This window comes from Bradyrhizobium sp. WSM2254, from assembly GCF_000472645.1.
In the GTDB taxonomy this organism is placed as follows: Bacteria; Pseudomonadota; Alphaproteobacteria; order Rhizobiales; family Xanthobacteraceae; genus Bradyrhizobium; species Bradyrhizobium niftali.
Map to the genome: position 1 here is coordinate 1 of NZ_AXAB01000043.1, position 85,854 is coordinate 85,854.

General features: G+C 63.4%; 77 protein-coding genes. 43 read left to right on the forward strand and 34 right to left on the reverse strand.

Features of this window, described 5'->3' with window-relative positions:
* Nucleotides 1-282: ATP-binding protein (locus A3M7_RS0128270; RefSeq protein WP_027546943.1), on the forward strand; the 282-nt coding region annotated here is incomplete at its 5' end.
* Nucleotides 283-656: 374 nt separating this feature from the next.
* Here the strand turns inward: A3M7_RS0128270 and A3M7_RS0128275 are convergent.
* Nucleotides 657-3,242 (reverse strand): RNA-binding domain-containing protein, encoded by a 2,586-nt coding sequence (locus A3M7_RS0128275; RefSeq protein ID WP_084302584.1) that lies wholly within the window; start codon nt 3,240-3,242, stop codon nt 657-659.
* 353 nt (nt 3,243-3,595) lie between these two features.
* Complete coding sequence (locus A3M7_RS0128280; protein ID WP_027546945.1) at nt 3,596-4,216, reverse strand: recombinase family protein; 621 nt, start codon at nt 4,214-4,216, stop codon at nt 3,596-3,598.
* A 318-nt stretch (nt 4,217-4,534) separates the two neighbouring features.
* On the opposite strand from A3M7_RS0128280, the gene A3M7_RS0128285 reads away from it, so the two are divergent.
* From A3M7_RS0128285 to A3M7_RS50715, 5 genes are all read left to right on the forward strand, one after another.
* Complete coding sequence (locus tag A3M7_RS0128285; RefSeq protein WP_156936995.1) at nt 4,535-7,987, forward strand: hypothetical protein; 3,453 nt, start codon at nt 4,535-4,537, stop codon at nt 7,985-7,987.
* A complete protein-coding gene (locus A3M7_RS45915; RefSeq protein WP_063629464.1) occupies nt 7,968-8,423 on the forward strand; it encodes a response regulator in 456 nt (151 codons plus the stop codon). Before A3M7_RS0128285 ends, A3M7_RS45915 begins: the two co-directional genes overlap by 20 nt.
* Nucleotides 8,420-9,670 (forward strand): response regulator, encoded by a 1,251-nt coding sequence (locus A3M7_RS0128295; RefSeq protein WP_027546947.1) that lies wholly within the window; start codon nt 8,420-8,422, stop codon nt 9,668-9,670. The genes A3M7_RS45915 and A3M7_RS0128295 overlap by 4 nt, the downstream gene beginning before the upstream one ends.
* Before the next feature lie 265 nt (nt 9,671-9,935).
* Nucleotides 9,936-10,640 (forward strand): hypothetical protein, encoded by a 705-nt coding sequence (locus tag A3M7_RS0128300; protein WP_027546948.1) that lies wholly within the window; start codon nt 9,936-9,938, stop codon nt 10,638-10,640.
* A gap of 240 nt (nt 10,641-10,880) precedes the next feature.
* Nucleotides 10,881-11,231, forward strand: a complete 351-nt coding sequence (locus A3M7_RS50715) for a hypothetical protein (protein WP_027546949.1) — start codon at nt 10,881-10,883, stop codon at nt 11,229-11,231.
* A 1,019-nt stretch (nt 11,232-12,250) separates the two neighbouring features.
* Here the strand turns inward: A3M7_RS50715 and A3M7_RS0128310 are convergent.
* Nucleotides 12,251-14,284 (reverse strand): PatA/PatG family cyanobactin maturation protease, encoded by a 2,034-nt coding sequence (locus tag A3M7_RS0128310; protein WP_198033821.1) that lies wholly within the window; start codon nt 14,282-14,284, stop codon nt 12,251-12,253.
* A 215-nt stretch (nt 14,285-14,499) separates the two neighbouring features.
* A complete protein-coding gene (locus tag A3M7_RS0128315) occupies nt 14,500-14,715 on the reverse strand; it encodes a hypothetical protein (RefSeq protein ID WP_027546951.1) in 216 nt (71 codons plus the stop codon).
* Between the two features lie 134 nt (nt 14,716-14,849).
* Between A3M7_RS0128315 and A3M7_RS0128320 the strand changes: the two genes are divergently transcribed.
* The 6 genes from A3M7_RS0128320 to A3M7_RS0128345 all read left to right on the forward strand — a co-directional run bounded on the left by A3M7_RS0128320 (nt 14,850) and on the right by A3M7_RS0128345 (nt 21,343).
* The gene (locus A3M7_RS0128320; protein ID WP_245284338.1) at nt 14,850-16,493 is read left to right on the forward strand and encodes a hypothetical protein; all 1,644 of its coding nucleotides are present in this window, start codon (nt 14,850-14,852) and stop codon (nt 16,491-16,493) included.
* 21 nt (nt 16,494-16,514) lie between these two features.
* Nucleotides 16,515-17,738, forward strand: coding sequence for a phosphatase PAP2 family protein (locus tag A3M7_RS0128325; RefSeq protein WP_027546953.1), 1,224 nt, complete (start codon nt 16,515-16,517; stop codon nt 17,736-17,738).
* Nucleotides 17,739-17,747: 9 nt separating this feature from the next.
* Nucleotides 17,748-19,937, forward strand: coding sequence for a hypothetical protein (locus tag A3M7_RS0128330; protein ID WP_027546954.1), 2,190 nt, complete (start codon nt 17,748-17,750; stop codon nt 19,935-19,937).
* A 112-nt stretch (nt 19,938-20,049) separates the two neighbouring features.
* Nucleotides 20,050-20,193: a hypothetical protein gene (locus A3M7_RS45055; protein ID WP_156936996.1), complete on the forward strand. Its 144-nt coding sequence runs from the start codon at nt 20,050-20,052 to the stop codon at nt 20,191-20,193.
* Nucleotides 20,194-20,647: 454 nt separating this feature from the next.
* Entirely contained in the window at nt 20,648-20,950 is a 303-nt protein-coding gene (locus tag A3M7_RS0128340; protein ID WP_027546955.1) for a hypothetical protein, read from the forward strand.
* A gap of 159 nt (nt 20,951-21,109) precedes the next feature.
* The gene (locus tag A3M7_RS0128345; RefSeq protein WP_025575772.1) at nt 21,110-21,343 is read left to right on the forward strand and encodes a hypothetical protein; all 234 of its coding nucleotides are present in this window, start codon (nt 21,110-21,112) and stop codon (nt 21,341-21,343) included.
* Between the two features lie 32 nt (nt 21,344-21,375).
* Here the strand turns inward: A3M7_RS0128345 and A3M7_RS0128350 are convergent, their stop codons facing one another.
* Complete coding sequence (locus tag A3M7_RS0128350; RefSeq protein ID WP_027546956.1) at nt 21,376-22,335, reverse strand: AraC family transcriptional regulator; 960 nt, start codon at nt 22,333-22,335, stop codon at nt 21,376-21,378.
* A gap of 296 nt (nt 22,336-22,631) precedes the next feature.
* On the opposite strand from A3M7_RS0128350, the gene A3M7_RS0128355 reads away from it, so the two are divergent.
* From A3M7_RS0128355 to A3M7_RS0128375, 5 genes are all read left to right on the forward strand, one after another.
* A complete protein-coding gene (locus A3M7_RS0128355; RefSeq protein WP_049823732.1) occupies nt 22,632-22,874 on the forward strand; it encodes a hypothetical protein in 243 nt (80 codons plus the stop codon).
* Between the two features lie 26 nt (nt 22,875-22,900).
* Nucleotides 22,901-23,152, forward strand: coding sequence for a GCG_CRPN prefix-to-repeats domain-containing protein (locus A3M7_RS0128360; protein ID WP_156936997.1), 252 nt, complete (start codon nt 22,901-22,903; stop codon nt 23,150-23,152).
* 276 nt (nt 23,153-23,428) lie between these two features.
* Nucleotides 23,429-26,155, forward strand: coding sequence for a DUF2235 domain-containing protein (locus tag A3M7_RS0128365; RefSeq protein WP_027546959.1), 2,727 nt, complete (start codon nt 23,429-23,431; stop codon nt 26,153-26,155).
* 118 nt (nt 26,156-26,273) lie between these two features.
* Nucleotides 26,274-26,945 carry a response regulator transcription factor gene (locus A3M7_RS0128370; protein WP_027546960.1) on the forward strand — a complete coding sequence of 224 codons (672 nt, stop codon included), beginning with the start codon at nt 26,274-26,276 and terminating at the stop codon, nt 26,943-26,945.
* Nucleotides 26,942-28,867, forward strand: coding sequence for a sensor histidine kinase (locus tag A3M7_RS0128375; protein ID WP_027546961.1), 1,926 nt, complete (start codon nt 26,942-26,944; stop codon nt 28,865-28,867). Before A3M7_RS0128370 ends, A3M7_RS0128375 begins: the two co-directional genes overlap by 4 nt.
* A gap of 178 nt (nt 28,868-29,045) precedes the next feature.
* Here the strand turns inward: A3M7_RS0128375 and A3M7_RS0128380 are convergent, their stop codons facing one another.
* Complete coding sequence (locus tag A3M7_RS0128380) at nt 29,046-29,336, reverse strand: hypothetical protein (RefSeq protein ID WP_027546962.1); 291 nt, start codon at nt 29,334-29,336, stop codon at nt 29,046-29,048.
* A 234-nt stretch (nt 29,337-29,570) separates the two neighbouring features.
* Between A3M7_RS0128380 and A3M7_RS0128385 the strand changes: the two genes are divergently transcribed.
* Nucleotides 29,571-29,795, forward strand: a complete 225-nt coding sequence (locus tag A3M7_RS0128385; protein ID WP_027546963.1) for a cysteine rich repeat-containing protein — start codon at nt 29,571-29,573, stop codon at nt 29,793-29,795.
* Nucleotides 29,796-29,983: 188 nt separating this feature from the next.
* Entirely contained in the window at nt 29,984-31,564 is a 1,581-nt protein-coding gene (locus tag A3M7_RS0128390) for a GMC family oxidoreductase (protein WP_027546964.1), read from the forward strand.
* Between the two features lie 3 nt (nt 31,565-31,567).
* Here the strand turns inward: A3M7_RS0128390 and A3M7_RS0128395 are convergent, their stop codons facing one another.
* The 4 genes from A3M7_RS0128395 to A3M7_RS0128410 all read right to left on the reverse strand — a co-directional run bounded on the left by A3M7_RS0128395 (nt 31,568) and on the right by A3M7_RS0128410 (nt 34,688).
* Nucleotides 31,568-32,251, reverse strand: coding sequence for a hypothetical protein (locus A3M7_RS0128395; protein WP_027546965.1), 684 nt, complete (start codon nt 32,249-32,251; stop codon nt 31,568-31,570).
* A 139-nt stretch (nt 32,252-32,390) separates the two neighbouring features.
* Nucleotides 32,391-33,110: a hypothetical protein gene (locus tag A3M7_RS0128400; RefSeq protein WP_027546966.1), complete on the reverse strand. Its 720-nt coding sequence runs from the start codon at nt 33,108-33,110 to the stop codon at nt 32,391-32,393.
* 137 nt (nt 33,111-33,247) lie between these two features.
* Nucleotides 33,248-33,496 (reverse strand): hypothetical protein, encoded by a 249-nt coding sequence (locus A3M7_RS0128405; RefSeq protein WP_025575753.1) that lies wholly within the window; start codon nt 33,494-33,496, stop codon nt 33,248-33,250.
* Nucleotides 33,497-33,722: 226 nt separating this feature from the next.
* Nucleotides 33,723-34,688 (reverse strand): nitronate monooxygenase family protein, encoded by a 966-nt coding sequence (locus A3M7_RS0128410; protein WP_027546967.1) that lies wholly within the window; start codon nt 34,686-34,688, stop codon nt 33,723-33,725.
* 108 nt (nt 34,689-34,796) lie between these two features.
* Here A3M7_RS0128410 and A3M7_RS0128415 point away from each other — a divergent pair, with 108 nt between their 5' ends.
* On the forward strand, nt 34,797-36,359 hold the full coding sequence (locus A3M7_RS0128415; protein WP_027546968.1) for an AMP-binding protein: 1,563 nt from the start codon (nt 34,797-34,799) through the stop codon (nt 36,357-36,359).
* 421 nt (nt 36,360-36,780) lie between these two features.
* Here A3M7_RS0128415 and A3M7_RS0128425 read toward each other — a convergent pair whose 3' ends face one another.
* The 7 genes from A3M7_RS0128425 to A3M7_RS0128455 all read right to left on the reverse strand — a co-directional run bounded on the left by A3M7_RS0128425 (nt 36,781) and on the right by A3M7_RS0128455 (nt 42,528).
* Nucleotides 36,781-37,554, reverse strand: coding sequence for a thioesterase family protein (locus A3M7_RS0128425; protein ID WP_027546969.1), 774 nt, complete (start codon nt 37,552-37,554; stop codon nt 36,781-36,783).
* 197 nt (nt 37,555-37,751) lie between these two features.
* Entirely contained in the window at nt 37,752-38,720 is a 969-nt protein-coding gene (locus A3M7_RS0128430) for a nitronate monooxygenase family protein (protein WP_027546970.1), read from the reverse strand.
* Nucleotides 38,721-38,972: 252 nt separating this feature from the next.
* Nucleotides 38,973-40,373, reverse strand: a complete 1,401-nt coding sequence (locus tag A3M7_RS0128435; RefSeq protein ID WP_027546971.1) for an aspartate ammonia-lyase — start codon at nt 40,371-40,373, stop codon at nt 38,973-38,975.
* 36 nt (nt 40,374-40,409) lie between these two features.
* Entirely contained in the window at nt 40,410-40,940 is a 531-nt protein-coding gene (locus A3M7_RS0128440; protein WP_027546972.1) for a hypothetical protein, read from the reverse strand.
* Nucleotides 40,941-40,987: 47 nt separating this feature from the next.
* Nucleotides 40,988-41,590, reverse strand: coding sequence for a YqaA family protein (locus A3M7_RS0128445; RefSeq protein WP_198033822.1), 603 nt, complete (start codon nt 41,588-41,590; stop codon nt 40,988-40,990).
* A 45-nt stretch (nt 41,591-41,635) separates the two neighbouring features.
* Nucleotides 41,636-42,040, reverse strand: a complete 405-nt coding sequence (gene hisE / locus A3M7_RS0128450; protein ID WP_027546973.1) for a phosphoribosyl-ATP diphosphatase — start codon at nt 42,038-42,040, stop codon at nt 41,636-41,638.
* A 125-nt stretch (nt 42,041-42,165) separates the two neighbouring features.
* Nucleotides 42,166-42,528, reverse strand: coding sequence for a hypothetical protein (locus tag A3M7_RS0128455; RefSeq protein ID WP_027546974.1), 363 nt, complete (start codon nt 42,526-42,528; stop codon nt 42,166-42,168).
* 227 nt (nt 42,529-42,755) lie between these two features.
* Between A3M7_RS0128455 and A3M7_RS0128460 the strand changes: the two genes are divergently transcribed.
* The 6 genes from A3M7_RS0128460 (at nt 42,756) to A3M7_RS0128485 (ending at nt 50,384) form a co-directional block, all read left to right on the forward strand.
* Nucleotides 42,756-43,805 carry an ABC transporter substrate-binding protein gene (locus A3M7_RS0128460; protein WP_027546975.1) on the forward strand — a complete coding sequence of 350 codons (1,050 nt, stop codon included), beginning with the start codon at nt 42,756-42,758 and terminating at the stop codon, nt 43,803-43,805.
* Between the two features lie 85 nt (nt 43,806-43,890).
* Nucleotides 43,891-45,699: a glucan ABC transporter ATP-binding protein/ permease gene (locus tag A3M7_RS0128465; protein ID WP_027546976.1), complete on the forward strand. Its 1,809-nt coding sequence runs from the start codon at nt 43,891-43,893 to the stop codon at nt 45,697-45,699.
* 190 nt (nt 45,700-45,889) lie between these two features.
* The gene (locus A3M7_RS0128470; RefSeq protein WP_027546977.1) at nt 45,890-47,344 is read left to right on the forward strand and encodes a D-alanyl-D-alanine carboxypeptidase family protein; all 1,455 of its coding nucleotides are present in this window, start codon (nt 45,890-45,892) and stop codon (nt 47,342-47,344) included.
* Nucleotides 47,345-47,534: 190 nt separating this feature from the next.
* A complete protein-coding gene (locus tag A3M7_RS0128475) occupies nt 47,535-49,220 on the forward strand; it encodes a long-chain fatty acid--CoA ligase (protein WP_027546978.1) in 1,686 nt (561 codons plus the stop codon).
* Between the two features lie 15 nt (nt 49,221-49,235).
* Nucleotides 49,236-49,790: a DUF924 family protein gene (locus A3M7_RS0128480; RefSeq protein ID WP_027546979.1), complete on the forward strand. Its 555-nt coding sequence runs from the start codon at nt 49,236-49,238 to the stop codon at nt 49,788-49,790.
* A gap of 108 nt (nt 49,791-49,898) precedes the next feature.
* Nucleotides 49,899-50,384, forward strand: a complete 486-nt coding sequence (locus A3M7_RS0128485) for a peroxiredoxin (RefSeq protein ID WP_008543132.1) — start codon at nt 49,899-49,901, stop codon at nt 50,382-50,384.
* Between the two features lie 223 nt (nt 50,385-50,607).
* On the opposite strand, the gene rnhA is transcribed toward A3M7_RS0128485, so the two are convergent.
* Genes rnhA through ispH form a run of 3 tightly spaced genes read right to left on the reverse strand, consistent with a single transcriptional unit; the run spans nt 50,608 to nt 53,027 of the window.
* Complete coding sequence (rnhA, locus tag A3M7_RS0128490) at nt 50,608-51,072, reverse strand: ribonuclease HI (protein WP_011084134.1); 465 nt, start codon at nt 51,070-51,072, stop codon at nt 50,608-50,610.
* Nucleotides 51,069-52,052: a homoserine kinase gene (locus A3M7_RS0128495; RefSeq protein WP_027546980.1), complete on the reverse strand. Its 984-nt coding sequence runs from the start codon at nt 52,050-52,052 to the stop codon at nt 51,069-51,071. Before A3M7_RS0128495 ends, rnhA begins: the two co-directional genes overlap by 4 nt.
* Before the next feature lie 6 nt (nt 52,053-52,058).
* Nucleotides 52,059-53,027: a 4-hydroxy-3-methylbut-2-enyl diphosphate reductase gene (ispH, locus tag A3M7_RS0128500; protein WP_027546981.1), complete on the reverse strand. Its 969-nt coding sequence runs from the start codon at nt 53,025-53,027 to the stop codon at nt 52,059-52,061.
* Nucleotides 53,028-53,281: 254 nt separating this feature from the next.
* On the opposite strand from ispH, the gene A3M7_RS0128505 reads away from it, so the two are divergent.
* Entirely contained in the window at nt 53,282-53,977 is a 696-nt protein-coding gene (locus A3M7_RS0128505) for a DUF1013 domain-containing protein (protein ID WP_027546982.1), read from the forward strand.
* A gap of 223 nt (nt 53,978-54,200) precedes the next feature.
* A complete protein-coding gene (locus A3M7_RS0128510; protein ID WP_027546983.1) occupies nt 54,201-54,386 on the forward strand; it encodes a hypothetical protein in 186 nt (61 codons plus the stop codon).
* 68 nt (nt 54,387-54,454) lie between these two features.
* On the opposite strand, the gene A3M7_RS0128515 is transcribed toward A3M7_RS0128510, so the two are convergent.
* The 4 genes from A3M7_RS0128515 to A3M7_RS0128530 form a co-directional block, all read right to left on the reverse strand.
* A complete protein-coding gene (locus A3M7_RS0128515) occupies nt 54,455-55,201 on the reverse strand; it encodes an OmpW family protein (protein WP_027546984.1) in 747 nt (248 codons plus the stop codon).
* A gap of 183 nt (nt 55,202-55,384) precedes the next feature.
* Entirely contained in the window at nt 55,385-55,651 is a 267-nt protein-coding gene (locus A3M7_RS0128520; RefSeq protein ID WP_027546985.1) for a hypothetical protein, read from the reverse strand.
* A 123-nt stretch (nt 55,652-55,774) separates the two neighbouring features.
* Entirely contained in the window at nt 55,775-57,685 is a 1,911-nt protein-coding gene (locus A3M7_RS0128525; protein WP_027546986.1) for a propionyl-CoA synthetase, read from the reverse strand.
* A gap of 334 nt (nt 57,686-58,019) precedes the next feature.
* The gene (locus A3M7_RS0128530; RefSeq protein ID WP_027546987.1) at nt 58,020-59,405 is read right to left on the reverse strand and encodes a tetratricopeptide repeat protein; all 1,386 of its coding nucleotides are present in this window, start codon (nt 59,403-59,405) and stop codon (nt 58,020-58,022) included.
* Nucleotides 59,406-59,732: 327 nt separating this feature from the next.
* Here A3M7_RS0128530 and A3M7_RS45060 point away from each other — a divergent pair, with 327 nt between their 5' ends.
* Both A3M7_RS45060 and A3M7_RS0128540 read left to right on the forward strand, forming a co-directional pair.
* Nucleotides 59,733-60,191 carry a hypothetical protein gene (locus tag A3M7_RS45060; RefSeq protein WP_156936998.1) on the forward strand — a complete coding sequence of 153 codons (459 nt, stop codon included), beginning with the start codon at nt 59,733-59,735 and terminating at the stop codon, nt 60,189-60,191.
* Nucleotides 60,192-60,493: 302 nt separating this feature from the next.
* Nucleotides 60,494-61,243 (forward strand): hypothetical protein, encoded by a 750-nt coding sequence (locus tag A3M7_RS0128540; protein WP_245284339.1) that lies wholly within the window; start codon nt 60,494-60,496, stop codon nt 61,241-61,243.
* Between the two features lie 120 nt (nt 61,244-61,363).
* Here A3M7_RS0128540 and A3M7_RS45065 read toward each other — a convergent pair whose 3' ends face one another.
* Entirely contained in the window at nt 61,364-62,125 is a 762-nt protein-coding gene (locus tag A3M7_RS45065; protein WP_049823734.1) for a tetratricopeptide repeat protein, read from the reverse strand.
* A 70-nt stretch (nt 62,126-62,195) separates the two neighbouring features.
* Between A3M7_RS45065 and A3M7_RS0128560 the strand changes: the two genes are divergently transcribed.
* Nucleotides 62,196-63,773 carry a sodium:proton antiporter gene (locus A3M7_RS0128560; RefSeq protein ID WP_084302591.1) on the forward strand — a complete coding sequence of 526 codons (1,578 nt, stop codon included), beginning with the start codon at nt 62,196-62,198 and terminating at the stop codon, nt 63,771-63,773.
* A 255-nt stretch (nt 63,774-64,028) separates the two neighbouring features.
* A complete protein-coding gene (locus A3M7_RS0128565; protein WP_027546991.1) occupies nt 64,029-64,799 on the forward strand; it encodes a hypothetical protein in 771 nt (256 codons plus the stop codon).
* Nucleotides 64,800-65,014: 215 nt separating this feature from the next.
* Here A3M7_RS0128565 and A3M7_RS0128570 read toward each other — a convergent pair whose 3' ends face one another.
* The 5 genes from A3M7_RS0128570 to A3M7_RS0128590 form a co-directional block, all read right to left on the reverse strand.
* Entirely contained in the window at nt 65,015-65,821 is an 807-nt protein-coding gene (locus A3M7_RS0128570) for an SDR family NAD(P)-dependent oxidoreductase (RefSeq protein ID WP_027546992.1), read from the reverse strand.
* A 90-nt stretch (nt 65,822-65,911) separates the two neighbouring features.
* Nucleotides 65,912-66,325, reverse strand: coding sequence for a DUF1850 domain-containing protein (locus tag A3M7_RS0128575; protein WP_027546993.1), 414 nt, complete (start codon nt 66,323-66,325; stop codon nt 65,912-65,914).
* Nucleotides 66,286-68,394, reverse strand: coding sequence for a TRAP transporter permease (locus A3M7_RS0128580; RefSeq protein ID WP_027546994.1), 2,109 nt, complete (start codon nt 68,392-68,394; stop codon nt 66,286-66,288). Before A3M7_RS0128580 ends, A3M7_RS0128575 begins: the two co-directional genes overlap by 40 nt.
* 187 nt (nt 68,395-68,581) lie before the next feature.
* On the reverse strand, nt 68,582-69,529 hold the full coding sequence (locus tag A3M7_RS0128585; protein ID WP_027546995.1) for a TAXI family TRAP transporter solute-binding subunit: 948 nt from the start codon (nt 69,527-69,529) through the stop codon (nt 68,582-68,584).
* A gap of 193 nt (nt 69,530-69,722) precedes the next feature.
* Nucleotides 69,723-70,202, reverse strand: coding sequence for a hypothetical protein (locus tag A3M7_RS0128590; protein WP_027546996.1), 480 nt, complete (start codon nt 70,200-70,202; stop codon nt 69,723-69,725).
* Nucleotides 70,203-70,398: 196 nt separating this feature from the next.
* On the opposite strand from A3M7_RS0128590, the gene A3M7_RS0128595 reads away from it, so the two are divergent.
* The gene (locus A3M7_RS0128595) at nt 70,399-70,701 is read left to right on the forward strand and encodes a hypothetical protein (protein WP_027546997.1); all 303 of its coding nucleotides are present in this window, start codon (nt 70,399-70,401) and stop codon (nt 70,699-70,701) included.
* 206 nt (nt 70,702-70,907) lie between these two features.
* Here A3M7_RS0128595 and A3M7_RS0128600 read toward each other — a convergent pair whose 3' ends face one another.
* Both A3M7_RS0128600 and A3M7_RS0128605 read right to left on the reverse strand, forming a co-directional pair.
* Nucleotides 70,908-72,137 (reverse strand): hypothetical protein, encoded by a 1,230-nt coding sequence (locus tag A3M7_RS0128600; protein WP_027546998.1) that lies wholly within the window; start codon nt 72,135-72,137, stop codon nt 70,908-70,910.
* Nucleotides 72,138-72,193: 56 nt separating this feature from the next.
* Nucleotides 72,194-72,820, reverse strand: a complete 627-nt coding sequence (locus A3M7_RS0128605) for a CoA pyrophosphatase (RefSeq protein ID WP_027546999.1) — start codon at nt 72,818-72,820, stop codon at nt 72,194-72,196.
* Nucleotides 72,821-72,888: 68 nt separating this feature from the next.
* Between A3M7_RS0128605 and A3M7_RS0128610 the strand changes: the two genes are divergently transcribed.
* From A3M7_RS0128610 to A3M7_RS0128640, 7 genes are all read left to right on the forward strand, one after another.
* On the forward strand, nt 72,889-73,314 hold the full coding sequence (locus tag A3M7_RS0128610; protein WP_027547000.1) for a PaaI family thioesterase: 426 nt from the start codon (nt 72,889-72,891) through the stop codon (nt 73,312-73,314).
* A gap of 350 nt (nt 73,315-73,664) precedes the next feature.
* A complete protein-coding gene (locus A3M7_RS0128615) occupies nt 73,665-74,675 on the forward strand; it encodes an aldo/keto reductase (protein WP_027547001.1) in 1,011 nt (336 codons plus the stop codon).
* Between the two features lie 15 nt (nt 74,676-74,690).
* Nucleotides 74,691-76,004 (forward strand): tetratricopeptide repeat protein, encoded by a 1,314-nt coding sequence (locus tag A3M7_RS0128620; protein WP_027547002.1) that lies wholly within the window; start codon nt 74,691-74,693, stop codon nt 76,002-76,004.
* Nucleotides 76,005-76,037: 33 nt separating this feature from the next.
* On the forward strand, nt 76,038-76,856 hold the full coding sequence (locus tag A3M7_RS0128625; RefSeq protein WP_027547003.1) for a CoA transferase subunit A: 819 nt from the start codon (nt 76,038-76,040) through the stop codon (nt 76,854-76,856).
* Complete coding sequence (locus A3M7_RS0128630) at nt 76,856-77,599, forward strand: CoA transferase (RefSeq protein WP_027547004.1); 744 nt, start codon at nt 76,856-76,858, stop codon at nt 77,597-77,599. Before A3M7_RS0128625 ends, A3M7_RS0128630 begins: the two co-directional genes overlap by 1 nt.
* Nucleotides 77,600-77,801: 202 nt before the next feature.
* The gene (locus A3M7_RS0128635) at nt 77,802-78,380 is read left to right on the forward strand and encodes a hypothetical protein (RefSeq protein ID WP_027547005.1); all 579 of its coding nucleotides are present in this window, start codon (nt 77,802-77,804) and stop codon (nt 78,378-78,380) included.
* Between the two features lie 141 nt (nt 78,381-78,521).
* Nucleotides 78,522-80,378, forward strand: a complete 1,857-nt coding sequence (locus A3M7_RS0128640) for an ATP-binding protein (protein ID WP_027547006.1) — start codon at nt 78,522-78,524, stop codon at nt 80,376-80,378.
* Nucleotides 80,379-80,419: 41 nt separating this feature from the next.
* On the opposite strand, the gene A3M7_RS0128645 is transcribed toward A3M7_RS0128640, so the two are convergent.
* The gene (locus A3M7_RS0128645; RefSeq protein WP_084302594.1) at nt 80,420-82,018 is read right to left on the reverse strand and encodes an oleate hydratase; all 1,599 of its coding nucleotides are present in this window, start codon (nt 82,016-82,018) and stop codon (nt 80,420-80,422) included.
* Nucleotides 82,019-82,253: 235 nt separating this feature from the next.
* Complete coding sequence (locus A3M7_RS0128655) at nt 82,254-84,071, reverse strand: long-chain fatty acid--CoA ligase (protein WP_049823735.1); 1,818 nt, start codon at nt 84,069-84,071, stop codon at nt 82,254-82,256.
* 109 nt (nt 84,072-84,180) lie between these two features.
* Between A3M7_RS0128655 and A3M7_RS0128660 the strand changes: the two genes are divergently transcribed.
* From A3M7_RS0128660 to A3M7_RS0128670, 3 genes are all read left to right on the forward strand, one after another.
* Nucleotides 84,181-84,528 carry a DUF3088 domain-containing protein gene (locus A3M7_RS0128660; protein ID WP_027547009.1) on the forward strand — a complete coding sequence of 116 codons (348 nt, stop codon included), beginning with the start codon at nt 84,181-84,183 and terminating at the stop codon, nt 84,526-84,528.
* A gap of 169 nt (nt 84,529-84,697) precedes the next feature.
* The gene (locus A3M7_RS0128665) at nt 84,698-85,267 is read left to right on the forward strand and encodes a cysteine hydrolase family protein (protein WP_027547010.1); all 570 of its coding nucleotides are present in this window, start codon (nt 84,698-84,700) and stop codon (nt 85,265-85,267) included.
* Nucleotides 85,268-85,431: 164 nt separating this feature from the next.
* The gene (locus tag A3M7_RS0128670; RefSeq protein WP_027547011.1) at nt 85,432-85,749 is read left to right on the forward strand and encodes a hypothetical protein; all 318 of its coding nucleotides are present in this window, start codon (nt 85,432-85,434) and stop codon (nt 85,747-85,749) included.
* Nucleotides 85,750-85,854 lie beyond the last annotated feature (105 nt).

Consider the following 85,854-nt stretch of genomic DNA (forward strand, 5'->3'; position numbering starts at 1 on the left):
ATCGTGACCACCAATCTTGCCTTCGGCGAATGGCCAAGCGTGTTCGGCGACGCCAAGATGACCACCGCGCTGCTCGATCGGTTGACCCACCACTGCGACATTGTCGAAACCGGCAACGACAGCTGGCGGTTCAAAAGCCGCGACGACGATCACGCCACCCGCGCTCGTCTCGCCTCCGCTATCCCGACCAGCTCCGACGAGACGAGCGCTACCACCAAACCCCGCCGCGCTAAGGGGTCAAAATTGGACGCCGATGAGGGGTCAAATTTGCAGGCCGATTGACAGCAGGGTGGAAAGTCCTATCTGTGCTCTCTTGGCGAGATTAGTCTGCGTATAGCCCGCCGATTTGCGGGCGGTCCGAACAAGAGCGCCTAAGCGGGTATATCGAATCATCTTCCGCCCCCCAGCCCGTCAAGATGTTAGGGAAATCCAACTATCCGTAAAGAGTGTAGGAGATCCAAAAGAGCGTCTGTCGGCCTCCTTGACTTGATCAGAAGACCCAAATGGCGCACGTGCTAAGGTAAAGCCGTGGGTCACACTGTGCATGCTGTGCCGAAAAGAACAGTCTGAGCGGTGGCATATATCGCTATCGTTGACTCTACTGCGTGTCAGTGCCCTGAGTATCCTGTGCTTTCGCCTCGCCGCGGTCCGAGCCACTACTTCTTCGCAATTTTGGCCAAGTCCAAAATCAGCTGATCCATCTGCTCTAACTCAATGACGCTCAGCTGGCTGAACTCGCTCCGCGAAACAACGAATGTACGTAAATCCTTCAATCGACGTTCGTTTACGTCGGCGTCAGTTCGTATACGATCCGTCACCGTAGAGCGTGCGAGGTTATCGTGTGTCCATTCTCGCAAGGCGGAGCATCCGGAGAGAAGCACGTCCTTGCTAAGCAATCGATACGTTCGTATCGCCTTCGCACATGCACCGAAGAAACGCCTTTTGCCATCAAGATTCGATACCTGCATCCGAACCGCACCGAGCCACCGAACCACGAGACTACGATTTAGCTTCCACAAGTCAGCGCGTTCTCCAGGAATATCATTGTCGCGCAATGCATTTTGGATGTCCTTAGCGGCATTTTCGTACTTCGATTCGGCTTCCGAATGACGGCCTATTCGCGAAGCCTCGTCTCCGATCATCATTTCCGCATTACACCTTGCGACAATGAAGCGCGCTGAATCGAATGACTCATTGGCTATTTTTGCAATCTCGATGACGCCCGGCCAGTCCCCTCGTTCCTCTCGCAATGCGACCCATTCACCGAAAAGCTCGCGCTTTTTACAACCTCGGGAAAAAGCCGCACGGAAGCTCTCGTCTGCCTTAGGCGCATCACCGGTTGAATTATAGATTCGCCCTATCAAGCAAAGGAGGTCCGGATCATCCGGCAGCTTGTCCAGTGCAGCCTTTGCCGTTTGTAGCGCCTTCCTAGAATCTCCCGAATTGAGGAAGGCCATAGTTCTGGAAATGGCGGTTCCGACGAACGGCGTTTTCGTCCCTCTGAGCGTCTGAAACTCCCTGCACTTTGTCCTTATTGCCACATGGTCCGTCACAACTTTCTCGACCTGCGGAGTGATTAGGCCCATCATACTAGGGACCTTGAATGCCGCCCCTCCGGGAAGCGAGGTATCCCGCGCTGTCATGGAAAACTCTTCCAGATCTGCGAGCGCAGTTTGAACATCCGCGTGTGTGAGACCGAGTACGGAGCCAAGCTCCACGACTGATGCACGTGTCAAGTAGCTCAGCGCCAAGAGGACCTTTGCCGCGTTCGCTGTTAGCCGATTTAACTCACGCCGGAACGCTATGTCCCTGACTTGTTCGCCCTGAGAGCCACCCCAATGCGATACAGCCTCCGAAAATGTGTCTCCCAAGTTCACGAGCCGAATTATTGAAAGAGCAAATAGCGGAGAGCCCCCGCTCGCTTCGTAAAATCGGGTCATTTCCACCGACCCTTCGGCCGGCGGCCGCAGCTTTAACACGGCGCATTTCTCTTGAACGAGCGCTTGGAAATCGGAAAATGCCAAGCCCTTCAAGTCAATATACATATCGAAGGCAGCACCGAGATTACGCCGCGCCGTCACGATTGCCTTCGCCTTTGCAACCGAGCAAAGCTGCGTGATCAAGCTGAGAATTTTCTTCTGGTCGTCGTCGTTGAGCGTATCGACATTGTCGATCACGAGAATATAGCTATGGAATCCCAGATGATGCTGGGCCAGCGTCATTAACTCTTGTCGAGAGGGCTTTTCAGGTACTTGTTCAGGTGGGCACCCTGCTTCCAAAATGATGTTTGTGAGCAATTCGTCAATCGTCTCGAAATCGAGACGCGTGTCCGCGAATGTTCCCCGCAAACCGAGATAAGTTTCGGTCTTCGCTCCTAACCAAAGAATTTTATCGATGTACTCTGGGGATTGATACAGCAACCGTTCCGCAAAAGTGTAGGCAATCGACGTTTTCCCGACGCCTCCCAGTCCGGACAAGATCTTTACTGGACTAAATACGTCAGGAAGCCACGACCACAGTTCAGTCAGCTGTTCCTCGCGACCAATAAGATGCTTCAATTCTTGATCGCGGGGCGGAAGGTTGTTTTCGATGAATTTTTTTCGGCGGTACGGAACGTCTATTAGTCGCTGGCTAAAAAGAAACTCGAAATCTTCTGGAGCCTTAGCCGCTCTGCAATTGTCTCGCTCACGGAAGTAGAACTCATCCAGCCGATACGCGCGCAGCCCATTTTCTCGCTCGGGGGCATCCTTCTTAAAGGCGGCTGGCTTCACGCCCGTTGACCGCTTCGGAACGAACAAAATGCCTAGTTGAATTGGTGGAGTGTCCGAATCTGAGAAAGTCACAACTCGATATATTGTCTCGATGCTGACCTGAGTTGCGGCTTGAATGCGCTTGTTTAGATCGGCCGCGTCAAATACGGCTGAAAAGCCGCGAGGGGTTCGGCTTGCGTTGTCGATGCCGATTACAAGGTATCCACCGTAGCTATTGTAAAACGCAACGCAGTCTTTCACAATCTCAGCGAACTTTGCGTCGTAAGAACGCTTTGCGCTGTCACTTAGCTTAATGCCATTTGGAAGAACGGGAACTTCGATCTTGAAATCCCACAAAACGGCTTCATCAGAAATAGCTCGGCCGTTCATAATTAAATGAGACAGCACGGCACCGTCGGTCACGCCGTTAGTCACCAATTCTGAAATGGCAGCTCGGCGGTGATAGGCACTATCAATTACTTCTTCTGACATGGTTCCGTTGGCATGGCTAAGATTCCGCGAGTTATTAGCTTAACACAACCAGCCGGCTTTGAACCCTAAACATCAGGTTAAAGCATCCTTTTCCAGACCTGATTGATAGTATTCGGGATCCGGGCTGGTCGCCGACTATGCTCTGAGGTGCAATGGTCAATAGCCCTCGGGTTCGTGAGCGCAAAACGAGGCTGCATTGCACACTGCGTTCTTGTCGTTCCTCGCAAAAGGCTGGCTAGCTAGATTTCACGCGGCGCTGCGGATCTCGCCCCCGTCTTCTCGGAAAAGCAGAGCGATTGGTCGCACTACTCGTCAGTCCCCCCCGCCTTATGGGCTAAGGACAGGTAACCACCTTAGGCCGCTGTCCTCACGCGCTTTGCGATCTTGGCAATGGTTGCGCGGCTACAGCCGGTTAGGCTTTGAATAGTGCCCCACGATTGGCCTGCCGCGAGCATACGTGCGATGCCGTGGTTTCGCTCAGTATCCTCAGGACGTCCCTTGTAGCGCCCCTCAGCCTTGGCTCTGGCCTGTCCTTGGGCCTGGCGACGACGACGGTCATCGTAATCCTTCCGGGCGACTGCTGCGAGCATGTCCAGCAGCATGGAATTGATCGCCTCGAACATGCGTCCGGTGAACTCATCAGCTGTATTGGTGGCCATCATCCATGACGTGGGTAGATCGAGGGCGACGACCCGTAGCCGGCGAACCGTAAGTTCGGCCTTCAACTGCTCCCAATCCCCCGCTGTTAGCCGAGAAAGCCGGTCCACCTGTTCAACCAACAGAACGTCCCCGGGCTCGGCATCCGCAATGAGCCGGAATAACTCGGGGCGGGAAAGCTTCGCGCCGCTGTCATTCTCGACGTACCACGCAGCGATTTTCAGCCGGCGCTCGGCGGCAAAGGCTTTGAGCTGGCCCCGGGCGCGATTGGCATCTTGCTCATTGGTGCTTGCACGCAAGTAAGCTCTGACGAACATCAGTACGGCCTCGCGGAGTCTATTTTAAATGGTTTACATAACACCGGTTCAATTTGAATTGTCAAACTGAATTATTGAACCAGTCGGAAGCTGGTTTATTGGAGGCACACCCAAACTGAACTCCCGACGGCACGAACCCCAAGGTCGCACTCCATGCAACGTCTTCCTAACTGCCCGCTAGGGGAGACGCCAAAGCAGTCTGCGCGCAGAGCCGCGGCTCCCTCGACTTTCGGCTTGGGGATGCTTTGCGTTTCAGAGTTGTAGGAGGCGTCAACTTCTAGCTAGATCGAGTAGCACGAAGCTAACCAGACGGGAACTATGGCTCGCAACGCAAATCGATCGTCAGGCCGGGTCCGCACCTCCATCGATGATGCCGCCAGCTTCCGTCGTCTAATCCACGCGCAGGGAAATCTCGCTGCCGGACTAAACACGCACCGGCGCGCCATATCACTTGAGAATGTTGCGCGGATTGTGCGCGCTCTCATGCCAAACGCAATCTATCGCAATCTGCTTGCGCCAGAGGCGTTTCCTCGGACCCACGGCCGGGTCAAGGGAGGAAAGTTCTTTGGGACTTTGGCTCCCGAGTTTGAATTGATTTGGGCTGCGGCAGTTATTTCGCACTACACAACCGAACTGAATCAGTACCTCACGTTAAAAGAAACATATTCCGGCTTTTATCTTAGAGCGGACTTCAATTCAGCGAAGGGCGTTTTGGACGAAGTCGAAGGACTATTTGGGCTTTCACTTTGGCTAGCTAACGCACGTCTCAGCTTATCCCAAGTTGCCGAAGGACTGGCAGCTCAGAAACTACTCCTGAATGAGATCGTCGCTACCCCAAGCGTAGATCCATTGTACGCCTATATCTCGTTCCTCGCCAGCTACAGCCTCGAAGAGGGAGTCACCTTGCCACAGCTTCGGCGAGAACTCGTCGACCCTTCAGACATTAGAGAATACACTGTCTATCACGTCAGCCCATTCGATCTGGACTCTATTCAACAGCCCCATGTCTGCATCAGCCTTGAGGGAAACTCACCCATCATCGATCGCTTTGAGACCTTGATTGACATGATGCTGCTGCTCCACGTCCGAGACCAGCATCGCGGGATAGTGTCACAGGCAGCGACACTGTTGAAGAACATTCGCGATAGACGACTTTCTACGCTAAACTTTCTTTTCGAATCCTCTGATAACGAGCCTGTCAAAGACACAGAATTTTTACAAGCCTGCGATCTTTATTCACTCGGCGAATATGGAAAAGCCGCAGATGCGATCGACAATGTTCTGAAGCGCCCAGGTGGCTCAGCTTGGGCTTTCGAGCTCGCTGCGCGAAACGACATGGCGCTTGAAGCGAATCGTACTGCCACCTCCATAGCAGACAACATAATCTCAGAAACGCGCAGCTTCTTAGATGTTTCGAAGGACCTCGCCCACACGCGCGACGCCCTTCATCGCCTCGGTTTCCAGACTCGAAAGTTGTTAGCGTCCCGCGTCGTCGCCGCCTTGCTGGACAGAATGCTGGACCTTCCTATTGCGGACACCTTTTCGGATGCTCAGCAGCTTGCCAGCTTTTCCTCTCCATTGGTTCAACCCGCGCATTACCGGCTGATCAAACTGGTCGACAAAACTTCTTTTGATAAACTTGTCTCCAGCCTTCAAGGCGAGAATTCACCCACTCACAAATTGGCCTTGATGACTCTTGCTCGTGAGACCAATGCCGACGAGCTAGTTACGGATCTTAGAATTCCAGAGAAACGAGCCAGCCTATATCTAGCGTACGGCGCCTACAACCAAGGCGACTATCCGAAGGCCAAACAATACTTCGCCAGCTACCTTCGTAACGCTCCCGAGAAAACAAACCCTAGAACAGCAGCTTTCGAACACGCGCTTTACCGCAGGGAGCAGCTCCTTGGTTCTGCGCTCCGCGCATTCGTCGAAGCCTACTTCGAGAATCCAAGATCTCATTCGCTATACTCAATGGCAGAATTTTGCAGTTGGGCGGTATCTAAGGCGGCGGCAGATGAGGCGGCTACAGATCGAGCAATACTTCTGCATGCCTACTCGCGACTGTATGATTCTACTTTTGATGGCGACCTATCAGACGCATTCGAAGACATCCTAGATCACTTCCAAGTTGACCGGTCGAGTGAGTTGATCGTACTCCCTATCGAGAGACGCCGGCTAATCTACATTCTAAGATTCGTCGCCAATATTGAGCGCCTGGAAGACACCACAAGGTTCGACACGCTCGATCAGATTGAATCTGAACGCATTGCAGCGCTCCAGTGGCTGGTAAAGAACGACGCCGTAAACCGAACCGTCTATACCCAGGAAATCTCGTCGATTACGAAAGATCAGGAGGTTGCTCGCCTTTCGGCGCAATTTGAGCGAAGCAAGATTTACGTCCACGAAGAAGGGATAAAGAGGACCTTTGACAGCGAGATCAAGCCCCAATTCTACCGGTATCGCCAATTGCTATCGGATCCAGACGCGGTAGCGCAGATCGATCAGATCGAGCAACGCATCCGTAAACTGCTTAAAGAGTCCGAACTTCAATTCGGCTACCTCATAATCCCCTCGACAGAGCGAGACTCAATCTATTTCGCGATGGTCCAGCGAGCTTATGACATTTTGGTCCTTGATCCCAATCATGGGTTCAAGACTTACCTCAGCACGCGCATACTGCACGGCATCCTTGAGGGCGAGCTTCGCGCCAGTTTCGTCAACGAAGGACTGCTCGTCGCAGTTGACGGGGCAAACAAGGAACAAGAAGTTTTAGGCCGCTGGAATGATCGCTTATCAAGCGTTGGTAATCTCGGCCAATTGGAAATCGCCAAGAACGTCGTCAAGTTCTCAGAGAGAGTTACGCAGGCGATTTCGCACCTAAAGGACCGCAAGGTGAGAATCTTTTCTGCGAAAGACAATCCCGAAGGATTGTTCGCCATCTCTCTGTCAGTGGACGCGTTCGATCGATTGAAACAGAGCTTGACCAGCACTACAACTTACGAGGAATTCCTCGATCGACTCATTCAAAGCTTCTGGGATGGCGTCGAACGCTGCTTGCGCGAGGTCAAAATTGAGATCAGCACAAGGTTTCGTCGCCAAATCGTCAGCGCATTCGATGGAATCGAGAGTGCACTTATTTCTATGGAGAATGACCCGAGACCCGTCGAGTTGCTCGACGCCGTTGCGCGCTGTCGTACTGCTTTCGACTTCAATCTCACCCGCGTAACAGCCTGGTTTTCGAGAGCGGGGGTTTTGACCCCCGAACCTTTCCTTGCTGGCACCGCCATCCGACTAGCCGCCCGAATAACAAATAACTGCTACCCTCAGCATCCGCTCGATGTTGCGACTACAGAACGAGGGCACTACGAAATTTCCGGTGAACTCTTAAATCCATTGGTGGATTTGCTGACAAACTGTTTTCAAAATGCTGCGGAGCACTCTGAAATCAAGAACCGCGCTCCGACTGCATCTGTTACGGTTGACGCGACTCCTGACAATGATCTGGTCTTCGGAGTTGCAACAGAGCTGGCTGAATCTGTAGACCATGAAGCGTGTCGTCGAGAAATTCAAGAACTGCTCATCGAACGAGAGATTGCGAATCCGACTGCTGTTGCTGGAGAAGGTCGAACGGGAATCCGAAAGATGAAGCGAATTCTCCGTCATGACTTCCAATCTGACCAAAAACTCCAGATTAAGGTGTCTAAGGAGCAGGTGATCGTATCTTTCACGGTGCCGAGGAGGTACGTGAGTGAACGTTCTTATCATTGAAGACGATCCCCAGAAGGCAGAGCGAGTAATTTCTGCCATCCAATCTGCAGCGCCAGACAGCCGGATCGAATTGCGCCGCTCGTATCAGAGTGGCCTGAAATATCTGGAGAGCGATGCAGATGTAAATTTGGTGATCCTGGATGTTAGCCTTCCCACATTTGACCCGGATCCTGACGTGCGTCAGGGGCGACCTCGCCCCCTCGGGGGTTATGAAATCCTCAGGAAGGTGCGACGGAGAAAGAAAGGATTTGCGGTTGTGATATTGACCGCGCTCGAGCATTTCGGCTCATCCACGCATCAATATTCGTTCGAGCAGCTCAAAGAGAAGTGCACAGTCGAGTTCCCTGAGAGTTTTCTCGGCGCGATCTATTATTCGCAATCCACCTCCACTTGGCGCGATCAACTCGCCGATCTGATACGAGCAGTTTGGAAATGACTTCGATACTACTGGTTGAAGACAACCAAACAAAAATAGCGGCCATAGCTTTGGTTGTTGAGGAGCTTGGCTCTCAGCATGTGCTGAAGATCGCAATGAACGTGGTGGATGCAAAAAGAGAACTTCAAAACCGACGCTACGATCTGTTGCTTTTGGACATAAACCTCCCGCGTAAGGCCTCCACTGAGCCGGAGATCGACGGCGGGCTTGAACTATTGAGATGGATGAAAGCGAGAGGTCAAGCTCATCGACCTTCGTATATCGTCGGCATCACGTCTTTCGAGGAATCATTTCAGCGAGCCAAAGCCGAGTTCAATAATTTCATCTGGCAAGTAATTCCCGTCAACCTCGCTGAGATCGGTTGGCGAGCGCAGCTGCGCGAGACCATCGGCACAATTGAAGAGCAGATAAGGCCTCCCTTTTCCGGCGACGGCAAGTCGCACAGGACCGACGTCTTGGTGGTGACTGCGCTTGAACAGCCCGAGTTGTCTGCTGTTCTACAGTTGCCGGCCAGCTTCGAACCCATAGCGGTGTTGCACGACGCTAGCAGTTATTACAAAGGAAGATTCGTCCAAGATCGTCGCCACGTTGACGTTATTGCAACGGCGGCGTCGGACAAAGGGCTTGCCGGCGCCGCTATCGCCGCGACAAAAGGAATTTTAGCTTTTTGGCCGCGCTACCTGTTTATGACAGGCATCACTGCAGGTATCAAAGGCAGGAGCGAAATTGGTGATGTGGTATTTGCCGACTTATCCTGGGATTGGGGAAGTGGAAAGATCAAGAAAATAAAGGGCAAGACACACTTCAGCCCGGCCCCATATCAGAGAAGATTGGACGAGACGCTCGGCCGAGCAGCCAAGGAGCTAAAGGCAGACGAGCCCTTTTTGCGGAGGCTTTGGGAAGAGGCCGAGATGCCAAAGCCTAAGAATCCTCCCCGCATACTTGTTGGCGGAATGGCGTCTGGCGCCTCTGTACTTCAAAGCACTGACGCCGTTACGAAGGTCATCCAACAACACAAAGACGTGTTGGCCATCGAGATGGAGGCGTTTTCTATTATGTTCGCTGCCCAGACGGCTCCGCTCCCTCGGCCCTTAGCAATTGTGGCTAAGAGTGTTTGTGATTTCGGTGACGGAAAAAAGAATGACAAGTATCAGCGCTATGCCGCCTATGTTTCTGCCCGCGTGTTTGAAGAATTCTCCCGCCGATACTTGTTGCAAAAAGGCCTTGAGGATGAAGCAAGAGGATAAACTGCTCGCTAAGGTTCGCAATCGGGCATAAGCCTCCCAGCAATGTTCGCCCGGATCGGCATCACGCGGACGCCCAGTCGAAACAGCCCTGATCTCGGACCACGGCGGGCCAAGAAATACCGTCGTGTCCGATAAGTCCACACAGTATTCCGCGAATCATTATACCGGCGATCTGTCATCCGAACGCAACAGCAAGCCCAGCGTCGTTAGGTGCCGCAGACAATTCGCGGCATTTGGGTGCGTTGGGCCAGTGAGGGGTTGACGCATGCGAGCGCTAAGCATCTGGTGGATCATAGGACTCATTGTGCTGGCCGCACTCGCCGCCGGGGCCATGATCGCCTTTGGTAACGAGAATATGGGGAAAGCTGGCTTCCTCATCATCGGTGCCCTCCTGGCGATCATCACGACCGTCCTTGTCGACGTTCGCAAGCGCCAGGTGCAAGTTCGGGATCTTGCTCGAGTCCTGTACGCGGAATTGACGCACCTAGTTGCTCGCTGCGTGTTCGATTCCGAGAAGCCCTGGAAACCTTATTGGCCGAAGGATGCATCGCCAGGCTTGATGAACGCAACGAAGCTACGAAAATTCGCGCCTGCCGTACCAACCGTCTATAGCGCTACCGCTGGTCAGCTGGCCCTATTGCCGGGGACAGCTCCACAGACCTTAATTGAGTTTCACTATCGACTGTCCGCTCTTCGTCGCGAGATCGATAACACTGTTGCTGGCGCGAATCCTTCCGATAGCTCGAACGTCCCGATTGGTGCGCTAAGGCAAGTTGGATTGAGGTTTCGCCAAACCCTTGCGCCAAGTTTAAAAGCCCTTGAGGCTCTCGCACCGCTGGTCGCGGATAGTGCTGAAATGGAAAAGCACGCCCGTACCAGTTATTATGAAACGCGTCCGGGCTCGGACCTAACGAAAACCCTAAGCGAACGAATTGACGCCCTACTGACAGAGCCATTTTCAATGGAATAGGGTGCCCTAATCGCGCAGCAGATCGTACTTGCTGCCCTCAGTCACCCCGCCCCGATCGCACCTGCCCCGCCATGCTAGAATTCTCTTTTGCGCGGTGGGACAATATCGCGAATGGCCTATGGTAATCAGTGAGAGAAAGCACCGTCCCACTTGGACGTAAACGCTTGATTCATAATGGTACTTCCACCCCGGCCAGGGGCACCACGCTAAAAACATAAATAATAACAATAGCTTACGCCATTGGCTCAACTCCTGATTTTTCTCGCGGCGATTGAAGACACACGCAAAAATCTGCGGCAGCCGTCCGTTTTGTTGGTATCGGGGGAGCACGTTCACGACGAATTTCGCTATTCCCGAACGAGGGAATTGAGCAGATGGCCCGCAAGAACGATGGCGCGAGCGCCAACCGAACACGTCGACTGCCGCGCCGCCCGACCGAAACTCGACAAGGGCGCGTGGAGCCCCGCCAAGATTTCCGAAGTGACGGACAGCGGTCTCCATCTCTTGGTCACGCCGGACAATAGCAGGCTCGGCAACGCTGCCACCAAGCTGTGGCGGATGGGCTACCGCTTCCACAGATTCGTATTTTGAATCGTCTCCTGGCGGCTGCATCGGCGGGACCGAGTATTTCTGCAAAGGGAAGCCCACTGCATACGAAAAAGGACTGGCGGGAAGTATCGCCAGTCCTCGCCTTGGCTACACGCGGCGAACCGCGACTAAGGCTTCAGCAGAAGGGCGACTCAGCCACGCAGTGGCAACCAACGACGGGTAAGCAAACCTGCGCGCAGCATCCCGACGGCTGCACGCCGCGGTCAATGCGAGTTTGGCTCTGCTGACGCGAAATTGGTTTCGCCTGGGTTGGAAGTCTCATTTCATTCCTCCTTCAAACATTGAGTTCACGAGAACAGCGGCAATTCGCAAAAGGGCTTGAATGCCGCGAGGTCTTGAGCTTGCTGCTCGTGGAGACCGGAATCTCTTCCGGCCTCCTGTTCGTGCTGACAGTGCCAGTCATCGCAAGTGAATGCTGGCCCTCTCAGCCCCGCCGGCTCAGCATACCGCCGCCCTGCAGAGCGACCGTGCCGGCTCAGGCAAGAGGTCGCAAAGATGGCAGGCAATGCTCGACGCGGCGACAGTGCCCGTCACCGGGGTAATGCTGACGCCTCGTCGGACAGGCGCTGCCTGTGTTGGAAGTCGCATGATTGTCTCCTTGAATTGGCCGCGGCGGGGTGACGGCCGTGAGCTCTGGTTGCCCCGAACGGGACAACCTGGGACCGCCCCCGCCACAGCGATCCAGTCGTTCGCCGACGCGCTGCGCCAGAGAACGGCGTCCTAGGGGCTGCCGCTCTAGAAGCAATCGATGCAGCCAGATGCTCCGATCCCGGCGAGGCACTCTACGCACGCCGTCCCCAGGCTGCCGACGCAAACGGCGCCGCAAGCAAGGATCGCACCGCCGCAGGCGATTTTCTTGAGAAGCGAACAGTCGGATGGCTCGACACCTGTCAGCAAACGACCGACATGTGGATTGCGGTCAACGGCGGCAGATTGGACTGGAAGTCTCATGATAATTCTCCTCGGTGGCGATCAATTGGCGAAGACTCGTTCGAGATCGTTCAGCGTCTGGTCCACGCGCGTACGGTGCCGATCGTCACCGGAATGACGTCGCTCACATCGACCGTAAAGCGGAACACCCGGTTGGCAGTGTTTGTGTTGTTCGGATTGAAGAACAGCAGCTCGACGTCGTAGCAATCAGAGTCGGGGCGACAGACCGGGCTCTTTCTGACGTCGATGCGGTCAAGATCGAACTCGTCGCGCGTCGCGCTGCGTACAACATCCGCAACCTGTACGGCGTTCACCGCCGAATAGTTGAGTGCTCGCTCCTCGGACGTAAGACCCAGATTGCGCAAGTCGTAATAGACGCGATTGAGAAAATCAGACAAGCCAGACGATTGGCGATCGTATGCGCCCTGTGCCTCCGCAGCTTTTGGCCGCGGCCCGAGCACGTTGGCGACCAGCGGCTTCGTGGACCAGTAGTAGAAGCCACGCAACGCCGGCACGATGGCCGGAACGACCTGGCCCGACTGCAAGCGAACGCTGCCGCCAATCACCCCCGGAATCGATATGAGTTCGACGCCCTGGCCCACTTGACCGGCGAGCGCTTCGCGCAATCGTTCGTAGCCGTTCGCCGCGTATGGGCCGGCAGGCACGATCGCATAAATCGGAGTCGCATCCAGATTGAGCGTCCAGATCAGCGAGGGCGCCTCGTACGGATTGGCTGACAAATAGGTCAGCAATTGCTGCGCGACGAACGGATTGTTGGCGTCCGACGGCATTGCCTGAATGAACGCATCCCGGCGCGCCTCGGACCCGAAGTCATAACCGAGCGTGCCAAGCGCGTAGACGAGAGCCGGCTTCTGTCCGCCGCCACAGTTACAACTTCCTTTCGACTGGCAATTGCACTTACCATTGTCTCCGCACGACGGCGCGATGCTCATGCTATCCCGTGACTCGGCGAGCACGCTCGCCCTTGCCTCCGACGGATGGACCGTGGGCTCGGCGGCAGGTTGAATTGCTGGCCGAATGATCGGCGACAACGGCAAATGCCGCTCGTCCTCAATGGTAACGACGGCTTCGCTCGACGGGTTGACGCTAACACTTGTCATATTGCTGTCTCCCTGGATGACAGTGATGGCCTTACGAATGTTGAGGCGGCCCGCGAGACACCGGCGGTGGTCTGCGTTGGCTTGCGGGACGCATTGCAAAGCGGTTTCCAAAAGCACCGCGCGGACCTGGTGCGGGTCAGGTGTGCGGTTTGCCTTGACCTGAAGGCCCAACAGCGCGCCCGCAAAGCCGGACACGATCGGCGTCGCGAAACTGGTGCCACTCTTTTCCGACGTGCCTCCGCCTGGCACGGCACCGAGAACCTTCTCGCCCAGCGCGACGATACCCTGCGTTTCGTACACGCCTCCCCAGTTGCTTGACGCGATCGGGGCACCAAGCGCGTCAACGGCACCGACTGAAAGCACCGATTGGGCAGCGGCCGGCAGGTGCAGGCATTCGCAGCCGTCATTGCCGGCCGCAGCGACGATGAGAATATTCCGCTGCGCGCATGTGTTGATCGCGTCAGCAAGCAGCGGCTCGGGCTCACTGGAGGCCGAGAGCTGGCCTCCACTGATATTGATGACGTGTGCACCGCGTTCGACCGCCATCAGAATGGCGCGAGCCAGGTCGAGCTGCAGGCAGTTCACGAAGCCGCCATCCGGAGCGTCACCAAAGATCGGAATGATGAGTCCGCGGCAGCGCGGCGCGACGCCCGGCACGGCCGTGCCCGGCTGGCCGAAAATGATACTTGCGACGTGCGTACCGTGGGAGGCTGCCGCGCCTGTGGGATCAGCTTTCACCCAGGTCGGGAGAACTTCGAGCGTGGCGCCGCCGAAGCATGGGTGCGCGAGGTCGACGGGCCCATCAAGCACCGCAATGCAAATGCCTGGATCGCCGAGCATAGCCGTAACACATGTCGTCGGCATCTCAAGCGTATACGCGTCAACTATTCCACTTCCAGCTCGCGACATGTTCGGGCTGATCGAAGCGGGCGCCGCTTGCGGCGCGACACGATCGAGATCCGCGGCTATGGTCGATGCCGTCATCGTCAACATTCCAAACGTTACGCCTCGACAACATCAGGCCCGCTGCTGGCGCGATAGTGTCGCCAAAATGAATTGAGCGGATCAAGATGCGTGTTGCACTGGGAACAGGAATAACTGATGGCCGACAAATTCAGGGAGTGAATTAAGTGTGAGTAATTGCGCGACCGCCGTTCGCTCAATAACGTCTCAACACCTGACTCGGTCGATCACTCCCATCACGGCAAGTCGCGTTCGCCGATGCGGTCGACCAGCAAAATCATCCAGCTGATCGTTTGTCGCTCCAATGTCGAGAGGTCGGGACGGTCGGCCAAGCGCACGGCGGCTTGCCGGAAGTTGTCCCAGCGCCGATAGAAGTCGATCAGGTCACGCGGAGCATCTTGCCCGCCTTGCAGGTGTCCGTCCTGGTCGCGATCTCCCTCGGAATTGCTCATGTGCGAGAGGTTAATGCAGGCCGTCGTTTCCGGCGGTGTGAAAAAGGTGTGAAGACGCTTGGATATCCCAATACTACAATGTTAAGTTGTTCGCATTGCCAGGTTGTAGATGTCTCGCCGTTAGGAACATTGTGGTGGAGACCAAGCGCATTGAGATTAGCCTCTTTGGAGCCTGCGTGGTCCGATCCGCGCAGTCCGGCGGATTCGAGATCGCCGGCGCCAAGCACAAGGCGCTCTTCGCGCTGCTCGCGACTGCGCCATTCGGGCGCCGGACGCGGCCTTTCCTGCAGGATACGCTCTGGGGAACGGCGTGCTATGATACTGGGAGGCAAAGCCTCAGGCGAGCCTTGTCCGACATCAAGCAGATCATGGGCGATCATTTCGCCGAAGTTCTGACCAGCACGAACTCCGACATAACACTCGATCTGGCGCGCGTGTCATTCATCGGACGGCCGGGGGCCGGCGACTTGCTTGAAGGCATTAACATCCGCGAGGAAGGCTTCAATCGCTGGCTCGGCGCGATGCGGCAAAATCCGGAGCAGATCTTCTCACTCTATAGCCTGGCATCTCAGCCCCCTCCCCCCGCGATGCTGCCAGCCATCGCGGTACTGCCTTTCCGCACGATTGCCGGTACGACCGATCACGCGGTGCTCGGCGACTGGCTCGCCGAGGAAGCCTGCCGCTCGCTGTCGCGCTCGAACCTGATCTCGGTGATTTCACACTGGTCGAGCCGCTCGCTCGATGCTCACGCGATCGACATCTCGACCATCCGCGAGCGCCTCGCCGTCGATTATTGCGTCGTCGGCACGCTGCGTGTCGGCGCGAACGAAATCGTGCTTGACGCTGATTTCCTCGACGCCGTATCCGGCCGTATCCTTTGGACGCGGCAATTCGCCGGACCGTTCGAAAGCTTTCTTGGCCGTACCGCGGAAGGCGTGTCCGAGATCGTGACTGCGGTCGGTCGCACCATCGCGGACGACGCGATAACGCATGTATCCGAGCGCGAATTGATCGAGGTGGAAGATCATCGCCTGCTGCTTGCCGGCGTTGGCCTCATGCACCGTCCGTCGCTGCGTGCCTTCGCCCGCTCGCGGGACCTGATCGAAGAGGCGCTCCGGCGCGCGCCGCATGCCGCGGAAGCGCATGCATGGCACGGCAAGTGGCATGTGCTCAGCGTATTCAATGGCTGGAGCACGGACCCCACGAAGGACACGCAGCGTGCGGTTGACTGTGCGGCGCGCGCGCTCGACATCAATTCGGAGAGCGCCTTCGCCCTGACCATAGATGGTTTCGTCCACAATAATCTGCTGCGCCGGATGGACATCGCCAGTGAGCGTTACGACGCAGCGCTGCGGCGCAATCCGAATGAATCGCTGGCTTGGCTCATGAGTGGCGCCCTGCACGCGTTCCGCGACGAGCCAGACAGGGCGGTGGGGGCGGCCGAGAAAGCGCGGCGGCTCTCGCCGATCGATCCGTTCCGATATTACTATGAGTCGTTGAGCGCAACGGCGCTGTTCGCGGCCGGCCGTTACGCGGAGGCTCTTGAGCTCGCAGAGCAGTCCTTGTTGCGACACGACCGCCATATCTCGACGCTGCGGGCCAAGGCCGCCTCGCTGCATTGCCTCGGCCGCGCGCAGGAGGCCAGGGCCACAGCGCAAGAAATTCTCCGCCGGCAACCAGGCTTTACGGTCGCCGGCTATCTTCGTGAGCATCCGGCAGGCGATCACGAGTTCGGACGGCGCGTGGCCGCCGCGCTGACGGGTGCAGGCATTCCGTAAACGGCAACTGAGGGACCGGACATGAGTTCATTGGGTGGAATGGGCGGCATGGGTGGTATGGGCGGCATGGGAGGCATGGGAGGCATGGGAGGCATGGGAGGGATGGGAGGCATGGGTGGGATGGGAGGCATGGGTGGCCTCACTGCCACCGGGCTCGGAGCCTTCCTTGGCGCGGGCGCAGACCCGGTCTACGACCCCGTGCTGGTGCAGGGCCTACAGATTACCGAGCAGGCGATTACCAATGTAGCGGGGGATTGGGACACCAAGGCAGCCGAGCCGCTCTCGTTCAACGCGCCGGGCAATCTGGAATTATGGGCGGAATGGGTCCGCGCGTCGGTTTACCTCACCGATTTCCTCCGCGATTTGGACTGGAAGATTCACGGAACGGACGACGCCGACGAGCGGTACGTCACGCTCGGCTATCGATGTCGCAAAGACCCCAATGACTGGAATTTATCCCCAGCGGCACCGTTCTACCGGGTGTTCCGCCCCAGCATGGACCGTTTCAAGCAACAACTCGATCTCGTGCATAATTATATCGACCAACGGCCAGATCGTACCGCCGAGATCATTACCCAGCTCGGCTTTCCGACGCCGTATTTCATGATGGTCCTCGGCCTGCAGGCCTCGCCGAACCGCCACATCACGGAGCTGATTACAATCACGCAGGTGATCGCAGCACACATGGCGATGCTCGTGAAACATCCGCTCGCCTGCCGCCGCCCCGACCGGCTCGGCGCCAAAGTGATGCCGATCATCCCGACCCCGGCGCATGGCACATTTCCAGCCGCGCACGCGGTGGAGGCATTTGCGGTCGCGGAGGTTCTCAAGCGGCTTGTGTGTTACGTACCCCACTATCCGGATGTCGATAAGCGCCTGGCTCTTCTGGACAAGCTGGCCGAGCGAATCTCGATTCACCGGGTCGTTGCCGGCATGCACTTCCCGATCGACATCTGGGCGGGCGCCCTGCTCGGACGCACCATCGGCGATATGATCATCGCAAAATGCATCCACTGCTCGGCCGAAGACAAAGCCTCGAAGGGCTGTTCGCAAATCCAGGGCTACAGCTACAACGCCGACGAGCTCGCGAGCGACGGTGATTTCTATATCCAGAAATTCAAAGTCCTGGAAGGCGCCTCGGAGTACGGCGTCGAGCAACTGAGGGAGAAGTGCGAAGTCTGTCCGAGCGGGCTTTTCCAGTGGCTTTGGGAGAAGACCACCGACGAGTTTGCGCTCGAGCGATAGGACAGCTCAATGGCAAGAAAGAACAACAGCTCCGAGGAACCGGGTGAGAACTATCTCGGCCCCTATGAGCGCTGGAATTTCGGTTTCGGCCAGCCGTTTGCTTTTCCTGCAGTCCGGAAATGGAAGAAGTATTTGACCGTCCTGACCGAAATCCCAAAGCAGGACGGGCCGAGGCACAACACGGTTCCAGTCGCGACGGACGATACACCCAGATGGTGGGTCCCGACGCTCTGGTGGACTCCCAAACTTACCTTCTTGCCGTTCGTCATCGAGAACAAGGAAGACGACATTCCATCTTTGAAAGACCTGATTGCGCTGCTTCTGGCCGTGCTAACGGCCTTGGTCCCGTTCGTGACGCGGGTTCTGGGAATTCTCGACATCAAGAAGCGCCGATTTCGCATGGCCTTCCCGGTGCCAGATGATGCTATGCACGACGAGATTGATACCCATCACCCCGATGATCCGCCGGTCGGTCACGAGAGGCCTCCCTGCGACGAGGGCAAGTGCATCACGGTGGTCGCCGTCATCGATGACGGGTTGCCGTTTGCGCATCGCAATTTCCGCAATGCGGAGGGCCGCACGCGGGTCGAGTTTTGCTGGCTGCAGTCCGTCCAGAAACTCGACGGCCAGAAGACGGTTCTGTTCGGCCGCGAATACGGTCGCGCAGAAATCGACCGTCTCATCAAAGACTATGGACACGATGAGGACGCGCTCTATCAGGAGGCGGGCGCTACCCTCGACACGGAAGAATTCCAATTTCTCGCCCGCCATGCCACGCACGGCGCGCACGTCATGGATCTTGCCACCGGATACGCCGCGGAGCGCAAGGAAACACCGCCGGACGAAATCCGCATCATCGCGGTGCAGCTGCCGAACACGATCGCCTTCGACACCTCTGGTTTCGGCAAGGACATGTATATGTTGTCGGCCTTCCATTATGTGTTCAATCGTGCCGACATCATCGCGGAAACATATGGCGTGAAGAACCTGCGCCTTGTCGTCAACTTCAGTTACGGGTTTTCCGGCGGCCCGCACGACGGCGGAATCGAGCTGGAGACGGCGATCGACGAGCTGATCGAGGCGCGCCGATGCAGGCAAGCGACAGATAAGCACCCTTTGCTCGGGCCAAGTCCGACAGCGCTCGTCCTGCCGGCAGGCAACATTTTCCTTGAGCGCACGCATGGCGTGATTCCTCCACCGTCCGAGGACGAGGAGCCTCTTGAGGTCCGCTGGCGGCTGCAGCCGAATGATCGCACGCCGAGCTATCTTGAGCTCTGGTTCGGAAAATCCTTCGACCCGGCCGGATACATCATCGACCTCTGGGATCCATGCAACACCTTGCGCATGTCCATTCCGATCAGCATCGACGACACGGTGCAGAATGATGCGGGAGATCCCTTCAAACCGGTGGATCTCTATGAGGGTGATTTTGCCGTTATCGGCCAGGTGAGCGTCGACCAGCACAGAGGCAATCGTTGGCGTCTGCTCGTCGTGCTGGCGCCGACCGAGCCTGAGGATATCTCGCGGCCACCGGTCATGAGCGGCGAATGGAGAGTCGTGATCAGGCCGGGAGCCGAAGCACGCCCGATCGACGAGCCGATCTATTGCTGGGTCCAGCGAGCAGCCGACCCCGAAAGCCTGCGCTCGGGAAGCCGCCAGAGCTATTTCGACGATCCGCGAAATATCCGCTATACGCGGCGTGGCGATCTTCGCGAGGTGGATACCGCGGGCGCGTTCGTCCGCCGTTTCGGAAGCCTGAATGGCATTGCGACCGGAGCGAAGTCCCTGGTCGTTGGTGGCTATCGGCTCGGTGCAGGCCTTGCCTCCAGCCTGAAATACGCGCGTCCGTCTCGCTACAGCTCGGCCGGCTCTCGGGAGCACGGATGGCTGCGGAGACATGTGGACTGCTCATCGATGTCCGAGCGGTCGCGCGCTCTCCCGGGCACGATCGCCGCGGGCGTGCGCAGCGGATCGCGCTCCTTCGTGCAGGGCACCAGCACCGCGGCGCCGTTTGTTGCACGGCAACTGGCCGAGATCTTCACGACGGCGCAGGACGCCGACATTCGTCGCGCAGAGCCTGCGAATTATCTTCCGCTGCTGCACGACAAATATCCTGCAGCTGATGACCCCGTGATCAGGGCTCGCCTCGGCAAGATTCGCGTCCCGCCGCATTGGCAACCCGGCGTCGAGCCGAAGTAGTCGGCTTGGTCGACGCGGTCAAGCTGCGTGGGCGCAGTGGTCGCCGCTGGAGCCAGTAGCGCAGCCTATGACCAGCAGGGCCTTGTCCAATGTAGTATTGTTGGACATTAGCATGGCATCGTCATTGGACGTCCAGCAGATCGCTGATCAGCGCTTTCGCATCAGTCTCGCGCCAAGCGGAACCGAGTCGACTGCAGAAGTCATCCTGTACGATGTGAATGTCTCGCTCAGCATCGCCGGGGTGGGGTACGCATGACGCATGACAAGACCCTCTCTTGACCTCGCGATATTACGTTAGGTCGATCCCGCCGGAATTTCGAGACAGAGCCGCGTTCGATTCCGGCCGGGGCGATCGTGGGGACCGGAATGGCGCGGGGCGTGCCTGATGCCGGGGAGCCTTCTGTTTTATTTTTGCGAGCTAACACCGCGCGTCATCTCGCTGGTATTCCTGTTGGTATCGGCAGCAATCAACGACGAAAATTATTTCAAATTCAATTGGTTATGGTACTAGGCGATTGGCGGCCAGGGGCACTACGCTTCGCCCTTCGGGCTTCGCGTGGCGCAGCCACGCAGGACCGAAAGGTGAAGCGTGTCCGGCGAAGCCTCTTGGCGAAGACGGACTATCGCGGCGAAACGCCTGCCCTCCCTAGCCATCCTCCCATCCGCACTGTATAAACCGGTAGCTTCTTCCGTAACTCGAAGAGGCTCACATGAACGACCTGCACACGTGGCTCTCGCAGCAGCACCACGGTTTGCGCACCTTCCGGACATTTCAGCAGAAGCTCGAGACGCTCGGCCGGGACGATCCCGCCCAGCGCGGCCTGTGCCGCCTGTTGAGCGGTCTCGTCGGCAGCTATGTCGAGGCCTTTGACGAAGCCCCGCTGCCGGTCGAGGTCGCCGACGGCGCCTATCACCGTCTGCTGACGCTGCTTGCAAGCATCGACCTGAACGCCGACGCCGAGCGGCGGATCGCCGACATCAACCGGGTTGCGGAGAGTCGGCTCTGGCAGTGACGGGAAAGTGCCGCGTGCAACCGGCGTCGGCCTCCCCGACGCTCTGTGCCGGCAGCAGGCCGCGTGCGTGCCGGCACGAACGACCATCGAGGCGTTCGACTTCGCCAAGTCGATACCTATATCCAGCAGCAGTACATGGTGTTGCAGCGAGCAGCTTTGATGGCCAGGAGACGCACGACGGAAGCCGACGCCGACGATCTCCCCCGCTACTTCGTCTGGGTCCGGGGCCTCGAAGGCCCCGAGCCGCAGAAATGGACGGCGATGGATTTCGGCATCGGTGACTGGAAGCGGCCGCTCGTGCTGGCCTATCTGGAGCTGCCCGAAGGCGAGCGGCACCTGCCCTTGTCGGCGCTGGCGCGGCGCTATCCGCCGCCGCGGGTGGAGACATTGTAGGCTGTAGAGCGGGTAGCGTCGAAGAGCGATCCTCACTTCCCCCTCGCCGCAGTCGGCGTCAACCCGAACCGCCTGCGGAAGCAGCGGTTGAAATAAGAGAGGTCGTTGAAGCCGCAGGCAAACGCGATGTCGCTGATGCGGCCCTCGCGGTGGGCGAGGAGGTCGGCGGCCTTGCGCAGGCGCAGTTCGTTGAGGCGCGTGGTAAAGCTCGCGCCGGCTTCGAACAGCAGCTCGTTGACGTAGCGTTCGGAGAGACCGGCGGCGGCGGCAAGCTTTTGTGCGGAAAAATCCGGTTCGTGGAAGCGCGTTTCCAGAATCGGCAGCACGGCCTTGAGCCGCACGGCGCGCAGGCCCCGGCGGCGGGCCGCGGCTGCAATATCGCTGCGGGCGCCGAGACCGATCGCGGCGAGATCGAGCAAATGGGCGGCGATCGCCATGCCGGCCTCGTCGGCGGCCGCGGGATGGCGAAGCAGGAGATCGCTGTAGTCCATCGCCAGCGACAGCGCGCCGCCGGGCTCGAGCTCGCAGCCGACGAGATCGTCGGCATCGGGCACCATCGCCCGCAGCGTATCGACAGGCAGATGCACATTGGTGAAGCGCTTGTGGCTCGCGCCGTCAGCGGCGAAGAACGGCTCGTCCAGCTTGAGCAGCACCATCGATCCCGGCCGCATGGTGAACTCGCGGCCGCGATGGACCACCTGCGAAGAAAGATCTCCGGTATTGCGCGCGAGGCAAAAACGGTCGTCGCCGGTCTCGATCACCTGGCGCTTCTCCCGCCGCACCGTGACGAAGCTGCCGTCGCAACGCCCAAGCATGGTGCTGCCGATGTGGATCGAGTTCATCGTGGCGCGAAACGGCACGTCGGATGCCGGATCCAGCTCGCCGGTGTTGGAGAAATGCTCGAACAATTCGGCGAAGCGAATGAAGCGCTGCCGGTCGGACAGGCCCTGCGGGAGCATGTCGGTGGAGAGCGCTTTCCTGATGACGGACATCGAAAGGACTTCCAACAAAGACTTTTTTCGAAAAACGTCGTGCTTGAAACCGGCCGAACCTCGCAGGCAGGAGATGAACCCGTGCTGAAGGCTGCCGCCCGCAGGCTATCAGCACGCCAACGTGAATCAAGCTGCGCCGGTCAGTCCAAGCCGTGACGTCGCCGGCGCCGGACAGTCCAAGACGGTCCGCATCGGCGGGCCCTATTCAGGCGGCGGTTGCGGCATCCGCCACACAGGGGGCTGCATCCGGGCAACCGGGCGGGCCCAGCCTGACGCCCGCTGGAGGAGACAACGACATGCGAACCTCTCTACCCCGCAGCTTCGTGCTCGGCGGCGTCATCGCGACCAGCCTCTGCATCGGTTACGCGCTGGGCGCGCAGCCGCACATGGACGAAGCCATCGCGATCCTGCAATCGGCCCGCGCCGAGCTCGGCAAGGCCGAGCCGAACAAGGGCGGCCATCGCGAGAAGGCCATCGGGTTGATCGACCAGGCGATAGCCGAAGTGCGCGCCGGCATCGCATTCGCCGCCGGTCATTGAAGCAACGGCACCCGGGAGGACAAGACATGATGCGCACCCTGTTTGCCGCAGCCGTCGCGCTCGGCGCGATCACGGGCGTTGCCCAGGCCATGCCGCTCGCGCCGCTCGGCGCGAGCGCGAATGGCGACGTCATCGCCGTCACCGGCGGCTGCGGCCCCGGCTGGCATCGCGGCCCCTACGGCGGCTGCCTGCGAAACTACGCCAACCCCGCCGCGCACGCCTGCCCGCGCGGCTACCATATCGGTCCCGGTGGCCGCTGCCGCGGCAATGGCAGGTAGAGGCTGAACGCTCCGCCTCTCCCCGTTCGTCGGGAGAGGCGTCCGCGGACATCGCTTGCCTTCGCCGTCCGGCACGCCGACCGGCACAACCAAATGCTTTTCGCGACCGTCATTCCGCGGCGTCCGACCGCAGCGAGAGTGCAGGTTCCCGCTTGCTACCTCAGCGGGATTGTGTGCAGAATACACCTTATTTTCTGACGCAATCATTGATTGAATCCGGGGAGCGCTGCGCGGCCCGGGCCTGAAGCGCTCCTCGCGAAATTGCCGGAGAAGCCCATGCCACATCATGATGGCGAGCGGAACGCTGATATTGTCGGACCGGAACACCCACATAGCGATATGAATGCCGGCGGGACGGCCGGCTCCTCCTCCTCCAAACGCAAGCTGGTGCTGTTCGCCGATGGCACGGGCAACGCGTTCACCACCCAGGAATCCAGCGTCTGGCGTCTCTACGAGGCGCTCGATCACACCCAGCCGGATCAGATCTCGCACTACATCAAGGGTGTCGGCACCGCCGGCTGGGCGCCGCTCGCCGCGCTCGACGGCGCCACCGGCATCGGCGTGCCCAGCAACGTCCGCAAGCTCTATCGCTTCCTGTGCTGGAACTGGCGCGAGGGCGACGAGATCTACATCTTCGGCTTCAGCCGCGGCGCGTTCACCGCGCGTACGCTGGCGTCCATGGTCGCGAGCCAGGGTCTCGTGCCGGCGGAGATCGAAGGCACGCCGGTGTCGCATGAGGAGATGGAGCGCAACGCCATGGCCGCGTGGCGGGAATACCGCCGCGACACCGTGCCATTGAAGAAGAGCCTGCCGACGATCTGGATCGCGCGCTTCATCCGCGATCTCCTGCTCTATCTCTATCATTCGATCTGCGGGCACCGTTCCTACGCCGATGTCCGGGCGGCGATGAACGGTCGCGAGAACGTCGACATCGAATTCATGGGACTGTTCGACACGGTCGAGGCCTTCGGCGTCCCGATCGAGGAGCTGCGCGTCGCGATCGACTGGGCGATCTGGCCGATCTCGTTTCGCAATCACCGGCCCTCGCGCAAGGTGAAGCACATCTGTCATGCGCTGGCGCTGGACGACGAGCGTACCACCTTCCATCCGCTGCGGATCGACCAGAGCCAGCTGGCGGCCGACCAGACGGTCAAGGAGGTGTGGTTCGCGGGCGTGCATTCCGACATCGGCGGCGGCTATCCGGATTCCACGCTGTCCTTCGTGCCGCTGGTCTGGATGACCGATCAGCTCGACGGCAGGCTCCGTTTCCAGGACGGCGAGATCGAGCACTTCAGGGAATACCAATCGGCGATCGGACCGAAGCACGATTCGCGCAGCGGCGCCGCCGTGCTCTACCGTTACGGACCACGCCCGGTCCTCGCCGGTGAAGTCAATGGCGGGCTGCCGGTGGTGCACTTCGCCGTCATCGAACGCATGCTGTTCGGCTGCGACGACTACGCGCCGATCATGCTGCCGGCGAACGCGCTGGTGCTGATGCCGGACGGCAGCAAGCTGAACCTCATTGAGGACGGTACCCGCGAGGCGATGAAGCAGGCCTATGTCGCGAAAGCCAAGGGCCCCCGGCGCGAGAAGGAGGCCGACGACTTCACCCGCATGAGCACGCCCAGCGCCGAAATGGCCAGGCTCACGCGCGACACCGTGTGGTGGCGGCGCGTCGCCTATTTCTCGCTGCTGGTCATGGTCGGCGTGATCGCGATCTGGCCGTGGATCGCCCGCAGCCTGATCGGGGTGTCGAAGGACCACGGCCTGCAGGGCACGGTGGTGTTACACGTCATCGCCACCATCGACTGGCTCGTTGGCGGCGTGCTGGGTCCGCTCGCCAATCTGGTCAGGAACGTCCTGCCATCCTATGCCGCGCCGTGGCTCGACATCACGCTGTATTACCCGTTCGTCACCTCGATCGTCCTGGCCATCACGTACCTGATCTGGCGCAGGAACTCGGTGCTGCGCGACACCATCCAGGAACGCGCGCGGCTGGCCTGGAGCAGGCCACGTCGCATGGCAAGCCGGCAGAATGTCGACGAGCCCGGCAAGCTGCTCCGCTTCGCCCGATGGATGCGGCTGAATGCAGGGCCGGCCCGCTGGATTTTCGCCAGGTTCGTGCTGCCCGGCGCCTTCCTGTTCATCATATTCTATTCCGCACTGCTGATTGGAGCGACCAGCGTCTTCACGGCGCGCGTTGCGACCGGCAATATCTGCACGACGCCCGGGCCGGAGGCAGGGACGCCCGTGCCCGACGAGCCGGTCGATGCGCGCGGCCGTTTCGCGACGGAGGAATTTTGCTGGTGGAGCGGCCTCGCGGTCGAGAAGGGCCGCAAATACCGCGTCTGGGTCGAGATCGAGGATCCCTGGTTCGACCGCACCATCATGAGCGGCACAAACGGCTTCACGACCTATTTCACGCCTCACTACCTCGCCCTCCCGACGCTCCGTCAGTTCGGCGCCGCCTGGTTTCAGCCCGTGGTACGCGTCGGCACGAAGGGAATGAGCGACATTCCGCTGCAGGCCGTCAACGTCATGCCGGCCGACGAATTGCCGCGCCGGATGAATCCGACCATTCCGTTCGAGGACGATGCGGACAAGCGCAAGGGCAGGTATCCGACCCGGCTCGACAAGACGAAGGAGTTCGAGGCACTTCCCGACAACAATCCGCTCAAACTCGCTGTCGGCAAGCTCGGACCTTTCGAGCCGGTGCCGAAGGATGCCACGGCGCGCACGATCTGGGAGAACCAGAAACTGTCGGGACGGCTGGTGGCGGAATTCGTCGCGCCCGACGCCGGCGATCTGTTCTTCTACGTCAACGACGCCGTGCAGATTTACCCAACATTGCTGCCGGCACCGTTGCGGCCGACGAAGCTCGACGCGGTCCAGGGGCCCTATGAGCAGTTCTACAAGAACAATGCCGGCACCGCGCGTATCATCGTGCAGCGACTGCCGAGCCCGCCCATGCCGACGGATAAACCGGCCGCGACGAAGCAGTAGGCACCCGCGTCCCGGACGCCGCCTCATCGCCGCCCCCATGATTATGGGTGTCGCGGCGTCCGCGCCGCGGTTAAGGTGACCTCGCGCCGCGGGGGACACGCGGTGCGGGACGATGGACATGAGCGAACAGGGCGAGACGGGTGAAGCCATCACCATCCTCCTCGTCGAGGATGATGCGCCGACCTGCTGGCGGCTCCAGGATGCACTGGTCAAGGCCGGCTACGAGGTGCGCAGCGCCGGCACGCTGGGAGAGGCCCGCTCGGCGCTGGGCGAGGCGGCACCGCGCGTGCTGCTCACCGATCTCAGGCTTCCCGACGGCCACGGCGTCGAGCTGATCCGCGAGGTCCGGCGGCGCTTTCCCGATACCGAGATCATGGTGATCTCGGCGCTCGGCGACGAGGAGAGCGTGATCTCCGCGATCACGGTCGGCGCCACCGGCTACCTCCTCAAGGACGCCTTCCCCACCGATATCGCCACCACCGTGCGCGATCTGGTCGCCGGCCATTCGCCGATCTCGGCCTCGATCGCCCGCTTCATCGTGCGGCGAACGCAAAATTCGGCGGAGCCGCCGCCGGGCCCCGCACTCAACACCGCAAGGCTGACCCCGCGCGAGATCGACATCCTCTGGGGCATCGCCAAGGGCTTCAGCTATGCCGAGATCGCGAGCCATCTCGGCCTGTCCAGGCAGACCGTGCCCGGGCACATCAAGAACATCTATCGCAAGCTCGAGGTCCACACGCGCAGCGAAGCGGTGTTCGAGGCGGTGCAGCAGGGCCTGATCAAGCTGTGAGCGAGATCGCGGCGAAGGCAACGATCAAACCCGCGCGGCGCCGGCTGCTGGCCGCGCGCCTCGTGCCCTACCTGCTGCTGCAGGCGTTGATCGTGATCGCCACCATCCTCGGGCTTCGGCTGCTCCAGCCGAGCGACCCCGACGATTTTGCCTTGAGCGGATTTTCGCTGCGGGAGGACGGCGCGACGCATCCCGTGACGCTGCCGCATTTCACCTCGTCGCGTTACTCGCTCCAGGACCCGCCGCTCTATTCGGGCACCTTCGTCTTCAAGCCCGATGCGGAAAACACGGCCTGGTCGGTCTTTCTGCCACGCTTCAGCAATGGCGTGGAGGTCGCGGTCAACGGCGTCGCGATCCTGGACTCCAGGCGCGATCCCACCGCCAACCGGCCCGACCGCAACACGCCGGAGATCACAGTGATCCCGTCATCGCTGCTGCGCGACGGCAGCAATGACATCACCGTCCGGCTGTTGGTGTGGGGTCCGCTGCGAGGCTTCCTCGACACCGTCTATGTCGGACCGGACGAAAGCCTGCGGGGAGCTTACGAGACGCGCACGCTGCTGTTCGTGACGCTGCCCGTCGTGTTCTCGGCCTGGCAATCGTTGCTGGCGGTGATCCTCGCCATCATGTGGCTGATGCGACGCCACGAGCCGGTCTATGGCGTACTGGCGGCGGGAATGCTGGTCGGCGCAATGCAGGCCTTCGCGCCGGCGCCGCTGCCGCCCGCGCCCTATCCACGGCTGGCCGCCATCCTGCTGGCGTCCGCGCCGATCGAGAGCGCGCTGGTCGTGACGTTCGCAGTGCTGTTCTTCGGCTGGCGCTGGCCGCGCTACGGGCTGCTGTTGTTCGTGCCGGGGCTCGTCATCCTGCTGGTCGGGCTCTTTGCGAGCCAGCCGATCCCGCGCATCACCTTCCTGTTCCTCGGCGTGCCGACCGTGGGCGTGTGCCTGATGCTGCTCGTCGTCATCCTGACGTGGGCGGTGATCAGGCGGCAGGACGCGGCGAGCTTTACCTTCGGCTGCGCCGTGACCATCGTGCTGACCTGCTGGTTTCACGACATGCTCTCGGCGTTCGAGTTCGTGCGGGACGATCGCACCTTCGTCACGCGGCTGTCCTATTCGGCGATGCTGGTCGCGATCGGCGCCGGGCTGACCTGGCGCTTCGCCCGCGCGCTGAACCAGGTCGACAGCTTCGCCGGCCAGCTCGTGACGCGCGTGCGCGAGGCCGAGGAGCGGCTGAAGGCAAGCTTTGCCCGCGAGGAGGCACGCGCCCGCGCCGCCGCGCTCGCCAATGAGCGCACGCGGCTGATGCGCGACCTGCATGACGGCCTCGGCGGCCAGCTCGTCAGCATCGTCGCGCTGTCCGAGCGCGGCCATGAGGGCGCGACCATCACGGACGCCGCCCGCGCGGCGCTGAAGGATCTCCGTCTCGTCATCGACTCCATGGACGACATCGGCGGCGACCTCATGCTCGCGCTCGGCTCCTGGCGCGAGCGCGCGGCGATGCAATTGCGACCGCACGACATCGCGCTCGACTGGCGCGTGGCGACGCCGCAGGGCCTGCCGCTGCATCCCGAGCTGAGGCCATGGCACGTGATCCAGATCGTGCGTATCCTCGACGAGGCCGTGACCAATGCGGTCAAGCACGCGCACGCCGGCAATATCGCGGTCACCATCGAGACGCTTGACGCGGACCAGGGGCCGTACGGCGTGATCAGCGTGACCGACGACGGCCGTGGTTTTGCGCTGGCGGGTGATTGCGCGGCCGCGGGCGCGAGCCAGACCGCACGGGGCTTGCGCAACATGAGAAGCCGCGCTGCGCGCTGCGGCGCGGTGCTCGATCTGAGCTCGGATGCCTCGGGCACGCGGGTGCGGCTGCAATTGCCGCAAATCTTTCCCGACAGCGACGCCGCTGCCGGCTGAAAAGCCCCCCTCCCCGAACGTGTGGGACGCACGGAGAGAGGGAACGGGCCGGATGTTTTTCATGCGGAGGACGGGGGGTTCGTCCGCAGGTCATCCTTTCGCCCGAAGTCTTTCCTCTCCCCGCATCCGCCTTCGCTAAAGCTTCGGCGGACAAGAGCGGGGCGAGGTGAAGAAAAGCTCAGCGGATGCCGACGCGATTGACGGGACCGCCGCGATTCATCGGCGTCCCGGCACGTACGCCGACACCGGGCGCACCGACGCCGGGCGTCGCGACCGCAGCCGCCGCGACCGGGGCTCCCGGCGCGACCACCACCGCCGCCGTCGGCCGCACCACGCAGCCCTTGGGCACGCCGACCGTCTTGCAATAGACCACCGCCTGCGCCGGGCTCGTGCCCAGCGACACCATCGCAGCACCCGCCAGCGCCATGATCGTCAGCCCGGCGCTCAGCGCTCCCGCTCTTTTCGACATCTTGCTCTCCTGCTTCCCGTTCGGCGTCCCGGTGCAATCACCGGGTTTCGCAGCCGACGTGCAGTCTGAATGGCAAAAGACGGCGCACGGATACATGCCATGAAGATGGGGGTACCGAGGCCAGAAGCGCGAGCCGATGCCATGAACATGGCATGGACCGGCACCAGGCCTTCGCGAGATGGTCCGCCCGCTTGATCCCAAACGGGACCACCGACAATCCCAAAGAGGTGCTTTATGAAGATTTCGGTTCTTGCCGCGCTGCTGCTCGCCGCCACCGCCCTGCCCGCCGCAGCACAGTCCGGTCCGACGCTGCCGGAGCAGATGGCCTGCCGCGGCGACGCCAGCAAATTCTGCGCCGAACATGTCGGCAAGCCGCCGCAGATGAACGCCTGCCTGCGCGAGAACAAGTCGAAGCTTTCGGACGGCTGCCGCAAGGTGGTGGAGTCGCACGGGGGGTGAACCAGTCGTCATTCCGGGGCGCTCCAACGGAGCGAACCCGGAATCCATCTCGCCACGATCTCCGCGGATAGATGGATTCCGGGCCTGCGTGCTGTGCACGCATCCCGGAATGACGAGGTCGCGCCCCCAAAGCACAAATCTTGCAAGCACTCCGCGTCACGACGCTGTGATCCTCGGAGTGCCCTTCAATGTACGACACGATCATCGTAGGCGCCGGCTCGGCCGGCTGCGTGCTGGCCAACCGGCTGTCGGCCGATCCACATCGCAAGGTATTGGTGCTGGAGGCAGGCCGGGCGGCGCCGCTCGCTTCCGACATTCCGTCGGACTGGCCGACGATGTTCAACACGGCGGTCGACTGGGGCTACTATACCGAACCGCAGGCGGGCTGCCGCGGGCGGCGCATCTTCTGGCCGCGCGGCAAGATGGTCGGCGGCTCCGGCGCAATCAATGCGATGATCTATATCCGCGGCCTGCCGTCCGATTACGACGGCTGGGAGAAGGCGGGATGCGAAGGCTGGGCGTGGCGCGACGTGCTGCCGAAATTCATCGCCTTCGAGAACAATGCGCGCTTCACCGACGATCCCTTGCACGGCACGAGCGGACCGCTGTACGTCGCCGACGTTCCCCATGTCGACCCGAACGAATTGAAATGGCTGGAGGCGGCGCAGGCCGCAGGGCTTCCGCACAATCCCGATTTCAACGGCGCCACCCAGGAAGGCGCGGGCTTTTTCCAGTTCGTCATCAGGGACGGTGAACGTTTCGGCACCGGCAAGGCCTATCTGCGCCCGGCGCTGACGCGCGCCAATCTCACGCTGAAGACAAGCGTGCGCGTGACCCGCATCATCATCGAGCGCTCCCGCGCGATCGGCGTCGAATATCTCGAGAACGGACAGCCGAAGAGCGCCTTCGCGACCAGCGAGGTGGTGCTCGCCTCCGGCGCCATCGGCTCTGCGCAACAACTCCTGCTGTCGGGCGTAGGTCCTGCCGACGAATTGAGGGCGGCCGGTGTGGAGGTCGTGCACGAGCTGGCAGGCGTCGGCAGGGATCTCCAGGACCACATCAACATTCCCATCACCTTCTACACGAAGGAGAAGATCGGCGTCGGCGCCTGGACGGAGGAAAGCCTGGCCGCGAGCCTTGCCGAGTGGGAAACCAGCCGCAGCGGTCCGCGCACCTCGCCCTGGGTCGCCGCCGGCGCGCATGTGCGTAGCCGCCCCGATGTCGAGCCCGACCTCCAGCTTTACGGCGCGATCAGCCCGCACCGCGACTATGTCCGCTTCCTGTCGTCCAGGCCGGGCATCACCCTGCATGCGACGTTGCAGCGGCCGAACAGCCGCGGCCGGATCTCGCTGCGTTCGGCCGATCCGATCGAGCATCCCGCGATCGACCCCTGCTATTTCGCGTCGGATGCGAGCGGTAGCGACATCGCGACCATGATCGAAGGCGTGCGCATCAACCGCCGCATCGCCGCGCAATCGCCGCTGAAGGAGATGATCGAGGGCGAGATCACGCCGAGCGCGGAAGCCGCGAGCGATGCGGAGATCGCCGACTATATCCGCGGCCATTGCACCACGCTCTATCACGCCGCCTCGACCTGCCGGATGGGCACGGACGATCTCGCCGTCGTCGATCCGCAGCGGTTGCAGGTGCGCGGCATTGACGGCTTGCATATCGCCGACGCCTCGGTGATCCCGATCATGGTCTCCGGCAACATCCAGACGCCGACGATCCTGATTGCCGAGAGCGCAGCGGCCGCGATCCTGGGTTAGGCGCTAGTCGTCGTCGGGGCCGAACAGCCTGATCTGCGGGAAGCCGCCACGCGGCCGGCCCGCGTAATCGCGCGCATGTGAGTCTTCGCGAATGTTGCGGGCCACGTCGTCCCAATCGGTCCGGTCGCGCATGCCGCGTGGATCGCGGGAGTCATAGCGGTGACGCTCGGACCAACGCTCGCGGCGATCCATCCGGCGCCGTTCGGACGCGGCGCGCTTCACGTCAGAATCCCTCGCCTTGGCATAGGCGTTGTCAGGTGACGGGAAAGGCTCTGTCGAGGCCTGCTGCTCGACGGGCTTTGCGGCTTGCGATGGCGGTGCCGGCTTCGGCGGCTCGACTGCGGCCGCTTGCGATGGCTGCGGCGCAGGCGGCTCGGCCTTCGCCTGAATGGCCTGCGTGTCGTCGGGCTTTGTCTCTGGCTTTTCGTCCCGCGCCTGCGCGGGCGCAGTGATCATGGTGCCAAAGGCTTGCGAGCCGGTGAGATATTGCACACGCTCCGACGGCGCATTGCTCTGGGCCGGCGCGGTAGCGGCTTCGGCGCGCTGCGCCATCTTGCTGGTGTCCGGCCCCTGCTTGGGCGCGACCGGATTCATGATGTTGCCGGCGACGATACCGCCCCCGAGACCAATGGCGATGGCCGCGACGATGGTTCCTGCACCGACGAAATAGGCTGTCGAGGCGCGCATTGGTCCACTCCCTCTTTTGGAGCGGGCAACGCCTGGAGATTGCCGGATGTTCCTGACATCGGCGGTTCCCCAAAGCGCGATGGCTCGCCATCGCGCCTTGGCTCATTGTTTGAGCATGAGCTCTTCGGGAAACCGCGCGTCAGATCTGCTGCGCGACCTTCTCCAGCCCAATGATGCGGGCGAGCTTGCGCACTTCCTCTTTCTGGTCGTCACGCAGCTGGAACAGAAGCGGCATCGCGGCCGACTTCAACTGCTGGACCTCGTCGCAATTCGGATCGATCTGCGCGCCGGGCGGCGCGTTCGGATTCGACAGCTTGTTCGCCTGGATCCTGCGGACGACGTTGCGCAGCGCAGTCTCGACCGAAGGCCAGTAATATTCCTGCGACGAGGACAGCTTCAGACGATCCTTGATGCCCGAAATCTGAACGTCGGAGAGCAGCGAATAGGATTTCTGCGGCTGCGGCTTGGCGACGACCTTCGGCTTGGCCGGGACTTCGACAGCGGGAACTTCCGCCGTGGGCGCCTCGTTCACGTTCGCCGATGAACCCGTCCTGGGTATCGGAATATCGGACGGAGTGGCGGCGGCAAAGGCCTGGCGCAGCGGCTCGGTCAACACGGGCGCCTGCGCGAGCCTGTCGGCGGGCACCAGGACCGGCTCGATCGCGGCCGAGGCCAGCGCCAGGGTCGGAACCAGACGGTCGGCCTTGGCGGCGCGGTTGGTCGCGAGCGGTTTCGGCGGGGCCTGGGTGATCATCTCGGCACTAACGCTGGGCACGCTATCGCGTCCGAGAATAGCGGTGGTGGCGGCACCGAGGACGAGGAAACAGGTCAGAACGACGATGGTGATGGCTTTGGACAAACGTCTCTCCGACGGGGAGGGGCGGTTCACGATGTTGTCAACGGTGCCCGGGAAAAAGGAACGAATTAAGGCTTGAGTGTGCCTTTGCGGCGACAATCACCATGCCTGTGGCGACACGGCTAAAAAGCCGAGTAAAATCAGGCCGCTACCGCTAGATCGTAGGCATCCTGGATGTCCGCGACGATCTCGGAGGCCTCCCAGACCGCGCGCGGCTCGACCGATTGCAGCGTCACCGTCCAGTTGCCGCCCCGGCGGGTGCGGGGGACGCTGACGATGTCGAAGCGCACATTGCGGCACAGCGGGTGGCGGGCCAGCGCATGGGCCACGCGGACGCGGATTTCGTCCAGCGAAGCCGCCGTCTTGGAGTTGAGAAAATCGAAGTCCATCGCCTGTCCCTCTCGGTCCTGATTGGCGGCCTCGAGGGGGATTCTGGGCGGGCGATGGTTAATCCGCCGTTAAGTGAGGGGAAATGGAGCTATGCGGGATCAACTGTGACGGGGGCTGGAAGTCTCCGCATCGTCATGCCCGGGCTTGTCCCGGCCATCCGCGTCTCACCTGCGGCACCGGGAACGTGGATGCGCCCGGGATAAGCCCGGGCATGACGGAGCCCGGCTACCGCCCACCCGCCTCGCGGTATTCGGCAAGAGTCCGCGCAACGAGATCGCCGACGGCGAGCACATCGGTCACGCCGGATGTCGAGTGCCCGCCGCTCCAGATATCGCGCCAGCGTTTTGGCCGGTTCTCCCGCGCGGTAACGTCGATGTCCTTGGCGATGTCGATCGCCCCGCGCGCCGGCAGGTCGTCGGGATCAAGTCCCGCAGCGACGATCGACGGTTTCAGCATGCTGGTCTGAAGTCCCGTGAACGCGGTGGTCAGCAGGATGTCGTCGGCGCTGCTCTCGACCAGCATTCGTTTGTAACGATCGTCCGCCATGCTCTCGCGCGTCGCGATGAACTTCGTGCCCATGTAGCCGAGATCGCAGCCCAGCACTTCCGCGGCATGCAGCGCGCGCCCATCGCTGACGCCGCCCGCGAGCACGATGATGCCGTCGTAGAACGCGCGCACCGCGCGGACGAAGGCGAACGGATTGAGCCAGCCGGTCTGCCCGCCCGCGCCAGCGGTGAGCAGCACGAGCCCATCGGCACCTGCTTCCGCCGCACGTTCGGCGTGGCGGATCGAGGCGACATCCGCCAGCACCAGCGCACCGGCGTCGTGCAGCGGCTTCAACACCGGCGCGGGCGAGCCGACCGAGGTGATGACGATCTCCGGCCTGTGCCGCAGCAGCGCGGCGAGATCCTGCTCCAGCCGCGCGTTGGAGCGGTGCACGATCAGGTTTGGACAGAGCGGCGCGGCCTTGCGGCCGGCCTGATCTTCATGCCGTCGCAGCCGCGCGTCGATGTCGGTGAGCCATTCGTCGAATTGTTCCGTGCTACGGCAATTCGCGCTCGGAAAGCTGCCGATTACGCCGTTGCCGCAGGCCGCGACCATGAGCTCGACGCCCGACACCAGAAACATCGGCGCGGCGATCAGCGGCAGAGCGAGGCGATCGCGGAAACGTTGCAGTCGATCTGACGTCACGCATGCCTCCCTCGCGCGGGCTTTGCCGTTCCATCCCGCATTCCCTGTGCTAGCGTTACGGCAAACATTGGCACGCCAGAAGCCGATGACAAAGCAACGAGGAAACATATGTCCGATCCGCTCCACGCATCGCCACCGACTTGTGCGCAGACGCTGCAGGCGCTGGCGCGCTATCCGGGCCGCACCGCTTTCGCCTGGCCCGGCGGATCGCTGAGCTATCAGGGCACCATCGACCTGATCGGTCGCATCCAGGCCGTGTTCATGCGGCTTGGATTGCCGCCCGGCGCACGCGTCGCCTTCCTCACCGCGAACCGTGCCGACACCTGGTGCGCGGGTGTCGCGGCGCAATTATCGAGGCTTTGCATCACCTGGCTGCATCCACTGGGATCACGCGGAGACCAGCTGTTCCAACTCGAGGATTCCGAGGCCGAGGTGCTGGTGGTCGATGCGGCCGCATTCCGCGATCGCGGCGGCGAGCTTGCCGCGCAGGCGGGTTGCCTCAAGGCGGTCTTCACCATGGGACCGGCCGACTATGGCGTCGATCTGTTGCAGGCGATCGAGATCGAAGGCCATGCCAGCGCGCATTGCTTCGCCGGGCCTGACGATCTCTCCACGCTGAATTACACCGGCGGCACGACCGGCAAATCCAAGGGCGCGCTGCGCTACCATCGCGAAAATGCCGGGGCTGCCGCCGCGATCCTCGCCGACTTCGAAATCCCGGAAGGTGCCCGCTATCTCACGGTCGCCCCGATCAGCCATGTCGCCGGCACCAAGGTGCTGCCGACCCTGATGCGCGGCGGCACCGTGCACATGCTGAAGGGTTTCGATCCCGAGGCCGTGCTGGCGACGATCGCGCGCGAGCGCATCAACTTCACGCTGTTCGTTCCGACCATGATCTACGTGCTGCTCGACCATCCGGCGCTGAACAGGACCGACCTCTCCTCGCTCGAGCTCGTGCTCTACGGCGCCTCCGCGATGTCGCCGAGCCGGCTGATCGAGGGCATCGAACGGATCGGGCCGGTGTTCTCGCAGCTCTACGGCCAGACCGAATGCTATCCGATCTCGGTGCTGCGCAAGAAGGACCATGATCCCAGGACGCCGGAGCTGTTCCTGTCCTGCGGCTACCCGATCGCGGCCTGCGAGGTCAGGATCCTCGACGACAACGACCAGGAAGTGAAGACGGGCGAGGCCGGCGAGATCTGCGTGCGCGCCCCGCATGTGATGGCGGAATACTGGAAGCGGCCTGACGTCACGGCCGAGACGCTGAAGAACGGCTGGGTCCACACCGGCGACATCGCGCGCAAGGACGAGCGCGGCTACATGTTCATCCTCGATCGCAAGAAGGACATGATCGTCTCCGGCGGCTTCAACATCTTTCCGCGCGAGGTCGAGGACGTGCTGTCTCAGCACGCGGATGTCGCGATGGTCGCGGTCGTCGGCATCCCCGACGAGAAATGGGGCGAAGCCGTCATCGCCATCGTCGTGCCGCGCGAAGGCGCAAGGCCCGATCCGGACGAGCTGATCAATTTCGTGAAGACGCGAAAGGGTTCGGCGCATGCGCCAAAGCAGATCCAGTTCGCCAAGCAATTGCCGATGACCGGCGTCGGCAAGGTCGACAAGAAGGTGCTGCGCGCGGGATTTTGGAGCGGGCGGGACCGGATGGTGGGGTAGTCATCTCGATCTGCAACTTGTGGCAGGCAGCACCGTACAGGCTCCGGCGCCCGACCCCGGGATTTTACGGTGTCGCTGTGACCGGCGAACAACAGCGCGGAAGGGACTTTTCAGCCACGCCGTCCGCGCGATTGCGGGCGAATCAACGAATCAACTAGACCGCTGATGGGGCTGGGAAGCGGAGTATCAAATGAGAGTCGCTTCCTTGGAAAGTGCGTTGGCCGCAATCACGTTGATCACGGCTATTGTTGTCCTGCTGTGGGAGATCAAGATCGTCTACGGCAGTTGAACTGGCAGGACGCTGGCGTCGAACAGAGACCTCCGGACAAGAAGAGGCTCGCGACCAGGGCATCCCTTCCGCGGCGGCGGAAGTCTGCCGTTCAATCGGCTCAAGCAGCGATCACGGCGCTTGCCGTCACGCTCACCGCTTCTCGATCACCAGGCTCTGCACCGCACGACCGAAATAGCCATGCCTGTCCGCCAGCCGCGACATGGCGAGCCCCGCGCCGTCGGGGCCGATCCAGGAGTCGCCGTCGAGCAGGATCCACTCGCCGACCGGCTGGCGCGCAAAGCTCACGGTGAGATCGGCATTGATGTAGGTCCAGGCGCGGAAGTCGAGCGTCGAGGCGGTGCCGTTGGAAAAGTCGGCGGCGACCACGGCGCGCATGGCCTGCGAGACCGCTTCGCCCTCGATCAGGGGATGGTCGACGCGAAACCAGATCGCGCCGGCACCGGCCTGGCCGAAGCGGCCGCGCGCGGCGCGCATCGAGACCGAGCGCACGAACGGACTGGTGGCGGCATGACCGTCCTCGACCAGGGAATCCTCCGGCGACGGCAAGGTGACGGGCAGCTCCTTGACCTCGTCCGGCAGCGCCTGCGCCTGCGCCTTGATCTTGAGCACGGTGGCGCCCACGACCTGCACGCCGTCGGCGAGCAGCTTGATGTCGCAGAGCTGGATCTTGCGGCCCTCGCGCAAAACCTCGGTCGCGATCGTGAGCGGCGCCACCGGCACCGGGCGCATCAGATCGATGGTGACGCGCGCAATCGCCATCGGCACCGGCGTCGGGATGCGTTCGGCCGCCCACGTCACCAGCGACGCCGGCGCCGATCCATGCTGCATGCGCCGGTCCCAGGGACCTGCGGCATCAGGGCTGGTGACGACGCTGTTGCCGTCGACGCGGTAGATCGGGGGCATGGTGCAGATCTCTGTTGGCTCAAACGGTCGGAGCTCAGCAATAAGTGTCGTCCCTGCGAAAGCAGGGACCCATACCCCCAGAAAGAAATTGTGGCGCGAGACTGGTCACCACCAGTCTTCGCCAAACCACTCCCTGTGGTTATGGGTCCCGGATCTGCGCGCGCCTAAGGCGCGCTTGTCCGGGACGACGACCTTCATCACAACGGCGGATCGATCGCCTCGTCGTATTCCTTCTTGAAGCGCGCGATCAGGTCGGCGGCGGGGACGATGCCTTCGATGCTGCCGATACCCTGGCCCGAGCCCCAGATTTCCTTCCAGGCCTTCGGCTTGGCGCGCTCGCCGGAGGCGTCGGTGCCGAAATTCATCTTGGACGGATCGGACGTCGGCAGGTTCTCCGGATCCATGCCGGCGGCGAGGATCGAGGGCTTCAGGTAATTGCCGTGCACGCCGGTGAAGAGGTTGGAATAGACGATGTCGTCGGCCGTCGCGCCCGCGATCATCTCCTTGTACTTGTCGACCGCATTGGCTTCCTTGGTCGCGATGAAGGCTGAACCGATATAGGCGAAATCGGCGCCGAGGATGCGCGCGGCGCGGATCGCCTTGCCGTTGCCGATCGCGCCTGACAGCGCGATCGGGCCGTCGAACCACTTGCGCGTTTCGGCGACGAAGGCGAGCGGCGAGATGGTGCCGGCGTGGCCGCCGGCGCCGGCCGCGACCAGGATCAGGCCGTCGGCGCCCTTCTCGATCGCCTTGTGCGCGAATTTCTGGTTGATCACGTCGTGGAAGATGATGCCGCCCCAACCGTGCACGGCCTGGTTCAGCTCCTCGCGCGCGCCGAGCGAGGAGATGATCACCGGCACCTTGTACTTGGCGCAGAGCTGCATGTCGTGATCGAGCCGGTTGTTCGACTTGTGCACGATCTGGTTGACCGCGAACGGCGCCGACGGCTTGTCGGGGTGCGCCCGGTCATGGGCCGCGAGCTCTTCGGTGATCCGCGCCAGCCATTCGTCGAGCAGCTCGGGCGGCCGCGCGTTCAGCGCCGGAAACGAGCCGACCACACCGGCCTTGCATTGCGCGATCACGAGATCGGGCACCGAGATGATGAAGAGCGGCGAGCCGATCACGGGGATCGACAGGCGTCCTTTGAACAAGGCAGGCATGGACATCGCGAAACGATCCTCTATTGGCGGTCAAATCGAAGTTGGGAGCCATACCAACAAGGCAATCTTTCCACTGTCAAGTATTGCGTTCTGACGCCGTGGCGGATGCCGTTACCGCAATTCCAAGCCGCGGAATTCCTCTTCCGCCATGCCGGGGCGGGCCGAATGGCGCGAGCCCGGAATCCATCGGACCTCAGCACGCGTGGCGAAATGGATTCCGGGTTCGCGCTTCGCGCGCCCCGGAATGACGACGAGAAATCACCCAATCAAATCCGGATTGATCAGCCGCTCGAACGAGAACATCTCGTCCCACTTCTCCTGCGTCAGCAGCTTGCGCTCGACCACCACGATCTGGTGCAGCGACTTGCCGCTCTTGTAGCCCTCGCGCGCGATCTCGGCGCATTGCTTGTAGCCGAGCAGCGGCTTCAGCACGGTCACAATGCCGAGCGAGTTCAGCACCATGTTGCGGGTGTGGTCCTCGTTGGCGGTGATGCCGACGATGCAGTTCTCGCGCAGGCTGTTGACCGCGCGCTCCATGGTGCGGATCGAGAAGAACAGCGCGAACGAGATCACCGGCTCCATCACGTTGAGCTGGAGCTGGCCGGCGGACGCGGCGAGCGTCACCGTGGTGTCGAGCCCGATGACGAGGAAGCTGGTCTGGTTGACGACCTCGGGGATCACGGGATTGACCTTGCCCGGCATGATCGAGGAGCCCGGCTGGAGCTGCGGCAGGTTGATCTCGTTGAAGCCGGCGCGCGGGCCCGAAGCCAGCAACCGGATGTCGTTGCAGATCTTGGTGAGCTTGCTCGCGGTGCGCTTGAGCACGCCGGAGAGCTGCACATAGGCGCCGGTGTCCGAGGTCGCCTCGACGAGGTCGCCGGCGAGAATGAAATCGACGCCGGTCAGCGCGCTCAGATGCCGGACGGCGAGCTTGGGATAACCCTGCGCAGCGGTGACGGAGGTGCCGATCGCGGTTGCGCCGAGATTGATCTCGCGCAGCAGCGCCCGCGCCTCGGAGATACGATCGACCTCCTCGCCCATGGTGGTGCCCCAGCCGCGGAATTCGGCGCCGAGCGACATCGGCACGGCGTCCTGAAGATGCGTACGGCCCATCTTCAGCACGCGATCGAACTCCCTGCCCTTGGCGAAGAACGCCTCCTGGAGCTGGCGCAGCGCCGTCATGTAGCTCTCGAGCCGCAGGATCAGCGCCAGCCGAAAGGCGGTCGGATAGGTGTCGTTGGTCGACTGGCCGTAGTTCACATGATCGTTCGGGCTGACGTGCTGGTAGTCGCCCTTCTTGAAGCCCAGCGATTCCAGCGCGAGGTTGGCGATCACCTCGTTGGCGTTCATGTTGGTCGAGGTGCCGGCGCCGCCCTGGATGAAGTCGGTGACGAACTGATCCATCATGTCACCGGCGATCACGCGGTCGCAGCCGAGAATGATCGCATCGGCCACCTTTGCGTCGATCGCGCCGAGATCGCGATTGGCCATCGCCGCGGCCTTCTTCACGTAACCCAGCGCCTTCACGAAATAAGGCTCCTGGTTCATCGGAATGCCGGTGATGTGGAAGTTCTCCTTCCCGCGGATGGTCTGGACGCCGTAGTAAATGTCGTCGGCGATCTCACGCTGTCCGAGGAAATCCTGCTCCGTACGGCTCATGGGCGCTCCTGGTTGCTCGCGCGCGGCGACGTCACGTCAGTTCTGGCACAGCGCGCTGGTCACGAAAGTATCGGTGCGGCAGTCGTCCGGTTTGCGTGGCCTGCCCGGGATGAGCACCTTGGCCGAGCATTTCTCGGCGGAGTCGGCATTGAGGCTCTTGCCTTCCTTGTAGCCCCTGCCCTGGCAGAGCTGGTCGGCGGCCTGCTTGCAATCCGGCGCGCCGTTCGACGAGACCGGACAGGCCACGCGCCCCGAGACCATGGTCGATGGTCTGGCCAGCCGCGACAGGTCGTTCATGGTCTCACCAGGGCTTTTGATCGGCGGCAGGATCGAGGGCAGCTTGTCGAACAGCTTGCCCATTTCGTTGATCAGCCCGGGATTTTCCTCGCGCGCCGGCGGGGCAGGCGTTGAGGGCGGCGGCGCAGCCTGCGGCCCCTGCTCCTGGAGGCCGAGCGATGGCGGCGCGGATTGCGGCCATCCGGTCCCGCCTGCACCCAGCAGGAGCAGCAGCACTGCTGAAGTCAGCGTCCCGAACCGCACGGCCGGATTGCCGGATCGAACCATCATGACGGCAACCGTAGCCGAAGCCGGTGCGGCGGCAAAGTACTGCGGCTCTAGATCAGCTTGACCGCCACCACGAAGCCCAGCACCAGCACCGCGGCGCCGATCGCCACCCACAGACCGAGATGCTTCTCGATCCGGACCCGGATCCAGTCGCCATAGCGGTTGAGCAGGATGGCGACGATGAAGAAGCGGCCGCCGCGGGCCACGATCGAGCACAGGATGAACAGGACGAGATTATAGCCGGCAAAGCCCGAGGTGATGGTGACGAGCTTGTAGGGGATCGGCGTCAGCCCCTTGAGCAGGATGATCACCGCCCCCCATTCGGCATAGGAGGCGCGGAAGGCCTCGACCTTGTCGCCGAGGCCATAGACCTGGATCAGCCAGTGACCGACCGAGTCGAACAGCAGTGCCCCGATGGCGTAGCCGAGAAGGCCGCCGAGCACCGAGGTCGCGGTGCAGATCGCCGCGTAGACCCAGGCGCGCTGCGGGCGCGCCAGTGACATCGGGATCAGCATCACATCCGGCGGGACCGGAAAGAAGGAACTTTCTGCAAAAGCCACGGCGCCCATGATCCAGAGCGCATAGGGCTTGTGGGCGGCGTCGATGCACCAGTCGTAGATACGTTTCAGCATGGCGCCGCGATGAAGCACCATGGGACGGATTTGTCCATGCTGAGATTGAGGCGAATTGTGACGGTTCTAGTGGCGCTTGCGTGCCGAACGGCCCTCGAGCGCGACAATTGGCCGCCGCGCGGCGACGCGCGGTGACGCAACTTTGGGCAGCTTCATCGTCGACTTCGGCAGCTTCTCGGCGATGCCGAGCATGTCTTCCCGCCGCGTCATCTCGCGCCAGACGTCCTCGGGGCGCACGCCGGCCGAAGCCCAGAGCACGGTGAGATTGTAGAGCAGGTCGGCGCTTTCCCGGATCACGGCATCGGTGTCGCCATTGACGGCATCGATGACGACTTCAATGGCCTCTTCGGCCAGTTTCTTCGCCATTTTGGACGGGCCACGCTGAAACAGCCGGGCGGTGCGCGATGTTGCCGGATCAAGGTCCCTGGCCGCGAGCACAGCCAGATATAGCCGCTCAAGCGAATCACTCATGGTACTCAAAACTACTCTAAACCAATGGCGAGCGAGTTAACGCCCGGCAATAAAAGCAAAAAACAGGCCGGCGCGGCAAATGCGACGGCCTGTTCTTCGATGACGCATGACCGGTTACCGGTCGGTTAATAGCAGCCGTAGCCGGAATAGCCGTGGGCGCAGACCTTGGTGTAGCCGCCATAGCGCTCCTGGTAGCCCGAGCCGTAGTAATAGGGACCATAGCCGGGGCCGCTGTAGTAGACCGGGCCGCTCTCGTAATAGTAACCCGGGCCCTGATCATAGGCGTAGGCATCGCGGCTGGCTGCGATCGCGAGGCCGGTCGCGGCCAGGCCGAACATCGCAGCAGCAGCAGCGGCGCCACCGCCACCATGATGCCAGTGACGACCGCCCGCGTAAGAGGCGGTGGGCGCAACGGCAGTCAGAGCCACCACGGCCGCAGTGGCAAGAACGACCTTGCGGGCGGCGAATTTCGAAAAGCTGTCAAACATCTCCTGGACCCTCCTTGGGACCTCGAATGGCGCCTGCAGACAGGCTCATGTCTTTCAAACACCCACGTCCCATGTTGGGTTCCCCAACCCCAACACAAGCTGAACGGGGTTGCGTGATCATGACGCAACCTCCGCTCATCCACCGTTCATATTGGCGCGCGCACGCTCAGCCCGGGCCGGCGCTGCGAGCGTCACGAAACCACAACAATGCGGGACCGGCGCAACCGATGTCAGGATTCAAGACGACCACTTTTCGCTGCCTGCTGGCGCTATCGATCTCGCTTGCGGCACTGACCGCACGCGACGTCACGGCGGCCGAGACCGCCGCGCCCTCCGTCGCGATCCACTTCACCTTCGACCGCCCGATCGATGCGAGCATGGCGCCGTTCTTTCTCGCCGCGAAGGACGGCAATTTCGGCGCCGAGCATCTCAACGTCTCCTTCAACACCTCGCCCGGATCGCCGGAGACTCTCGCGCGCGTCGCCAGGGGCGACAGCGAGCTCGCGTTGGTCGACATCAACGAGCTGATCCGATTTCGCGACAAGGACGATGCGGCGCCGATCAAGGCGGTGTTCGTGATGTTCAACCGTGCGCCCTACGCGATCGTCGCGCGCAGGAGCCGCGGCATCCACCTGTTGCCCGATCTCGACGGCAAGACCGTCGGCGTCGCCGACAGCGATCTGTCGATGCGGCTGTGGCCGGCGCTGGCGCAGCAGAACGGCATCAACACGTCGCGCGTGAAATTCCACAAGATAAGTGCCGCGGTGCGCGAGCCGATCCTGTCCGCGGGGCAAGTCGATGCCGTCGCCGGCTTCAGCTATCTCTCGGCGGTGAACCTGCGCGACCGCGGCGTGCCCGGCGACGATCTCGTCGTGCTGCGTTACGCCGACTATGGCTGCGAAGCCTATGGCTTTGCCGTGGTGGCCAACCCCGCTTTCGCCGCGGCGAAGCCGGACGCGCTGAAGGGATTTGTTCGCGCCTTGATCGCCGGTATCAACGCGACAGTCAGAGAGCCCGCCCGTGCGGCGGCCGAGGCCACAAGCCGCATCGACGACGGCGATCACGACCTCGAACTGGAGCGCCTGCGCACCGTGCTCGTCGACAACATCCTGACCGACGAGGTCAGGCGCAACGGCCTCGGCGGCATCGACCCGGCGCGGCTGGACCGCTCGATCGACCAGATCGCCCAGAACTTCAAATTCCGCAAGCGGCCGGCCGCGGGCGACATCTTCGACGACCGGTTCCTGCCGCCGGTCGCGGGGCGGCTGATCAATTGAGCAAAACCGATAGCTTCCGCTGTATCTCGCGGGCGATCCCTGCTTAGAATACGGGCCCCGCTATCCGCCCGAGTTGCCGGTCCGCATGTCCATCTTCAGCCTTTACACCCGCGTTCTCGAGCTGCTCGGCAAGGAGGCGCGGCTGGGCTGGCTGCTGGCGTTTGCCAATCTCCTGCTCGCCGCCTCGCAATTCGCCGAGCCCGTACTGTTCGGCCGCATCGTCGACGTGCTCTCCGGCAAGTCGGTCGCCGGTTCGAACTCGGCATGGCCGTTCCTGCTGGCCTGGGTCGCGTTCGGGCTGTTCACCATCGCATGCAGCGCGCTCGTTGCGCTGCAAGCCGACCGGCTGTCCCACCGCCAGCGCCAGGCGGTGCTGACCGACTATTTCGAGCACATCCTGCAACTGCCGCTGACCTTCCACTCCGGCACCCATTCGGGCCGGCTGATGAAGGTGATGCTCAACGGCACCGACGCGCTGTGGCGGCTGTGGCTCGGCTTCTTCCGCGAGCACTTTGCCGCCATCCTCTCGGTCGTGGTGCTGCTGCCGCTGTCGCTCTATCTGAACTGGCGGCTCGCGATCCTCTTGTTCGTGCTCTGCGTCGTCTTCACGGCGCTGACGACTTTCGTGGTGCGCAAGACCTTCGGCATGCAGATGGAGGTCGAGGAGCACTACAGCGAGCTCTCGGCGCGCGCTTCCGATGCGCTCGGCAACGTCGCACTGGTGCAGAGTTTCGTCCGCGTCGAATCCGAGGTGAAGGGACTGCGCTCCGTCGCCGACGAGCTGCTGGCCGCACAGATGCCGGTGCTGTCCTGGTGGGCGCTCGTCACCGTCATCACGCGCGCCTCCACCACCATCACGGTGCTCGCGATCTTCTCGTTCGGCATCGCGCTGCACGACCAGGGGCTGACCTCGGTCGGCGAGATCGTGATGTTCGTGAGCTTTGCCACGCTCTTGATCCAGAAGCTCGAGCAGGTCGTGAGCTTCATCAACAACGTGTTCATGGAAGCGCCGCGCCTGCGCGAGTTCTTTGGCGTGCTCGATGCCGTGCCGGCGGTCCACGACCGTCCCGACGCGATCGATGCCGGACGCCTGTCCGGCCTCGTCGAGTTCAACGACGTCACCTTCTCCTATGACGGCAAGCGGCCGGCGGTCGAGGATCTCTCCTTCACCGCGCTGCCCGGCCAGACCATCGCACTGGTCGGCCCGACCGGCGCCGGCAAGTCCACCGCGATTGCGCTCTTGCATCGCGCCTTCGATCCGCAATCCGGCTTCATCAGGATCGACGGCATGGACGTGCGCGGCGTCACGCTGACCTCGCTGCGGCGGAACATCGGCGTCGTGTTCCAGGAGGCGCTCCTGTTCAACCGCTCGATCGCGGAGAATTTGCGCGTCGGCAAGCCGGACGCGACCGAAGCCGAGATGCGCAAGGCGGCCGAGCGCGCGCAGGCGCTCGAATTCATCGAGCGCAGCGGCGGGTTCGAGACCAATGCCGGCGAGCGCGGCCGCATGCTCTCCGGCGGCGAGCGGCAGCGGCTGTCGATCGCGCGTGCGCTGCTGAAGGACCCGCCGATCCTGATCCTGGACGAGGCGACCAGCGCGCTCGACGCCGTCACCGAGGCCAAGGTGAACGCCGCTCTCGAGGAAGTGATGAGGGGCCGCACCACCTTCGTGATCGCCCACCGCCTCTCCACCATTCGCAACGCAACACGGATCCTGGTGTTCGAGAACGGGCGCGTGATCGAAAGCGGAACTTTCGATGAACTCGTGGCCAAAGGCGGCCATTTTGCCGAGCTCGCCAGGGCCCAGTTCATGGTGCAGGAACAGTCACAAACGAATACACGGGCCAGCGTGACGGCGGCCGAGACTATTGCGACTGCGGCCAAGTCCCCATAGCAAGTCCCCGCAGGACCGCCGAAATTCGGCCTATTTCATTGCGGAATACCGCGCCGAAACCCCTATTCTCGACGCAAGAGCCGGTATAGGTTTGCGACGCCGCAAGCGGCGGCGCCGGAATTCAAAACCCGAAACTCAGATCACGAGAACCGTCCGGAACCGGCGGATCTCCAAGGACCGGAATCGGATAGTGCACGCCTTTCGCCCGCTGCTTCGCAAATCCCTGTTCAACCTGTTCGCCGTGGCCCTCGCATGTGCCGCGCTGCTCGCGCCACGCGCGGCAAGCGCCGAAGCGCTGCTGCTGATCGAAGCCGACAGCGGCAAGGTGTTGCAGGCGGATAACGCGACCATCCCCTGGTATCCGGCCTCCGTCACCAAGATCATGACCGCCTATGTCACGTTGAAGGCGGTGAAGGACGGCAGGCTCACGCTCGACACGCTGCTCACGGTGTCGCCGACGGCGGCCTCGCAGTCGCCGTCGAAAATGGGGTTCCGTCCGGGAACGCAGCTCACCGTCGACAACGCGTTGAAGATGATGATGGTCAAGTCGGCGAACGACATGGCCGTGGTGCTCGCCGAAGGCGTCGGCGGTTCGGTCGACGGCTTCTCCGCAATGATGAACGACACCGCCAGGAAGCTCGGCATGACGCAGACGAGCTACGTCAATCCGAACGGCCTGCCCGCCGATGGTCAGATCACGTCTGCGCGGGATCTCGGCATTCTCGCGCGCTCGTTCCTGCGCGACCTGCCGGAATACGAATACTTCGTGCACATCCCGGCGATCCGCTTCGGCAAGCGCGTCACGGGGAATTTCAACAAGCTGATCGGCCGCTATCCCGGCGCCGACGGCTTCAAGACCGGCTTCATCTGCGCTTCGGGCTACAACCTCGTCGCCTCGGCCACGCGCAACGGCCGCCGGCTGATCGCCGTTGTGCTCGGCGCCAATTCCGGAACGGCGCGCGCGGTGAAGGCGGCGCAGCTGCTGGAGCGCGGCTTCAGCCAGGACAATCTGTCGTGGCTGCGTCCCTCGCTCGGTACCGTCGAAAACCTCGTGCCGGTCGACGCATCGCCGCCGAACCTGCGCGACGACATGTGCGGCGGCCATCGCAAGCGGCCGGCGAGCGACGACGACGATGCGCTGATCGCGGCCAGTGGCGGCGCGACCGGATCGGGCTCCGCCACCGGCGGCGAGGCCCAGGTGACCTTCTTCACCGCCGGGCTTCAGCCGCCCCTGATGAAGGCTTCCGAGCTGATGGCCTCGGCGCCGGCGGCGGCCGAGCCCGTGCTGGTCTATACCGGCCCGACCCGCACCGGCACCGCCCTGATCGCCGCGGTCGCAGCCGATGCCGACCAGCAGGCCACGCCGAAGGCGCGTGGCAAGCGCGTCGCCAAGAAACCGGACGCAACCGACAAGCCGGCCGACAAGCCCAAGGACACCAAGACGGCGGCAGCGAAGCCGGGCGCCAAGGGTGATGCGAAGGGTGACGCAAAGGCTGACACCAAGACCGCAGCCAAACCCGCCGGCACCAAGCATGCCGCGGCGAAGCCCGCCGAGAAGCCCGCAGCAAGTGGCGATCAGGCGGCGAAGCCCGCCAAGCCCAAGGCCGCGACCAAGCCTCCGGCCAAGCCGGCCAACAACAGTTAACGCCCCTCGAAATTGAACCGCAGCCGCACTTCGCACTGCGGCAGCGCGGCTTGCGACGATTCCGGTAGCCACTTTCCGACCTTTGCCCTAAGCCACGACGGCTTGCCACCCGGTCCGGCAGGCTCGATACTGGCGGTAATGAGGCAAGCCCGAGATACAACGGGCTCTGGTGTAGGAGAGGGGAGTTTCCATGGAGCGCATCTGGCTTAAGCAATATCCGCCCGGCGTGCCCGCCGATATCGAGCCGACACAATACGCATCGCTGGTCGACCTTCTGGAGGAGAGCTTCACCAAGTTCGCCGACCGCAAGGCGTTCATCTGCATGGACAAGTCGATCAGCTACCGCGACCTCGACCAGATGTCGGTTGCGCTGGCCGCCTATCTGCAAGGCCGCGGGCTCCAGCGCGGCGCCCGCGTCGCCATCATGATGCCGAACGTTCTGCAATATCCGGTCGCCACCGCCGCGGTGCTGCGCGCCGGCTTTGCGGTGGTCAACGTCAATCCGCTCTACACGCCGCGCGAGCTCGAGCATCAGCTCAAGGATTCCGGCGCCGAAGCCATCATCGTGCTGGAGAATTTTGCCCACACCGTCGAGCAGGTGATCGCGAAGACATCGGTGAAGCACGTCATCGTCGCCAGCATGGGCGACCTGCTCGGCTTCAAGGGCGTGATCGTCAACCTCGTCGTCCGCCGCGTCAAGAAAATGGTCCCGGCCTGGTCGTTGCCGGGCGCCGTGTCCTTCAACGACGCGCTCTCGGCCGGCCGCGGCTTGACGTTCAACAAGCCGAAGCTGTCGCCCGGCGACGTCGCCTTCCTGCAATATACCGGCGGCACCACCGGCGTCTCCAAGGGCGCGACGCTGCTCCACCGCAACATCGTCGCCAACGTGCTGCAGAACGATGCCTGGCTCCAGCCGGCGCTGGCGCAGCCGCCGCAGATCGACCAGCTCCTGATCGTCTGCGCGCTGCCGCTCTATCACATCTTCGCGCTGACGGCCTGCTACCTGCTCGCGGTGCGCGCCGGCGGCTGCAATCTCCTGATCCCCAACCCGCGCGACATCGCGGGCTTCGTCAAGGAGCTGGCGAAGTACCAGGTCAACAGCTTCCCGGCCGTCAACACCCTCTACAACGGGCTGATGCATCATCCCGACTTCAAGAAGCTCGACTTCTCCAAGCTGAAGATCTCCAACGGCGGCGGCATGGCCGTGCAGCGGCCCGTGGCCGAGCAGTGGAAGGCGGTGACCGGCTGCTTCATCGCCGAAGGCTATGGCCTGTCGGAGACCTCGCCGACGCTGACCTGCAATCCGGCGACCACGAACGATTTCTCCGGCTCGATCGGCATCCCCGTGCCCTCGACCTATATTTCCATCCGCGACGACGACGGCAACGAGGTGCCGCTCGGCCAGGCGGGCGAGATCTGCGCCAAGGGCCCGCAGGTGATGTCGGGTTACTGGAACAGGCCGGAAGAGACCGCCAAGGTGATGACCGCGGACGGCTATTTCCGCACCGGCGACATCGGCGTGATGGACGAGAAGGGCTACACCAAGATCGTCGACCGCAAGAAGGACATGATCCTGGTCTCCGGCTTCAACGTCTATCCGAACGAGATCGAGGAAGTGATCGCGAGCCATCCGGGCGTGCTCGAATGCGCCGTGATCGGCATCCCAGATTCCAAGTCGGGCGAAGCGGTGAAGGCCTTCGTGGTGAAGAAGGACCAGAACCTCACCGCCGAGGCCTTGATCAAGTTCTGTCAGGAGCAGCTCACCGGCTACAAGGTGCCCAAGCACATCGAATTCCGCACCGACCTGCCGAAGACCAATGTCGGCAAGATCCTGCGCCGGCAGCTCCGCGACGAGAAGAAGGCGGAGGCGGCGTAGGGCTGCCGTTGAGCCATGACTGACGTCAGCGACATCGAGCCGGCCGGCATTCTCGCCTTCTGGCGCGAGGCCGGCCGTGAGCGCTGGTACAAGCACAGCGAGGCTTTCGACGCGGAGGTCAGGCGCCGCTTTCTCGCCCTCTGGCAGAAGGCGGCCGCCGGCGAACTGGCGTCATGGGAGGCAAGCGACGACGGCGCGCTCGCGCTCGTCATCGTGCTCGATCAGTTTCCCCGCAACATGTTTCGCGGCGATCCCAGGACGTTCTCCAGCGATGCGCTGGCGCGCGAAATTGCCCGCCGCGCCATCGCTCGGGGCGCGGATCGCAGGATCGATCCTGCCCTGCTCGAATTCCTCTACATGCCCTTCATGCATTCCGAGCACCTGCCCGACCAGCTGCACTGCATTGCGCTGTTTCAGGACGCCGACAATGCCGAGAACCTGAAATACGCGCGGGAGCACGCCGACATCATCCGCCGGTTCGGCCGCTTCCCCCACCGCAACCGGGTCCTCGGACGCCCGACCACCGAGGAAGAGCAGGCCTTCCTCGACAATGGCGGCTTTTCCGGCTGATGACATCACGGTGAAGGGCGGCAACCTTCGCCGCTTTCCCTGCCGGCAATATTGTGCAGGCCCGCCGCACGGTCTAGAAAGCGGGATCGATTTTCAGGGAGACTGACGATGGCGATCCAGACTGGCGACAAGCTGCCCGAGGCGAAATTCCGCGTGATGACGGCGGAAGGCCCGCAGGTGAAGACCACCGACGATATCTTCAAGGGCAAGAAGGTGGCGCTGTTCGCGGTGCCCGGCGCCTACACCGGCACCTGCCACAAGATGCATCTGCCGAGCATCTTCCTCAACGCCTATGCCATGAAGGACAAGGGCGTCGACACCATCGCCATCGTCTCCGTCAACGACGCCTTCGTCATGAACGCCTGGAAGCGTGACACCGACCAGCGCGACGAGGCGATCTTCCTCGCCGACGGCAACGCCGAGTTCGCCAAGGCGATCGGCATGGAGCTGGACGCCTCCGCCAACGGCCTCGGCATCCGCTCCAAGCGCTATTCGATGCTGGTCGAGGACGGCGTGGTCAAGAAGCTGAACCTCGAGGCGATGCCCGGCAAGGTCGAGGTGTCCGGCGGCGATACGCTGCTCGGGCAGCTGTAAGGCTGTAGCTGTAGGGCTGTCATCGCTTTCAGCCTCATCCACAACTGTCATCGCCCGCGAAGGCGGGCGATCCAGTACGCCGAGACCTCTCGGCTGAATTACAAGCGTCTCTGGAATACTGGATCGCCCGGTCAAGCCGGGCGATGACGGCGGAGAGCGTGGTGACGGTGCGTGGATGGCCGGGTCAAGCCCGGCTACGACGCGCGGAGAGAGCGAGCCCGCGCTACTCCGCCACCCTCTGCTGCAACCTCGCCTTCACGATCCCGTCCCGCGCCAACTGATCCGCGCGCTCGTTCTCGGGATGACCGGCGTGGCCCTTGACCCAGTGCCAGCGGACCTGATGCGCCTTCAGCGCGGCATCGAGACGCTGCCATAGCTCGACATTCTTGACCGGCTTCTTGTCGGCGGTGCGCCAGCCGTTGCGCTTCCAGCCGTGGATCCAGCCGGTGATGCCCTGCCGGACATACTGGCTGTCGGTGTAGAGATCGACGGTGCACGGCTTCTTCAACGCTTCGAGCGCGGAGATCGCCGCCATCAGCTCCATCTGGTTGTTGGTGGTGTGACGCTCGCCGCCGTTCAGCTCCTTCTCCTTGTCGCCGAACTTCAGGATCGCGCCCCAGCCGCCGGGCCCGGGATTTCCCGAGCAGGCGCCGTCGGTATAGATCGTGACAACGGGAAGCTCGCTCACGCGACCAGTCCTGACGGCATCAGCCCGTAGTCGCGCACGCTCGTGACGCTCTGGTGGAAGCGCAGCTTGCGGACATATTCCAGCGGATCCTTCGGCCTCACCAGCGCACCGGGCGGCACGTTGAGCCAGTCGACCAGCCGCGTCAGCAGGAAACGGATCGCGGCGCCGCGCGCCAGCAGCGGCAGCGCGGCCTCTTCCGCCTCCGAGAGCTTGCGCACGCGGCCATAGGCATTGAGGAAGGCGCGCGCCTTGGTGACGTTGAAGGAGTGATCCGGCTCGAAGCACCAGGCGTTGAGGCAGATCGCGACGTCATAGGCCAGCATGTCGTTGCAGGCGAAGGTGAAGTCGATGATCCCCGAGAGCTTGTCGCCGAGGAAGAAGACGTTGTCGTTGAAGAGGTCGGCGTGGATCACGCCCTCGGGCAGATTGGTCGGCCAGACCCCGCTCGCGAGATAGTCGAGCTCGGTCGCGAGAAACGCGCGCAAGTCCGGCTGCACCTCGTCGGCGCGGCTTGCGGCCGCATCGAACAACGGCCGCCAGCCCGCGACCGAGAGCGCGTTCGCGCGCTTGATCGCGAAATTGGCGCCGGCCAGATGCATCCTGGCCAGTCCCTCGCCGACGCCGGCGCAATGGGCCGCGTTCGGCTTGCGCGGCCAGACGCCTTCGAGAAAGGTGATGATCGCGGCGGGACGGCCCGACAGCTCGCGCAGCGCCTCGCCGTCTCGTCCCTTCACCGGCAGCGGACAATTGACGCCGTGCTCGGCGAGATGCGTCATCAGCGCGAGGAAGAACGGCAGATCGTTCTTCGCCACGCGCTTCTCGTAGAGCGTGAGGATGAACGATCCCTCGGTGGTGTGCAGCAGAAAGTTGGAATTCTCGACGCCCTCGGCGATGCCCTTGTAGGAGAGCAATTCGCCGAGATCGTATTGGCTCAGGAAATCCGCAAGCTCGTCGGCGGCGACGTCGGTGTAGACCGCCATAGAGGTCTACTCGGCGGCGGCTTCGGGGCGCACCTGGCGCGGCAGCGGGAAGAACTCGTTCTCTTCCGCGGCCGAGACAGTCTCCACATGCAGCGTGAAGCGCTCGGCGAACGCGTCCATGATCTCCTCGACGATCACCTCCGGCGCCGAGGCGCCCGCGGTGATGCCGAGGCTGGTGATGTTTTCGAACCGCTTCCAGTCGAGGTCGGCGGCGCGCTGCGCCAGCACCGCGATCGGGCAGCCCTCACGCTCGGCGACCTCGCGCAGGCGCTGCGAGTTCGACGAGTTCGGCGCGCCGACCACGATCAGGGCGTCCACCACCGGCGCCACCTTCTTCACCGCAAGCTGGCGGTTGGTGGTGGCGTAGCAGATGTCTTCCTTGTGCGGCCCGTTGATGTTCGGGAAACGCTCCTTGAGCAGCGCAACGATCTCCGCGGTGTCGTCGATCGACAGCGTGGTCTGGGTCACGAAGGCGAGGTTGTTGGGGTCCTTCGGGGTGATGGTCTTGGCGTCCTCGGCGGTCTCGATCAGGGTGACGGCACCGACGGGGAGCTGGCCGAGCGTGCCGACCACCTCGGGGTGGTGGGAATGGCCGATCAGGAAGATCTCGCGGCCGCGCTTGAAGTGGATCGCGGCCTCGCGGTGGACCTTGGTCACCAGCGGGCAGGTCGCGTCCAGCGAGAACAAATTGCGGGACTGGGCGTCGGCGGGAACCGATTTCGGCACGCCATGGGCCGAGAACACCACCGGCGCGGAGGTGTTTTCCGGGATTTCGGCCAGCTCCTCGACGAAGATGGCGCCCTTCTTCTTCAACCCGTCGACGACGTATTTATTATGCACAATCTCATGGCGAACATAGACGGGGGCACCGTATTTATCGAGCGCCCGTTCCACGGTGTCGATCGCCCGGACCACCCCGGCGCAGAAGCCGCGGGGAGAACAAAGCACGATCTTGAGGTCTGGTTTTGCTGACATTGAGCGATCTCGGGACCGAATCACCTCGCCAAATGGGGCGGGAAGCGGTCGATGGATGAATAGGGCTTGGGTACGGGCTTACGGCGACTTCAGAGGGAATTGGGCCCCCTTTCGGGCGCTGTCAAGGCACTATCTATAGCAGAACCATTGCGTGGCTACCCCCTCCGGGCTTATATAGCGCGAATTCCCAGTCATCGCTGATGACCACCGGCTTCGCCTCCAGAGGGGTGGGCGAAGCACAAAGGAGATTTGCCATGAGCAACGCACCTCTGATGCCCAAGGCGACCGCCGTCTGGCTGCTCGACAACACCGCGCTGACCTTCGACCAGGTCGCCGATTTCACCAAGATGCATCCCCTCGAGGTGCGCGCGATCGCCGACGGCGACGCGGCCCAGGGCATCAAGGGCATGGATCCCCTCTCCAACGGCCAGCTCACCCGCGAGGAGATCGAGAAGGGCGAGAAGAACCCGGATTACCGCCTCCGCCTCCAGGAGAGCAAGGTCGTGCTGCCGCCGCAGCCCAAGCGCAAGGGCCCGCGCTACACCCCGGTCTCGCGCCGCCACGAGCGCCCGAGCGCCATCCTCTGGCTGCTGCGCAACCACGCCGAGCTCAAGGACGCCCAGATCATGCGCCTGGTCGGCACCACCAAGAGCACGATCGCGAGCGTGCGCGACCGCACCCACTGGAACACCTCCTCGCTGACCCCGATCGATCCGGTCACCCTCGGCCTCTGCTCGCAGATCGAGCTCGATTTCGAGGTGGCCCGCGCGGCCAAGGAAAAGCCGATCGACGCGGCCTATGGCGGCGCGACCCTGCTGCCGGCCTCGGAGACCACCAAGAAGGACGAGTTCGAGCCGGCCGAGCGATCGAGCGACGACCTCAACGTCGACGCGGTTTTCGCCAAGCTGAAGACCCTCGGCGGCAAGAAGCAGGACGACGGGGAGGAGTAATTCTCCGTCCTCCGATTAACCATCGAACCGGATTTGAACGCGGCGGGCCACCCCGCCGCGTTTTTGTTTGGGCGTGCCGGCGCGTGTCGAAGCCTGCCTGGCAGATTCGCGGAGGCCGAGGCGAGAGGCTGCATGATCTCAACAGCCGGCCGGCGAGGCGTAGGTGGCCACCGTCGGGAACGATGCGTGTGATGTCGCATTGTTCCCGCGCGGAGGATCAAAGATGCAAGTCAACGAAGAACGCTTTGCCTTGATGCTTGGTCACGCGGCGCTGTCGGTCTGGGGTGAGATGCCCCGGGACATTCAGGAATCGCTGTTCGAGATCGCCGTACAAGGGCACCCCGAGGATCGCGACCCGCTCGCGAAGCTCCTGCACGATCGGCATCCCCGCACCGTGCATTCGGACTGACGGCATGCAGGATTGGTCGAACGGATCGACGCGGCGCCGGGGCCCCGCCCGGCGCCGCGTCGGCGGCATCAGAACTTGTAGGTGACGCCGGCGCCGACCAGCCACGGGTCGATATGCGCGGTGCCGGTGACGGGCAGGCCGCTGACGGTCGCGCTGTAATCCGGCCGCAGCCAGAGCTTCTTGACGTCGACGTTGAGACCCCAGTGCCGGTCGAGCATGTAGTCGAAGCCGAACTGCACGGCGCCGCCGAAGGCGTTGCTGACGTGCAGGCTCGTGGTGGTGGCGACGATCGCGGGCGGGCCGGCGATGGCGGCCGGCGCATTGGCGGCGGAATTGTTGAAGAACACGGTGTAGTTCACGCCGGCGCCGATATACGGCTTGAACGCACCGAAATTGTCGAAGTGATATTGCAGCGTCAGCGTCGGCGGCAGCAGCGTGGTCTTGCCGATCGGCAAATTCGCGAGCGAGCCGGTGCCGCTGATCGAATGCCTGGTCACACCGAGGATCAGCTCGGCCGCGATGTTCCTGGTGAAGAAATAGCTGATGTCGAGCTCGGGCACGACCTGGTCGCTGATCGAGAGACCGGAATTCGGCGACGACAGCGACGGCACGCCCGCGACGTTGACGGTCGAGCCGCCGGCATCGGGCAACACGCCGAGCACGCGCAGGCGCACCATCCAGGGATTGAAGCCTTCTACCTGTGGCGGCGCCTTCTTGTAGACCGGCAGGTCCGCGGCCTGCACCGATGCAAAAGTCCCCGCGAGCATCGCGCCGACCGTCGCGATCCGCGCCAAGTTTCTTGTCGTTCTCTGCATTTCAATCCCCTTCAGCCGTCTCTCGCGCATCGTTGCGCGACGTCAGCGTCAGAGCAGAAAGGGGATGGTGAAGGATTTGACGCCGATCAAATCAGGCGAAACGCGGCACGATTTGTGTCGCGGCGTTGCAGATGTGTCACGAGCAATGCGAGTAAACGACGCAGGATAGTGCCACGCCCGATCTCACGGCCGCTCGGGATGGTTCAGCATGTACTCGCCGAGATCGCGCTGGCGGCGGTCGGCGCGGGCGGTAGCGGCGCTGCGCTGGACGTCACGGTCCTTGCGGCAGGCCACATATTCCGGCGAGCCCGCCGCATAACCGCGGCTCTGGCACACTGCGTCGTCATCGTCGCCCCCCATCGCCACCGGCGTCTGGTAGCGCGCCGAGCAGGCGGAGAGTGCGATGGCCAGCAGGGAGATGGCCCCGTACTGCGCGAGCTTGGCTGACATTGGTCGATCCTGTCTCATTCGTCATTGCCGGGCTTGACCCGGCAATCCATCGAAATCAAGGCAATTGCTTGCTCATTGATGGATGCCCGGGTCAAGCCCGGGCATGACGACCGGAGGGCAAAGTCACACCCTCCCCTTCAACGCCTCCCCGATCTCGTCCAGCACCTTGGGGTCCTCGATCGTCGCGGGCATGGTCCAGGACTCGCCGTCGGCAATCTTCTTGATGGTGCCGCGCAAGATCTTGCCGGAGCGCGTCTTGGGCAGGCGGCCGACGGTGATGGCGAGCTTGAAGGCGGCGACGGGGCCGAGCTTGTCACGCACCAGCGCGATGATCTCCTTCTCGATCTCGCTGGGTGCGCGCTTCACGCCGGCCTTGAGCACCAGGAAGCCGCAGGGCACTTCGCCCTTGATCGCGTCCTTGACGCCGAGCACGGCGCATTCGGCGACGTCGGGATGCGAGGCCAGGATCTCCTCCATGCCGCCGGTGGACAGACGATGGCCGGCGACATTGATGATGTCGTCGGTGCGCCCCATCACCCAGACATAGCCGTCCTCGTCCTTGTAGCCGGCATCCGAGGTTTTGTAATAGCCGGGAAACTCGCTGAGGTAGGCTTCCTTGAAGCGCGAATCCTGATTCCACAGCGTCGGCAGGCAGCCCGGCGGCATCGGCAGCTTGATGACGATCGAGCCCATCTTGTTGGGACCGACGGGCTTGGCCGCTTCATCGACCACGTCGACCTGGTAGCCCGGCATCGGCACCGTCGGTGAGCCGTGCTTCACCGGCAGCATGCCGAGGCCGACCGGATTACCGGCGATGCACCAGCCGGTCTCGGTCTGCCACCAATGGTCGATGACAGGCACCTTCAGCTGCTGCTCCGCCCATTCCACCGTCGGCGGATCGGCACGCTCGCCGGCGAGGAACAGGGTGCGGAATGTCGAGAGGTCGTATTGCCGGATGAACTTTCCATCCGGATCCTCCTTGCGGATGGCGCGGAATGCGGTCGGCGCGGTGAACAGCGCCACCGCCTTGTGCTCGGAGATGACGCGCCAGAATGCGCCGGCATCGGGCGTGCCGACCGGCTTGCCCTCATACATGATCGAGGTCGCGCCATGCAGCAGCGGGCCGTAGACGATGTAGCTGTGGCCGACCACCCAGCCGATGTCGGAGCCGCACCACCAGACCTCGCCCGGCTTGACGCCATAGAGGTTGAACATCGACCATTTCACCGCGACCAGATGGCCGCCATTGTCGCGCACCACGCCCTTGGGAATGCCGGTGGTGCCCGAGGTGTAGAGAATGTAGAGCGGATCGGTCGCGGCGACCGGCACGCAAGGCGCCTTCTTGCCGTCGTTGATCGCCTTGCGGCGCAGGCTCGCCCAATCGTAGTCGCGGCCCGGCGCCAGGTCACAGGTGAGCTGCGGACGCTGCAGCACGATGCAGGCCTTCGGCTTGCTGCCAGCGAGCCTGATCGCCTCGTCGAGCAGCGGCTTGTACTGCACGATGCGGCCGGGCTCGATGCCGCAGCTCGCCGACAGGATCAGCTTCGGCTGCGCATCGTCGATGCGGGTGGCGAGCTCCTTCGCGGCAAAGCCGCCGAACACCACCGAGTGCACCGCGCCGATGCGCGCGCAGGCGAGCATCGCGACCACCGCCTCCGGCACCATCGGCATGTAAAGGATGACGCGGTCGCCCTTGGCGACGCCGAAATCCTGCATGATGGCGCCGAGCGCCTGCACCTCGTTCAGCAGCTCGGCATAGGTGAGCCTGGTGATCGAGCTCGTCAGCGGCGAATCATGGATCAGCGCGACCTGGTCGGCGCGGCCGCGTTCGACATGGCGGTCGAGCGCGTTGTAGCAGGTGTTGACCACGCCGCCGGTGAACCAGCGGCCGTAGGTTCCTTGCGAGGCATCAAAGATCGTCTTCGGCGGCTCGATCCAGTCGATCTCCTTGGCCGCCTCGGCCCAGAAGCCCTGGGGATCAGCCAGCGAGCGTGCATGGACCTCGTGATAGAGACTCGTTCCCTTGACGTTCATGCCCGCGCTCCCGTTCCCTTTATTCGCCTGGCCTTGACCTGACCGACAGGACGAGCGTCCCGCCATGACAGGGATCAAGTGCCGGTGTTGTTTGAGGGGTATTTTCCCGGGAACGGGCCGCGGTTCAAGCTGAAAAGGATGGGCCTTTCGGGACGGAGGGAAGAAAGGCCATCGAGGCAAGCTGGAGCCACAACAAAGGTGAGCCCTCTCCCCCCTTGCGGGGGAGAGCGGGAGAGAGGGGTGGCCACGAACTCAGTCTAGAGTTTGTGGCCACCCCTCTCCCTAACCCTCCCCCGCAAGGGGGGAGGGAACGCAGTGTGCGCGTAGAGGCTTCTCAGCTCTCCATCGCGTTCAGCCGCTGCAACCGTTCCTGCATGATCTTCCTCAGATCATAGCCGGGCCGGCCAAAGCTGGCGTTACGGGTGGCGAGGAAATCGCGCTGGGTACGGCGCAGATCGCCGGCCGAACGCTTGCTCGCGGATTTCAGCACGCGCTCATAGGTCTCGGCGATCTGGCGGTCGAGCACGCCGAGCTGCGGATCGGCGCAGATCACCTTCTCGACCTCGCGCTTTGCGGTCGCGCAATCGAACGAGGGACCGTTGCCGGAATTCGCCGCGAGCGGACGCCGCGGCTCATCGCCGAATTTCGCGATCTCCGCGATCATGCTGCGGCGACCGTTGGCCGCGTTGTCGTTGCCGGGGTCGAGCTTCAGCGCGGTCTCGTAATCGGCCAGCGCCTTCCTGCGCTCGCCCATCTTCTTGTAGAGCACGGCGCGGTTGTTGTAGGTCTGCGCGAAATTCGGGTCGAGCTTCAGCGCAGCCTCGTAGTCGCTCAACGCCGCTCCGAGCTCGCCCTTGAGCTGATAGGAATCGCCTCGGTTGGTGAAGAAGTTCGGCTTCGGCGCCAGCCGCAACGCCTGGTCGTAATCCGCGATCGCCTTGTCGTACTCACCCATTGCGGCCAGCACCAGGCCGCGATTGTCGTAATATTCGGGGACCTTCGGATCGAGCCTGATCGCCTCGCCGTCATCGGCGACCGCCTTGTCGAGCTGGCCGAGCTTCTTGTAGGCCGCGCCGCGATTGGTGTAGGTGCGCGGCCGGTTCGGATCGAGCCGCAGCGCCTCGCTGAGATCGCGGATCGCCTTCTCGTTGTCGCCGCCGAGATAATAGGTCACGCCGCGGTCGGACCAGGCCTGCGCGTCATCCGGCTTCAGCTTGATCGCCTGGTCGTAATCGGCGAGCGCGCGGTCGAGCCGGCGCTGATTGGTGTAGACGACACCGCGCCGCTCGTAAGACTCCGCATCCTGCGGATCGAGCTCGATCGCCTTGGTCAGATCGGCCGCGGCGCGATTGAGGTCGCCGCCGGCCTCGCGCAGCAGGTCGCCGCGCAGGCGCCATGCCTTTGCGTTCTTGCCGTCCAGCGCGATGGCGCGGTCGATATCCCGCAGCGCCTGCGTGAGGCCGCCTGAGGTTCGCGCATTGGCGTCGGCGCGCACCAGCAGCGCGGTGGCGCGGTCGGACGATGAATTCGAGGTCTGGTCGATGATGGCGCTGCACGCCGTGATCAGTTCGGCGGGAGCGGTCTTGCTGCCCATCACGCAATCGGTGCCGGCCGAGGCCGGAGCGATGAGGGCAAGGCTTATGGCCGCGCCGAGGAAGAAGGCGCGAGGCGAGATTTTGGCAAACGAGGGCATCTGCGCGGAAGAATGCATGCCGCACATGGCATAGGGCTCCGTGACGTCGGGTTCTCACCGTTGTCGCGGCCATGCAGCAACCGGTTCAAGCGGTGAGGTCGCCCGCGGTTCCAAGGCCGGTCGGCGCAGGCAGAGTCACGGGATCCATCGCACCGTATCGGAGCGCAGCGAAATCTCCAGTCTCTACCTGTGAGCGAATTCACAGACTTGTATCATTAATGAGGTGTATTGTGCGCCGGGCATTTCCGACCAGCCTCGAGACGTCGTGCTGAAACCAGTATCGGCATATTCCGAAATACTACTTAAAATAGTTGATTTCCCCAATTACATGCGGAGGGAACGATGCGATATGCGATGCCAATCTTCCGACTGCGTTACAATTCCATCTGGCTCGGCGCCGCCATGCTCGTGGGAACGACCCTTGCCACAACGGCGCAATACATTCCCAATCGTCCGACCGATCCGAACCAGCGGCAGGTGGTTCTCGTTCATCAGGACACTTCCGATTGTTCAGGCCGCGATGTCCCCAATACCGATTCACCGTCGGTCAGGGGCACGATCTGGGCAACGCGGCTGTTCGACGGCAACACCAGCGTGAAGGTGGCAATGACCGCCAAGCCCAACACGGTCTATCACGTCTCGCTCAAATGCGTTCGCCAGATCGGCGACATCAAGACCGATGACGAGGGCGTCGGCAACTTGTCGCTCGTGTTTCCGACCGATCTGGTCGGTGCGGAGTACTCGTTCGAACTGGCGCCGGATGTCGCCTCGGCGGGAAGCCGCTACCAGAGCGCGCAGATTTCATTCAGATAGCCGGCCCCTCGCAAGGGCGAGCCGTATTCCCGCGTGGCAGAGCCATTGCCAATCGCCACATCATTTCGGAGAGCACCATGAACAGGATTGCACTGTCGCACACCATTGCCGCAACATTTCTGCTGCTCGCGCTGCCGGCCACGTCCGCTCACGCCCAGGCCTCGCGGACCTGGGTGTCGGGGGTCGGCGACGATGTCAATCCCTGCAGCCGCACCGCGCCATGCAAGACCTTCGCCGGCGCGATTTCCAAGACCGCCCTCAACGGCGAGATCAACTGCCTCGATCCCGGCGGCTTCGGCTCAGTGACCATTATCAAGTCGATCACCATCGACTGCCATGAGATTTTCGGGTCGGTCCTCTTCAGCGGCACCAACGGCATCAACATTCCGTTCAACAGCTTCGCAGCGACAGATACGAGAAAGACCGTCCGGCTGCGCAACCTCAATCTGAACGGCGTCGACACCGGCCTTGTCGGGATCCGGATCAGCGGCGGCTCCACCATCACCGGCGGCGTGGTCATCATCGAAGACACCCTCATCGACGGCGTTTTCGCCGGTTCGGCGTCCGGCATCCTGGATGATCGCACCGGCGGCGGCGAATTGTATGTTTCCAACACCACCGTCCGAAATACCGGCACCTTCGGCATCGCCTACAATCCCGGAGCCGCCGGGCAGCGCCTCGACATCGCGCTCGACAATGTGCGCGTTCAGAATTCGGCCAATATCGGCATTCTCATCGGCAACAACGGCCGTGCCATGATCAACCGGGCGGTGGTTACGGGCAACGCCCAGATCGGTGTCGGCGCATCGGGCAGCGCGGCGGCGTCTGAAATAAACCTCAGCAACAGCGTGGTCAGCAACAACGGTCTCGGCGTAGGCAACCTCAACGGAACGGTCACCGTCCGCCTCTCGAACAACGATATTTCCTTCAACGCCACCGCGTTCAGCGGCGTCACCCAGTCGCATTTCAACAACCGGATTCAAGGTAACAGTGCGCTTGGTCCGGCTCCGACGCCGATCGGCTCGACCTCCAACCCCACCGGTCTGCAGTAGACGCCGACAGGACGGATGGTTTTGCGGAACGGCAAGAGCATGATCAGTCCGATCATGCTCTTGATCCCTGTTTGACGCGTTTCCTCATGCGAAGCGGTATCCACTTCGCTCGAAAACGCTCTAGTAGCCGTCCACCCCGTTCAGCCGCTGCAACCGCTCCTGCATCGCTTTTTTGAGATCATAGCCCGGCCGGCCATACCCAGCATTGCGGCGGGCGATGAACTCGTCCTGCTCGCGCTGAAGCGCCTTGGCTTCCGCGGGATTGCGCGCCTCCCGAATCACGCGGGCATTCGACCCAAAAATCTCCCGATCCAGATCGGCGAGCTCGCGGTTGGCGCAGATCGCCTTCTCGACCGCCCGGGCCGCACTTCTGCAATTGAAGCTGGGCTTGCCCGCGACCGCCATCTGCGCGCCGATCCGCTCGAGCTCGCGCGCCATCGCCTTGTGATTGGCCTTGGCCTTCTCGTGGTTCGGATCGATCTTCAGCGCGGCGCCGAAATCCTGCACTGCCTTGGGCTTGTCGCCTTTCTTCAGCCACAGCTCGCCCCGCGCGTTGAAGACATCCGCGAGCGTGGGATCGAGCAAGAGAGCACGGCTGTCGTCGGCAATCGCGCGGTCGACCTGATCATGCCGCGCGTAAAGCGCGGCGCGCGCCACGAGCGCCTTGATCAGGTCCCCCTTCGCCGTCTTCTCATTGTCGATCACCTCAGCGCAGACGGAATTGGCCTTGTCCAGGTCGTCGCCGGCGGCGGCCGTGAGGCACGGCGCGATGTCGACCTGCGTGACGGCAGCCGGCTCGCCGCCGGTCGCCGCCAGAGCCACGCCGAGCGGGAGCGCGCAGAGCAATACCGCACCTGACAATTGAATGAGAAGAGAGCGCATGGTCCTTGCAGTCGGAAAGGCTTGCCTTGAGGCCGTACTATCCATCATACGGCCGGATTGGTGCTAGCTTGTGGCGCCGCTCAAATCGGTTTCGGGGATTATCGTGTCGACATTCGAATGGATCATCGCGCTGCTGCTCGGCGCTGTTGGCTTATCGGCGCTGGCACGGCGGATCAAGGTCCCCTACCCGACCTTTCTCGCCATCGGTGGCGCGCTGATCGCCTTCGTGCCGTCGAGTCCGACCTGGACGCTGGAGCCGGACCTGGCATTGGCGCTTTTTGTCGCACCGGTGCTGCTGGATGCGGCCTTCGACACCTCGCTGCGGGATCTGCGCAACAACTGGGTTCCAGTCTCGACCCTCGTGGTGGCCGCGGTTGGCCTGACTACGGTAGGCGTCGCCTACGTCGCGCACCGGCTGATGCCTGACATGCCCTGGGCCGCCGCGATCGCGCTCGGCGCCATCGTGGCACCGCCGGACGCCGCGGCTGCAGTCGCGATCCTGAGCCAGGTCAAGCTGCCCCACCGCATGGTGAAGGTGCTGGAGGGCGAAAGCCTGCTCAACGACGCAACCTCGCTGCTGATCTATCGGATCGCTGTCGGCGCGGTCGTCATGCAGCATCTGAAATGGAGCGAGGTCGCGCCGACGATCGCGCTGGCGCTGGTCGGCAGCGTCCTCGCCGGTCTGTTGGCGGGGCGCATCATACCGCTGTTCCTCCAACGCGTGAAGGAAGCGCCCAGCGCGATCATCCTGCAGTTCGCCACCACCTTCATGGTCTGGATCGCCGCCGAGCATCTCGGCCTCTCCGGCATCCTCACCATCGTCGTCTACGCCATCACCATGGCGCGCACGGCGGGGGCGCACATGCCGGCACGGCTGCGGGTGCCGTCCTATGCGGTGTGGGAGACGATGGTGTTCGTGCTCAACGTGCTCGCCTTCATGCTGATCGGCATGCAGATGCGGCCGATCTGGACGCGGCTCGACGCGGACGTGCGCTGGGAATATTGCGTGGCGGCAGCCTGGATCCTGCTCACGGTGGTCCTGGTGCGGCTGCTCTGGGTGACGTTCTACCGCACGACATTGCGCGCGCTGATTGCCCACGGACTCTATCATCCCAAGGATCCGAAGCAGGTGGCCTCGCCGAAGGGCGGCCTCATCATCTCCTGGTGCGGCATGCGCGGCCTCGTCACGCTCGCGACCGCCTTCGCCCTGCCGGAAAACTTTCCCTATCGCGACTTCATCGTGTTCATCGCCTTTGCCGTCGTGCTGGGATCGCTCGTCATCCAGGGCCTGACGCTGCGGCCGTTGATCCTGGCCTTCGGCCTCACGGACGACGATCCCGTCGGCACCGAGGTCGCGCGCGGACGCGCGGTGGCCTATCGCGCGGCGCTCGATGTGATCGAAAGCGATCCGTCGGAGGAGGCGGAGATCTTGAGGCTCGAATATCGCGCCATCCTGATGCAGGCGGACGACGATCCGAACGGCGGCATCGCCAATGGCGAATTGCCCGCCGATCCCCTGCGCCGCCGCGCCATCGAGGCCGCGCGCAAATCCATCTTCGACCTGCGCGCCACCGAGGTGATCGGCGACGACGCCTTTCACCGCCTCGAGGAGGAGCTCGATCGCGCAGAGTTGAGCGCGGGAGGATAAGGCTCAAGAGCAGCGCACTCCGCTGTCGTCCCGGACAAGCGAAGCTCCAGACAACACGCAGCGTTGACTGGAGCGGAGCGCCGATCCGGGACCCATAACCACAGGCGGATGTGGTCACGACGACTCGGAGTTACCGCTTAGCAACCAACTGCTCCCTGTGATTATGGGTCCCGGATCTGCGCGCGCTTGGGGCGCGCTTGTCCGGGACGACAGCGGGGCTTTGAACCAAACACCGCCTCCCCAGACACATTCCAGATGACGACCCTGACCGACGACCGTCGTGTCCGCGCGCGTGATGCGTCGCCCGCACGATATTTTTATCTCCACATGGCCCTGGCCTGCGCGGCGACCGCTCTGCTCGGCTTCGCACCGACCTATTGGGTGCCGCTCGCCCGCGGTGCGTTTTCCGCAAGCCCGGTGATTCATTTTCACGGCCTCCTGTTCTTCACCTGGTCTCTCTATTTCGTGATCCAGACCTGGCTCGCGGCCTCAGGCCGCGTGGTCAATCACCGCGCGATCGGCATCGTCGGCGTTTCGCTCGCGACCGCGATGACGATCTTCGGCTTCCTCGCCTCCGTGCACGTGATGCAGCACTCCGCCGCGCTCGGGCAGAAAGAGGCCGGCATCGCCTTCTCGATCGTGCCGATGAGCGGCATCGCGTTCTTTGCGGTGGTGTTCGTGCTCGGCATCGTGAACACGCGCAGGCCGGAAGTTCACAAGCGCCTGATGCTGCTCGCCGCGGTCTCGATCCTCGACGCCGCGATCGCGCGCTGGTTTCTGACCTTCCTCGCTCCTCCAGGACCGCCCGGCCCCCCGCCGGTGCCGGTGACCATCGCGCCGGCGGTGGTGGCCGCGCTGTTGCTCGTCGTTGCCATGGTGCGCGACTGGCGCGCCGAGGGCCGCGTGCATCCGGTCTACATCTATGGCACGCTCGCGATGCTGGCGGTGAAGGTGCTGAACTGGCCGGTCAGCGAGACTGCGGCATGGCATTCTTTCGCCGGTGGGATTCTGGCACTGGCGCAGTGAGCAATACTCCGCTGTCGTCCCGGACAAGCGCAGCTCCAGACAACGCGCAGCGTTGACTGGAGCGGAGCGCCGATCCGGGACCCATAACCACAGGCAGATGTGGTTACGACGACTCGGAGTTACGGATTAGCAAAACAACTCCATCCTGTGGTTATGGGTCCCGGATCTGCGCGCGCTTGAGGCGCGCTTGTCCGGGACGACGGCGGAGATTGGAGCTACGCCCCCGCCTTGCACGTGATCCCGCCGTCCACGACCAGTTCGATCCCCGTCACATATTTCGACTCGTCCGACGCCAGGAATAGCGCGGCATTCGCCACGTCAAAGGCATCGCCCATGTGACCCATCGGCACTTGCGCATCGCGCGCGCGCCACATCGCCTCCACGTCGCCCTTGGCGTAGCTGGCGGCAAGGCCGGCGGAATGCTCGACCATCGGCGTCTTCATCAGGCCGGGCAGGATCGCATTCACACGCACATGATGCCGCGCGAACTCGATCGCGGTGGTGCGCGTCATCTGGTTCATCGCCGCCTTCGAGGTGCCGTAGGTGACGTAGGAGATGCCCATGTGGCGGATCGAGGCGATCGAGGAGATGTTGATGATCGAGCCGCCGCCCTGTTTCACCATCACGGGGATGACGTGCTTCATGGCGAAATAGGCGCTCTTGAGGTTGACGCTGAAGACGCGGTCCCAGCTCTCCTCGGTCACGTCGACCACGCTGCCCATCTCGGCGATGCCGACGTTGTTGTCGAGCACGTCGATGCGGCCATAGGCCTTGAGGCACGCCGCGACCATCGCCTCGATCTCGGCTGACCGCGAGACATCGGCGGTGAACGCGGTCGCCTTGCCGCCTTCGTCCTTGATGATCTTCGCGGTCTCCTCGGCAGCAGTGCCGTTGCGGTCGACGCAGAACACCTGCGCGCCCTCGCGCGCAAAGGTCACCGCGGTGGCCTTGCCGTTGCCCCAGCCGGGCCCGATCGAGCCGGCCCCCACCACCATCGCAACCTTGCCCTTGAGCCGATCCATCGCGTGTCTCCCGTTGTTGTTCTTTGTAGCCCGGATGAGCGAAGCGATATCCGGGGGCGCCGTTCCCGGATATCGCTTCGCTCATCCGGGCTACGGATCTTTGCAGGCGCTCATTTTTGTAACGTTAGCACCTATGGGATGCCCGACAATCTCCGACAACGTCCGGCACTTCCCCTCATGGCAGAGCCGCCATTCCCCGGCCGCACCGGAATTGCCGAGCACGACCTCCTGCATCGGCGCACGCTTCGGCTGCCATTGAAACCAGCCATCGACGAGCCGCGCCTCGGGCGGCGGCTCCATGCCGGCGCCGGTGCCCTTGACCCGCGCCAGCACCAGTTCGAGACCACCAGGCGTGACGCGCCAGTCTTCCTGCCAGTCGACCTTTTCGATCGAATGCGTCCACACCAGCGTGAAGGCGGACAGCGCCAGCGCCTTCACGCCCGATGCTGTTGCGAAGCAGAGGCTCACACCGCCTCGACCGCTGCCGGCGGGCGCTGCCGCCACTGCCACAGCACCAGCGCGGCAGAGAGCACGAAGCCCGCGGTGTCGCTGAACGGGAAGTCGCCGAGCAGGCAAAGCGCAGCGCCGAGCGCGACCACGCGCTCGGGCAGTGTCAGCCGCGTGAACAGGAAGCCGATCGCCACCATGCCGAACAGGCCGATCGCCACCAGTGCCTTGAAGGTCGCCAGCGCGACCGCACCGTAGAAGCCGAGCCTGGCCGCCATGGGATCGCCGGCTTGCAGCATCAAGGCCGGCGAGTAGACGAAGATGAAGGGGATGACATAGCCGGCGAGCGCGATGCGCATCGCCTCCCAGCCGATCTTGTCCGGATTTTCCTTTGCGATCGGCGCGGCCGCGAGCGCGGCGAGCGCCACCGGCGGCGAGAGGTCGGCCATGATGCCGTAGTAGAACGCGAACATGTGGCTCGCGATCAGGGGCACGCCGAGTTTCGCCAGCGCGGGCGCTGCGAGCGCGGCGGTGATGATGTAGGTCGGGATGGTCGGAATGCCGGTGCCGAGCAGGATCGACAGCAGCATGGTCATGATCAGCGCCAGGAACAGGCTCTTCTCGCCGAGCCCGATCACCCAGCCGCCGAAGATGGTGCCGACGCCGGTCTGCGACATCATGCCGATGATGACGCCGACAATGGCGCACGCCATGCCGACGGTGATGGCGGACTTGGCGCTCTCGGCCAGCGCGTCGCGGCATTCGCGCAAGGCCTTGAACCCACCACGGATGAAAGCAGTGATCACAATCAACCCGGCGACGACGCTCGCGACCGGCACGATCTGAAGGCCGTCACGCGACAATGCGGCGACGACGAGCGCGAGCCCGACCCAGAAGATGGTGCGGATCACCATGGAGGACGCACCGGCCGTGATGCTGGCGCCCAGGATCAACGTCACCGTGAGCGCGAGGCCCATGCTGCCGGCATAGAGCGGCGTAAAGCCTTCGAACAGCATGTAGACCAGCGCGGCGAGCGGCAGCACGAGGTACCAGCGCGTCACCAGCGCCCTCCAGGCGCTCGGGATCTCCGAGCGCTTCATGCCGACAAGGCCGTGCTTGCCGGCTTCGAGATGCACCATCCAGAACGCGGATGCGAAGTAGAGGATGGCCGGGATCGCCGCCGCCTTCACGATTTCCGAGTACTGGACGCCCAGCGTCTCCGCCATGATGAAGGCGACCGCACCCATCACCGGCGGCATGATCTGCCCGCCCATCGACGCCGTGGCCTCGACGCCGGCCGCAAAGGCGCGGCGATAGCCGAACTTGATCATCAAGGGAATCGTGAACTGGCCGACGGTGACGACGTTGGCGACGCCCGAGCCCGAGATCGTGCCCATCATGCCCGAGGCGAACACCGCAACCTTGGCAGGTCCGCCGCGGGTCCTGCCGAATAACCCAAGAGAAACGTCGGTGAAGAGCTGGATCATGCCGGCGCGCTCCAGGAACGAGCCGAACAGGATGAACAGGAAAATGTAGGTCGCCGAGACGTAGATCGGCACGCCGTAAAAGCCTTCGGTGCCGAACGACAGATGCGTGACGATCTGGTCGAAATCATAGCCGCGATGGTTGAGCGGCGACGGCAGATATTGGCCGAAGAACCAGTAGAGCAGGCACGCGCCGCACATCAGCGGGAGCGCCGCGCCCATCAGGCGCCGCGTGCCCTCGAAGATCAGCACCGCGAGCAGCGTACCGACCACAAGATCAAGCCGCGTCGGATCGCCGTCGCGCGCGATCAGATCGGCATAGAAGATCCATTGATAGAGCCCGCAGAAGAAGCCGGCGCCGCCGATCACCCAGCCGAGCGCGCGGCCGAAGTCACTCTTCGCGGTGAAGTTCGCGATCAGGCCGAAGGTGAGGAGAACGAGGAAGCCGACATGGACGCCGCGCACCACCTGGCTCGGCAGATAGTTGAAGGCGGCGACATAGAGCTGGAAGGTCGCAAAGGCGATGCCGATCCAGTAGGCGAGCCGGCCCCACCAGCCCGGGCCGAAGCCCTCCGGGAAACCGTGCTCGAAATTGTCGAACTCGACCTTGATGGGCGCTTCGGTGCCCTCTGCCTGCAACATCGATATGTCCCCGCGCCCTGATAGGTGCGTCATTATAACATTGGCACTGTCCCCGCACGCGTCATGGCCGGGCTTGTCCCGGCCATCCACGGCCTACAGTGCCGCCAAGAATGTGGATGCCCGGGACATCTGCGCGAAGACGCGCTTCGCGCTTTGGCCCGGGCATGACGTCGACGGATAAAGCGCCTTACTTGATCAGCCCCTTTTCCTTGTAATAGCGGATCGCGCCGGGGTGCAGCGGAACCGGGCTGCCGGTGGCGGCCGTCTCGAGCTTGATCTCCTTGCCGGCCGCGTGGGCATTCTGCAATTCCGGCAGCGAATCGTAGACCAGCTTGGTCATCTGGTAGGCGAGATCGTCCGACACCGCCGCGCTCGTCACGAGATAGTTCACCACGGCCGCGGTCGGCACGTCCTTGTCCTGGCCGGTATAGGTGTTGGCCGGGATGATCGCCGCGATGAAGGGCGGGCCGATCTTGTCGACGGTCTCCTTCGGCACCGACACCACCGTGATCGGGCTCGAGGTCGAGAGATCCTTCAGCGAGGCAACACCGAGCCCGGCCGATTGCAGCGTCGCACCCAACTGGCGATTCTTCATGAGATCGACGGATTCGGCGAACGGCAGATACTCCACCTTGCCGAGGTCCTTGTAGCTCATGCCGGCGGCGCTGAGGATCGCGCGGGAGTTCAGCTCGGTGCCCGACTTGGGCGCGCCGACCGAGAGGCTCTTGCCCTTGAGGTCCGCCAGCGTCTTGATGCCGGACTCGGTGGTCGCGACGATCTGGATGTAGTTCGGATAGATCGCGCCGATGGTCCTGAGCTTGTCGAGCTTGGTCTTGAAGCCCGCCTCCTCTTCACCGTCCCAGGCGGCCTTGAGCGAGTCGCCCAGCGTGAACGCCAGCTCGCCGCGGCCCTGCTGGAGCAGGATCAGGTTCTCGACCGACGCCTTGGTGGCCTGCACCTGCGTCTTCACGTTCGGAATCTTGTCGCCGTAGATCTTCCCGATCGCGACCCCGAGCGGATAGTAGACGCCGGAGGTGCCTCCGGTCAGCACGTTGATGAAGGATTGCGCATGCGCGCAAGGCGCCGACGCCGCCAGAGCAAGAGCCGCGGCCACGCCGAAAATCGTCCGTTTCATGATTTCTGTACTCCCCAAACCGGCGGGGAAATTGGCCGGATGAGGGGAGCGGGTCAACCCATCCAATAGGCAAAACAGGACTGCGGCAAATGGCCGTTCCGGCTCAGCTTTTGGGGAACCCGGCGGGTGCGGCGAGGTGGCGCAGCCGGATCGCGGCGCGCCCGAACCCATCGGGTTCGAGCGCGCGATCAGCTCACTGGAACGTCATGTCCAGGCACTTGGAGATGTCGGAGCCGAGGCCGGAGGAGATGATGATGCAGCCGCGCACCTTCTGCGCGGTGACGTCGGCGGCCCAGACCGAGTAGCCGCCGGGACCGAAGAACGAGTTGGTGTTCGGCGGCTCGGTCTCGGTGGCGTCGAAGTCGTAATGGCCGTCGGTCTCGAAGATGCGCGGCTTCTTGGTGCAGCCGCCGTCGGTCTGGACGTTGATGACTTCCTTGTTGTCCCGGGTCAGCGCCAGCGAGACCTGGCAGCGGAAATATTCCGAGGTCCTGGTGTTGAAGAGATAGGTGTAGGACTTGCAGGTCGCCGTGTTCAGCTTGCCCGGGGCAAGGCCGCGGCTGCACGAAATCCGCTGGTTGTGGCTGAGCTGGTAGTCATCCGCCCAGGCGGCGGGCGCCAGCGCCGTCACCAACAGCGCGGCCGCCGAGCAGGCTTTCATGACATGGTTCATCCGAATCATCCCCCTACCAATATTTTTGTCGGATTGCGTTCTAGACGGAAAGCGGAACATAGTCGCGAGGGGACGAAGGGAAAATCACAAACTGCTGGACAAGACGTGATGCGCTGCGGCGTTTTGCGAATTGACCCGAAAATACCGTTCGTGATTTGTTCAAGCCGGGTGCCCCGACGATGGGGAGGATGGGATCATGGCATTTTCAACGAAGGCATTTGCAATCGCAGCCGCGCTCGGCGCATCCACGGCACCCGCATTGGCACAGGCCGACGCGACGCCCTGGGAGCTCAAGCCCGACATGGGCTACGCCTATGACAAGGAAGGCAAGACCTATTCCTACAGGATGGGCACCAGCAATGCCGGCGAGCTGCTGAAGGGGGCCAAGAAGGTGCCGAAGGGCACGCTGTTCTTCATCGGCCACAACGGCCAGCTCTACATGCGCAGCGGCCCGTATCTGGAAGGCGACGGCAAGTTCAAGTTCGGGCCGGATCAGTAGGGGCGGGCGGGGCACACGACACACTCGGTGTCGTCCCGGCGAAGGCCGGGACCCATACCGCGTGATCAAGCGGGTTGCGGACGGTGGGAGTACCGAACGACTGTCTTCGCCAAACTACTCCCTGGGGTTATGGGTCCCGGCCCACCGTGCGCAATTGCGCACTAGGCCGGGACGACACCTTTTAAACGCAACCGCCAGCTCCCTCGCTAAAACGCCCCCGCCAATTCCCGCGCGCCGGCATTGCTGCTGTTGCTGTCCATCCGCGTATCCGTCACTGCGAGCAGCTTCGCCACCGTGTTGTGGCGGATCGCGACTGGGTTGCGCTCGTAGCCGCCGCGCTGGAAGAAGTTCGAGGTCGGCACCTGCTCGCGCATCGTCTGCGGCATCGTCACCATGTCGAGCCCGGTGCCGTCGCCGGTGAGGTTCATCATCTCGAGCTCGGCCGCGCTGAGCGGACGGGTGTAACCCTTGGCGCGCGCGAACAGCACCGACGTCAGCAGCTTGTGGGTCTGCAGCATCGGCCCGACGTCGATGTCGAGCACCATGGCATGCATCGCCCAGCCCTGCGCGGTGTTGCCGATCTTCTCATGCTCCGACCAGGTGTCGGGCACCGACTTGGCATGCGCCACCATTTTCTTCAGCACGACGAGCTTGTGCTCGAGCGACTGGCGCGCCGGCCCTGAGGTCCGCGCCACCTTGTCGGAGAGCACGCGAATGAATTCATGGCCCTGCTCGGCCAGCAGCTCGACGCTGTTGGTGGTGAGGAGCTGGTTGTAGCCCATCGCGGTCGAGATCGCGCGCTTGCCGCCATGCTCGATGCCCGCCTGCACGTCGTAACTGCCGGTGCCGCCGGTCTCGAACGAATAGACCCGGACGGCCTGCTCGCGCGTCAGCCCCGAGGCGAGCGCATAGCGGGCGTAGGCGCGCTTGAACTCGACCTCGCTGGACGGACGCTGCGGCGTGAACTGGTAGAGCTCCTGCGCCGCGCGCAGCAAATCGGCGACGACCGGTATCGGCTTTTTGGTCGGGCGCTCCGGCGTTTCCTCCGGCTCCGGATTCACCGGCCGCTTCGGCCCGTTATAGAGCGGCGGGTGCTCCAGCACGTAATCGTCGAGTGTGATCTGCTGCCCGCTGCGCCGCTTGGCATTGCGGGTCTTCCGCTTCTCGGAGATCTGGCTCCAATAGGCGCCGGCTTCCTCGTCGAAGGCCGCGCGCGCGGCCTGATACTCCCCGAGCTTGCGGCGATATTCGAACACGGCGGGCGATGCCCCGCCTTGCGCAAAAAACTGCGACAGCAGCTGGGCTTTGGCATCGCGGACGGCGGGCGGCAGCGCGTCGGACGCGCCACCACGCGCGGCGGGCGCGAACAGGACGAGCGCGAATGGAACCAGCGCAAGGCTCCTTCGAGCAAGGCTCTTTCGAATCGAATGATGCATGCCGCCCTCTTAACAGGCATCCGGTAACCGTCACGTTAACGCGCCGTTTACCATCGTCACTTCCAGGCGAACACCGGCTGTTCCAGCTCGGTCACGCGGGTCTGCCGCCCCGCCAGCACCTCGCGGAACTGGTAGATCAGCGCCGCCGTCGGCGCGTGGATCAGGCTCGCCTGATGATGGAAGCGGATGACGCGGCGCGCGCTCTCGGGGATCGCGACGAAGTCGAAGGCGTCGTCGCGCTCGATCGTGGCGAGCGCGATGCGATGAACGGAGGCGACCTCGTCCGGGTTCGGACGGATCGCGGCGGCGTCCGTGGCCCAGACCACGACCGGCGTGATCAGATAGCCGGAGCGGGTCGGATAATCGTCGAGCGTGCCGAGCACCTCCGCGCTGGTGAGGCGAAGGCCGAGCTCTTCGTCGAGCTCGCGCAGCGCCGCCTCGACCGGCGTCTCGCCGGCATCGCAGCGTCCACCCGGCAGGGCCCATTGGCCGCGATGGGCGCGCAGGTGCGATGCGCGCAGCGTGAGCAGGAACGCGGTGTCATCCCCCTCGCCCGCGGTCAGCGCGACCGCCACCGCGGCGCGCTTCAGCGCCGGCGCCGCACCGTCTGCCGGCAGCCGCGTGAAGGCCGCGCAGGCGGCCGCGATATTCCGCCGTGTGGCATCGTCGAACGATCTCATCATGCTTGACTACACCACGTCCGCCCCCGATGAAATGAGATCGCAAGGCCCGCAGAGGAATGGACGACGAGATGACCAACAAGGCCGCCGCAAGGCTGAAATCGGAGGGCTGGACCATCCTCGAGACCACGGGCTTCATGCATCTGATCGGCCCCTTGTGGGAGCGCAAGGTCGACGGCCACTACGAATTCGCACTCGCCACCGAGGACAAGCACCACAACCGCCGCGGCATGGTCCAGGGCGGCGTGATGATGACGTTTGCCGACCGCACCTGCGGCATGACCGCCCGCTATGTCTCCGGCAGGGAGTTCATGGCGACGGTGCAGCTCGACACCCATTTCGTCGAGGCCGGCCAGATCGGCGACATCCTGATCTCGCGCCCCCGCGTGGTGCGCTCGACGCGCAGCCTCATCTTCATGAGCACCGAAGTCAGCGTCGAGGGCCGCTGCATCGTGATGGCGAACGGCGTGTTCAAGATCTTGAAGGGGCCGGCGTAGCGTTAGGTTGCCACTGCGGCCGCCACAAAACTCCCGTGTCGTCCCGGCGAAGGCCGGGACCCATACCCCCAGGGAGAAGCTGTAGCGCGAAGCTGGTAACTCCGAGTCTTCGCCAAACACAATCCTGTGGTTATGGGTCCCGGCCTTCGCCGGGACGACGATGTGGAGGCAGTCGCGGCTCAAGAAACCTCGTCATTGCGAGCGCAGCGACTTGTCCGCCGAAGCTTTAGCGAAGGCGGAAGCAATCCAGAGTCTTTCCGCGGACGCATCTCTGGATTGCTTCGCTGCGCTCGCAATGACGGCACGGGATGGCTATGCTGCCGGCTTCGACAGTGTTGAGGAAGCAGCCCATGCAATACCGCCAGCTCGGCCGCACCGGCCTGAAAGTCTCGCCGATCTGTCTGGGCACCATGATGTTCGGCGGACCGACCGATGAGGCCGCATCAAAGCGGATCATCGCGAAAGCCCACGAGGCCGGGATCAATTTCATCGACACCGCGGACGCCTATTCGAAGGGCGGATCCGAAGAGGTGGTGGGCCGCGCCATCGGCAACAACCGCCATGCCTGGGTGCTGGCGACCAAGCTCGCCAACCCCATGGGCAGCGATCCCAATCGCGGCGGGCTGTCGCGGCGCTGGGTGCTGCAGGCGGCGGACGAAAGCCTGGCACGGCTCGGCACCGACCACATCGACATCTACTATCTGCACAAGGAGGACCACGCGACACCGCTGGAGGAGACGGTGCGCGCGATGGGCGATCTGATCCGATCAGGCAAGGTGCGCTATTTCGGCGTCTCGAACTACCGCGCCTGGCGCGTCGCCGAGATCTGCAACATCTGCGACCGGCTCGGCATCGACCGGCCCGCGGTGAGCCAGCCCTATTACAACGCCATGAACCGCATGCCCGAGGTCGAGCACTTTCCGGCCTGCTCCTATTACGGCCTCGGCATCGTGCCCTACAGCCCCTTGGCGCGCGGCGTGCTGACCGGCAAGTACAGGCCGGATGCTGCCCCGGACAAAGAGACGCGTGCGGGCCGCAATGACACCCGCATGATGCAGACGGAATGGCGGCCGGAGTCGCTCCAGCTCGCGCAGGAGATCAAGAGCCACGCCGAGACGAAGGGCATCACCGCCGGCCAGTTCGCGGTCGCCTGGGTGCTGAACTCCGCTTTCGTGACCTCCATCATCGCCGGCCCCCGCACCGAGGAGCAGTGGGACGACTATATCCGCGCGCTCGACTATCGCTTCACCGGCGAGGACGAGGCCCTGATCGACCGCCTGGTGACGCCGGGCCATCCCTCGACGCCGGGCTACAACGACCCGGCCTATCCGATCGAAGGCCGCCGCGCGCGAACGGCTTGAACTCCGGAGACGACGATGGCGCATGAGGACCGCTACGGCCTGCCGCTTTCCACCGCATCCGATGCCGCCGCATCCGCCTATCGCGAAGGCGTCGACCTCATGCTGGCGGGCTGGACCGGCACGGCGGAGACGCTGGAGCGCGCCATCGCCGCCGATCCGGACTTTGCGCTTCCCCTCATCGCCCGCGCTCGCGTGCATGCCTTCTACCAGCAGGGCGACCTCGCGCGGCAGAAGGCGGCAGGTGCGCGTGAGCTCGTGGCGAAGCGCGGCACGGAGCGTGAGCGCTCGCATGTCGAGGCCTTGGCGCTCGCGATCGAGGGACGGCTGCCCGAGGCGATTGCGGCGACGCTGAAACATATCGAGGCATGGCCGCGCGATGCCGTGGTGCTGTCGCTGCCGCTCGGCGCGTTCGGCCTGTTCGCCTTCTCCGGCATGGCCGATCACGACCGTGCGCGGCATGAGCTGTGCGAGCGCGTTGCGCGCCATTATGGCGAGGACTGGTGGTTCCTCGCCATGTCCGGCTGGGCGATGACCGAGAACGGCGACGTCGCCCGCGGCCGCGGCATCACCGAGCGCGGCTTCGCCTTGCGCCGGCAGAATGCCCATGCCGCGCATGCCGTGCTGCATGCGATGTTCGAGGACGGCTCGATCGAGGCGGCCGACCGTCTCGTCGACACGTGGATTCCGACCTATGACCGCGCCGGAATCCTGCACGGCCACATTCGCTGGCATCAGGCGCTCGGCGCGCTGGAGCATGGCGATGCGCCGCGCGCACTCACGATCTATGCCGACGTGCTCCAGCCCTCCGCCACGCAGGCGCCGCCGCTCAACGTCATCACCGACGGCGCCTCGCTGCTCTGGCGCCTGTCCTCTTACGGCCACGCCGTGCCGAAGGCACTCTGGCTTGATGCTGACGCCGCCGCGCAAAAGTTGTTTCCGAAATCGAGCCTGCCGTTCGCCGACGTCCACATGGCGCTGTTCGCCGCCGCGACGCAAAACCGCGACGCGCTCGCCACGCGCCTTGCCGTGATCGAGCAGCGGGTCGCCGAGGGCAAGCTGCCGGCCGGCCCCGTGGTGCCGGCGATCTGCCGCGCGCTGGCGGCCTTTGCAGACGAGGACTATGCGGCCTGCGTGCGGACGCTCGCGCCCGTGCTCACCGACGTCGTCCGCATCGGCGGCAGCCACGCCCAGCGCGAGCTGATCGAGGACACGTTCATCGTCGCCCTGATGCGCGGCGGCGAGCTGCCGCGCGCCCGCAGCATGCTCGACGCCCGCCTGCATCGCCGCCCCTCCCTGCGCGATACGCGCTGGCAGGCGGCGTTGGCTTGAGGCAGGATAAGAAAAACAAGGCGGAGGACGCCCATGACCGAGATCGTTGCGCTGGAGGCGCTTGTCGCGCACGTCGCATCGGGGCAATCGCTGGCAATTCCCGTCGACGGCGCCGGCGTCGCGATGGCCGCGACCGCGGCGCTGCTCGAATCCGGCATCCGCGATCTCAAGCTGATCTGCGTGCCGATCTCGGGCCTCCAGGCCGATCTCCTGATCGGGGCCGGCGCCGTCGCCTCGCTCGAGACCAGCGCGGTGTCGCTCGGTGAAGCCGGCGCCGCGCCGCGCTTCACCGCGGGCGTCAGGAGCGGCGCGTTTGCGTTACGCGACTCCACCTGCCCCGCGATCTACGCCGGCCTCCTCGCGGCGCAAAAGGGCGTGCCGTTCATGCCGATCGCCGGCATCATCGGCAGCGACCTGCTCGAGGTGCGGCCGGACTGGCAGGTGATCGACAGTCCCGTCGGCGAACCACGCAAGGTGGTCGTGGTGCCCGCGATCTCTCCCGATGTCGCGCTGTTTCACGCGCCCGAGGCCGACCGCGCCGGCAACGTGCGGATCGGCCGCCACCGCGAGCTCGCCGGCCTCGCCTATGCCGCGAAACGCACGCTGGTCACCGTCGAGCGCATCGTCGATCGCAACCTGCTGGCGACGGAAGACTCCGCCGCCGGCGTGCTGCCCTCGCTCTATGTCGACACCATCGCGGTCGCCGCGCGCGGCGCCTGGCCGCTGGCCCTGTGGGACGAATATCCGGCGGACGAAGCCGAGATCGCGCGCTATGCGGCGATGGCGCGCAGCGAAGACGGCTTTCGCGCCTATCTCTCGACCTTCCTGACGCATCGCAAGCAGGTGGCCTGATGTCATCGGAACGCGAACGGCGCGAAATCCTGATCGCCACCATCGCCGACCTGCTCGACGGCATCCGTCACGTCGCGGTCGGCGCATCGTCGCCGATCCCCGCGGCCGGTGCGATGCTGCTGCGCGCACGCAACGAACTCTGTGGCAAGCCGCCGGTGCGCATCTCGATCCTGGGATCGCAGGCGCATAATTTCTTCACCAATGGCGGCATCGAGTTGTTCGACTGCGCCGCGCAAGGAAGGGTCGACGCCTTCTTCCTCGGCGGTGGCCAGATCGACGGCGCGGGCAACATCAATCTGGTCGGCACCGGGGACTATCCCACGAACAGCGTGCGCTGGCCCGGCTCGTTCGGCTCGGCCTATCTCTATCATCTCATTCCGCGCGTGATCCTGTTTCGCGAGGAGCACACCCCGCGCGTGTTCGTGCCGAAGGTCGATTTCGTCAGCGCCCGGGCGATCACACCGGGGGTCGCTCGCCGCGGCGGGCCATACGCGCTCCTCACCAACATGGCGCTGTTCGACTTCGACCGCGAGGCAGGCGGCTTTGCCCTACGCTCGGTGCACCCGCCCTTCACGCCGGCCGACGTCAGGGAAAATACCGGCTTCACCTATGAAGAGCCGGAGGTGGTGCGGGAAACCGCGCGGCCCGATACGGCAACCCTGGCATTGCTGCGCGGCCGGATTTTCGACGAACTCGCCGAGACTTACCCGGCCTTTGCAAGGACGATGAAGCAGGCGGCGTGACCCTTCGGCTCTGCCACGAAAAAAACACCGGCCTGGCGGCAAGTGCCTGCCGGGACGGGTTGGGCGATTGGACGAATCGCCGATGGGTGGCGCGGTGGTATTCCAGTCGGGTTTGGCGACACAAACGGGATCGCAACCAATTTGCGGTTCGATGGTTATTGAACGGAACTTTTCCGCGGTCCCCTGGCATATGAGCCCTACGATGCGCCTCTGCCGACCGGCCCTCGCAGCAGCGTTCGTTGCCCTCGCAAGTCCTTGTTTTGCCGACTCTTCCAGGCCGATTCCCGTCAACAATCCGCCGCTGCAGCAGAACGCCTTCATCGATCTGCTGGCGCTGATGTCCGGCCACTGCAAGACGCTCAAGGTCGCGGGACGTACCCTTGCCTGCAAGACGGTGGCCTACGCCCATGGCGATACGGGCCGGGTCAATTTCGCCGTCGCCGTCGACGACCCCACTGATGCGAACCACGTCGTGTCGTTCTCCGGCGAGAACGGCAAGCGGGCCGACGACAATTCCTACGAGCTGCCGATCGACCGCATGCTGCTCAATTCCAAGGACCGGCCCAAGGTCGACGGCCTGCCGGTGCCGGCGGAGCAGACCTCCACCGGAATCTGCCGCCAGACCGGCAATTTCGCCGCCCGGAAGGTGACTGATGTCACCTGCTCCGCGACCGACAGCGAGGGCCGGAAGTACGAACTCCTGTTCGTCTCCGACGGCACGCCGGTAAGCGTGCGCCGCATCAGGCAATCGTCGCCGTCGATTCAGGATCCGTTCAAGTAGCGGCCCCTTGTGTCGCCCTGCTTGTCACCGGGGTGAGCACGCATCCTTCCGTTGAAACTCCAGGTCAGGCGGTTATGCTCTCGCGTGCATCCTCATTGAGGAGACCCGATTGCATCCAGAGGCGAGGCCGAGAGTCCGGCAATGCGTGTGATCCGCGGGCTCGCGCGCATCCTGATCGCCTGCTTGTTCGCTGGCCTCTCGCGTGAATGCGTCGCAGCCGACGGCCCCCAGCAGCGTTCGGTCCTGGTTCTGGAAGAAGCCGATTTTCGCTCGCCCTTTTATTCGGAGATCTTTGCCGGAATCCGCGCCGCCGCGAAGCAGAACGGGAAAAGCAACACGGTGATCTACGGCGAAAGCCTCGATCTCGCCCGCTTCCCGGGACCGGACTATGAATTGAGCCTGATCGGTCACCTCAAGACCAAATATGCGCAGCGGCCGATCGACGTCATCGTTTCGATCGGCGTCGCATCGGCGAAATTCCTTCAGAAGCGGAAGCAGGACATCTGGCCCGCCGCGCCTGTGGTATACGGCTTCGTTCCCGACCTGCCTGAGACGCGCGCGCTGTTCCTGCCCGATACGACGGCCGTCTTCGCCAGAGTGAGGCCGACACACCTCCTGACCGCAGCGCGCGCAATCGTTCCCGACCTGACGCGTGTCGTCCTGGTGGGCGAGGCCTGGAAGAATCCGCTGGTGTACGGACATTGGAAGCAGGACTTCGCGGCCGCAATGCCCGATCTCGAAGTCATCGATCTGTCCGGCGCGGTGCTGCGTGAGGTCCGCAGTCGCGTCGCTTCCCTGCCCGACCGCTCCGCGATCCTGACCTCGGCGATGTATTCCGACGGCGAAGGCACCTATTACGCCCCGGCCTCGGCGCTCGCACGCGTTGCCGAGAGTGCGAACCGCCCGATCATCATAACGTCCGATACGTTCCTCGGACGGTCGGGCGTGGGTGGCTTCCTGCTGCTGCCCGAAATCATCGGTCGGGAAGCCGGCGAAGTGGCGATGCGGATCCTCGACGGCGAAGCGCCCTCGAGCATCGCACCGTTCAGCGGAAACAACGTGAGGCCGATCTTCGACTGGCGGCAGCTGAAACGCTGGAATGTGGACGAAGCCAATCTGCCCCCCGGCAGCGAGGTGCATTTCCGCCAACCGACCTTCTGGGAGCAGTATTACTGGCACTCCGCGATCATCGCGGGCGTGGTGCTGGTGCAGGCGCTGATGATCACCATTCTGCTGCGCGAGCGCCGTCTGCGCTTCGTGGCCGAGGTCGCGGCGCGCCAGCGCATGTCGGAGCTCGCCCACATGAACCGCCGCGCGACCGCGGGAGAGATGTCCGTCTCGCTCGCACACGAGCTGAACCAGCCGCTCGCCGCCATTCTGATCAATGCCGAGACGGCCCAGCAGATATTACAGAGTCCGGCGCCCGACCTCGGCGAGATCAGGGACATCCTGGACCACATCCGCCGTGACGATCAGCGGGCCGCCGAAGTCGTCGGCCGGCTGCGCTCGTTTCTGAAGCGAGACCCGACCGAACGGCACGAGCTCGACCTCAATGCCACCGTCGGCGAGGTGTTTCGATTCCTCTCCGTGCAGGCCCTGACCCACGATGTTGAACTCGTCATGCAGCCGTCGCCCGCAGACATTCGCGTGAAAGGCGACAAGATTCAGCTCCAACAGGCCATCCTCAATCTCGTCGTGAACGGCATGGAGGCTGTGGCCCATCTTCCGGACGAGCGGCGCCGCGTCGTCGGACGAACCAGTCTCACCGAGGGCAACCTCGCCCTTGTCTCCATCGCCGACAAGGGCGACGGCATCCTCGCGGAGAAAGTCGCCGAGCTCTTCAAGCCGTTCTTCACGACCAAGGCGCAAGGCATGGGCATAGGCCTCTCGATCGCACATACCATCGTCCAGGCGCATGGCGGCCGCATCTGGGCCGAGAACGTCCCGTCAGGGGGCGCCGTTTTTCACCTCAGCCTGCCGCTGGCAGCGCCGCGATAGGCGCCGTCGCGTGCGCCGGCGACGTCACCCCGGCGAAAGCCTCAAGCGAACGCCTTCTCCAGGGTCGCGAAGATCACCGCGAGCGACTTGTCGTGGCGAGTCACCGGCGGCACCGGGCGACCCACCTTCATGAGTTGATAGACCGCCATCTGCGCCGCGCGCACCGAATATTCGACGGTGAACACGACGTCGTCGGGGATCTCGACGAACTGGCTGACGAAGGCGAGGTTGACCGAATTCCTGGGCACCGGCAGTGGCCGGTCAGTCACGTTGCGCGGCATGAACATGCTGGTGATGTAGGGCATGCGGCAGGGAATGCAGGTCGCAGTCTCGAACACATCGCGATCGAAATTCAGGTGCCCGCACAGCTCGTTCAGGATGTCCGCGCCGCCGCAATCGGACATCGGCTTCCCGACGAAATTGCCGATGCGGTCCGGATGCAGCGCATAGCCCCAGAACACCTGGACGTCCTTCGGCTGGCCGGCGAAATGCGGCTGATGGTACAGCACCGCCGACATCAGCCAGTTGGAATCCCTGAACGTCACCAGCCCGCCGGTGCCGGCCCTGTTGCCCGAAAACGCCTCCATCTTGTCGAAGAAGCGCGGATCGCGGCAGGTGACGGTGAAGGACAGCCAGTACGATTCCGGGATCGAGCTGTTGAACGCGGACGGATTGCCGAATTCGGGACGTCCCTGTGCGATCGTCTCCCACAGCGCCCAGCCCTGGCTATCGGCCTTGGTCAGGTGCGGCGCCGGCTCGGTCATGGAGCCCAGGCTCGAGGCGTCCGTCATCGAGCCGTTCTGGAAGAAGACGAGATCGCCGTCCTCGAGGCGGACATTGGCGGTGCGGCCGTCGCGATCGAGCACGAGCTGGCGCACGCGCACGCGTCCGGCTTCGTCCTCGAGCGTCATGTCGGTGACGGCCGTGCCGCGCACGAACTGCACGCCTTGCCCCTTCAGCCAGTCGGCAAGCGGCCGCACGATCGCGTCATACTGGTTGTAGACGGTGCGCTTGACGCCGGCGAGGGTTTCGATGCGCGGGAATTCGTTCATGAAGCGGTGCAGATAGCGCTTCAGCTCGACCGCGCTGTGCCAGGGCTGGAAGGCGAAGGTGGTCTGCCACATGTACCAGAAATTGGACTCGAAGAATTTTGGCGACAGCCAGTCGGTGATGCGGCTGTTGCCGAGCGTCTCCTCCGAAGCTTCGGTGAGCCGCAGCAGCTCGAGCCGGTCGCGCGCGGAAAAGCCCATGTGGGAGACGTCGATCTTGAAGCGGTTGCGGTCGACCAGCCGCGCCTGCGAATGCGCCGGGTTCTCCTCGTTGAACGCAATCGTCTCGTCTCGCACGCTCAGGCCCGGACGCTCGAGCGAGGGGATGCTCGACAGCAGATCCCAGGTGCATTCGTAATGGTCGGTGGTGAGCATGCGTCCGCCGCGCAGCGAATAGGCGCCGTTCGCGAGCAGTGCGCCATCGAGGCTGCCGCCGACCAGCGGCTGCGCCTCGTAGATCACGATGTCTCGCCCCGGCAGCTGCGCGTCGCGAACCAGGAACGCCGCGCCCGCGAGCGATCCGATGCCACCACCGATGAAATACGCCTTCATGACTTGCCTCGATTGCAATTCGAACTTTCGCGGCGACATTGCATGAGGGCCAGCGGCCGAAGTTGCGCTGGATCAAGCGCGATGGACACGGCGTTCAAGAGGATGTGAGTGCTCTCTCCTCCGAGATCGGCATGAACATTCACACGACGCCGTCATGCCCGGGCTTGTCCCGGGCATCCACGTTCTTCGCGCCACGGAGCAACGCGTGGATGGCCGGGACAAGCCCGGCCATGACGCCGTGGAAACTTCGCGCTCCAAGCAGGGAGACGCGAGCTCAGGAGGCACGTGGCTTCTTCGCGTAGATCTGCGCGATCTCGTCCGCGAAGCGGTGTTCGAGCGCGGGGCGCTTGTTCTTCAGGGTCGGCGTGAGCAGGCCGCTGGCAATGGTCCAGGGGTCCAGCGTCCACCACACCGCACGCGGGGTCGCGTAGGACGGATAGGCCTTCACCGCTGCCGCGATTCGCGCAAGCAGCGCGGCCCGCTCCGCCGCACCGCCTTGCTTGCCGCTCGCCGCAAGCCTTTCTTTCTCCTGCACCCAGGCTTTTGCGTTGAGCACGACCAGCGCGGTGAGGAAGGGGCGCTGCTCGCCGACCACCAGCGCCTGCTCGAACAGGGGATCGGCCAGGATCGCGGTCTCGAGATCCACCGGCGCGATCTTCTCGCCGGTAGACGTCACGAGGATATCCTTGATGCGGCCGGTGATGGTGATGCGCCCATTCTCGATGCGGGCCTGGTCGCCGGTGTGCAGCCAGCCATCGGCCTGCTTCACGCGGCGCGTCTCCTCTACCTTGTGCCAGTAACCGAGCATCACGTTGCGCCCGCGCACCAGCAGTTCGTCGTTCTCGCCCAGCCTGACCTCGACGCCGTCGAGCACGTGGCCGACCGAGCGCGGATCGTTGTCCTCGGGGGTGTTGACGGAGACCACGGGCGAGGTCTCGGTCATGCCGTAGCCCTGGAGGATGTCGAGCCCGAGCGCGAGAAACAGACGAATGACGGGCTCGGCGATCGGCGCGCCGCCGGAGACCGCGACCCGCAGGCGGCCGCCGAGCTGCGCCAGCACCTTGTCGGCAACGAGCCGCTTCAGCAGCGGCCAGGCCAGCCGGTCGAGCAGCGACGGTGCGCCGCGCCCCTGCCGCGCGTCGAACCGCCGGCCGCCGACGGCAATCGTGAGATCGAGCAGCGCCCGCTCGATGCTTCCGGCCGAAGCCCGGTGCTGCATGATCAGCGCGTAGACGCGCTCGTAAATCCGCGGCACCGAGATCAGCACCGTCGGCCGCACATGCTTGAGGTCGTCCCCGAGTTGCGGCACCGAGCGCGCATAGGCGACGCAGGCCCCGGCCGCGATCGGATAGTAATAGCCGCCGGTGCGCTCGAACGTGTGCGAGAGCGGCAGGAAGGACAGGAAGACGTCGTCGGGCAACGCAGCGATGCGATGGGCGATCGCCTTCACATTGGCGACGACGTTGTCATGCGACAGCATCACGCCCTTTGGCCGCCCGGTCGTGCCCGAGGTGTAGACGATGGCGGCGAGATCGTCCGGCGCCAGCGCGACGTCGGGCAATGGCGCAGTCGCGCCCGGTGCAGACGCAAGCCACTGGTCGAGCGCGACGACGCGCGTATCGGCCGGCAACGGCCCGGTCACGTCGGCACAGACGATGCGCTTGAGCGCATCGAGCGGCTGGCCCGTGGCCACGATCGCCTGCCAGCGCTCCAGCGTATCGACGAACAGCAGCAGCGCGCCGGAATCGGCGAGGATGTAGGCGATGCTGTCGGGGTTGTCGACCGCATGCATCGGCACCGGCACGAGACCGCGCGACAGCGCCGCCTGGTCCATCGCGATGTGCGGAATGCCGTTCGGCATCAGGATGGCGACGCGCTCACCGGGCGAAAACTCCTCCGCGGCCAGCGCCCGCCGCCACAGCTCGAATTCCGCGTCGATCTCGTGCCAGGACTGGCTGACCCAGCGCCCGGCATGCGCGTCGAAATGGCGATAGGCCTCCGCCGCCGGCGTCGCCTCGACGCGCCAGCGCAGCAGCTCCGGCAGTGTCTTCACGTCAGCGAGCGTCTGCGGTTGACTGATCGGCCCCGGCATGGCGTCCTTTCCTCACCGTCGATTCACATGAATCTGGGGGCTCGACACTAGGCCGGCCAGTCCTCGCCGCCTTGATCCTCAGCAAGGCGGCCATGCTTCGGAGCGATCCATGACGCGCGACCTGCTGTTTCTGCTGCGCCCGGGTTTCGAGGACCCGGCCTATCCGGGCCGGCGCTTCTATTGCTGGCATTGCGCGCTGATGGAGGGCGTGCTCGCCTCGTTTCCACAGCTTGCCGACAAGCTCGACGTCGAGCGCATCGCGTGGCCGCAGCCGAGGCAGGCCGTGATCGCGCTGGTCGGCGCGGAGAACCAGTCGCTGCCGCTGCTCGTGCTGGCAGACGGCACGACATCGCGGCACCAGACCGGCAGCCACCGCGGCCGCGCGTTCATCGCCGACAAGGACGCCATCCTCGCCGCACTGTCCGAACGCCACGGCTTTCCCGACCCGCATCCGTAGGACGAGGTTCGTAGCCCGCATGAGCGTAGCGATATGCGGGAACAGTCTCCCCGGATATCGCTTCGCTCATCCGGGCTACGGGCCCGTCTCGAAACGAGGGAAAATCGGCATTGCCTGCCACGAAGGGCAGTCCGCATACTCGTCGCAACAGAACTGAAAGCCACTCGCCATGCCGCACCCCCTCCCCGCGCTCATCGTCGTCGACGTCCAGCGCGCGTTCGACGAATGGGAGGCAGCGGGCAAGCGCCGCAACAATCCGGATGCGGTGGCGCAAATTGCCGCTCTCCTGAAGGCGTTCAGGACGAGCAGTGCTCCGGTCTTTCATATCCGCCACGAAGGCACGAAACCGAATTCGTCGTTTCTGCCATCGCGCTCCGGCTACGCCGTCAAGGACGTGGCACGCGAACAGGACGGCGAGCCCGTGATCGTCAAGCGCGTCAACAGCGCCTTCATCGGCACGGACCTCGAGACGCGCCTGCGCGCGAGCGGCATCACCACGCTCGTCATCTGCGGCGCCACCACCAACCATTGCGTGGAGACGACGACGCGGATGGCCGGCAATCTCGGCTTCGACACGCGGCTGGTGCGCGATGCGACCTGGACCTTCGACCGGATCGGCCCCGATGGCGATGCGCATTCCGCCGAGGAGATCCATGCGATGACGCTGTCGAATCTCAACGGCGAGTTCGCGCGCATCGTCACCACGAATGAGGTGGTCGCATCATTCGCGGCGAAGTGATGGCAACAGTGCGATCAACGCCGGTGATGCGACAATAAATCTCACGACACGCAATCATCCGCGCTGAATCGGACGCCTCGCACTGCGTCGTTTCGACGCCCGCACTGGCCGGAACGCAGCCAACGCCCATGTGTTGTCACACGACGTTCAACTGGAGTGATGACATGAAGTATCTCATTGTCGCGATGGCGGTCGGTGCTGCGGCGCTTGCCGGCGGATCGGCGGCGAACGCGGCCAACACCACAAGCGCGAAGCAGAGCGCGCGGGGAGGCCCGCCGACCGACATCAGCGCGCAGCACCGGCACCACCATGGCTATCGCCATCATCACTGGCGCCATCACCACCACGGCTATTATCGCCCGCACTATCGCAGCTACGGCTATTACCCGCGGCACCACGGTTATTACGGCGGCGGACCGTACGGATATTACGGCGGCGGCGGTCCGGGCGTGAGCTTCGGCTTCGGCGGCAGCCGCTGGTAAGCGAAAGGCCCGCAGAGATGCGGGCCTTTTCTCAATGGTTCGCTGATCGTCATGGCCGGGCTTGTCCCGGCAAGACGCGGAAATGACAAGGAAATGCGGGGATTT

What these genes read in the sequence shown, in the direction of transcription:
- A3M7_RS0128275 (WP_084302584.1), bottom strand. Translation starts at nt 3,242, where the DNA reads ATGTCAGAAGAAGTAATTGATAGTGCCTATCACCGCCGAGCTGCCATT.
- A3M7_RS0128280 (WP_027546945.1), bottom strand. Translation starts at nt 4,216, where the DNA reads ATGTTCGTCAGAGCTTACTTGCGTGCAAGCACCAATGAGCAAGATGCC.
- A3M7_RS0128285 (WP_156936995.1), top strand. Translation starts at nt 4,535, where the DNA reads ATGGCTCGCAACGCAAATCGATCGTCAGGCCGGGTCCGCACCTCCATC.
- A3M7_RS0128295 (WP_027546947.1), top strand. Translation starts at nt 8,420, where the DNA reads ATGACTTCGATACTACTGGTTGAAGACAACCAAACAAAAATAGCGGCC.
- A3M7_RS0128300 (WP_027546948.1), top strand. Translation starts at nt 9,936, where the DNA reads ATGCGAGCGCTAAGCATCTGGTGGATCATAGGACTCATTGTGCTGGCC.
- A3M7_RS0128310 (WP_198033821.1), bottom strand. Translation starts at nt 14,284, where the DNA reads ATGACGGCATCGACCATAGCCGCGGATCTCGATCGTGTCGCGCCGCAA.
- A3M7_RS0128315 (WP_027546951.1), bottom strand. Translation starts at nt 14,715, where the DNA reads ATGAGCAATTCCGAGGGAGATCGCGACCAGGACGGACACCTGCAAGGC.
- A3M7_RS0128325 (WP_027546953.1), top strand. Translation starts at nt 16,515, where the DNA reads ATGAGTTCATTGGGTGGAATGGGCGGCATGGGTGGTATGGGCGGCATG.
- A3M7_RS0128330 (WP_027546954.1), top strand. Translation starts at nt 17,748, where the DNA reads ATGGCAAGAAAGAACAACAGCTCCGAGGAACCGGGTGAGAACTATCTC.
- A3M7_RS45055 (WP_156936996.1), top strand. Translation starts at nt 20,050, where the DNA reads ATGGCATCGTCATTGGACGTCCAGCAGATCGCTGATCAGCGCTTTCGC.
- A3M7_RS0128340 (WP_027546955.1), top strand. Translation starts at nt 20,648, where the DNA reads ATGAACGACCTGCACACGTGGCTCTCGCAGCAGCACCACGGTTTGCGC.
- A3M7_RS0128345 (WP_025575772.1), top strand. Translation starts at nt 21,110, where the DNA reads ATGGCCAGGAGACGCACGACGGAAGCCGACGCCGACGATCTCCCCCGC.
- A3M7_RS0128350 (WP_027546956.1), bottom strand. Translation starts at nt 22,335, where the DNA reads ATGTCCGTCATCAGGAAAGCGCTCTCCACCGACATGCTCCCGCAGGGC.
- A3M7_RS0128355 (WP_049823732.1), top strand. Translation starts at nt 22,632, where the DNA reads ATGCGAACCTCTCTACCCCGCAGCTTCGTGCTCGGCGGCGTCATCGCG.
- A3M7_RS0128360 (WP_156936997.1), top strand. Translation starts at nt 22,901, where the DNA reads ATGATGCGCACCCTGTTTGCCGCAGCCGTCGCGCTCGGCGCGATCACG.
- A3M7_RS0128365 (WP_027546959.1), top strand. Translation starts at nt 23,429, where the DNA reads ATGCCACATCATGATGGCGAGCGGAACGCTGATATTGTCGGACCGGAA.
- A3M7_RS0128370 (WP_027546960.1), top strand. Translation starts at nt 26,274, where the DNA reads ATGAGCGAACAGGGCGAGACGGGTGAAGCCATCACCATCCTCCTCGTC.
- A3M7_RS0128380 (WP_027546962.1), bottom strand. Translation starts at nt 29,336, where the DNA reads ATGTCGAAAAGAGCGGGAGCGCTGAGCGCCGGGCTGACGATCATGGCG.
- A3M7_RS0128385 (WP_027546963.1), top strand. Translation starts at nt 29,571, where the DNA reads ATGAAGATTTCGGTTCTTGCCGCGCTGCTGCTCGCCGCCACCGCCCTG.
- A3M7_RS0128390 (WP_027546964.1), top strand. Translation starts at nt 29,984, where the DNA reads ATGTACGACACGATCATCGTAGGCGCCGGCTCGGCCGGCTGCGTGCTG.
- A3M7_RS0128395 (WP_027546965.1), bottom strand. Translation starts at nt 32,251, where the DNA reads ATGCGCGCCTCGACAGCCTATTTCGTCGGTGCAGGAACCATCGTCGCG.
- A3M7_RS0128405 (WP_025575753.1), bottom strand. Translation starts at nt 33,496, where the DNA reads ATGGACTTCGATTTTCTCAACTCCAAGACGGCGGCTTCGCTGGACGAA.
- A3M7_RS0128415 (WP_027546968.1), top strand. Translation starts at nt 34,797, where the DNA reads ATGTCCGATCCGCTCCACGCATCGCCACCGACTTGTGCGCAGACGCTG.
- A3M7_RS0128425 (WP_027546969.1), bottom strand. Translation starts at nt 37,554, where the DNA reads ATGCCCCCGATCTACCGCGTCGACGGCAACAGCGTCGTCACCAGCCCT.
- A3M7_RS0128430 (WP_027546970.1), bottom strand. Translation starts at nt 38,720, where the DNA reads ATGTCCATGCCTGCCTTGTTCAAAGGACGCCTGTCGATCCCCGTGATC.
- A3M7_RS0128435 (WP_027546971.1), bottom strand. Translation starts at nt 40,373, where the DNA reads ATGAGCCGTACGGAGCAGGATTTCCTCGGACAGCGTGAGATCGCCGAC.
- A3M7_RS0128440 (WP_027546972.1), bottom strand. Translation starts at nt 40,940, where the DNA reads ATGATGGTTCGATCCGGCAATCCGGCCGTGCGGTTCGGGACGCTGACT.
- A3M7_RS0128445 (WP_198033822.1), bottom strand. Translation starts at nt 41,590, where the DNA reads ATGGTGCTTCATCGCGGCGCCATGCTGAAACGTATCTACGACTGGTGC.
- hisE (WP_027546973.1), bottom strand. Translation starts at nt 42,040, where the DNA reads ATGAGTGATTCGCTTGAGCGGCTATATCTGGCTGTGCTCGCGGCCAGG.
- A3M7_RS0128455 (WP_027546974.1), bottom strand. Translation starts at nt 42,528, where the DNA reads ATGTTTGACAGCTTTTCGAAATTCGCCGCCCGCAAGGTCGTTCTTGCC.
- A3M7_RS0128460 (WP_027546975.1), top strand. Translation starts at nt 42,756, where the DNA reads ATGTCAGGATTCAAGACGACCACTTTTCGCTGCCTGCTGGCGCTATCG.
- A3M7_RS0128465 (WP_027546976.1), top strand. Translation starts at nt 43,891, where the DNA reads ATGTCCATCTTCAGCCTTTACACCCGCGTTCTCGAGCTGCTCGGCAAG.
- A3M7_RS0128475 (WP_027546978.1), top strand. Translation starts at nt 47,535, where the DNA reads ATGGAGCGCATCTGGCTTAAGCAATATCCGCCCGGCGTGCCCGCCGAT.
- A3M7_RS0128480 (WP_027546979.1), top strand. Translation starts at nt 49,236, where the DNA reads ATGACTGACGTCAGCGACATCGAGCCGGCCGGCATTCTCGCCTTCTGG.
- A3M7_RS0128485 (WP_008543132.1), top strand. Translation starts at nt 49,899, where the DNA reads ATGGCGATCCAGACTGGCGACAAGCTGCCCGAGGCGAAATTCCGCGTG.
- A3M7_RS0128495 (WP_027546980.1), bottom strand. Translation starts at nt 52,052, where the DNA reads ATGGCGGTCTACACCGACGTCGCCGCCGACGAGCTTGCGGATTTCCTG.
- ispH (WP_027546981.1), bottom strand. Translation starts at nt 53,027, where the DNA reads ATGTCAGCAAAACCAGACCTCAAGATCGTGCTTTGTTCTCCCCGCGGC.
- A3M7_RS0128505 (WP_027546982.1), top strand. Translation starts at nt 53,282, where the DNA reads ATGAGCAACGCACCTCTGATGCCCAAGGCGACCGCCGTCTGGCTGCTC.
- A3M7_RS0128510 (WP_027546983.1), top strand. Translation starts at nt 54,201, where the DNA reads ATGCAAGTCAACGAAGAACGCTTTGCCTTGATGCTTGGTCACGCGGCG.
- A3M7_RS0128515 (WP_027546984.1), bottom strand. Translation starts at nt 55,201, where the DNA reads ATGCAGAGAACGACAAGAAACTTGGCGCGGATCGCGACGGTCGGCGCG.
- A3M7_RS0128520 (WP_027546985.1), bottom strand. Translation starts at nt 55,651, where the DNA reads ATGTCAGCCAAGCTCGCGCAGTACGGGGCCATCTCCCTGCTGGCCATC.
- A3M7_RS0128525 (WP_027546986.1), bottom strand. Translation starts at nt 57,685, where the DNA reads ATGAACGTCAAGGGAACGAGTCTCTATCACGAGGTCCATGCACGCTCG.
- A3M7_RS0128530 (WP_027546987.1), bottom strand. Translation starts at nt 59,405, where the DNA reads ATGTGCGGCATGCATTCTTCCGCGCAGATGCCCTCGTTTGCCAAAATC.
- A3M7_RS45060 (WP_156936998.1), top strand. Translation starts at nt 59,733, where the DNA reads ATGCCAATCTTCCGACTGCGTTACAATTCCATCTGGCTCGGCGCCGCC.
- A3M7_RS45065 (WP_049823734.1), bottom strand. Translation starts at nt 62,125, where the DNA reads ATGCGCTCTCTTCTCATTCAATTGTCAGGTGCGGTATTGCTCTGCGCG.
- A3M7_RS0128565 (WP_027546991.1), top strand. Translation starts at nt 64,029, where the DNA reads ATGACGACCCTGACCGACGACCGTCGTGTCCGCGCGCGTGATGCGTCG.
- A3M7_RS0128570 (WP_027546992.1), bottom strand. Translation starts at nt 65,821, where the DNA reads ATGGATCGGCTCAAGGGCAAGGTTGCGATGGTGGTGGGGGCCGGCTCG.
- A3M7_RS0128580 (WP_027546994.1), bottom strand. Translation starts at nt 68,394, where the DNA reads ATGTTGCAGGCAGAGGGCACCGAAGCGCCCATCAAGGTCGAGTTCGAC.
- A3M7_RS0128585 (WP_027546995.1), bottom strand. Translation starts at nt 69,529, where the DNA reads ATGAAACGGACGATTTTCGGCGTGGCCGCGGCTCTTGCTCTGGCGGCG.
- A3M7_RS0128590 (WP_027546996.1), bottom strand. Translation starts at nt 70,202, where the DNA reads ATGAACCATGTCATGAAAGCCTGCTCGGCGGCCGCGCTGTTGGTGACG.
- A3M7_RS0128595 (WP_027546997.1), top strand. Translation starts at nt 70,399, where the DNA reads ATGGCATTTTCAACGAAGGCATTTGCAATCGCAGCCGCGCTCGGCGCA.
- A3M7_RS0128600 (WP_027546998.1), bottom strand. Translation starts at nt 72,137, where the DNA reads ATGCATCATTCGATTCGAAAGAGCCTTGCTCGAAGGAGCCTTGCGCTG.
- A3M7_RS0128605 (WP_027546999.1), bottom strand. Translation starts at nt 72,820, where the DNA reads ATGATGAGATCGTTCGACGATGCCACACGGCGGAATATCGCGGCCGCC.
- A3M7_RS0128610 (WP_027547000.1), top strand. Translation starts at nt 72,889, where the DNA reads ATGACCAACAAGGCCGCCGCAAGGCTGAAATCGGAGGGCTGGACCATC.
- A3M7_RS0128615 (WP_027547001.1), top strand. Translation starts at nt 73,665, where the DNA reads ATGCAATACCGCCAGCTCGGCCGCACCGGCCTGAAAGTCTCGCCGATC.
- A3M7_RS0128620 (WP_027547002.1), top strand. Translation starts at nt 74,691, where the DNA reads ATGGCGCATGAGGACCGCTACGGCCTGCCGCTTTCCACCGCATCCGAT.
- A3M7_RS0128625 (WP_027547003.1), top strand. Translation starts at nt 76,038, where the DNA reads ATGACCGAGATCGTTGCGCTGGAGGCGCTTGTCGCGCACGTCGCATCG.
- A3M7_RS0128630 (WP_027547004.1), top strand. Translation starts at nt 76,856, where the DNA reads ATGTCATCGGAACGCGAACGGCGCGAAATCCTGATCGCCACCATCGCC.
- A3M7_RS0128635 (WP_027547005.1), top strand. Translation starts at nt 77,802, where the DNA reads ATGCGCCTCTGCCGACCGGCCCTCGCAGCAGCGTTCGTTGCCCTCGCA.
- A3M7_RS0128640 (WP_027547006.1), top strand. Translation starts at nt 78,522, where the DNA reads ATGCGTGTGATCCGCGGGCTCGCGCGCATCCTGATCGCCTGCTTGTTC.
- A3M7_RS0128645 (WP_084302594.1), bottom strand. Translation starts at nt 82,018, where the DNA reads ATGTCGCCGCGAAAGTTCGAATTGCAATCGAGGCAAGTCATGAAGGCG.
- A3M7_RS0128655 (WP_049823735.1), bottom strand. Translation starts at nt 84,071, where the DNA reads ATGCCGGGGCCGATCAGTCAACCGCAGACGCTCGCTGACGTGAAGACA.
- A3M7_RS0128660 (WP_027547009.1), top strand. Translation starts at nt 84,181, where the DNA reads ATGACGCGCGACCTGCTGTTTCTGCTGCGCCCGGGTTTCGAGGACCCG.
- A3M7_RS0128665 (WP_027547010.1), top strand. Translation starts at nt 84,698, where the DNA reads ATGCCGCACCCCCTCCCCGCGCTCATCGTCGTCGACGTCCAGCGCGCG.
- A3M7_RS0128670 (WP_027547011.1), top strand. Translation starts at nt 85,432, where the DNA reads ATGAAGTATCTCATTGTCGCGATGGCGGTCGGTGCTGCGGCGCTTGCC.